This window comes from Nesterenkonia pannonica, from assembly GCF_019575955.1.
Classification (GTDB): Bacteria; Actinomycetota; Actinomycetes; order Actinomycetales; family Micrococcaceae; genus Nesterenkonia; species Nesterenkonia pannonica.
The window spans coordinates 1,254,264-1,365,473 of sequence record NZ_CP080575.1 but is presented as its reverse complement, the minus strand read 5'-3'; the positions used below and the strand labels follow the sequence as shown (position 1 = coordinate 1,365,473).

Annotated in this window: 102 protein-coding genes, 3 rRNA genes, 47 pseudogenes and 1 riboswitch (2 of these 153 running past the window's edge); of the genes and pseudogenes, 64 read left to right on the top strand and 88 right to left on the bottom strand. The window is 66.4% G+C overall.

All coding sequences use genetic code 11. The features are described from left to right. The 11 genes and pseudogenes from K0H76_RS09885 to K0H76_RS09835 all read right to left on the bottom strand — a co-directional run. Positions 1-396 (bottom strand): annotated as a pseudogene (locus K0H76_RS09885) (SMC-Scp complex subunit ScpB); its annotated part reaches 155 nt to the left of the window's first position; the annotation flags it as partial. Between the two features lie 68 nt (positions 397-464). Then, positions 465-932 (bottom strand): segregation/condensation protein A, encoded by a 468-nt coding sequence (locus K0H76_RS09880; RefSeq protein WP_258935379.1) that lies wholly within the window; start codon positions 930-932, stop codon positions 465-467. After that, a complete protein-coding gene (locus K0H76_RS09875; RefSeq protein WP_258935378.1) occupies positions 905-1,153 on the bottom strand; it encodes a segregation/condensation protein A in 249 nt (82 codons plus the stop codon). The genes K0H76_RS09880 and K0H76_RS09875 overlap by 28 nt, the downstream gene beginning before the upstream one ends. Positions 1,154-1,276: 123 nt before the next feature. Next, positions 1,277-2,158, bottom strand: a pseudogene (locus K0H76_RS09870) (ParA family protein); the annotation flags it as partial. Positions 2,159-2,169: 11 nt separating this feature from the next. Then, positions 2,170-3,177: pseudogene (locus tag K0H76_RS09865) on the bottom strand (tyrosine recombinase). Further along, positions 3,144-4,765 (bottom strand): annotated as a pseudogene (locus K0H76_RS09860) (CTP synthase). Before K0H76_RS09860 ends, K0H76_RS09865 begins: the two co-directional pseudogenes overlap by 34 nt. Positions 4,766-4,938: 173 nt before the next feature. Then, positions 4,939-6,646, bottom strand: a pseudogene (gene recN / locus K0H76_RS09855) (DNA repair protein RecN); the annotation flags it as partial. Beyond that, positions 6,643-7,592 (bottom strand): annotated as a pseudogene (locus K0H76_RS09850) (NAD kinase). The pseudogenes K0H76_RS09850 and recN, both read right to left, overlap by 4 nt. Before the next feature lie 26 nt (positions 7,593-7,618). Continuing rightward, positions 7,619-8,424, bottom strand: a pseudogene (locus tag K0H76_RS09845) (TlyA family RNA methyltransferase). 162 nt (positions 8,425-8,586) lie between these two features. After that, complete coding sequence (locus tag K0H76_RS09840; RefSeq protein ID WP_258932879.1) at positions 8,587-9,423, bottom strand: HAD-IIA family hydrolase; 837 nt, start codon at positions 9,421-9,423, stop codon at positions 8,587-8,589. Further along, a complete protein-coding gene (locus K0H76_RS09835) occupies positions 9,420-9,752 on the bottom strand; it encodes a hypothetical protein (RefSeq protein ID WP_258932878.1) in 333 nt (110 codons plus the stop codon). The genes K0H76_RS09840 and K0H76_RS09835 overlap by 4 nt, the downstream gene beginning before the upstream one ends. A 254-nt stretch (positions 9,753-10,006) precedes the next feature. On the opposite strand from K0H76_RS09835, the gene K0H76_RS09830 reads away from it, so the two are divergent. From K0H76_RS09830 to K0H76_RS09820, 3 genes are all read left to right on the top strand, one after another. Beyond that, positions 10,007-10,165: a hypothetical protein gene (locus tag K0H76_RS09830; RefSeq protein ID WP_258932877.1), complete on the top strand. Its 159-nt coding sequence runs from the start codon at positions 10,007-10,009 to the stop codon at positions 10,163-10,165. A gap of 171 nt (positions 10,166-10,336) precedes the next feature. Next, positions 10,337-10,576: a hypothetical protein gene (locus K0H76_RS09825; protein WP_258932876.1), complete on the top strand. Its 240-nt coding sequence runs from the start codon at positions 10,337-10,339 to the stop codon at positions 10,574-10,576. A gap of 64 nt (positions 10,577-10,640) precedes the next feature. Further along, complete coding sequence (locus K0H76_RS09820; RefSeq protein WP_258932875.1) at positions 10,641-11,153, top strand: SIS domain-containing protein; 513 nt, start codon at positions 10,641-10,643, stop codon at positions 11,151-11,153. Between the two features lie 93 nt (positions 11,154-11,246). Here K0H76_RS09820 and rrf read toward each other — a convergent pair. The 9 genes and pseudogenes from rrf to K0H76_RS09775 all read right to left on the bottom strand — a co-directional run bounded on the left by rrf (position 11,247) and on the right by K0H76_RS09775 (position 25,031). Then, positions 11,247-11,363 (bottom strand): 5S ribosomal RNA (gene rrf / locus K0H76_RS09815). 240 nt (positions 11,364-11,603) lie between these two features. Then, positions 11,604-14,692: ribosomal RNA gene (locus K0H76_RS09810) — 23S ribosomal RNA — on the bottom strand. 448 nt (positions 14,693-15,140) lie between these two features. Further along, positions 15,141-16,665: ribosomal RNA gene (locus K0H76_RS09805) — 16S ribosomal RNA — on the bottom strand. The 16S, 23S and 5S rRNA genes sit together here, the layout of an rRNA operon. 459 nt (positions 16,666-17,124) lie before the next feature. Next, positions 17,125-18,445: pseudogene (tyrS, locus tag K0H76_RS09800) on the bottom strand (tyrosine--tRNA ligase). Positions 18,446-18,460: 15 nt separating this feature from the next. Beyond that, positions 18,461-20,725 (bottom strand): annotated as a pseudogene (locus K0H76_RS09795) (AAA family ATPase). A gap of 118 nt (positions 20,726-20,843) precedes the next feature. Next, positions 20,844-21,474 (bottom strand): annotated as a pseudogene (locus K0H76_RS09790) (DNA-3-methyladenine glycosylase); the annotation flags it as partial. A gap of 19 nt (positions 21,475-21,493) precedes the next feature. Then, entirely contained in the window at positions 21,494-22,042 is a 549-nt protein-coding gene (locus K0H76_RS09785) for a lytic murein transglycosylase (RefSeq protein WP_258935295.1), read from the bottom strand. A 346-nt stretch (positions 22,043-22,388) separates the two neighbouring features. Further along, a pseudogene (gene argH / locus K0H76_RS09780) lies at positions 22,389-23,795 on the bottom strand (argininosuccinate lyase); the annotation flags it as partial. A gap of 5 nt (positions 23,796-23,800) precedes the next feature. Then, positions 23,801-25,031: pseudogene (locus K0H76_RS09775) on the bottom strand (argininosuccinate synthase). A 346-nt stretch (positions 25,032-25,377) separates the two neighbouring features. Between K0H76_RS09775 and K0H76_RS09770 the strand changes: the two are divergent. The 5 genes and pseudogenes from K0H76_RS09770 (at position 25,378) to K0H76_RS09750 (ending at position 27,156) form a co-directional block, all read left to right on the top strand. Further along, positions 25,378-25,632 carry an ankyrin repeat domain-containing protein gene (locus K0H76_RS09770; protein WP_258935377.1) on the top strand — a complete coding sequence of 85 codons (255 nt, stop codon included), beginning with the start codon at positions 25,378-25,380 and terminating at the stop codon, positions 25,630-25,632. A 10-nt stretch (positions 25,633-25,642) separates the two neighbouring features. Continuing rightward, positions 25,643-25,767: riboswitch (TPP riboswitch) on the top strand. Between the two features lie 86 nt (positions 25,768-25,853). Next, positions 25,854-26,174, top strand: a complete 321-nt coding sequence (locus K0H76_RS09765) for a hypothetical protein (protein WP_258935376.1) — start codon at positions 25,854-25,856, stop codon at positions 26,172-26,174. A gap of 14 nt (positions 26,175-26,188) precedes the next feature. Continuing rightward, positions 26,189-26,437: a hypothetical protein gene (locus K0H76_RS09760; protein WP_258935294.1), complete on the top strand. Its 249-nt coding sequence runs from the start codon at positions 26,189-26,191 to the stop codon at positions 26,435-26,437. A gap of 93 nt (positions 26,438-26,530) precedes the next feature. Further along, positions 26,531-26,857: pseudogene (locus tag K0H76_RS09755) on the top strand (hypothetical protein); the annotation flags it as partial. Positions 26,858-26,910: 53 nt separating this feature from the next. After that, complete coding sequence (locus tag K0H76_RS09750) at positions 26,911-27,156, top strand: hypothetical protein (protein WP_258935375.1); 246 nt, start codon at positions 26,911-26,913, stop codon at positions 27,154-27,156. A 46-nt stretch (positions 27,157-27,202) separates the two neighbouring features. Here K0H76_RS09750 and K0H76_RS09745 read toward each other — a convergent pair. From K0H76_RS09745 to argC, 8 genes and pseudogenes are all read right to left on the bottom strand, one after another. Continuing rightward, a pseudogene (locus K0H76_RS09745) lies at positions 27,203-27,599 on the bottom strand (arginine repressor); the annotation flags it as partial. 67 nt (positions 27,600-27,666) lie between these two features. Then, positions 27,667-28,648, bottom strand: a pseudogene (gene argF, locus K0H76_RS09740) (ornithine carbamoyltransferase). 63 nt (positions 28,649-28,711) lie between these two features. Further along, positions 28,712-29,266, bottom strand: coding sequence for an aminotransferase class III-fold pyridoxal phosphate-dependent enzyme (locus K0H76_RS09735; protein ID WP_258935374.1), 555 nt, complete (start codon positions 29,264-29,266; stop codon positions 28,712-28,714). Beyond that, positions 29,161-29,526, bottom strand: coding sequence for an aminotransferase class III-fold pyridoxal phosphate-dependent enzyme (locus K0H76_RS09730; protein WP_258935293.1), 366 nt, complete (start codon positions 29,524-29,526; stop codon positions 29,161-29,163). Before K0H76_RS09730 ends, K0H76_RS09735 begins: the two co-directional genes overlap by 106 nt. Beyond that, positions 29,507-29,920 carry an aminotransferase class III-fold pyridoxal phosphate-dependent enzyme gene (locus K0H76_RS09725; protein WP_258935292.1) on the bottom strand — a complete coding sequence of 138 codons (414 nt, stop codon included), beginning with the start codon at positions 29,918-29,920 and terminating at the stop codon, positions 29,507-29,509. Before K0H76_RS09725 ends, K0H76_RS09730 begins: the two co-directional genes overlap by 20 nt. Further along, a pseudogene (gene argB / locus K0H76_RS09720) lies at positions 29,917-30,836 on the bottom strand (acetylglutamate kinase). The gene K0H76_RS09725 and the pseudogene argB overlap by 4 nt, the downstream one beginning before the upstream one ends. A gap of 58 nt (positions 30,837-30,894) precedes the next feature. Continuing rightward, a pseudogene (argJ, locus tag K0H76_RS09715) lies at positions 30,895-32,069 on the bottom strand (bifunctional glutamate N-acetyltransferase/amino-acid acetyltransferase ArgJ). Between the two features lie 20 nt (positions 32,070-32,089). Beyond that, a pseudogene (argC, locus tag K0H76_RS09710) lies at positions 32,090-33,115 on the bottom strand (N-acetyl-gamma-glutamyl-phosphate reductase). A 306-nt stretch (positions 33,116-33,421) separates the two neighbouring features. Between argC and K0H76_RS09705 the strand changes: the two are divergent. Both K0H76_RS09705 and K0H76_RS09700 read left to right on the top strand, forming a co-directional pair. Beyond that, entirely contained in the window at positions 33,422-33,586 is a 165-nt protein-coding gene (locus tag K0H76_RS09705; RefSeq protein ID WP_258935373.1) for an alcohol dehydrogenase catalytic domain-containing protein, read from the top strand. Between the two features lie 171 nt (positions 33,587-33,757). Continuing rightward, a complete protein-coding gene (locus K0H76_RS09700) occupies positions 33,758-34,225 on the top strand; it encodes a zinc-binding dehydrogenase (protein ID WP_258935372.1) in 468 nt (155 codons plus the stop codon). A gap of 67 nt (positions 34,226-34,292) precedes the next feature. Here the strand turns inward: K0H76_RS09700 and pheT are convergent. The 5 genes and pseudogenes from pheT to K0H76_RS09675 form a co-directional block, all read right to left on the bottom strand. Beyond that, a pseudogene (gene pheT, locus K0H76_RS09695) lies at positions 34,293-36,829 on the bottom strand (phenylalanine--tRNA ligase subunit beta). A gap of 2 nt (positions 36,830-36,831) precedes the next feature. Continuing rightward, positions 36,832-37,852: pseudogene (gene pheS / locus K0H76_RS09690) on the bottom strand (phenylalanine--tRNA ligase subunit alpha). Beyond that, positions 37,774-38,466: a DUF456 domain-containing protein gene (locus tag K0H76_RS09685; protein ID WP_258935291.1), complete on the bottom strand. Its 693-nt coding sequence runs from the start codon at positions 38,464-38,466 to the stop codon at positions 37,774-37,776. The pseudogene pheS and the gene K0H76_RS09685 overlap by 79 nt, the downstream one beginning before the upstream one ends. 3 nt (positions 38,467-38,469) lie before the next feature. Next, positions 38,470-38,988 carry a gamma carbonic anhydrase family protein gene (locus tag K0H76_RS09680; RefSeq protein WP_258935290.1) on the bottom strand — a complete coding sequence of 173 codons (519 nt, stop codon included), beginning with the start codon at positions 38,986-38,988 and terminating at the stop codon, positions 38,470-38,472. Between the two features lie 210 nt (positions 38,989-39,198). Beyond that, the gene (locus K0H76_RS09675; RefSeq protein WP_258935289.1) at positions 39,199-39,564 is read right to left on the bottom strand and encodes a helix-turn-helix transcriptional regulator; all 366 of its coding nucleotides are present in this window, start codon (positions 39,562-39,564) and stop codon (positions 39,199-39,201) included. A 72-nt stretch (positions 39,565-39,636) separates the two neighbouring features. On the opposite strand from K0H76_RS09675, the gene K0H76_RS09670 reads away from it, so the two are divergent. Next, positions 39,637-39,768 (top strand): hypothetical protein, encoded by a 132-nt coding sequence (locus tag K0H76_RS09670; RefSeq protein ID WP_258935288.1) that lies wholly within the window; start codon positions 39,637-39,639, stop codon positions 39,766-39,768. A 142-nt stretch (positions 39,769-39,910) separates the two neighbouring features. Then, on the top strand, positions 39,911-40,492 hold the full coding sequence (locus K0H76_RS09665; protein ID WP_258935287.1) for an NAD(P)/FAD-dependent oxidoreductase: 582 nt from the start codon (positions 39,911-39,913) through the stop codon (positions 40,490-40,492). 60 nt (positions 40,493-40,552) lie between these two features. On the opposite strand, the gene K0H76_RS09660 is transcribed toward K0H76_RS09665, so the two are convergent. The 16 genes and pseudogenes from K0H76_RS09660 to K0H76_RS09585 form a co-directional block, all read right to left on the bottom strand. Next, a complete protein-coding gene (locus tag K0H76_RS09660; RefSeq protein ID WP_258935286.1) occupies positions 40,553-41,017 on the bottom strand; it encodes a M50 family metallopeptidase in 465 nt (154 codons plus the stop codon). Between the two features lie 37 nt (positions 41,018-41,054). Continuing rightward, positions 41,055-41,330, bottom strand: a complete 276-nt coding sequence (locus K0H76_RS09655) for a M50 family metallopeptidase (RefSeq protein WP_258935285.1) — start codon at positions 41,328-41,330, stop codon at positions 41,055-41,057. A gap of 169 nt (positions 41,331-41,499) precedes the next feature. After that, positions 41,500-42,418 (bottom strand): annotated as a pseudogene (locus K0H76_RS09650) (NADP-dependent oxidoreductase). A gap of 70 nt (positions 42,419-42,488) precedes the next feature. After that, positions 42,489-42,671 carry a hypothetical protein gene (locus tag K0H76_RS09645; RefSeq protein ID WP_258935284.1) on the bottom strand — a complete coding sequence of 61 codons (183 nt, stop codon included), beginning with the start codon at positions 42,669-42,671 and terminating at the stop codon, positions 42,489-42,491. After that, the gene (locus K0H76_RS09640) at positions 42,662-43,120 is read right to left on the bottom strand and encodes a YitT family protein (RefSeq protein WP_258935283.1); all 459 of its coding nucleotides are present in this window, start codon (positions 43,118-43,120) and stop codon (positions 42,662-42,664) included. Before K0H76_RS09640 ends, K0H76_RS09645 begins: the two co-directional genes overlap by 10 nt. A gap of 47 nt (positions 43,121-43,167) precedes the next feature. Then, on the bottom strand, positions 43,168-43,425 hold the full coding sequence (locus K0H76_RS09635; RefSeq protein WP_258935282.1) for an FAD-dependent oxidoreductase: 258 nt from the start codon (positions 43,423-43,425) through the stop codon (positions 43,168-43,170). Positions 43,426-43,439: 14 nt separating this feature from the next. Beyond that, a complete protein-coding gene (locus K0H76_RS09630; RefSeq protein WP_258935281.1) occupies positions 43,440-43,583 on the bottom strand; it encodes a hypothetical protein in 144 nt (47 codons plus the stop codon). After that, the gene (locus K0H76_RS09625; protein ID WP_258935280.1) at positions 43,580-43,753 is read right to left on the bottom strand and encodes a hypothetical protein; all 174 of its coding nucleotides are present in this window, start codon (positions 43,751-43,753) and stop codon (positions 43,580-43,582) included. The genes K0H76_RS09630 and K0H76_RS09625 overlap by 4 nt, the downstream gene beginning before the upstream one ends. A 13-nt stretch (positions 43,754-43,766) precedes the next feature. Next, positions 43,767-44,357, bottom strand: coding sequence for an FAD-dependent oxidoreductase (locus tag K0H76_RS09620; RefSeq protein WP_258935279.1), 591 nt, complete (start codon positions 44,355-44,357; stop codon positions 43,767-43,769). A gap of 1 nt (position 44,358) precedes the next feature. After that, on the bottom strand, positions 44,359-44,988 hold the full coding sequence (locus tag K0H76_RS09615; RefSeq protein ID WP_258935278.1) for a hypothetical protein: 630 nt from the start codon (positions 44,986-44,988) through the stop codon (positions 44,359-44,361). 97 nt (positions 44,989-45,085) lie between these two features. Beyond that, positions 45,086-45,328 carry a hypothetical protein gene (locus K0H76_RS09610; protein ID WP_258935277.1) on the bottom strand — a complete coding sequence of 81 codons (243 nt, stop codon included), beginning with the start codon at positions 45,326-45,328 and terminating at the stop codon, positions 45,086-45,088. Further along, on the bottom strand, positions 45,325-45,717 hold the full coding sequence (locus K0H76_RS09605; RefSeq protein WP_258935276.1) for a hypothetical protein: 393 nt from the start codon (positions 45,715-45,717) through the stop codon (positions 45,325-45,327). Before K0H76_RS09605 ends, K0H76_RS09610 begins: the two co-directional genes overlap by 4 nt. Then, complete coding sequence (locus K0H76_RS09600; RefSeq protein WP_258935275.1) at positions 45,621-46,169, bottom strand: FAD-dependent oxidoreductase; 549 nt, start codon at positions 46,167-46,169, stop codon at positions 45,621-45,623. Before K0H76_RS09600 ends, K0H76_RS09605 begins: the two co-directional genes overlap by 97 nt. Before the next feature lie 128 nt (positions 46,170-46,297). After that, a pseudogene (locus K0H76_RS09595) lies at positions 46,298-46,849 on the bottom strand (FAD-binding oxidoreductase); the annotation flags it as partial. Between the two features lie 60 nt (positions 46,850-46,909). After that, positions 46,910-47,374 (bottom strand): IclR family transcriptional regulator C-terminal domain-containing protein, encoded by a 465-nt coding sequence (locus K0H76_RS09590; protein WP_258935274.1) that lies wholly within the window; start codon positions 47,372-47,374, stop codon positions 46,910-46,912. Beyond that, positions 47,371-47,724 carry a helix-turn-helix domain-containing protein gene (locus K0H76_RS09585; RefSeq protein WP_258935273.1) on the bottom strand — a complete coding sequence of 118 codons (354 nt, stop codon included), beginning with the start codon at positions 47,722-47,724 and terminating at the stop codon, positions 47,371-47,373. The genes K0H76_RS09590 and K0H76_RS09585 overlap by 4 nt, the downstream gene beginning before the upstream one ends. A gap of 149 nt (positions 47,725-47,873) precedes the next feature. Here K0H76_RS09585 and K0H76_RS09580 point away from each other — a divergent pair. The 6 genes and pseudogenes from K0H76_RS09580 (at position 47,874) to K0H76_RS09555 (ending at position 52,118) form a co-directional block, all read left to right on the top strand. Further along, positions 47,874-48,236, top strand: a pseudogene (locus tag K0H76_RS09580) (bifunctional 3-phenylpropionate/cinnamic acid dioxygenase ferredoxin subunit). Further along, positions 48,233-49,036 carry an FAD-dependent oxidoreductase gene (locus K0H76_RS09575; protein ID WP_258935272.1) on the top strand — a complete coding sequence of 268 codons (804 nt, stop codon included), beginning with the start codon at positions 48,233-48,235 and terminating at the stop codon, positions 49,034-49,036. Before K0H76_RS09580 ends, K0H76_RS09575 begins: the two are co-directional and overlap by 4 nt. Continuing rightward, on the top strand, positions 49,014-49,469 hold the full coding sequence (locus K0H76_RS09570) for a hypothetical protein (RefSeq protein ID WP_258935271.1): 456 nt from the start codon (positions 49,014-49,016) through the stop codon (positions 49,467-49,469). Before K0H76_RS09575 ends, K0H76_RS09570 begins: the two co-directional genes overlap by 23 nt. Positions 49,470-49,597: 128 nt before the next feature. After that, positions 49,598-50,317 (top strand): annotated as a pseudogene (locus K0H76_RS09565) (aromatic ring-hydroxylating dioxygenase subunit alpha); the annotation flags it as partial. A gap of 47 nt (positions 50,318-50,364) precedes the next feature. Beyond that, entirely contained in the window at positions 50,365-50,691 is a 327-nt protein-coding gene (locus K0H76_RS09560) for a hypothetical protein (protein ID WP_258935270.1), read from the top strand. Positions 50,692-50,712: 21 nt separating this feature from the next. Further along, positions 50,713-52,118, top strand: a pseudogene (locus K0H76_RS09555) (L-serine ammonia-lyase). A gap of 16 nt (positions 52,119-52,134) precedes the next feature. On the opposite strand, the pseudogene K0H76_RS09550 reads toward K0H76_RS09555, so the two are convergent. The 3 pseudogenes from K0H76_RS09550 to K0H76_RS09540 all read right to left on the bottom strand — a co-directional run. Then, positions 52,135-54,333, bottom strand: a pseudogene (locus K0H76_RS09550) (catalase). Between the two features lie 268 nt (positions 54,334-54,601). Further along, positions 54,602-55,248: pseudogene (locus K0H76_RS09545) on the bottom strand (nitroreductase family protein). 273 nt (positions 55,249-55,521) lie between these two features. Next, positions 55,522-56,825: pseudogene (locus K0H76_RS09540) on the bottom strand (DEAD/DEAH box helicase); the annotation flags it as partial. A 266-nt stretch (positions 56,826-57,091) separates the two neighbouring features. Here K0H76_RS09540 and K0H76_RS09535 point away from each other — a divergent pair. Next, the gene (locus tag K0H76_RS09535) at positions 57,092-57,301 is read left to right on the top strand and encodes a hypothetical protein (protein ID WP_258935269.1); all 210 of its coding nucleotides are present in this window, start codon (positions 57,092-57,094) and stop codon (positions 57,299-57,301) included. Positions 57,302-57,362: 61 nt separating this feature from the next. On the opposite strand, the gene K0H76_RS09530 is transcribed toward K0H76_RS09535, so the two are convergent. The 14 genes and pseudogenes from K0H76_RS09530 to K0H76_RS09465 all read right to left on the bottom strand — a co-directional run bounded on the left by K0H76_RS09530 (position 57,363) and on the right by K0H76_RS09465 (position 64,660). Next, the gene (locus K0H76_RS09530; protein WP_258935268.1) at positions 57,363-57,533 is read right to left on the bottom strand and encodes a hypothetical protein; all 171 of its coding nucleotides are present in this window, start codon (positions 57,531-57,533) and stop codon (positions 57,363-57,365) included. A gap of 204 nt (positions 57,534-57,737) precedes the next feature. Further along, positions 57,738-59,271: pseudogene (locus tag K0H76_RS09525) on the bottom strand (molybdopterin-dependent oxidoreductase). A gap of 74 nt (positions 59,272-59,345) precedes the next feature. Then, the gene (locus tag K0H76_RS09520; RefSeq protein ID WP_258935267.1) at positions 59,346-59,915 is read right to left on the bottom strand and encodes an anti-sigma factor; all 570 of its coding nucleotides are present in this window, start codon (positions 59,913-59,915) and stop codon (positions 59,346-59,348) included. A gap of 170 nt (positions 59,916-60,085) precedes the next feature. Beyond that, positions 60,086-60,385, bottom strand: coding sequence for a sigma-70 family RNA polymerase sigma factor (locus K0H76_RS09515; protein WP_258935266.1), 300 nt, complete (start codon positions 60,383-60,385; stop codon positions 60,086-60,088). Between the two features lie 12 nt (positions 60,386-60,397). Continuing rightward, a complete protein-coding gene (locus K0H76_RS09510) occupies positions 60,398-60,697 on the bottom strand; it encodes a hypothetical protein (protein WP_258935265.1) in 300 nt (99 codons plus the stop codon). Positions 60,698-60,887: 190 nt separating this feature from the next. Beyond that, positions 60,888-61,502, bottom strand: a complete 615-nt coding sequence (locus K0H76_RS09505) for a fasciclin domain-containing protein (RefSeq protein ID WP_258935264.1) — start codon at positions 61,500-61,502, stop codon at positions 60,888-60,890. Between the two features lie 18 nt (positions 61,503-61,520). Continuing rightward, positions 61,521-61,661 carry a hypothetical protein gene (locus K0H76_RS09500; RefSeq protein ID WP_258935263.1) on the bottom strand — a complete coding sequence of 47 codons (141 nt, stop codon included), beginning with the start codon at positions 61,659-61,661 and terminating at the stop codon, positions 61,521-61,523. Positions 61,662-61,807: 146 nt separating this feature from the next. Further along, positions 61,808-62,050: a hypothetical protein gene (locus K0H76_RS09495; RefSeq protein WP_258935262.1), complete on the bottom strand. Its 243-nt coding sequence runs from the start codon at positions 62,048-62,050 to the stop codon at positions 61,808-61,810. Positions 62,051-62,055: 5 nt separating this feature from the next. Next, positions 62,056-62,328 carry a hypothetical protein gene (locus K0H76_RS09490; protein ID WP_258935261.1) on the bottom strand — a complete coding sequence of 91 codons (273 nt, stop codon included), beginning with the start codon at positions 62,326-62,328 and terminating at the stop codon, positions 62,056-62,058. A 25-nt stretch (positions 62,329-62,353) separates the two neighbouring features. Further along, a complete protein-coding gene (locus K0H76_RS09485; RefSeq protein ID WP_258935260.1) occupies positions 62,354-62,500 on the bottom strand; it encodes a hypothetical protein in 147 nt (48 codons plus the stop codon). 25 nt (positions 62,501-62,525) lie between these two features. Then, positions 62,526-63,326 (bottom strand): annotated as a pseudogene (locus K0H76_RS09480) (cryptochrome/photolyase family protein). Positions 63,327-63,397: 71 nt separating this feature from the next. Continuing rightward, the gene (locus tag K0H76_RS09475) at positions 63,398-64,180 is read right to left on the bottom strand and encodes an FAD-dependent oxidoreductase (protein WP_258935259.1); all 783 of its coding nucleotides are present in this window, start codon (positions 64,178-64,180) and stop codon (positions 63,398-63,400) included. Between the two features lie 11 nt (positions 64,181-64,191). After that, positions 64,192-64,341, bottom strand: coding sequence for a hypothetical protein (locus tag K0H76_RS09470; RefSeq protein ID WP_258935258.1), 150 nt, complete (start codon positions 64,339-64,341; stop codon positions 64,192-64,194). 64 nt (positions 64,342-64,405) lie between these two features. Next, positions 64,406-64,660, bottom strand: a complete 255-nt coding sequence (locus K0H76_RS09465; RefSeq protein ID WP_258935257.1) for an FAD-dependent oxidoreductase — start codon at positions 64,658-64,660, stop codon at positions 64,406-64,408. A gap of 119 nt (positions 64,661-64,779) precedes the next feature. Between K0H76_RS09465 and K0H76_RS09460 the strand changes: the two genes are divergently transcribed. The 8 genes from K0H76_RS09460 to K0H76_RS09425 all read left to right on the top strand — a co-directional run bounded on the left by K0H76_RS09460 (position 64,780) and on the right by K0H76_RS09425 (position 68,774). Continuing rightward, complete coding sequence (locus K0H76_RS09460; RefSeq protein ID WP_258935256.1) at positions 64,780-65,046, top strand: DUF3817 domain-containing protein; 267 nt, start codon at positions 64,780-64,782, stop codon at positions 65,044-65,046. 336 nt (positions 65,047-65,382) lie between these two features. Then, entirely contained in the window at positions 65,383-65,565 is a 183-nt protein-coding gene (locus tag K0H76_RS09455; RefSeq protein ID WP_258935255.1) for a hypothetical protein, read from the top strand. After that, positions 65,552-66,028, top strand: coding sequence for a hypothetical protein (locus K0H76_RS09450; RefSeq protein WP_258935254.1), 477 nt, complete (start codon positions 65,552-65,554; stop codon positions 66,026-66,028). The genes K0H76_RS09455 and K0H76_RS09450 overlap by 14 nt, the downstream gene beginning before the upstream one ends. 8 nt (positions 66,029-66,036) lie before the next feature. Continuing rightward, positions 66,037-66,333, top strand: coding sequence for a hypothetical protein (locus K0H76_RS09445; protein ID WP_258935253.1), 297 nt, complete (start codon positions 66,037-66,039; stop codon positions 66,331-66,333). 78 nt (positions 66,334-66,411) lie between these two features. Further along, positions 66,412-67,053, top strand: a complete 642-nt coding sequence (locus tag K0H76_RS09440; protein WP_258935252.1) for a glycosyltransferase — start codon at positions 66,412-66,414, stop codon at positions 67,051-67,053. Between the two features lie 154 nt (positions 67,054-67,207). Then, the gene (locus K0H76_RS09435; RefSeq protein ID WP_258935251.1) at positions 67,208-67,675 is read left to right on the top strand and encodes a class I SAM-dependent methyltransferase; all 468 of its coding nucleotides are present in this window, start codon (positions 67,208-67,210) and stop codon (positions 67,673-67,675) included. Continuing rightward, the gene (locus K0H76_RS09430; protein ID WP_258935250.1) at positions 67,672-67,893 is read left to right on the top strand and encodes a hypothetical protein; all 222 of its coding nucleotides are present in this window, start codon (positions 67,672-67,674) and stop codon (positions 67,891-67,893) included. Before K0H76_RS09435 ends, K0H76_RS09430 begins: the two co-directional genes overlap by 4 nt. Positions 67,894-68,237: 344 nt before the next feature. Then, entirely contained in the window at positions 68,238-68,774 is a 537-nt protein-coding gene (locus K0H76_RS09425) for a hypothetical protein (protein ID WP_258935249.1), read from the top strand. Between the two features lie 33 nt (positions 68,775-68,807). Here K0H76_RS09425 and K0H76_RS09420 read toward each other — a convergent pair. Both K0H76_RS09420 and K0H76_RS09415 read right to left on the bottom strand, forming a co-directional pair. After that, positions 68,808-69,406: pseudogene (locus tag K0H76_RS09420) on the bottom strand (class I SAM-dependent methyltransferase). A gap of 114 nt (positions 69,407-69,520) precedes the next feature. Continuing rightward, positions 69,521-70,069, bottom strand: coding sequence for a hypothetical protein (locus K0H76_RS09415; RefSeq protein ID WP_258935248.1), 549 nt, complete (start codon positions 70,067-70,069; stop codon positions 69,521-69,523). Positions 70,070-70,308: 239 nt separating this feature from the next. On the opposite strand from K0H76_RS09415, the gene K0H76_RS09410 reads away from it, so the two are divergent. Next, positions 70,309-71,049: a DUF2071 domain-containing protein gene (locus K0H76_RS09410; protein WP_258935247.1), complete on the top strand. Its 741-nt coding sequence runs from the start codon at positions 70,309-70,311 to the stop codon at positions 71,047-71,049. A gap of 37 nt (positions 71,050-71,086) precedes the next feature. Here the strand turns inward: K0H76_RS09410 and K0H76_RS09405 are convergent, their stop codons facing one another. The 3 genes from K0H76_RS09405 to K0H76_RS09395 form a co-directional block, all read right to left on the bottom strand. Further along, entirely contained in the window at positions 71,087-71,620 is a 534-nt protein-coding gene (locus tag K0H76_RS09405; RefSeq protein ID WP_258935246.1) for a DUF421 domain-containing protein, read from the bottom strand. Positions 71,621-72,282: 662 nt separating this feature from the next. Then, entirely contained in the window at positions 72,283-72,768 is a 486-nt protein-coding gene (locus tag K0H76_RS09400) for a hypothetical protein (protein ID WP_258935245.1), read from the bottom strand. 44 nt (positions 72,769-72,812) lie between these two features. After that, a complete protein-coding gene (locus K0H76_RS09395) occupies positions 72,813-73,265 on the bottom strand; it encodes a hypothetical protein (protein WP_258935244.1) in 453 nt (150 codons plus the stop codon). 545 nt (positions 73,266-73,810) lie between these two features. Between K0H76_RS09395 and K0H76_RS09390 the strand changes: the two are divergent. From K0H76_RS09390 to K0H76_RS09355, 8 genes and pseudogenes are all read left to right on the top strand, one after another. After that, a pseudogene (locus tag K0H76_RS09390) lies at positions 73,811-74,552 on the top strand (MSMEG_4193 family putative phosphomutase). Further along, positions 74,527-75,077 (top strand): annotated as a pseudogene (locus K0H76_RS09385) (DUF3090 domain-containing protein). The pseudogenes K0H76_RS09390 and K0H76_RS09385 overlap by 26 nt, the downstream one beginning before the upstream one ends. Next, positions 75,077-75,841, top strand: a pseudogene (locus K0H76_RS09380) (SCO1664 family protein). Before K0H76_RS09385 ends, K0H76_RS09380 begins: the two co-directional pseudogenes overlap by 1 nt. A gap of 209 nt (positions 75,842-76,050) precedes the next feature. Then, positions 76,051-76,266, top strand: coding sequence for an ABC transporter ATP-binding protein (locus K0H76_RS09375; RefSeq protein ID WP_258935243.1), 216 nt, complete (start codon positions 76,051-76,053; stop codon positions 76,264-76,266). A gap of 163 nt (positions 76,267-76,429) precedes the next feature. Beyond that, positions 76,430-76,672, top strand: coding sequence for a hypothetical protein (locus K0H76_RS09370; RefSeq protein ID WP_258935242.1), 243 nt, complete (start codon positions 76,430-76,432; stop codon positions 76,670-76,672). A gap of 213 nt (positions 76,673-76,885) precedes the next feature. Next, positions 76,886-78,211, top strand: a complete 1,326-nt coding sequence (locus K0H76_RS09365) for an ABC transporter substrate-binding protein (protein WP_258935241.1) — start codon at positions 76,886-76,888, stop codon at positions 78,209-78,211. Between the two features lie 17 nt (positions 78,212-78,228). Continuing rightward, entirely contained in the window at positions 78,229-78,612 is a 384-nt protein-coding gene (locus K0H76_RS09360) for an iron chelate uptake ABC transporter family permease subunit (protein WP_258935240.1), read from the top strand. After that, positions 78,567-80,036, top strand: a complete 1,470-nt coding sequence (locus K0H76_RS09355; protein ID WP_258935371.1) for an iron ABC transporter permease — start codon at positions 78,567-78,569, stop codon at positions 80,034-80,036. The genes K0H76_RS09360 and K0H76_RS09355 overlap by 46 nt, the downstream gene beginning before the upstream one ends. 73 nt (positions 80,037-80,109) lie before the next feature. Here K0H76_RS09355 and K0H76_RS09350 read toward each other — a convergent pair whose 3' ends face one another. Further along, positions 80,110-80,271 carry a hypothetical protein gene (locus K0H76_RS09350; RefSeq protein ID WP_258935239.1) on the bottom strand — a complete coding sequence of 54 codons (162 nt, stop codon included), beginning with the start codon at positions 80,269-80,271 and terminating at the stop codon, positions 80,110-80,112. 561 nt (positions 80,272-80,832) lie between these two features. Here K0H76_RS09350 and K0H76_RS09345 point away from each other — a divergent pair. Continuing rightward, positions 80,833-82,076, top strand: a pseudogene (locus K0H76_RS09345) (saccharopine dehydrogenase NADP-binding domain-containing protein). A 76-nt stretch (positions 82,077-82,152) separates the two neighbouring features. On the opposite strand, the gene ychF reads toward K0H76_RS09345, so the two are convergent. Continuing rightward, positions 82,153-83,232: a redox-regulated ATPase YchF gene (ychF, locus tag K0H76_RS09340; RefSeq protein ID WP_146338923.1), complete on the bottom strand. Its 1,080-nt coding sequence runs from the start codon at positions 83,230-83,232 to the stop codon at positions 82,153-82,155. 311 nt (positions 83,233-83,543) lie between these two features. Here ychF and K0H76_RS09335 point away from each other — a divergent pair, with 311 nt between their 5' ends. The 8 genes and pseudogenes from K0H76_RS09335 to K0H76_RS09300 all read left to right on the top strand — a co-directional run bounded on the left by K0H76_RS09335 (position 83,544) and on the right by K0H76_RS09300 (position 88,810). Then, positions 83,544-83,834, top strand: coding sequence for a BCCT family transporter (locus tag K0H76_RS09335; RefSeq protein ID WP_258935238.1), 291 nt, complete (start codon positions 83,544-83,546; stop codon positions 83,832-83,834). Continuing rightward, positions 83,801-85,618: a choline BCCT transporter BetT gene (betT, locus tag K0H76_RS09330; RefSeq protein ID WP_258935237.1), complete on the top strand. Its 1,818-nt coding sequence runs from the start codon at positions 83,801-83,803 to the stop codon at positions 85,616-85,618. Before K0H76_RS09335 ends, betT begins: the two co-directional genes overlap by 34 nt. Positions 85,619-85,746: 128 nt before the next feature. Continuing rightward, a pseudogene (locus tag K0H76_RS09325) lies at positions 85,747-87,224 on the top strand (aldehyde dehydrogenase family protein). Between the two features lie 17 nt (positions 87,225-87,241). After that, positions 87,242-87,400 (top strand): annotated as a pseudogene (locus tag K0H76_RS09320) (GMC family oxidoreductase N-terminal domain-containing protein); the annotation flags it as partial. 25 nt (positions 87,401-87,425) lie between these two features. Beyond that, positions 87,426-88,172: a GMC family oxidoreductase N-terminal domain-containing protein gene (locus tag K0H76_RS09315; RefSeq protein ID WP_258935236.1), complete on the top strand. Its 747-nt coding sequence runs from the start codon at positions 87,426-87,428 to the stop codon at positions 88,170-88,172. Further along, on the top strand, positions 88,169-88,534 hold the full coding sequence (locus K0H76_RS09310) for a hypothetical protein (RefSeq protein WP_258935235.1): 366 nt from the start codon (positions 88,169-88,171) through the stop codon (positions 88,532-88,534). The genes K0H76_RS09315 and K0H76_RS09310 overlap by 4 nt, the downstream gene beginning before the upstream one ends. After that, on the top strand, positions 88,515-88,679 hold the full coding sequence (locus K0H76_RS09305) for a GMC oxidoreductase (RefSeq protein WP_258935370.1): 165 nt from the start codon (positions 88,515-88,517) through the stop codon (positions 88,677-88,679). Before K0H76_RS09310 ends, K0H76_RS09305 begins: the two co-directional genes overlap by 20 nt. 26 nt (positions 88,680-88,705) lie before the next feature. Continuing rightward, positions 88,706-88,810: a GMC oxidoreductase gene (locus K0H76_RS09300; protein ID WP_258935234.1), complete on the top strand. Its 105-nt coding sequence runs from the start codon at positions 88,706-88,708 to the stop codon at positions 88,808-88,810. A gap of 82 nt (positions 88,811-88,892) precedes the next feature. Here K0H76_RS09300 and K0H76_RS09295 read toward each other — a convergent pair. Beyond that, a pseudogene (locus K0H76_RS09295) lies at positions 88,893-89,590 on the bottom strand (histidine phosphatase family protein). Positions 89,591-89,740: 150 nt separating this feature from the next. Here K0H76_RS09295 and K0H76_RS09290 point away from each other — a divergent pair. Next, the gene (locus K0H76_RS09290) at positions 89,741-89,944 is read left to right on the top strand and encodes a hypothetical protein (protein ID WP_258935233.1); all 204 of its coding nucleotides are present in this window, start codon (positions 89,741-89,743) and stop codon (positions 89,942-89,944) included. A gap of 46 nt (positions 89,945-89,990) precedes the next feature. Further along, entirely contained in the window at positions 89,991-90,590 is a 600-nt protein-coding gene (locus K0H76_RS09285; RefSeq protein WP_258935232.1) for a DNA recombination protein RmuC, read from the top strand. A 329-nt stretch (positions 90,591-90,919) separates the two neighbouring features. Here K0H76_RS09285 and K0H76_RS09280 read toward each other — a convergent pair. The 7 genes and pseudogenes from K0H76_RS09280 to K0H76_RS09250 all read right to left on the bottom strand — a co-directional run bounded on the left by K0H76_RS09280 (position 90,920) and on the right by K0H76_RS09250 (position 96,440). Continuing rightward, positions 90,920-92,594: pseudogene (locus K0H76_RS09280) on the bottom strand (DASS family sodium-coupled anion symporter). 110 nt (positions 92,595-92,704) lie between these two features. After that, the gene (locus tag K0H76_RS09275) at positions 92,705-93,403 is read right to left on the bottom strand and encodes a hypothetical protein (protein ID WP_258935231.1); all 699 of its coding nucleotides are present in this window, start codon (positions 93,401-93,403) and stop codon (positions 92,705-92,707) included. 89 nt (positions 93,404-93,492) lie between these two features. Further along, a complete protein-coding gene (locus K0H76_RS09270; RefSeq protein WP_258935230.1) occupies positions 93,493-93,927 on the bottom strand; it encodes an MFS transporter in 435 nt (144 codons plus the stop codon). 37 nt (positions 93,928-93,964) lie between these two features. After that, positions 93,965-94,462, bottom strand: a complete 498-nt coding sequence (locus K0H76_RS09265; RefSeq protein ID WP_258935229.1) for a TSUP family transporter — start codon at positions 94,460-94,462, stop codon at positions 93,965-93,967. Beyond that, positions 94,393-94,731 (bottom strand): hypothetical protein, encoded by a 339-nt coding sequence (locus tag K0H76_RS09260; RefSeq protein WP_258935228.1) that lies wholly within the window; start codon positions 94,729-94,731, stop codon positions 94,393-94,395. The genes K0H76_RS09265 and K0H76_RS09260 overlap by 70 nt, the downstream gene beginning before the upstream one ends. Positions 94,732-94,779: 48 nt before the next feature. Beyond that, entirely contained in the window at positions 94,780-95,895 is a 1,116-nt protein-coding gene (locus tag K0H76_RS09255; protein WP_146338937.1) for a 4-hydroxy-3-methylbut-2-enyl diphosphate reductase, read from the bottom strand. Between the two features lie 11 nt (positions 95,896-95,906). Next, on the bottom strand, positions 95,907-96,440 hold the full coding sequence (locus K0H76_RS09250; protein WP_258935227.1) for a hypothetical protein: 534 nt from the start codon (positions 96,438-96,440) through the stop codon (positions 95,907-95,909). Between the two features lie 576 nt (positions 96,441-97,016). On the opposite strand from K0H76_RS09250, the gene xseA reads away from it, so the two are divergent. The 3 genes and pseudogenes from xseA to K0H76_RS09235 all read left to right on the top strand — a co-directional run bounded on the left by xseA (position 97,017) and on the right by K0H76_RS09235 (position 98,515). After that, positions 97,017-97,667 carry an exodeoxyribonuclease VII large subunit gene (gene xseA, locus K0H76_RS09245; RefSeq protein ID WP_258935226.1) on the top strand — a complete coding sequence of 217 codons (651 nt, stop codon included), beginning with the start codon at positions 97,017-97,019 and terminating at the stop codon, positions 97,665-97,667. Between the two features lie 58 nt (positions 97,668-97,725). Next, on the top strand, positions 97,726-98,235 hold the full coding sequence (locus K0H76_RS09240; RefSeq protein ID WP_258935225.1) for a hypothetical protein: 510 nt from the start codon (positions 97,726-97,728) through the stop codon (positions 98,233-98,235). A gap of 87 nt (positions 98,236-98,322) precedes the next feature. Further along, positions 98,323-98,515, top strand: a pseudogene (locus K0H76_RS09235) (exodeoxyribonuclease VII small subunit). A gap of 40 nt (positions 98,516-98,555) precedes the next feature. Here the strand turns inward: K0H76_RS09235 and K0H76_RS09230 are convergent. From K0H76_RS09230 to K0H76_RS09215, 4 genes and pseudogenes are all read right to left on the bottom strand, one after another. After that, a pseudogene (locus tag K0H76_RS09230) lies at positions 98,556-99,795 on the bottom strand (pyridoxal phosphate-dependent aminotransferase). 4 nt (positions 99,796-99,799) lie between these two features. Beyond that, positions 99,800-101,060: pseudogene (locus K0H76_RS09225) on the bottom strand (pyridoxal phosphate-dependent aminotransferase). Positions 101,061-101,111: 51 nt separating this feature from the next. Beyond that, positions 101,112-101,255: pseudogene (locus K0H76_RS09220) on the bottom strand (hypothetical protein); the annotation flags it as partial. Positions 101,256-101,616: 361 nt separating this feature from the next. Further along, complete coding sequence (locus K0H76_RS09215) at positions 101,617-102,012, bottom strand: hypothetical protein (protein WP_258935224.1); 396 nt, start codon at positions 102,010-102,012, stop codon at positions 101,617-101,619. A 43-nt stretch (positions 102,013-102,055) separates the two neighbouring features. Between K0H76_RS09215 and K0H76_RS09210 the strand changes: the two genes are divergently transcribed. From K0H76_RS09210 to K0H76_RS09195, 4 genes are all read left to right on the top strand, one after another. Beyond that, positions 102,056-102,373 (top strand): hypothetical protein, encoded by a 318-nt coding sequence (locus K0H76_RS09210; protein WP_258935223.1) that lies wholly within the window; start codon positions 102,056-102,058, stop codon positions 102,371-102,373. Next, entirely contained in the window at positions 102,319-102,960 is a 642-nt protein-coding gene (locus K0H76_RS09205; protein ID WP_258935222.1) for a hypothetical protein, read from the top strand. The genes K0H76_RS09210 and K0H76_RS09205 overlap by 55 nt, the downstream gene beginning before the upstream one ends. Continuing rightward, positions 102,858-103,397 (top strand): hypothetical protein, encoded by a 540-nt coding sequence (locus K0H76_RS09200; protein ID WP_258935221.1) that lies wholly within the window; start codon positions 102,858-102,860, stop codon positions 103,395-103,397. Before K0H76_RS09205 ends, K0H76_RS09200 begins: the two co-directional genes overlap by 103 nt. 269 nt (positions 103,398-103,666) lie before the next feature. Next, a complete protein-coding gene (locus K0H76_RS09195) occupies positions 103,667-103,876 on the top strand; it encodes a hypothetical protein (protein ID WP_258935220.1) in 210 nt (69 codons plus the stop codon). A gap of 98 nt (positions 103,877-103,974) precedes the next feature. On the opposite strand, the gene K0H76_RS09190 is transcribed toward K0H76_RS09195, so the two are convergent. From K0H76_RS09190 to K0H76_RS09180, 3 genes are all read right to left on the bottom strand, one after another. Beyond that, complete coding sequence (locus K0H76_RS09190; RefSeq protein ID WP_258935219.1) at positions 103,975-104,457, bottom strand: phosphotransferase; 483 nt, start codon at positions 104,455-104,457, stop codon at positions 103,975-103,977. 4 nt (positions 104,458-104,461) lie between these two features. After that, positions 104,462-105,277, bottom strand: a complete 816-nt coding sequence (locus K0H76_RS09185) for a hypothetical protein (RefSeq protein WP_258935218.1) — start codon at positions 105,275-105,277, stop codon at positions 104,462-104,464. A 68-nt stretch (positions 105,278-105,345) separates the two neighbouring features. Continuing rightward, positions 105,346-105,966: a hypothetical protein gene (locus K0H76_RS09180; RefSeq protein WP_258935217.1), complete on the bottom strand. Its 621-nt coding sequence runs from the start codon at positions 105,964-105,966 to the stop codon at positions 105,346-105,348. 421 nt (positions 105,967-106,387) lie between these two features. Between K0H76_RS09180 and K0H76_RS09175 the strand changes: the two are divergent. The 10 genes and pseudogenes from K0H76_RS09175 to deoC form a co-directional block, all read left to right on the top strand. Next, positions 106,388-107,074, top strand: a pseudogene (locus tag K0H76_RS09175) (FAD-dependent oxidoreductase); the annotation flags it as partial. Positions 107,075-107,153: 79 nt separating this feature from the next. Continuing rightward, on the top strand, positions 107,154-107,576 hold the full coding sequence (locus K0H76_RS09170) for an FAD-dependent oxidoreductase (RefSeq protein WP_258935216.1): 423 nt from the start codon (positions 107,154-107,156) through the stop codon (positions 107,574-107,576). After that, a complete protein-coding gene (locus tag K0H76_RS09165) occupies positions 107,573-107,761 on the top strand; it encodes a hypothetical protein (protein WP_258935369.1) in 189 nt (62 codons plus the stop codon). The genes K0H76_RS09170 and K0H76_RS09165 overlap by 4 nt, the downstream gene beginning before the upstream one ends. A gap of 105 nt (positions 107,762-107,866) precedes the next feature. Then, positions 107,867-108,658: pseudogene (locus K0H76_RS09160) on the top strand (purine-nucleoside phosphorylase). A 48-nt stretch (positions 108,659-108,706) separates the two neighbouring features. Continuing rightward, positions 108,707-109,180: a hypothetical protein gene (locus K0H76_RS09155; protein WP_258935215.1), complete on the top strand. Its 474-nt coding sequence runs from the start codon at positions 108,707-108,709 to the stop codon at positions 109,178-109,180. Continuing rightward, positions 109,119-109,517: a hypothetical protein gene (locus K0H76_RS09150; RefSeq protein ID WP_258935214.1), complete on the top strand. Its 399-nt coding sequence runs from the start codon at positions 109,119-109,121 to the stop codon at positions 109,515-109,517. Before K0H76_RS09155 ends, K0H76_RS09150 begins: the two co-directional genes overlap by 62 nt. Positions 109,518-109,662: 145 nt before the next feature. After that, a pseudogene (locus tag K0H76_RS09145) lies at positions 109,663-109,974 on the top strand (phospho-sugar mutase); the annotation flags it as partial. After that, positions 109,863-110,423: a hypothetical protein gene (locus K0H76_RS09140; RefSeq protein WP_258935213.1), complete on the top strand. Its 561-nt coding sequence runs from the start codon at positions 109,863-109,865 to the stop codon at positions 110,421-110,423. The pseudogene K0H76_RS09145 and the gene K0H76_RS09140, both read left to right, overlap by 112 nt. Beyond that, the gene (locus tag K0H76_RS09135; protein WP_258935212.1) at positions 110,420-110,551 is read left to right on the top strand and encodes a hypothetical protein; all 132 of its coding nucleotides are present in this window, start codon (positions 110,420-110,422) and stop codon (positions 110,549-110,551) included. The genes K0H76_RS09140 and K0H76_RS09135 overlap by 4 nt, the downstream gene beginning before the upstream one ends. A 3-nt stretch (positions 110,552-110,554) precedes the next feature. After that, positions 110,555-111,210, top strand: a pseudogene (deoC, locus tag K0H76_RS09130) (deoxyribose-phosphate aldolase) (it continues 45 nt past the right edge of the window).

The following is a 111,210-nucleotide window of genomic DNA, read 5'->3' as shown; positions in this document are numbered from 1 at the left end:
CCGGGTCAGTGCCCGCGATGTCCAGCAGGCCTCGAGTGACCAGTGTGCGCACCACCCCGTCGACGCTCACACCGCGAATCGCAGCCACCGCTGAGCGTGAGACCGGCTGCCGGTACGCGATCACGGCGAGGGTCTCCAGCGCAGCCTGGGACAGCTTCGCCGTCTGACCGCCGAGCATGAAGGCAGAGACCGGTTCGGAGAAGCGCTCCCGCGAGTAGTAGCGCCAGCCCCCGGCCACCTCACGCAGCTCGAAGCCTCTCTGCCGCCCGGAGCTGCCGTCAGCTTCGGCCCTGAGCTCGTCGAGCAGGGGCTGAACGTGGTGGAGGGCAGTCCCACAGCGGCCGCCAGATCCGCTGCGGGCACGGGCTGCTCGGCGACCATCAGCACTGCCTCGAGCGCACCCAGCCGATCCTCGTGCGAGGTCAGAGGCTGCCCCTGGTCCGACTCGGGCTCCGGACGCTGCGTCATCGGTCCTCGATCTCCTCCGCCTGCGATTCGCCGTCAGCCCAGGTCACCGTCAGCTCGCCCAATGGAACCGGCTGATCGAGTGAGACGACGCGGTCGCGGAAGAGCTCCAGCAGCACCATGAAGCGCACTACCACCACAGCCTGCGCATCGGCGTCGGCCACGAGCTGCTGGAAGGTGACCCGTCCCGCCTCGCGCAGCATCCGCAGCACCTGCTGCCTCTCCGCCGCGGAGTCGACTGATGTGTGGAGGTGCTCGAGGCGAACCTCGTCGGGCTCGGCCGCGCGTCGCCCGAAGGCCTTCTCCGCCAGCGCACGCAGGTCCTCAGGGGTTGCGTTGAATATCAGCTCGGGCAGCACCCCGGCGAGCGCGGGGTCGGTGCCCGGCTGGCGGGCGACGCGTCGCTCGTTGGCGCCCACGGCATCCCCGAGATGGCGTGCTATCTCCTTGAAGGCCCGGTACTGCAGCAGGCGGGCGAACAGCAGGTCTCGAGCCTCGAGGGCGGCGAGGTCCTCCTCCGAATCGGGCTCGGATCCGGGAGGAGCTGAACGATCTTCAGATCCAGCAGCGTCGCGGCGACGAAGACGAAGTTGGACGACTCGTCGAGTGCACGGCGGGCATCCAGCGTCCGCACGTAGGAGAGGAATTCGTCGGTGACCTCTCCCAGGGCGACAGCGGTGACATCCATCCTGCGCTTGGCGATCAGGCCCAGCAGCAGGTCGAAGGGGCCGTCGAAGTTCTCCAGGCTGAGCCGGAAGCCTGGTGCCTCCGTCTCAGCGTCCAGCAGCTCCGAGCTCATGCGAGGATCACGGGCTGCGCCGCGGCCGATGAGCTCGCGCGCCAGCTGACGGTATGCCTTGGCTCCGTCGTGCTTCTGGGCGTAGGAGGTGATCGGCTCTGCCGCCACCGTGGCATCTGGGAACTTCACGGATCGTTTGATGACGGTCTCGAAGACCCGGTCGCCGAAGGCTTCGACGATGCGCTGAATGACTTCCTTGGCGTGGGTGGTGCGCAGATCGACCATGGTCACCAGCACGCCGTCGACTTCAAGGTCCGGGTTGATGCGGTCCTGGACCTTCTCGATGGTCTCCTTCAGCAGCGCCACCGCCCGCAGGGCGAAGAACTCGGCCACCAGGGGAATGATCACTCCGTGGGCTGCCGTGAGGGCGTTGACGGTCAGAAGCCCCAATGAGGGCTGACAGTCGATGATGATGACGTCATAGTCGTCGCGGACCTCGCGCAGTGCTCGCTGCAGCACCTGTTCGCGCCCGACCTCCGTGACCAGCTGAACTTCGGCTGCGGAGAGGTCGATGTTGGCAGGGAGCAGGTCGATCCCACGAATGTGTGTTGAGAGCAGCGCGTCCCGGGTGCGGACGTCCTTCTCCATCATCACGTTGTAGATCGTCACGTCCAGATCGTGGGGTGAGGCTCCCAGGCCCGCGCTGAGAGCTCCCTGCGGGTCGAAGTCGACCATCAGCACCCGACGGCCGTACTCAGCCAGAGCGGCGCCCAGGTTGATGGCCGAGGTCGTCTTCCCCACGCCGCCCTTCTGGTTGACCACCGCGATCGTCCGGGCAGGGCCGTGGGAGTCAAGGGCGTCCGGGATGGGGAACTCGTGCTTGGGCCGTCCAGTGGGACCGATGATGGCGTCCCCGTGAATGGTCACAAGCTCGGTGGGTTCCTGGTCCGTCATGACTCCTTACCCTACAAGGCTCGCGGATGGGCAGATATATACGTCTCCCGAAGCGAGTCGGCGGTCACCTTGGTGTAGATCTGGGTGGTGGTGACTGAGGCGTGCCCCAGAAGCTCTTGGACGGTGCGCACGTCCGCGCCGCCCTCGAGCAGGTGGGTGGCGCAGCTGTGGCGCAGGGTGTGCGGCGACACCTCCGCGCCGATATCCGCTGCGCGGGCCGCTTTGACGAGCGCAGACCACGCCGACTGCCGCGACAGGCGGCCTCCGAGGCGGTTGAGGAAGAGTGCAGCGCTCCTCGGGACCGCCCGGAGCGCCCTGCGGCTGAGGCAGTCTCGAGGAGCGCGGGGCGGTAACCGTCAGGTAGTCGCCCACCGCCCGCTGGGCGTACTGCCCGAGGGGCACGAGGCGCTGCCTGTTCCCTTGCCCGTCACTCGGACCAGAACGAGCCGGTCGCCATCCTCCTCGGCATCCGGGGGCGAGGCGGCAGGGTCGGCGGGCGGACTCTCCTGGTAAGCCTGGACCACATGCACGTCATCGACGTCCAATGACACCGCTTCGCTGATCCGTGCGCCCGTGGCATAGAGGAACTCCAGGAGCGCCCTGTCCCGGAGCCCGAGCGGGTCGGCCGCCGAGGGGCGTCCAGCAATGCAGTGACCTGGTCCACGGTCAGGGCCTTCGGAAGGGTCTCTGCCTGCTTCGGGGCAGCGACCTCCCTCGCCGGGTCGTGAGCGGTCAGCCCCTCGAGGGCCCAGTGCCGGTGGGCACCGCGCACTGAGGCCAGGGCCCGCGCGGCCGAGCGCGAGGAGAGAGCACTTCCCCGTCGCCGCCCGTCATCAGAGCCTGCACGAAGTCCGAGACGTGCCCCTCGTCCACCGCATCGGGCGAGGAGGTCCCCGACTGTCCAGGTAAGCCGTGTAGCGGCGCAGATCACGCCGGTAGGAGGCGAAGGTGTTCTCCGAGACGCCGCGCTCGATGCGCAGGTGGCTCAGATACTCCTGCACCGCCTCTGACAGGCCCACGGCCGCTCAGCGTGCCGAGCGCCGCTGCAGCCCGGCTCGTATGAGTAGGCGAACAGCGGGTGAGGGCTGGTGGGCCGGGACTTCAGCTCGGGGTGCGCCTGCGTGGAGACGTAGTAGGGGTGCGACTCCTGGGCAGCTCCACGAACTCCACGAGAGTGCCGTCCGGGCTGGTTCCGGAGAACACCAGCCCAGCCTCAGAGAGCTGCTCGCGGTAGGCGTTGTTGACCTCATAGCGGTGCCGGTGACGTTCCGAGATCTCGGTGGTCCCGTACGTCTCGGCCACCACGGAGCCTTCGACCAGCGACGCGTCGTAGGCGCCCAGCCGCATGGTTCCGCCCAGGTCGCCCTCGTGGCGACGATGGTCTCCTGCTCCGCCATCGTCGCGATGACCGGGAACTTCGTGTCGGGGTCGAACTCGGTGGAGTTGGCCTCGGGAAGTCCGACGACGTTCCTGGCGTACTCCATGACCATGGTCTGCAGCCCGAGGCACAGCCCGAGCGTGGGCACACCGTTCTCACGTGCGTACCGCAGTGCGCCGATCTTGCCGTCCAGGCCGCGCACGCCGAACCCGCCGGGCACACAGATGGCATCTACGCCTGCCAGCGCCTTGGCGGCGCTCTCCTGGTCGGAGCAGAGGTCGGAGGGCACCCAACGGATCTTCGTCTTGGCACTGTTGGCGAATCCGCCGGCGCGCAGCGCCTCCGTGACCGAGAGGTAGGCATCGGGCAGGTCGATGTACTTGCCGACGAGCGCCACTTCGACCTCGTCATCGGGGTGGTGGACCACGCTGAGCAGGCTGTTCCACTTGGACCAGTCGACGTCCTTGAACTTCAGGTCGAGCGCCTGCACGACGTAGGCGTCCATGGCCTGCTTGTGGAGGATCCGCGGGATGTCGTAGATGCTCGGAGCATCGGCGCAGTTGATCACAGCGTCGGCGTCGACGTCGCACATCCTGGAGATCTTGCCCCGGATATCGGCAGGCAGCTCGCGGTCGCTGCGCAGCACGATCCCGTCAGGCTGGATTCCCAGGGACCGCAGGGCGGCCACCGAGTGCTGCGTCGGCTTCGTCTTCAGCTCCTGCGACGGTCCGATGTAGGGCACCAGCGAAACGTGCAGGAAGAACACGTTCTCCCGGCCGACGTCCTGCCGGAGCTGGCGCGCAGCTTCGAGGAAGGGCTGAGACTCGATGTCGCCGACGGTTCCGCCGATCTCAGTGATGATCACATCGGGGCATCACGCTCGCCGGGCTCATCGGCAGGAAGACGCATGCGCCGCTTGATCTCATCAGTGATGTGCGGGATGACCTGGACGGTGTCGCCGAGGTAGTCGCCTCGACGCTCCTTCTCGATGACTCTGGAGTAGACCTGGCCGGTGGTGACGTTGTTGACCCCGTCAAGGTTCTCGTCCAGGAATCGCTCGTAGTGGCCGATGTCCAGGTCGGTCTCGGCGCCGTCCTCGGTCACGAAGACCTCACCGTGCTGGAAGGGGTTCATGGTGCCGGGATCCACGTTGAGATAGGGATCCAGCTTCTGCATCACGACGGACAGGCCGCGTGCTCGGAGGAGGTGACCGAGGACGATGCCGTCAGACCCTTGCCGAGGGAGGAGACAACACCCCCGTGACGAAGATCTGTCGAGTTGGGCTGGGGTGTTCTGGTTTCTGGAAGAAGCGCGGTTGACCACGGAGTTCTAGCCTATCAGCGTTCGGGGATGGGGTTGCGGAGCTCTGCGCGGAGGCCGGGTGCTCCTCAGCGGCCTGCCTCAGCAGCTCATCGGCGTGAGCGCGCGCCGAAACGGAGTCCTCGTGGCCTGCCAGCATGCGCGCCAGCTCCCCACCCGCTCATCGTCAGTGAGGGAACGCACATCTGATGCCGTCACGCCGTCGGACTGTCCTGATGCCTCCGGGTCCTTGAAGACCCGAATGTGATTGTCGGCATATGCGGCGACCTGAGGCAGGTGCGTCACACAGATGACCTGTGCGTGCTGAGCGAGCTTCGCCAGACGCCGACCGATCTGCACCGCTGCCTTTCCGCCCACTCCCGCATCGACTTCGTCGAAGATGAAGGTGGAGGCGGGTGCGTGCTCAGAGAGCACCACCTCGAGGGCCAGCATCACCCGTGAGAGCTCACCGCCTGATGCGCCGCGGCCCAGAGGCGCCGGATCCGCGCCTGCGTGGGGAGCCAGCAGAAGAGCCGCCTGATCGGCGCCGTGACGGGTGAGGCTCTCAAGCGGGGTCACGTCGGCAAGAAGGCGTGCGTTCGGCATGGCCAGGGCGGCCAGCTCCTCCCCACTGCGGCGGCAAGGGCATCGCCTGCCTCCTGCCGCTTCTCGCGCAGCGCGCCTACCTGGGACCACAGCGAGGCCTCCATCTCCTTCACCTGCTCCGAGAGCTCTTCGATGCGTCCGGCGTCGCCCTGCAGGAGTCCAGCCGGGCACGCGACTCCTCGGCCCACTGCAGAACATCTGTGATCTCTGTGCCGTAGAGGCGCATCAGCCGGTCCAGCTCCGCGCGACGCGCGTGGACCTCGGCGAGCCTCTCCGGGCCCGACTCGTCCAGTCCGGCCGCGTAGACGCCGAGCTGGTTGCCCGCGTCGGTGAGGAGCGTGGACACCTCGGAGAGCTGCCGCCCGATCTCCTCCAGCTCAGGGTCCTGATCCGTCACGGGGACCAGCGCCTGCGAAGCGTCCTCCACCAGCGCCACCGCACTGGGGGCGTCGTCCGCGAGCGCCGCGTCGGCACCGGCGACCGCCGCCTGGGCGGTGCGGGCTGCGTCCCTCAGCGACTCCAGGTTCTCCAGGCGCATCGACTCGGCCCGAAGCTGCGCGTCCTCCCCGGCTGCGGATCGGCCTCGTCTATCTGCTCGAGCGCCTGCTGCAGGTGCTCAGCCTCGCGCCGCCGCTCCAGCTCGTTCGTGGTGATCTCCTCCAGCTCGGCGGCGAGCTCCCGGAAGCGGGCGAAATCGTCCTGGTAGGCCCGGAGGGCCGCAGCGAACTCGGGACCCGCATAGGCATCAAGGGCGGCGCGCTGGGCAGAGGCGGACTTCAGCCGCAGCTGGTCCGCCTGGCCGTGGACCGTGACGAGCTGCTCACCGATCTCCCCAGGGTGCTCACGGGCACTCCGCGCCCGGCGGCCGTGGCCCGGCTGCGACCTTTGGCGCTGACGGAGCGTCCCATCAGGAACGGCTCCGCGGCAGACTCTGCGTCCGCCTCGTCGAGCACCCCGGCCTCCGCTGCCCGGACTCGGGCGGGGTGTCCCGCCGGCACCTCCAGCTCAGCGTCGACGCTGGCTCGCTCTGCGCCCCTTCGGACCGCCGCGGGCGAGCCTCGGTGGCCCAGGAGCAGGCCGAAGGCGGTGACCACCATCGTCTTGCCCGCGCCGGTCTCGCCGGTGACGACGTTGAATCCTGGGGTCAGCTCCAGCTCGGCGCGATCGATGACTCCCAGTGAGCTGATGCTCAGGTGCTCGATCATCCCTGCTTCTTCTCCTGTCCCGGGTTCACGGTCGGACCGCGCCAGCCGGTGATGGGCAGGTTGAACTTCTCGACGAGCCTCTGGGAGAAGGGCGTCTGGTGCACCCGTGCCAGCAGCACCGGCCTGTCGGAGCGGGTGACTTCGACCCTGGCTCCTCCGGGCAGGGGCATTGCCCGCCGCCCGTCGCACCACAGCACGCCCTCCTCGCCCTCACGCTGCAGCACCTCGACGGCCATCGTGGAATCGGGATCCACCACCAGCGGGCGCGCAAAGAGCGCATGGGCTGAGATGGGCGCCAGAACCAGCGCCTGAACCTCAGGCCACACCACGGGACCGCTTACCGAGAACGCGTAGGCGGTCGAGCCGGTGGGGGTGGCCATGACGATGCCGTCGCACCCGAAGGTCGAGACCGGAGCACCGTCGATCTCCACGACCAGCTCGATCATCCGCTGGCGGGAGGCCTTTTCGATGCTGGCCTCGTTCAGGGCCCACGACGACGTGACGTGGGTGCTGCCGTGCCACACCTGGACGTCGAGGGCCATGCGACGTTCGACGACATAATTCTGCTCGGCGACCCATCGGACGGAATCGTCGAGCTGTGTGCGCTCCGACTCCGCGAGGAAGCCCACATGCCCGAGGTTGACGCCCATCAGGGGCAGGTCGGCCTCACGCACCAGGTCCGCTGCGCGCAGGATGGAGCCGTCGCCGCCCAGGACCATACCGATCTCGCACTCGCTCAGCGCGATGTCCTCCTCGGCGACGGCCAGCGGTATCGCCGCCAGCCGCTCTCCCATCTGAGAGGAGACTGCCTGCACGTCCTTGGCCAGCATGACGGGGTCAGTCCGGCCGCATGCAGCTGCTCAGCGACTTCGATCCCCGCCTCGACAGCCTCCATCCGGCCCGTGTGAGCAAGCACGAGCACGGCCCGCTGCTTCGCTGCAACCATCCGGCCTCCTTCTGCCCACATCATGTTCACGGATCTTCGTAGTCGATCTCGCCCAGCCTATCGGCTGGGCTGGTCAGTTCCTGGGCGGCGTCCCCAGAGGGTCGCCGGAGGTGCAGGAAGAACTCTCGGTTGCCGTCCTGCCCGGCGAGGGCCGAGACCGCGATCCCGCCCAGGTGAAGGCCCTCCGCTGCTGCGGCGGCCACGACTGCCTCCACGGCTTCGCGGCGCTGGGCGCCGCTGGTGACGACGCCGGTGCGGCCGAGACGGTCCCGTCCCACTTCGAACTGGGGCTTGACCATCAGCAGCAGATCCGACTGCGGGGCGGCCTGCTCGGCCAGTGCGGGCAGCACCAGACGCAGGGAGATGAATGAGAGGTCGGCGACGATGAGCCCGAAGGGCGCACCGAAATCTCCGGCGCGGGCGTACCTGAGGTTTGTCCCCTCGATGCTGGTGACGCGAGGGGCGTCTCTCAGCGAGGCATCCAGCTGATCGTGCCCGACATCGACCGCGACGACGTGCTGGGCCCCGTGCTCAAGCATGACCTGTGTGAAGCCTCCGGTGGACGCCCCGCGTCCAGGCACCGACGACCGGACGGGGTCACCCCAGGGAAGGATGCCAGGGCGCCGAGGAGCTTGTGCGCGGCGCGGCTGACCCACGCCTCACGCGGCTCCACGTCGATGCGGCTGTTCGGTGAGACGGCCGCTGACGGCTTCTGGGCAGGCTTGCCGTCGACCAGCACCGCACCCTCGGCGACGAGCTGCGCCGCGCGGGTGCGGCTGGGTGCGAGGCCGCGTGCCACCACTTCCTTATCGAGGCGGGCCATCGTGCTCAGCTGCGGCCGATGGACTCGAGCCTCTCGGAGAGCTCACGGTGCTTGCGCTCAGCGTGGGCCACCTGCTCCTGAAGCGTGTCCGGCGTGAGGCTGCCACCGCCTCTTCGCTGCTGCTCCGAGGGTCATGGGCGGTCTCAGTGCCGGTGGGAGCGCTTAGCTGCCTCATGCGCGGCCATTGGTGCTCCCAGCCGGTGCGCGGTGGACGCCGGTGAACAGATCCTCGAGCGAGTCGATGATCCAGTCGGGGCGCTGCTGATCCTGGGACGCGTCCGCCTGCTGCTGCGTGGTCGCGCCGGTGAGGACGAGTGCCGTGGCGTACCCGGCTCGGTTGCCGCCCAGCACGTCGGTGTCCAGACGGTCGCCGATCACCAGCGGACTGGAGAGGCCGAGCGTCTCTGCTGCCTGGGTGAACATGACTGGCTCCGGCTTGCCGGCGGCCTTCGGGTGACGGTCGGTGCCGAAGCTGACCGCTTCGATCATGGCGCCGTTGGCGGGTGCGATGCCGCGCTCTCGGGGCACGCTGCGGTCAAGGTTGGTGGCGAACCACTGGGCACCGGCGTTGATCGCATAGGAGGCTTCGGCCAGGTCGGCCCAGCAGAGAGTCGGGTCGAAGCCTTGCAGGACGGCTTCAGGCTCGTCATCGGCTGATCGGACCGTTTCGTATCCGGCCGCGTCGACGAGGGACCTCAGGGAGTCGGAGCCCACCACAAGCACTTTGGCCGGAGCTGGGAGGTGTTCGGCGAGAAGCCGGACTCCGGCCGGGGCTGAGCCGTACACCTCCTCGGCTTCGGCTGGGATGCCCAGCTCGCGGAGGTGGCCTGCGATGTGCTCCGCAGAGCGGGACGCGTTGTTGGTGACGAAGGCGCAGCGCAGGCCCTGAGACTTCAGGCGTGAGAGAGCCTCCTGGGCTCCCGGCACTGCGTCCGGCCCGCGGTAGAGCACGCCGTCAAGGTCGAACAGGACACCGTCGTGCTGGTCGGCGAGAGGTGTGGTGCTCACTGGGCGCGCTTCTCCTTCGCCTCGGCGTCGCCGAGCAGGTCGCTGATGCGTGGGACGGAGGAGCCGTCTTCGTCCTCGTCGTCGTCGAAGTCGAGGATGTCGGGCTCTTCGTAGTGGCCTGCTCCCAGCGCGCGCTCGGCCACAGGCACTTGGTTCCGCCATCGGCGCGCATCGTCGTAGCGGCCCACTGACTCGAGGACGTCCGCGTAGGCGGCGAACAGGCGAGGCGAGAAGCTGAAGGCACGGTTGAGGTCCAGTTCGGGAATCTGCAGAGCCAGGAGTGCCGCCTCCTCATCCCCGGAGTCCTGGTGCGCGTAAGCAAGAACCATGGCAAGCTCCGCCCGCGGCGCTCCCGATAGCTGCTGTGCACCTTCGTCCTGTGCGAATTCCAGAGCCTTGGCGGAGCGGCCGAGGGCGCGGAGGCAGTCCGCGATGACGGGGATGTGTGTGTGGTCGCCGCTGATGCGGCGGTAGGTGCGCAGCTCGCGCAGCGCCTCGTCGTACTCCCCGCCGCGTATGCTGCCAGGCCCACTGCTTCGCGCACCACGGCCAGTCGGTAGGCCCGGCGCGAGGCGGCCAGGGCATGCTCGAGGGCCAGCTCGGGGTCGATGTCGATGAGACGACCTGCCATCACGAGGTGCTTGGACACCCAGCCACGGTTGATGTCGTTGAGGGTCCCGAGCTGCCTGGCCGCTTCGCGGTCGAGCTCCTTGCCGGTGACGTCCTCGTCGATTTCGGGTGACCTGGCGCGGTCCTCCCTGTTGGAGCGCCGGTGATCCTGGGGTGCGCGGGATGGTCGGTCGCGGTTGTCTGCTGGTGCTGCTCGGTCTGCCACCGATACAGGATACCGGCCATCGTGGCTACCATGGGGCCATGAAGCACTCGGGGATCATCTGCTTAAGCCACGACGCGGATGTCTTCGGCCCTGGCGACGCTGCTGCCCAGTGAGGCGAAGGTGGTGAGGGAGGTCCTCGATGATGCTTCTGCCGCAGTGGACTCTACCGCTCAGCAGCTTGCCGACCGCGTGGGCGTCGCCCGTTCGACGGTGGTGCGCACGTGCCGAAAGCTGGGCTACGAGGGTATCCGCAGTTTCGCGTGGCCCTGGCCAGGAGACCCCGGCAGAGCCGCGAACGGGTCTGGACTCCGAGCATGAGGGCGAGAGCATGAGCGCATGCTCGGCTGAGGCGCGCCGACTCACCTCGGGTGTGGAGCGGGCGATGGATGCCGTCCCTGAGGACCAGGTGGAGCGGGTCTTGGATCTGCTGTGCGGTGCGGACAGCGTGCTCGTCGCGGGGAATGGTCAGTCGGCGCCGACGGCGTTGGACTTCGCATTTCGTCTGATGTCGGAGGGCCTGCGGGCGATCACTCTGCAGGATGTGTTCGGTCAGCAGATTGCGGCGCGCCAGCTGGGGCCTGGAGGTGTGTGCTTTCTGATCACTCCGAGCGGTCTGAATGAGCTGTCGGTGCGTGTTGCTGAAGCTGCGGCGAGGTCAGAAGGAACACTGGTGGTGATGACATCCAACACTGATTCTCCGGCAGCAAAACTGGCTGACGACGTACTGAATATTGTGCCGCCGTTGAATATGTTTCAGAATGAATTGGAGTTTGTGTCTCGGCTTCATTTTGCGCTTTCCGCGGAGGTACTTGCCCGTGGGGTGCGCGCGCGGTTGGTTCGTAAGGCGCAGAGGGACCAAGTTCTTGATGTGGTCACTGAGAATCTGGTGGTCTAGTTCTCAGCTTCGTGATGTGCTTTGCTTCTGGACATAGAAAAGCCGGATGGAGCAGTCGTCTCTGACTGCCCATCCGGCTTTTCTTGAAGAGATGTCCGGCGGTGACCTACTCTCCCACACCGTTACCAGTGCAGTACCATCGGCGCTGTGGGTCTTAGCTTCCGGGTTCGGGATGGGACCGGGCGTTTCCCCCACGCTATGACCGCCGTAACCCTAGACCAAACCACCCCCACCATACCGGGGGTTTGGAAACCTATAAAGGGTCACAACACGTGACACTATTCAACTGTAACCATTCAACTATCACCCCCACCATCAGTGGGGGTCGTGCTCACCACCAGCCACCCCCAAAGAACTGGGGGTCAGGCGGGTGGGGTTTGTTGGTCAGGGACCGCAGAGTGGACGCGTAGCACACAGTGTTCACACATGTTGGGTGAAACGTTGTGGTGGTGGTGTAAGTGGTCGGCTTATTAGTACCAGTCAGCTTCACGCATTGCTGCGCTTCCACATCTGGCCTATCAACCCCATCATCTATAGGGAGCCTTCACACATTGAATGTGATGGAGATCTTATCTTGAAGTAACTTCCCGCTTAGATGCTTTCAGCGGTTATCCATCCCGAACGTAGCTAACCAGCGGTGCACTTGGCAGTACAACTGGCACACCAGAGGTTCGTCCGTCCCGGTCCTCTCGTACTAAGGACAGACCTTCTCAAATCTCCTGCGCGCGCAGCGGATAGGGACCGAACTGTCTCACGACGTTCTAAACCCAGCTCGCGTGCCTCTTTAATGGGCGAACAGCCCAACCCTTGGGACCAACTCCAGCCCCAGGATGAGACGAGCCGACATCGAGGTGCCAAACCATCCCGTCGATATGAACTCTTGGGGAGGATCAGCCTGTTATCCCCGAGGTACCTTTTATCCGTTGAGCGACGGCCCTTCCATACGGTGCCGCCGGATCACTAGTCCCAACTTTCGTTCCTGCTTGACATGCCTGTCTCACAGTCAAGCTCCCTTGTGCACTTACACTCGACACCTGATTGCCAACCAGGCTGAGGGAACCTTTGGGCGCCTCCGTTACTCTTTGGGAGGCAACCGCCCCAGTTAAACTACCCACCAGGCACTGTCCCTGGACCCGATCAGGGCCCGAAGTTAGATGATCCACAACACCAGAGTGGTATTTCAACGATGACTCCACCAGCACTAGCGTGCCAGCTTCACAGTCTCCCACCTATCCTACACAAGTGATGCGAATCACCAATACCAAGCTATAGTAAAGGTCTCGGGGTCTTTCCGTCCTGCTGCGCGTAACGAGCATCTTTACTCGTAGTGCAATTTCGCCGAGTTCACGGTTGAGACAGCGGGGTCTCGTTACTCCATTCGTGCAGGTCGGAACTTACCCGACAAGGAATTTCGCTACCTTAGGATGGTTATAGTTACCACCGCCGTTTACTGGGGCTTAAATTCTCCGCTTCGCCCACAAGGGGCTAACGGGTCCTCTTAACCTTCCAGCACCGGGCAGGAGTCAGTCCGTATACATCGTCTTACGACTTCGCACGGACCTGTGTTTTTAGTAAACAGTCGGACCCCCTGGTCTCTGCGGCCACCACACCCTTTCGGAGCACGTCCTAATAGGCGAGTGGCCCCCTTCTCCCGAAGTTACGGGGTATTTTGCCGAGTTCCTTAACCGTGATTCTCTCGATCGCCTTGGTATTCTCTACCTGACTACCTGTGTCGGTTTAGGGTACGGGCGGCTTGAACCTCGCGTCGATGCTTTTCTCGGCAGCATAGGATCACCGGATCCCCACCCGAGGTGGGGGCCCATCAAATCTCAGCCTGTATGACTGGCGGATTTACCTACCAGTCGGCCTACATTCTTAGACCCAGACAACCATCGCTGGGCCCGGCTACCTTCCTGCGTCACACCTGTTAATACGCTCGCTAGACCACTTCAGGTCCCACGCTACTGACTGCCGCGAAGCCCCAAAGGGGCAACTGCAGCAGCGTTCGGGTGGTTAGTATCAGCGGGTTCGCGTGGGCGGTTCTTCGCCGGTACGGGAATATCAACCCGTTGTCCATCGACTACGCCTGTCGGCCTCGCCTTAGGTCCCGACTAACCCAGGGCAGATTAGCTTGACCCTGGAACCCTTAGTCATTCGGCGGACACGTTTCTCACGTGTCTTTCGCTACTCATGCCTGCATTCTCACTCGAACAACCTCCACCACTAGCTTCCGCTGCGGCTTCACCGGCTTGCTCGACGCTCCCTACCCATCCAGGACGAACCTGAATGCCACGGTTTCGGCGGTGTGCTTGAGCCCCGCTAAATTGTCGGCGCGGAATCACTTGACCAGTGAGCTATTACGCACTCTTTCAAGGGTGGCTGCTTCTAAGCCAACCTCCTGGTTGTCTAAGCAACTCCACATCCTTTCCCACTTAGCACACGCTTAGGGGCCTTAACCGGTGGTCTGGGCTGTTTCCCTCTCGACGATGAAGCTTATCCCCCACCGTCTCACTGCCGCGCTCTCACGTCTCGGGCATTCGGAGTTTAGCTGACGTCAGTAACCTTGTAGGGCCCATCGGCCATCCAGTAGCTCTACCTCCCGGACGAAACACGCGACGCTGCACCTAAATGCATTTCGGGGAGAACCAGCTATCACAGAGTTTGATTGGCCTTTCACCCCTACCCACAGCTCATCCCCCAGTTTTCAACCTAGGTGGGTTCGGTCCTCCACGCGCTCTTACACGCGCTTCAACCTGGCCATGGGTAGATCACTCCGCTTCGGGTCTAGACCCAGCAACTAAGACGCCCTATTCAGACTCGCTTTCGCTGCGGCTTCCCCACACGGGTTAACCTCGCTACTGAGCACTAACTCGCAGGCTCATTCTTCAAAAGGCACGCCATCACACCAACCAAGGGTGCTCTGACGGATTGTAGGCACATGGTTTCAGGTACTCTTTCACTCCCTCCCGGGGTACTTTTCACCATTCCCTCACGGTACTGATTCACTATCGGTCAACAGGATGTATTCAGGCTTACCAGATGGTCCTGGCAGATTCACACACGATTCCTCGAGCCGCGTGCTACTCGAGAACCCAGATCAGTAAGCGGAACGCATGTCAACTACGGGACTCACACCCTCTACGGTGAAGGACTCAACCTTCTTCGTCTATACGCCCGCACCTCAACTGCCAAGACTGGTAGATCTTGGACACTGGGCCTCACAACCCCATCACGCAACCCCTACCAGGTATCACACGTGATGGGTTTAGCCCCATCGGCTTTCGCTCGCCACTACTCACCGAATCACTTTTGTTTTCTCTTCCTGACGGTACTGAGATGTTTCACTTCCCGTCGTTCCCCCAAACCGCCTATACATTCAGCGGCTGGTCGCGCACCATAACAGTGCACGGGGTTTCCCCATTCGGACATCCTGGCCTCAACGCTCGGTTATCAGCTCCACCAGGCTTTTCGCAGATTCCACGTCCTTCATCGGCACCTGTTGCCAAGGCATCCACACATGCGCCCTTAAACACTTACACCCACTACACATAGCGATGTAAGCCACCAAACGACACATCAACGCACCAACCCCCAATCGGAGTAAGCGCGCAGACGAACACTCAACAAAAAATTGCAAACAAAGATGCTCGCGTCCACTATGCAGTTCCCAAACAACAACCCCACAGCCACCACCACACCAGACACGGTGCAGCAGACCTGCTGCAGAAGCACGATCAAAAGGACGCCAACCAAACGGCTGCGGCCTCAGGACCCAACAGTGCGCCAAACACCAACCAGCAGACACCAGCCGCAGACCCTTCCAACACACTCCAAAGAGCACGCGTACTAAGCAACTGCGGCCAACACCACCAGCCGGTGACCACGACAAAACGTGGTATTCGTTGATATTCCACCCATGAGCAAACCCCGGGACACCACATTCGGATGCCACAACGGGGCGGCCGCGACTCGCAGCCAGCTCCTTAGAAAGGAGGTGATCCAGCCGCACCTTCCGGTACGGCTACCTTGTTACGACTTAGTCCCAATCGCCGGTCCCACCTTCGACCACTCCCCCACAAGGGTTAGGCCGTGGGCTTCGGGTGTTACCAACTTTCGTGACTTGACGGGCGGTGTGTACAAGGCCCGGGAACGTATTCACCGCAGCATTGCTGATCTGCGATTACTAGCGACTCCAACTTCACGGAGTCGAGTTGCAGACTCCGATCCGAACTGAGACCGGCTTTTAGGGATTAGCTCCACCTCGCGGCATCGCAACCCACTGTACCGGCCATTGTAGCATGCGTGAAGCCCAAGACATAAGGGGCATGATGATTTGACGTCGTCCCCACCTTCCTCCGAGTTGACCCCGGCAGTCTCCCATGAGTCCCCGGCACTACCCGCTGGCAACATAGGACAAGGGTTGCGCTCGTTGCGGGACTTAACCCAACATCTCACGACACGAGCTGACGACAACCATGCACCACCTGTGAACCAGCCCCGAAGGGAAACCATATCTCTATGGCGATCCGGTCCATGTCAAGCCTTGGTAAGGTTCTTCGCGTTGCATCGAATTAATCCGCATGCTCCGCCGCTTGTGCGGGCCCCGTCAATTCCTTTGAGTTTTAGCCTTGCGGCCGTACTCCCCAGGCGGGGCACTTAATGCGTTAGCTACGGCGCGGAAAACGTGGAATGTTCCCCACACCTAGTGCCCAACGTTTACGGCATGGACTACCAGGGTATCTAATCCTGTTCGCTCCCCATGCTTTCGCTCCTCAGCGTCAGTAACAGCCCAGAGACCTGCCTTCGCCATCGGTGTTCCTCCTGATATCTGCGCATTTCACCGCTACACCAGGAATTCCGGTCTCCCCTACTGCACTCTAGTCTGCCCGTACCCACCGCACGATCCGGGTTAAGCCCGGATTTTTCACGGCAGACGCGGCAAACCGCCTACGAGCTCTTTACGCCCAATAATTCCGGATAACGCTCGCGCCCTACGTATTACCGCGGCTGCTGGCACGTAGTTAGTAGGCGCTTCTTCTGCAGGTACCGTCACAAAAGCTTCTTCCCTGCTGAAAGCGGTTTACAACCCGAAGGCCGTCATCCCGCACGCGGCGTCGCTGCATCAGGCTTTCGCCCATTGTGCAATATTCCCCACTGCTGCCTCCCGTAGGAGTCTGGGCCGTGTCTCAGTCCCAGTGTGGCCGGTCACCCTCTCAGGTAAGCTACCCGTCAAAGCCACGGTGAGCCACTACCTCACCGTCTAGCTGATAGGCCGCGAGCCCATCCAAGACCGCATAAAGCTTTCCACCACCACCCATGCGGGCGATGGTCATATCCGGTATTAGACCCAGTTTCCCGGGCTTATCCCGAAGTCAAGGGTAGGTTGCTCACGTGATACTCACCCGTTCGCCACTAATCCGCTCCCAGCAAGCTGGAAGCATCATCGTTCGACTTGCATGTGTTAAGCACGCCGCCAGCGTTCATCCTGAGCCAGGATCAAACTCTCCATTAGATAACTAAATAGAGAACTAAACAACGTAACGAACATGATCTCCACCCCGCCGGAAAACGGGGCCTCACGGATATTCATGCTCGCCAGCTGCTGATCAATCCAGGCATGTCACAGCTGCTCACACGGGGGTGCAAGCGCTGTGACTACCAATAAATAAATTGGTATCAACAAATTTGGCACACTATTGAGTTCTCAAGCAGCAATCGCTGTCAGCACCACCAGGATTTTCTCCCGGATCGCTCTGAAGCAACTTCTCTATGTTACCGCTTCGTTTCGTTCCCGTCAACTCCGTGTTTACCTGGGTTTCCGAGCACACCAAACGAAGCTTTAACTTCGATAGGTGATCGGAGAGACTCTCCGCGGCGCCTGCGGCTTTCAGCTTTCGCTGTGGCCCCGGCGCGATCGTTAACTCTACACACGTTCCTGAGCACGTGCAAACCCCGGCTAAGAACCCCGGAATCATGCGGATGGGGCGCGCCTGACCAGTGCGAGGCTCTTCTTTCCCCGACGCACGAGGAGGTACTGGCCGTGAAGCCATTCGTCATGGCCCACTGCAGTCTCCGCATCCTCAACCTGTCGATTGTTGATGTAGGCCCCGCCCTGCTGCACCGCTCGGCGCGCTTCGCCGCGTCCCTTGACCAGACCCGTGTCGTGAAGGATGCGCACGGGTGTTGCCTCATCCATAAGCAGGTCTGCCGTGGGCAACTCGGCCGCGATGGCCGCGAGGGTCCGCTCGTCGACATCTGCGATGTCGCCCTTGCCGAAGAGCGCCTCCGCCGCAGCGATAGCTCGCTGAGCAGCCTCCTCGCCGTGCACCAGGCACGTCACGTCCCAGGCCAACGTTCGCTGGGCCTCACGCCTGAAGGGCTCCGACTCCACAGCTCGCTCGAGCTGATCGATCTCCTCCCGGCTCCGGAAGGTGAACACCTTGAGCCGGTTGATCACATCTGCATCCGCCTGGTTCAGCCAGAACTGGTAGAAGGTGTAGGGAGAAGTGAGCTCAGAGTCGAGCCACACTGCGTTGCCCTCTGACTTCCCGAACTTCGTCCCGTCAGAGTTGGCGATCAGCGGCGTCGAGAGAGCGTGCACCGCTGCCCCCTCAGCCTTGCGCACAAGGTCAGTGCCCGACGTGAGGTTCCCCACTGGTCCGATCCTCCGAACTGAAGCGTGCATCCGTACTGCCGGTAGAGCTGCAGGAAGTCGTAGCCCTGAAGGATCTGATAGCTGAACTCGGTGTAGGAGATTCCATCGTCTGAGTTCAGCCGCTTGGCAACAATGTCCTTCTTGATCATGGTGCCGATGCGGAAGTGCTTTCCGATGTCCCGGAGGAACTCGATCGCGCTGATGCCCTCAGTCCAGTCGAGGTTGTTCACCATCTGCGCACCCTCAGCGCCGTCCATATCGACGTAGTGGCGGATCTGCCTGCTCAGACTGTCGACCCACCCCGCCACAACCTCCGGAGTGTTCAGCGTTCTCTCGCTGGTGGGCCGGGGTCACCGATGAGCCCGGTCGAGCCGCCGACCAGCGCCAGGGGCTTGTGCCCGGCCAGCTGCAGGCGACGCATCGTCAGCAGCTGAACCAGATGCCCCAGGTGAAGGGAGGCCGCGGTGGGGTCGAAGCCGGCATAGAACGTGATCGGCGAGCCTGCTAAGGCCGTCTCGATGGACTCCTCGTCAGTGGAGTTCTGGACGAGGCCGCGCCACTTCAGCTCCTGATACGCGTTCGCAAAGCTGGGGTCGTTGCGCTGAGTCTCGAGCACTGGGTTCTTCGCATTCGTCACGGCGTTCACCGTATCTCAGAATCCGGCCGGGAGCGGCTGTGAGGAGACGACCTGCAGCGATCGCGTCGAGCGTGTCAGCGCCACATACAGGGGCCCACTTTTCCGCCGGCCTGATCGACCAGCTCGGTAGCTCCGCAACAACCACCCCGTCGAACTCCAGACCCTTCGCCTCGTCCGCGGTCAGCGCCACCACATCCTGGGTGAGCGAGCCCGCGCCGCGCCCGAGTCGGGTGCCGAATCTCTCGGCGAGCTGCTCCCGGACCGCCCCGATCAGACGATCGGGAACGATGGCGGCCACCAGGCCCTCCCCAGGCGACGGTGCTCGTCCTCCACCGCCTGCACCACCGCACCCAGGATCTCGCTCTCCTGGACTGGGGTGATCTCAGGCGCATGATCGCCCTCCCGGACGGTGCGCAGGGAGGTGGTCTGCAAACCGTTCGCATCAGCCACCCGCTCGGCCAGCTCCACGATGCGCCCCGGAGTGCGGTAGTTCACGGTGAGCTCCTCGATCCGCAGCCGGTCCTCATCGACGAACGGCTCGAAGGCCTCGCCCCAGTTCGACGAGGCAGACGGGGAGGACCCCTGCGCGGTATCCCCACAGCCGTCACCGACTTCAGGGGCAGCGACGGAAGAGCACGTGCCACTGCATGGCCGAGAGCTCCTGGGCCTCATCGACCACGATGTGGCCGTAGGTCCACGAACGGTCAAGAGTGGCCCGCTCCGCCGCGCTCAGGGTGGGGCCCGACTCCGCGTTCATCGACGCGACAGCCTCCGCATCCAGGAAGCCCTCGATGCCCATCTCCTCGAGCTGAGGCACTGCATTCTCCACGGCCTTCTGCGCGTTCTCGAGGTCCTTCTGGCGAGAGATCTTCTGCCGCGCCTCCTCACGCCCGGCAGTCTCATCGAGATCGCCCAGCAGCTCAGCGGCCTCATCCAGGAGGGGAACGTCCGAGGAGGTGAACGGACTGCCGGGACGACGCTGCAGCAGCTCACGCTCGGCATCGCTGAGCTGCGGGGCCGCATCGGTCAGATACTGGGGCTTCGAGAAGAGGTCCTCCAAGAGGCTCTGCGGGGTGCGCGGCAGCCAGCACAGGTTCAGCAGCACACGCACGTCGCGTGAGGTGCGGACATCCTCCGCAAGGTAGGCGCGGTCTGCGTCATTGCCCTGGGATCGCTTCTCGATGATCCGTTCGAGCTTCTCTGCGATCTCCTGACCATGACCTTCACGAAGGTGGCGCGAGCCTCGTTGTACGGCTTGCCTGTGGCCCTGGCCCGCTCGATTCCGCGACGAATCATCTTGGACGTCACCGTCACGGCCGTGCCTTCGACCGTCACCTCCCGAGGTTCGGGAATGCTCCTCTGGCGGTGCTCCACCGCCGCGTCGAGGATCTCAACCCAGTCCACGCGTCCCTTGATCTCGGCGACGCGCGCGTCAGGCTCCTCCACCCCCTGACCCCTGGGTAGAGGTCGGCCAGGGACGACATGACCACACCGGTCTCGCCCAGGGAGGGCAGGACTCGTTCTATGTAGGACATGAATGCCGAGCTCGGCCCCACCAGGAGCACACCGGCGCTCTTCAGACGCTCACGGTGCGCGTAGAGCAGGTAGGCCGCGCGGTGCAGCGCCACCGCCGTCTTCCCTGTGCCGGGGCCGCCCTGGACGACGAGCACACCGGAGCGGTCCGCGCGAATGATGCGGTCCTGCTCCGCCTGGATGGTCGCGACGATATCGCCCATCTGGCCCGTGCGGCGTGCCTTCAGCGCGGCCAGCAGGGCACCGTCTCCATGGTTCTCGACATCCTCCTCGAGAACGCTGGCATCCAGCACCTCATCTTCGAGCCCCTGCACCTGACGGTGCTTGAGCATCAGGTGCCGCGCCTGCGCACACCCTGCCGCGCGAACGCCGTTGCCTGGTAGAAGACCCCCGCCTCGGGAGCGCGCCAATCCAGCATCAGACGCTGACGTGCCTCTGAAGTCAGCCCGATCCGACCGATGTAGCGCGTTTCGCCGGTGTCCAGGTCCAGCTTAGGCCGAAGACGAGCCGGTCATCGACGGCATTCAGCTGCGCCAACCGGTCCTCGTACATGGTCGCGAAGGCGTCTCGCTCCGAGATGTTCTGCATGGTGCCCACGGCACCGGTGGAGCGAACCTTGGCCAGCTGCGCCTCCTTCTCCCGACGCAGCGCATCCAAGCGGCGGTAGAGGGCAGCCACGTACAGGCGCTCCTGATCGACCCCGCCCTCCAGGGGCGGAACAGTGACCAGATCGGCGGTCTCAGTCATCAAGCGTGCTGCTTTCTTCGGAGACGGAAAAGATCAGTCAATATTACAGCGTCCATGGTTAACGCAAAGTGACGCGGACCTCAGGGAGCGGCTCTGCGTCGTCGGGTCGATGCTCGGTAGGGGAGACGGACCGCCTCTCGGCGAGCCAGAAGCGCCACGGGTACGCCTCCGAACCGCCCTCGCCCGATACGCCCACCCGAGGGCCCGCGCTCACCGGCTCCGGGCGATGCCCCTGCTCCGGCGGAGCCAGGACGACGCGAAGGCCCTCCTGGGGCCCGACCCGAGGCTGAGGCGGGTCCTGAACAATCTCCACGGCGGCGCCGTCGAGGGTGGTATCCGCCCCAGGCCCTGTCCCAGGCGCCCTGGACCGGACAGCAGCTTGACCCCGGTGTCTCTGCCTCCGCGACGGCTGACCGCGGCACCCCGACCCTCGAGCACCTCCGCGGCCCTCAGCAGCACCCCGCGGCTCCCGCGGCATGGGACACGAGGTTCATGCAGAAGTGGATGCCGTAGCTGCGATACACATACACGTGGCGGGGCGGGCCGAAGAGCGAGGCACTGCGCGGCGTCATGCCCCGGTAGGCATGGGACCCAGGGTCCTCACCTTCGCCTCCGTACGCCTCCACCTCTGTGAGCCGCACGGTGACGTCCTCCTCGGGAGTGCTCACCGTCAGACGGCAGCCCAGGAGCCGGGGAGCCACATCGACGGCATGGGCATCGAAGAGCTCGCTCAGCGCGTCGGCGCTCATGCCTGCCACAGTCATCCGACTACTCATTGTTCTCGGCCTCCTGGTGCTGCGCGTACTCGGCGGCTCGCTGCGCCACGCTGTTGGCATACTCCACCGACTGGTTGTAGGCAGTGACCGCGTCGTTCCAGCCGAAGTCGCTGGTCAGGTCCTCGCCGCTCTCGCACAGGTAGACCCCGGCCGACAGGGCGGCATCGTCGTACTGGTGGACATCGGCCTGACCGTCCTGATTCGCGTCCTGGCCGTATTGGTCCCACGTCGTCGGGATGAACTGCATCGGGCCCACCGCGCGGTCCCACTCCGTGTCCCCGTCGAGCTCGCCATCATCGGTGTCGGGGATGGCCATCAGGCCTTCACTGCCGTCCAGGGCCACTCCGATCACAGGAGGATCCACCGCACCATCATCGGCGACGGACGACGCTCCGTACTGCCCATGAACGGACTCGACCTGCCCGATGCCTGCCAACGTGTTCCAACCCAGCCCACACTCAGGCCGCGTCTGGGACAGGTGCACAGCGGCACCGGCGTAGGCGATCAGCGCTCGCTCAGGAATACCCGCAGCCCCGCTCATCTCAGCAGTCCACTCGGGGTCAGCGAGCTCAGCGAGGGAACGGCGGTCACGTCCTCAGGAGCGTCCGAGGCCGCGGGAGGGTGGGCCTGAGGAGGCGCCGAGGGTAGCCCAGCTCGGTCGGGTGGGGACGCTCCTCCCCACGACCGGCCCACTGCTGCAGCACCAGAACGACCACCACCAGCACCACCAGGCCAGCGGCAGCCGCTGCGGCTGCGGCCCGGCGACGTCGGACTCTGGGCGACGGCGGCCTCTTCGGCGAGGCGGAGCTGTGCGACGAACTCACGGCAGAGAGGGGCTGGCGATCAGGCGATCCCGTCCGGTCCCACAATGCTCCCGGGGTAGCGATGAAGTCTCTGAGGGGCTGGAGCTGACGCTTCAGCTCGTCAAGCTGCTCGGCGACTGCCTGAGGAGCGGTGCCCCCTCGTGAGGAGCGCGACGTCAAGGACCCGAAAGTGGTCAGCACGGCGCGCACGTCAGAAGTGAGGTGATCCGAAATGCTGGCGAGCTCCTCATCAGTGAGGTCCCAGAGCTCCACGTCCCGGGATTCCGCGACCCGCACGCACTCCCCCGCCAGCTCATGGGCCACGCGGAAGGGGACCCCCTGACGCACGAGCCATTCGGCGATGTCGGTGGCGAGCGCAAAGCCGCGGGGCGCCAGCTCCGCCATCCGCTCAGTGTGGAAGGTCAGCGTGCCGATCATGCCCGAGACAGCCGGAAGCAGAAGCTCCAGAGTGTCCACCGCATCGAACAGGGGCTCCTTGTCCTCCTGCAGATCCCGGTTGTAGGCCAGCGGAAGCCCTTTCAGGGTCGTCATCAGCCCTGTGAGATCGCCGATGAGCCGCCCGGACTTTCCACGCGCCAGCTCAGCGACGTCGGGGTTCTTCTTCTGCGGCATGATCGAGGAGCCCGTCGAGAAGGCGTCGTCGAGAGTGACGAAGGAGACCTCCTTGGTGGCCCAGAAGATCGTCTCCTCGCTGATCCGGGACAGATCGACGCCGATCATCGCGGCGACCCACGCGAACTCGGCGTAGACGTCGCGCGAAGCCGTCCCGTCGATGGAGTTCCACGCAGCCTCGTCGAAGCCCAGCTCCTCAGCCACACGCTGCGGGTCAAGGCCCAGCGACGAGTAAACCAGCGCACCGTGGCCGTACGGAGAGGCCGCGGCCCGCCGGTCCCAGTCCACCATCCGCTGCAGATCCCGAAGGAAGGCCCAGGCATGGGCCAGCAGGTGGTGGCTGAGCAGCACCGGCTGCGCGTGCTGCAGGTGCGTTCGGCCGGGCATAGGGGCCTCAGGGTGGGCCTCGGCCTGGCTGATCAGCGCGTCGATGGTATCCATGACGCTAAGCCGCGACGACGCGGGCGTGGTCCCGCAGGAACATGCGGCCCATCGTGGCGATCTGGTCATTGCGGGACCGGTAGGCCCGCAGCTTGCCTCCGAGCTCCTCGCCGGCGCGCTCAAGCAGGCCTCGCTCCAGGGCTCCGTGCACGTCCTCGTCCGATGCCATGGCGAGAACGCGCCCGAGAGCACGTCCTCCTCCAGACGGTCCAATGCGGAGAGCATGCCGGCAGCCTCGGAGTCGTCGAGCAGCCCGGTGCGATGGAGCACACGGGCATGGGCGCGGGAGTAAGCGATGTCGTACCGAGCGAGTCGAAAGTCGAAGTGCGTGGATTTGCTCAGCGCCGCAAGCGCATCGGCTGGGCCTGCCGCAAAGCGCCCGCCCCACAGCGAGCCCTGGTGGGTCTTCTCCGCCACCGCGCCTACTTCTCCACTCCGGCGCCGGAGAGGTCCGGCTTGCCGTGCAGCCGCTCCTCGCGCTGCGAGGCAACCTTGGAGGACAGCCCGTAGATGTCGATGAACCCGGGCGCCGAGGACTGATCGAAGGCGTCGCCCTCGTCATAGGTGGCCAGGTTGAAGTCGTAGAGGGAGGTGGCGGACTTCCGGCCCTGGACCGTCGCGCGGCCCCGTGCATCTCCAGGCGGATCTCCCCGGAGACATACTTCTGCGACTCCTCGATGAACACGTCCAGGTTCTTCTTCAGCGGCGAGTACCACTGCCCGTCGTAGACGAGCTCCGTCCAGCGCTGGTCCACCGTCTTCTTGAAGCGGGCCTGCTCGCGCTCCAGCGTGATGTTCTCCAGCTCGCGGTGAGCAGCCATCAGCGCCATGGCTCCCGGCGCCTCGTAGATCTCCCTGGACTTGATGCCGACCAGACGGTCCTCGACGATGTCGATCCGGCCGATGCCCTGGGCTCCGGCACGACGGTTCATCTGCTCGATGATCTGCAGAGGGCTCAGGCTCTCCCCATCGATGGCCACCGGGATGCCGGCCTCAAAGGTGATGCTCGCGATGTCCGGGGCGGCGAGAAGGCCGGGTCCTCGGTGTAGTCGTAGACGTCCTTGGTCGGACCGTTCCAGATGTCCTCCAGGAAGCCCGTCTCGACTGCCCGTCCCCAGACGTTCTGGTCGATGGAGAACGGGTTCTTCTTGGTGGTCTCAATGGGCAGCTCGTTGCGCTCCGCGTACTCGATGGCCTTCTCCTGGTCAGGGCGAGGTCACGAACGGGGCGATGCACTTCAGCTCCGGGCCGAGGGTCTGGATGGAGACCTCGAAGCGGACCTGGTCGTTGCCCTTGCCCGTGCATCCGTGGGCCACCGTCGTGGCGCCGAACTGCTGGGCTGCCGCCACCAGGTGCTTGGAGATGATGGGTCGGGAGATGGCCGAGACCAGCGGGTAGGCATCCATGTAGAGGCCGTTGGCCTTGAGCGTGGGCATGCAGTACTGCTCCACGAACTCGTCACGCGCATCGGCGACGTAGGCCTCCACCGCCCCGCAGTCGAGCGCACGCTGACGGACGGTCTCCAGCGACTCGCCCCCTGGCCGACGTCGACCGCGACAGCGATCACCTCGGCTCCGGTGGCCTCAGCGATCCAGCCGATGGCAACAGAGGTGTCCAGGCCGCCCGAGTAGGCCAGTACGATGCGCTCGCTCACAGAAGTCTCCTCATGGGGTGTGCAGGGTTGATGAACCGCATTCTACATAAATATTCAGTACGATGCATACTTATCGATTGCGCGATCCGGCTCCCCCACTCTATGCGGGCCCCGGAGATGACGCACGGCGTCGCACAGCGGGTCGAAGAATGGACATGCTCGCTAAGCTGGTGCCCATGGCAGACCAGCAGACCCCAGGATCACCGGCGGACCTCACCGAGGAGCAGCTGGAATTTCTGGCCTCCATGTTCGACCTCGCCCGGGTAAGCAAGACAGAGGAGCTGCTGAGCCTGGTGGACCAGGGTATTCCCCCAATCTCACCAACTCCTCCGGCGACACCCTCCTCATCCTTGCCGCGTACCACGACCAGGCTGAGCTGGTCCGGGGACTGCTGGAGCGCGGCGCGGAGACGGACCGCGAGAACGACCGCGGCCAGACCGCCGTGGGGTGCGCCGTCTTCCGCCAGAACGAAGAGATCACTCGGCTGCTGCTCGAAGCAGGCGCCGACGTGCACAGGGGGCGGCAGAATCCCTATGCGGTGATCGAGGTCTTCGGGATAGAGGGCATGCGATCCCTCCTCGACGAGTACACCTCCTCATGATGTAGCCTGAGTCACACCCGAGGGGCGTCCCGCCAAAGGGACTGAGATGACGCTGAGCCGCAGCGCGGACGGTGCGTCGACCCTTTGAACCTGATCCGGCTGATACCGGCGAAGGGACCGGCGAGCTGCCCGCGGCCTCCTCGCGGCAGCGCACCCTCTCCCTTCTCGTCGGTCCCGGATCGACCCCAGCAGAAGGAGAGAGATGGCCGAGAGATTCAGCACTGAGCTCAAGGAGCAGAACCAGCCTAGCCTGGGACGATGCAGTCGACCACCGCTTCGTCGATGAGCTCCTCGCAGGCACTGTCAGCGACCACCACATGGCTGCCTACCTCATTCAGGATCACCGGTTCCTCGATGCGTTCCTCACCCTGCTCGGCGCGGCCATGGCCTCCGCCGACACGATGGAGGCGCGCCTGCGGTTCGGACGATTCGCCGGAATGATCTCCGACGACGAGAACAGCTACTTCCTGCGCTCCTTCGAGGCGCTCGGAGTCAGCGAGGAGCAGCGCATCGAAACCCCTGATACCGCCCCCTGCGCTTAAGCTTCCAAGCCATCATGCGCGAGGCTTCCCGCACACAGAACTATGCGGCTGTCCTCGCGGTGCTGACCGTCGCCGAGTGGCTCTACGGCGACTGGGCCCGCCGCGCAGGCACCAGCAGACCCGAGCACTTCGTCCACGCGGAGTGGATCGATCTGCACAGCAGCCCGGCGTTCTACGAGTGGGTGGAGTTCCTCCGATCCGAGCTCGACCGGGTCGGCCCCAGGATGCGCCGACGGCCCAGGACTTCTTCTCACGGTCCGTGACGCTGGAGCTGGACTTCTTCAACGCCGTCTACCAGAACGGAGATCACTCATGAGCACCCTTTTCGAACGGCTGAAGGAAGCCTCCCCAGCCGAGTGGCAGGCCTATACCGACCACCCCTTCATCCAGCAGATGGAGGACGGAACACTGCCCCCGTCGCCTTCCGGGAGTACCTCATCCAGGATTATCACTTCCTGGTCCAGTTCGCCCGGGCCTATGCCCTCATCGGCTACAAAGCCCGATCCCTCGAGGACCTGCGCTACGCCCAGGAAGGCATCGGCAACATCCTGCACGAGACGCAGCAGCACGTAAAGCGCCTGGGCGAGCTCTACGGCCTGACGCCCGAGGACATCGAGAGCACCCCGGAGGACCCCGCGAACATCGCCTACACGCGGTACGTGCTCGACGCGGGAGCCACCGGAGATCTCCTGGACCTCCACGTGGCCCTCTCCCCTGCGTCATCGGCTACGCCGAGATTGGTAAGCGCCTCAAGCCTGCCGCAGACGCGGACCCGAACCACCCCTACGCCGAATGGATCGCAGAGTACTCCTCGGAGTGGTACCAGGAGACGGCGCGGTCTGCCGTCGAGCACATCGAGGCGTTGGCAGCCCGGGGAGGCTCGGAAGCGCGGTTTCAGGAGATTGCCGAGATCTTTGCCACTGCCTCACGAGCTGAGGCGGCGTTCTGGCAGATGGGCCTGGACAGGGCGGCCACGGGCTGAGCTCAGCCCACCATGGCGTCGAAGCGCGCCACCAGGGCCTCTCCCGAGGGTCACGACTGATGAGCATGATGGTGTCGTCGTGGCGATGGTCCCCAGCACCTCGTGCAGGCCCGCGTGGTCCACCGCACTGGCCAGGAACTGCGCCGCTCCCGGCGGAGTGCGCAGCACCACCAGGTTCGCGCTGGCCTCCGCCGAGACCAGCAGGTCCCTGCACAGCGAGGCCAGGCGCGCCGTCGTGGCGGCCTCCGTCTGATCGGACTGGAGCTCACCGGCAGGGCCTTCGGCAGGCACCGCGTAGACCAGTGCGCCGTCGCCTCCGCGGACGCGTGCTGCCCCGATCTCCACCAGGTCGCGCGAGAGGGTCCCCTGGGTGACCCGCACCCCAGCCTCGGAGAGCCTGTCGGCCAGCTCGGCCTGCGACCGGATGCTCCGCGGGTGATCAGGTCGCGAACCTTGGCGTGGCGAGCAGCTTTGGTCGCAGGCGCGGTGCGCGATCGGGCAGGCTCCGGCTCATAGGCCCGCGGCCTCCGCCTCGCGCACCAGACGCTCCGTCGTCTGATCTGCCTGGCCCGACTCCACCAGCAGCCAGGCCATCAGCGCCTTCTGGGCGTGCAGACGGTTCTCCGCCTCATCCCAGATGATCGACTGCTCACCGTCCAGCACCTCTGCGGTGATCTCCGCTCCGCGGTAGGCAGGCAGGCAGTGGAGCACCACCGCATGACGGGCGGCCAGCGCCATGGCCCCCGCGCTGATCTGGTAGTCGCCGAAGAGCCGCATCCGCTGAGCCTTCTCGTCCTCCTGCCCCATCGAGACCCACGTGTCCGTGGCGACGGCGTCTGCGCCCTGAAGCGCCTCAGCCGGGTCGGTCGTGATGGTCACGCGACCGCCGGTCTGCGCCGCTCGCTCCTCGGCGGCCCGCACCACCTCTGGGGAGGGCAGGTGGCCCTGCGGTCCCGCGATGCGAACATCCATGCCGGCATTCGCGCCACCAGCAGGTAGGAGTTCGCCATGTTGTTCGCCGCATCGCCCAGGTATGCCAAGGACCTACCCGCCAGTGTGCCGAGCTTCTCCCGGACGGCCTGGAGATCGGCGAGCAGCTGACACGGGTGGTAATCGTCCGACAGCGCATTGATGACGGGGACGCTGCTGAACTGGGCCATCTCCTCAAGACCGGCCTGCTCATAGGTCCGCCAGACGATCAGGCTCACCTGGCGATCCAGGACCCTTGCAGTGTCCGCGATGGACTCCTTGTGGCCCAGCTGGGACTCCCCGGGCTGATGATGAGCGGACTGCCTCCCAGCGCCGCGATCCCCGCAGCGAAGCTGATCCGCGTGCGCGTCGAGGTCTTGTCGAAGAATACTGCTGCGGTCTGCGGGCCCTGCAGCGGCGCGATGGCGTAGGGGTTGGCCTTCATCCAGTCGGCGAGGTTGAGGACGCGGGTGAGCTCTTCGGGGCTGAGGTCCAAGTCGCTCAGAAAGTGGCGAGTGGTCATGCGGACTCCTTCGTCAGACGTGTCAGGGCGGCTGCGAGCCGGGCGACGGCCTCGTCGGCCTCCTCATGCGAGAGGGTCAGAGGCGGCGCGAGTCGCAGGGTGGCGTGCCCCGTGGCGTTGATGATCAGACCGTGGTGCTCTCGCGCGCAGGCGACGACGTCGCGCGCTGATCGAATCGGGCAGCACCAGGTCGGCACCGATGTGCAGGCCGAACTGGCGGACCTCCGCGGTCTGAGGCAGGGCCCGCAGCTCCTCGGCGAGCCGGGCTCCCACGGCGCTGACGCTGTCCAGCAGCCCCTCCGCCTGGATCGTCTCCAGCGTGACCTGCCCGGCGAGCGCCGCCAGCGGGTTGCCTCCGAAGGTGGACCCGTGCTGACCGGCGCCCAGAAGCGTGCTGCTGGTGCTGCCGAAGGCGACGAGGGCTCCGATGGGAATGCCGGAGCCGAGCCCTTTGGCCAGCGTCATCAGATCGGGTGCGATCCCCGGGCTGCCCAAGGCGGAGAGTGTCCGGTTCACCCCTTGGAAGCGGAACCATTCCCCGGTGCGGCCGATCCCGGTCTGGACCTCGTCGAGCACCATGAGCGCCTCGTGCTGGTCGGCGAGCTCGCGTGCGCGCAGCAGGTACTCCGGCGCGAGCGGCTTGACGCCTCCCCCTGGATGGGTTCGAGGACGATCCCGGCGACATCGTCGTCGAACCTGTGCTCCAACGCGTCTGCGTCGTTGAAGGGGAGGAACTCGATGCCATCGATCAGGTCTCCGAAGGGCTCCCGGAAGGCGGGCTTGTGGGTGAGCGAGAGCGCGCCGATCGTCCGCCCGTGGAAGCCGCCCTCGAGAGCGAGGATGCGGGACTTTCCGGTCTCATGCCGGTGGCGCAGCACTGCCTTGAGGGCAGCCTCGTTCGCCTCGGACCCGGAGTTGGCGAAGAAGACGCTGGAAGTAAGTAGGCGCCTCGGCCGCGCTGAGGAGCATCTCGGCCAGCCGCATCTGGGGCACGGAGGCGAAGAGATTGGATATGTGCCCCATACGCTGCAGCTGCTCGCCCAGTGCACGGCTCAGCGCCGGGTGGCTGTGCCCCAGGGCGTTGACAGCGATGCCGCCGAGCATGTCCAGCAGCTCACGGCCATCAGCGTCGGTGACCCAGCAGCCTCGGCCTTGGACCAGCAGATCCTGAGGCGTGCCGAAGACGCCCATCAGAGACTGTCCGTACCGCTGCTGCCACGTGCTCGACGCGTCGAGCGAGGCGGTGCTCATGGCATCTGGGTAGCTCGTCATGCCTGCACCTCCGCATCCGGCACCACCTGAGTGCCCACCCCTTCGGAGGTGACGATCTCCAGGAGCATCGAGTGAGGACGACGGCCGTCCACGATGTGCGCCCGCGGGACCCCGGCATCGACGGCGGCCAGGGCCGCACTCATCTTCGGGATCATGCCCGACTGGAGGCTGGGCAGCATCGCCCGGAGGTCGGATGCGGTGAGGACGAGATCAGGGAGGAGGGGTCCGGCCAGGCGGCGTAGAGACCTTCGACGTCGGTGAGCATCACCAGCTTGGCCGCCTCAAGGCTGCGGCCAGAGCCCCGCTGCGGTGTCTGCATTGACGTTCAGAACCTCTCCGGTGGGATCTCCGTCTGCGAACTCCGGAGCGATGGTAGAGATCACCGGGATCCTGCCCGCCGCGATCAGGTCCTGGATGGCAGCGGGTTGACTCCCGTGACCTCGCCCACCAGCCCGAGGTCCACCGTCTCTCCGTCCACCTCGGCCGCCTTCCGCTCGGCCCGGAGCAGGGCCGCGTCCTCTCCTGAGAGGCCGACCGCGTAGGGGCCGTGGGAATTGATCAGACCGATCAGCTCCCGGCCCACCTGCCCGGTGAGCACCATGCGGACCACGTCCATGGCCTCCGGGGTGGTGACCCGGTATCCGGCGCGGAACTCGGACTCAATGCCGACGGCGTCGAGCATGGTGCTGATCTGGGGCCCGCCTCCGTGGACGACGACCGGATTCACGCCGACGTGCTTGAGGAAGACGACGTCCTGGGCGAAGGCCCGGCGGAGCTCATCATCGACCATCGCGTTGCCGCCGTACTTGATGACAATGGTCTGACCGGCGAACTTCTGCACCCAGGGCAGCGCTTCGACGAGCACGGCGGCCTTGTCCGCGGCGGAGGCGAGGCTCCCCGCCTCGCGCGGCAGCATGGTGAGGGATTCGGTCGACTGCTCAGGCATAGTGCTCCATCGGTTGCTCAGGAGGTGATCAGCTGGAATAGGCGCTGTTCTCATGCACGTAGTCGTGCGTGAGGTCGTTGGTCAGGATGGTGGCTTCAGCAGCGCCGGCCTTCAGATCGATGACGACATCGACGCTGCGCCCGCTCAGGTCCACCAGGTCTCTGTCCTCACCGATGCCGCGGCGCGGCAGACCCACACTCCGTTGACGGCAACGTCGATCGTCGCCGGGTCGAACTCGGCGTCGGTGGTGCCCACCGCCGAGAGCACGCGGCCCCAGTTGGGATCTTGGCCGAAGATCGCAGCCTTGAAGAGGTTGGAGCGGGCCACTGAGCGGCCCGCCGTCTCGGCCTGCTCCTCATCGACCGCGTTGACGGTGCGAATGGCGATCTCGTGGTGGGCGCCCTCGGCATCAGCGATCAGCTGTGCGGCCAGGGACTGGCACACCTCGGTGAGCGCGGCCTGGAACTCGCCCAGATCGGCTCCGCTGGGGTCCGCCTCGGGGTGGGCGCCGGAGGCCATGGCGATCACCGTGTCGTTGGTGGACATGCAGCCGTCCGAGTCAGCTCGGTTGAAGGAGACGCGCACCGATTCGCGCAGCGCCGCATCCAGGTCGGCTGCACTGATGACCGCATCGGTCGTGATGACCGAGAGCATCGTCGCCATGCCGGGAGCCAGCATGCCCGCGCCTTTCGCCATCCCTCCGATGGTGAAGCCGGTGCCGGTCCGCACCTCGGTCTTGGAGACGGTGTCGGTCGTCCTGATAGCGTCTGCGGCCGCCTCTGCGGCGCCGACATCGTCCGAGAGCGCAGCGGCGGTCTGCTCCACCCCGCTCAGCAGGGCGGGCATGTCCAGGCGCTGGCCGATGAGGCCCGTGGAGCAGACCAGCACATCTCCGGCGGAGACGTCGCGGTCGGCCGCCGTCAGCGCACGCGCCACAGCCTCTGCGGTGGCGTGGGTGTCCTGGAATCCGGGCGCCCCGGTGCACGCGTTCGCCCCTCCCGAATTGAGGATCACAGCGTCGGCTCTGCCGTCGGCGATGACCTGCTGGGACCAGAGCACCGGTGCCGCTGCGACGCGGTTTGTGGTGAAGACCGCCGCAGCGTGTCGTTCAGGGCCGTTGTTGACGACCAGGGCCACATCACGGTAGGCGGACTTCAGGCCTGCCGCCGCTCCTGCGGCCAGAAACCCAGCGGGAGCGGTGATCCCGGACGATGCGTGGTGGTTCACGGTGCCACTCCCAGCAGGTTGAGGCCGAGGGTCTCTTCGATCCCCAGGGCGAGGTTCATCGATTGGACGGCGCCGCTTACCGTTCCTTTCACCAAGTTGTCCGAGGCCGAGCATATGATCGCTCGGCCTGCGTGCTCGTCGAGAGCCACTTGGATGGTCACGTGGTTGGATCCGACCACCTGCTTGGTGGCGGGCCACTGGCCCTCGGGCAGCAGGTGGACGAACGGCTCCTCGGCGTAGTGGGCGCGGTAGGCCTCGCGCAGAGACTGCTCCGTGGTGCCCGGCCGGACCCGCGCGGTGGAGGTCGCGAGGATCCCCGAGGCATGGGGGCCAGGGTGGGAGTGAAGGAGACCTGAACCGCCTCGTAAACCGCCCAGCTCAGCCCCTGCTCCAGCTCAGGGGTGTGGCGGTGTCCCCCTCCGACGCCGTAGGGGCTCATGCCTCCCATCACCTCAGAGCCCAGAAGGTGCGGCTTCAGCGACCTTCCGGCTCCCGACGTGCCTGTGGCAGCGACGATCACCACGTCGCGCGGCTCCACCAGGCCATCGGCGAAGTAAGCACCAGGCCGAGCAGGGCTGTGGTGGGGTAGCAGCCGGGGACGGCGATCCGGCTGGCGCCCGCAGCTCGGCACGCTGGCCGGGCAGCTCGGGCAGGCCGTAGGGCCACGTTCCCTGATGCTCTGAGCCGTAGAACGTCTCCCACGCCTGAGCCGACTCCAGCCGGTGGTCGGCAGCCGCATCGATCACGACCGTGTCCGGTCCGAGCTGCGCGGCGATCTCACCCGATGCGCCGTGCGGCAGTGCCAGAAAGACCACGTCGTGCCCGGCCAGACTCTCCGCCGTGGTCTCAGTCAGAATCTTGTCGGCCAGTGTGAGCAGGTGAGGCTGGACGGCGCCGAGGCGCTCACCGGCATTGGAGTGGGCAGTGACCGTGGCGACCTCAACCTCAGGGTGCCCGGCGAGCAGGCGGAGCACCTCACCATAAACGTAGCCGGAGGCGCCGGAGACAGCAGCTGTAAACATGGGCACCATCGTTGCACGAATATGCAACCGACTCAATATTTATGCATACGCGTCAGCGGGACTGTTCTTCGCCCTGTCACCTGTCTTCGGTACTCTGAACCCATGATCGAGGCCTACCGTCTACCCCGAGGACCTCCCTGACTACGCCACTGTGGTCCGGGCCCGTGAGGCCGGTGGCCCCGACGTATTCGAGGTTGCTGACGTCACTGCTCCCGAGCCTGCTCGGGGACAGCTGCTGGTGCGCACCGCAGCAGCCGGAGTGAACTTCATCGAGACCTACCAGCGCAGCGGGGTGTACCCCGTCGAATACCCTTCACCCCCGGCAAGGAGGGTGCCGGGGAGGTCCTGGCCGTCGGCGAGGGCGTGGACACGTCGTACATCGGCCACCGCGTCACCACATGCGAAGCGGCCACCCGGAACATACGCCTCCCACTTCCTGGTGGATGCGGACAAGACGGCTTCCGTCCCTGAGGAGTCAGCGACGAGCAGGCAGCGGCGCTGCCGCTTCAGGGCATCACCGCGCACTACCTGATCAGCTCCACCTACCGGGTCTCCCCGGACAGACCGTCCTGACCCACGCCAGCGCCAAGCGGCATCGGCCAGATCCTCACGCAGCTCCTCAAAGCACGCGGAGCTCGGGTCATCACCACCACCTCGACGCCGGAGAAGGCGCAGATCGCCGAAGCTGCCGGGGCCGACCACGTCATCCCCTACGAAGACTTTCCCGCAAAGGTCCGCCAGATCACCAATGGCGAGGGCGTGCCCGTGGTCTACGACGGCGTCGGGGCCTCCACGTTCGAAGGCTCGCTGGAGTCCCTGGCCATCCGAGGCACCCTCGTGCTCTACGGGGAGCGTCCGGTCAGGTGCCTCCCTATGATCTCCAGGACCTCAACCGGCGCGGCGGGCTCTACATCACTCGCCCCGCGATCAACTGGTACCTGCAGAATTCCGAGGAGCGCACGTGGCGATACACCGAGCTCTTCCACCACATCAGCCAAGGGACTCTCGCGCTGCACGTCGGGCAGGCCTACACCCTGGCTGACGCTAAGCCAGGCCCATGAGGACCTCGAGAGCCGCCGCACCGCCGGAAAGCTGCTCCTGAAGCCCTGACCGGCACACGCTGCCGGACTGCCCCGCACGCGTGTGCTCGCAGGGCAGGGCAGCCCCGACATCGCGATCAGCTGCGCTGCTCGGCCCCGTGACGCTGCTGCGCAAGGCTCACCGCAGCCGCACGAGCCTCGGAGGCCTCATCTGCAGTGAGCGTCCGATCCTGTGCGCGGAAGCGCAGGGCGTAGGCCATGGACTTCCGCCCGTCCTCAATGCCGGTGCCTGCGTAGACGTCGAAGAGCTCGATGTGCTCCAGGAGCTCCCCGGCGCCCTCCTGGAGCGTCGCCTGAAGGTCAGCGCTGGGCAGCGACGCCTCAACCACCAGGGCGACATCCTGCGTCGTCGCGGGATAGCCGGACAGCGGTCCTGCCAGGACCTTCTCAGGCGCGGACTCAAGCAGCGCGCTGAGGTTCAGCTCCATCACGCTGGTGCGCGCGGGCAGATCCACTCCTCAATCACCTTCGGATGCAGCTCACCGGCGTATCCGACGGTCCTCTCTGCGAGCTTCAGCTCCGCAGTGCGGCCGGGATGGAACGCCTGGTGCGAGCCCTGGACCACGCCGAGCTCCACGTGCAGCAGGTCCGCAGCCTTGCGGGCAGCCTCCACCGCATCGGCCCAGTCCCTCGCCCTGCCCTGCTCTCCGGGCTGGGCGGCAGGCTCACGGTAAGCCAGTGCGACCGCCAGATGCTGCGGCTGGTCCGGGATTCCTGCGTCGAGCTGGGCGATCACGTCGTCACCGGGGTGGCGGCCGAGCGCAGGAAGCTGCGCGGTGCCGAACTCGTCCTTGGCGAGGAACACTGAGCCCGTCTCGTACAGTGCGAGGTCGCGAAGCCCGCGGGAGGCGTTGCGGCGCAGGGCGTCCAGCAGACCCGGAAGGATGCGGCATCGAAGCACCGGGTACTGGCTCGCGATCGGATTCGCCAGCCTGATCATCGGCGTTGGACGCTCACCCTCCTGAGCCTGGCCGAAGAGGGTGTTGGCCTCTTCGGAGTAGAAGGGTAGCTGAGCACCTCGGTGAATCCGGCGGCGGCCAACGACGCGCTCACTCGGCGGCGGCGGCGCTGAGCCGGGGTGAGACCTCGCCCGGCGGGCGCTTCGGGAAGGCGCGCCGGTATCTGGTCATAGCCTGCCAGCCGCGCGACCTCCTCCACGAGCGCCTCAGGGATGGTGATGTCCGGCCTCCACGTCGGAGGCGTCACCAGGAGGTGATCCTCGCCGTCGGCGACGACCTCGGCGCCGATCTGCTGCAGCAGCGCCACGATCTGCTCGCGGCTGTACTCCACGCCCACGAGCCTGGTAAGCAGCTGCCCATCAAGGCGGATGGCCTGCGGCACCTGGGGCTCACCGACCTGCGTGACCTCATGGCGTCAGTTCCCCGGCGAGTTCGACGAGCAGGTCAGCCGTTCGCTTCGCTGCAAGCGCCGGAAGCTGAGGGTCCGTCCCGCGTTCGAAGCGCTTAGCCGCCTCGGACGGCAGCCGGTGGCGACGCTTGGAGCGGCTGACGGTGATCGCGTCGAAATGCGCTGCCTCGATGATGACGTTCGTCGTCGCGCTGCTCACCTCCGTCCGGGCGCCGCCCATGACGCCTGCGATGCCGATCGGACCTGAATCGTCGGTGATGAGGAGATCCTCGGGGTGCAGCTCGCGCTCCTTCTCGTCCAGGGTGGTGAGCTTCTCCCCGGGAAGGCGCGGCGCACTGTGATGGCACCGTCGAGGGTCGAGGCGTCGTAGCAGTGGTTGGGCTGCCCGAGCTCGAGCATGACGTAGTTCGACACGTCGACGACGATGCTGATCGGACGCATGCCCGCCAGGCGCAGGCGAGAGGCCATCCAGCTGGGCGTCGGGGCGTCAGCGTCGATTCCGGTGACCGTGCGTGCGTTGAAGACGCTGCACCCGGTGGTGCCGTAGATCGGTGCGAGGTCGTTGATGACCACCTTATGCCCCTCAGCTCGGGGCGGCTCGAGCTGCACCTGTTCGGCAGGGTCCGAGAAGGCTGTGCCGGTGGCGTGCGAATACTCGCGGGCGACGCCCCGGATGCTGAAGGCGTATCCGCGATCGGGGTCACGTTGATCTCCGCTGCGGAGTCGTCCAGGCCCAGCAGCCGCATCGCGTCGGTGCCGGGCTCAGGGTCGAGGCCGAGCGTCGAGAGCACGAGGATGCCGTGGTGGTCCTCACCCATGCCGAGCTCCTTCACGGAGGCGATCATGCCTGCCGACAGGTGGCCGTAGGTCTGACGCGCACTGATGCGGAAATCACCGGGCAGCACGGCGCCGGGCATCGTCACGACGACTTTGTCGCCGACCTCGAAGTTGTGGGCGCCGCAGACGACTCCCTGAACTCCACTGGGATCGATGCCGTCGCCTGTGAGGGTCTGCTGACTGCCCTCAGGGACCACACGCACCCTGCACCAGTTGATGGTCTTGCCGTTCTTCTGCGGCTCGGGGTCTTCTCGAGCACCTCACCGACGACGATCGGGCCAGTCAGCTCCGAGGTGTGGACGTCCTCCTCCTCGAGCCCGACCCTGACCAGCTCGGCCATCAGGTCCTCGGCAGTCCCCGACTCCGGGAACTGGGTGTGCTCACGAATCCATGAGAGCGGGATGCGCATATCTAGACCTCCTGTCCGAACTGGGCGCTGAAGCGGATGTCGCCCTCGATCATGTCGCGCATGTCCGTGACGCCGTTGCGGAACATCAGCGTCCGCTCCACTCCCATGCCGAAGGCGAAGCCGGTGTACTGGGCGTCCTCAATTCCGGCAGCGGCGAGAACATTCGGGTGGACCATGCCGCAGCCTCCCCACTCGACCCAGCGCGCCCCGCCCTTTGCGTTGGCGTCCCAGACGTCGAGCTCCGCCGAGGGCTCGGTGAAGGGAAGTAGGAGGGCCGCAGCCTGATGGCGGCCTCCGGGCCGAACATCTGCCGGGCGAAGTGCTCCAAGGTGCCTTTGAGATCGGCCATCGTCAGGCCTCTGTCCACGGCAAGGCCTTCGAACTGATGGAAGACGGGGGTGTGAGTCGCGTCGAGCTCATCAGTTCTGAACGTCTTCCCGGGGCAGAGCACATAGACGGGCAGCTCGCGGGTGAGCAGCGACCGGATCTGCACCGGCGACGTGTGGGTGCGCAGGACCAGGTGCCGGTCCTGGGGCTCCACGTAGAAGGTGTCCTGCATCTCGCGGGAGGGTGGTCGGGCGCAATATTGAGCGCATCGAAGTTGAACCACTCCGACTCCACCTCAGGACCTTCGGCGATCTCCCACCCCATCGCCGTGAAGACGTCCGAGACATCCTCCTGCAGCACGCTCAGCGGGTGCCGGGCTCCGAGGGGACGGCGCCGCGGCGCGGCGGTGACGTCCACCGCCTCCTCCTCGAGGATGCGTGCGGCATGCTCAGCTTCCAGTACCTCCGTGCGGGCCGCAAGAGCCTTCTGGACTCTGCCCTTGGCTCCGCCCAGGATCTTCCCGGCCTGCTTCTTCTGCGCGTTCTCGAGGTCTCTGATCCGGCTGTTGGCCAGAGCGATCGGAGATCTCTCACCGGTGTGGGCCAGACGCGCAGCCTTCAGCTCGTCGAGGTCGGATGCCTCGTCGAACGCTGCAACCGCCTGCTGCGCACGCGCGTCGACTGCGGCTTCGTCCAGTGGGTGCGGAACCTCGGCCGCGGCCGGGTCCTCGTAGCTCTCGAGGGTGGACATTCTGCTCCCGTAGTGAGGTCAGGGCTGGATGATCGCAGACAGTCTATGCGGTCAGAGAAAGTGGACGAGGGCACCGATGAGGAAAGCCGAGACGGCCAGGCCCGCCAGCACGAACTCAGGAGGATGCCGAGACCGATGGCGCGCAGAGCCGCGAGGCTGGCGCGCCCGGCAGCCTGCCAATCACGATCTCTGCGGAAGAACTCTGCCCCGAAGAGCCCGGCGGCGAAACCGATGAAGAGTCCCAGAGGAGGCAGCAGAAAGACCCCGACGAGCGCGCAGCCGACCGCGATGAGGATCGGCCGCCGCGGGATTCTCTCCCGATGAAGGGCACGGCCGGTCAGCACGGTGGACGCAGACCAGCCGACTGCCGCGATGACCATGCCTGCCACGGCAGCGGTCCAGGCCGCCGGGCCGCCGAGCAGAAAGGCCCAGGCCAGCAGCGACAGGATGATGACGAGGCTTCCGGGAATGACGGGAAGGATGATCCCGGCGGCACCGACCACCAGAACGATCCCGATGATGACGGTGCTCATCGCCTCCGCGGCGGCTGATTCCAGCACGGCTCACGACACTGCGTCGATGTGGAGGTCCTTGTAGCCGAGGTACCGCTCACCGTTGGCGCGGATGTGCTCGATCTCCTCCTCCGTCAGCTCGCGGCGCACTTTGCCGGGCACTCCGGCGACCAGCGAGCGCGGGGGCACCTCGGTGCCTTCGAGGACGACTGCCCCATAAACGATGAGGCACTCTTCGCCGATCACTGCGCCGTTGAGAACCGTGGCACCCATGCCGATGAGGGTGCGGTCGCCGACCCGGGCACCGTGGACGACGGCTGAGTGGCCCACGGAGATGCCCTTGCCGAGGATGCAGGGGTCGCCCTGCTCGGTGTGCAGCACGACGTTGTCCTGCAGGTTGGTGCCTTCGCCGACCACGATGCGGTCGATGTCGCCCCTGGCGGAGACGCCGTAGAACGCCGATGAGTTCTTCTCCATGACCACGTCGCCGGTGATGGCTGCGGTGGGGGCGAGGAACACGCCCTCGCCGATCTGGGGAGTCTTGCCGTTGACAGTCAGTACGTGAGCCATGTCCCAACTCTAACCCTGCTCACTCGGGGCCTGAGTGTGGAATTTGGCGCAAGCCTCATTGAAGATGCTGATGATCTCGGCGTCCTCGGGTCCGATGCCGGTCATCGCGTGCGGGGTGAGGGTGTCGAACTCAGCGGCCTCACCCTTATGGAGGACGATGTCCCTCTCCCCAGCTGGATCCGCACCCGTCCGTGCAGAACATAGAGCCATTCATAGCCGTCGTGAGTCTGCAGCATGTGCGCAGGGACCGCCGCGGCGGGGCGCAGGACGATCTTGTACGTCTGCACCGGGAGCTCTCCTTGGAGAGCGGAAGAACTCGCCTGTAGGCGGCCTCCCACCCGTCTCGCTCCACCGAGGGTCCCGCACAGGAGACGCGAGCAGGTCGTCGACGGTGATCCCCAGCTTCTTGGTGAGCGGCAGAAGCAGCTCGAGGCTCGCCTGCCGCTTGCCCGTCTCCAAGCGGGAGAGCGTGCTGGGCGAGATGTCCGCGGCACGCGCGAGGCGCTCAATGTCCAGCCTTTGGCTGTGCGTGCGGCCTTCAGGCGCAGCCCCACCTGTTTGAGCTCTTCCACGCATGCATTCTCCGGCAGATCTTGCACATTCTGCAAACGCTCTTTCACACAGGTGGCCTCACCTCATGCTGGATACATGACACCTTCTGCTTCCACCATCACACCGTCCGCCGCAGCCGGAGAGCTCTGGGATGCGGTCATCATCGGCGGCGGATCCGCCGGACTCGCCGCCTCACTGGCGCTGGGACGCTCCTGCGGCGCACTCTGATCATCGATGCGGGCTCACCCCGCAACCGGTTCGCCGAACACATGCATACGGTGCTCGGCCACGAGGGCTCCCACCCACCGAGCTTCAGGCGCGAGGACGCGCGGAGGCGACGGGCTACGGCGTCGAAATCCTTGAGGACGCGGTGAGCACGGTGTCCGAGGCCGACGCGCATTCGATGCGGCTGGTCCTCGAGGATGGCCAGCAGTTCCTCGCCCGTGCGATCGTCGCCGCGACCGGGGTGGCGGACCGCCTGCCTGAGATCCCCGGCCTGGCCGAACGATGGGGCCGGAGCGTCCTGCACTGCCCCTACTGCCACGGATGGGAGGTCCGCGGTAGGCGCCTGGGCGTGCTCGCCACCGGCCCCATGGCCATGCACCAGGCGCAGCTGCTGAGGCAGTGGAGCGATGATCTGACGTTCTTCTCCGCCGCTGCAGAGCCTCTGGAGGAGGCGGCCCGTCTGCGGCTGAGCGCCCGCGGGGTGAAGATCGAACCGCGCAGGGTCACCGAAGTCAGGGGTGAGGGCGGCAGCACCACGGATGTGCGCCTGGAGGGCGGCGGCACGACAGCCGTGGACGCCATCTTCACCGCAGGGGCCCTCGTCCCCCATGATGACTTCCTCGAGGGGCTGGCTCTGGCGCGTGCGGACAGTATCGTGGGCAGCTTCCTCGCCGTGGACGAGACCTTACGCACCAGTCACCCTCGGGTGTGGGCTGCGGGAATCTGACCATGCCGATGGGCAACGTACCCATGGCGATCAGCGCCGGAACCATGGCCGGGGCCCAGGTCAATGCTGCGCTGATCCAGGAGGATTTCGACGCAGCTGAGGCCGCATAGGCGCGGGCACAGCTAAAGGATCAGCAGCCAGACCACCGTGACGGCACAGCTGGTGCTGATCAGCAGAAAGACGATCAGCCAGACCCAGCTCGGCAGGGAAGCCCCGCCAGGCCCTGGCCGCCTGCGCGGCGTCGCTGCCCGATGACGTCCGCCGCCGCGAGAGGTGGCTTCCCCAGAGGTCCAAGGTCGCCCGGAGTCCCGCGATCCCGTAGAACACTGCGAGGGCGACCACGGTGTAGAGCACGATCTCGGGCTCGTTGTGCCACCAGATGGCGCCGGTGACGAGCACCGAGACCAGGCAGGAGAGGATGCCTACTGCGTTGCGGGACAGAAGCAGTGCGAGCAGCACGACGGCCTGGTAGAGAGTCAGTGCCGCGCCGGCGTGGCCTGCGAGCGCGAGCCATGCCAGGGCCACGGCGAGGAGACCGGGTGCGGGATAGTAACCAGGAACGTCAGCAGCAGCCCGGGGCCCTGGGACTTGCCCCAGGTGAGGTGGATCCAGAGGTGTCCGCATGTAGGCGGATGCCTGAGATGCGACGTCGGCTGACGAGAGCCGCGGAGACGTGGCCCATCTCGTGGATGATCGTGGCGGCCTGCCGCAGGAGACGCCAGCTGACAGGCACCAGCGCAAGGATGAGGACGGCGACCGCAACAGCCAGCACGACGGCGGGATCGGCGTCCGCCTGGCTGCTCCAGCGTTCCGCGATGAAGTCGAGGACGGGATGCATAGGCGCCGATTCTGCCCTATGGGCGAGGGCTTATGGCCCCGAGACATGGGAGGCCCCGTGAGAGCCGTGAGGACGAGCTCTCGCGGGGGCCGCGCTTCCCATCGCGCATGCCTATTAGAACACGCTTTCTACCGCTTCACAATAGGCGTATCGAAAATACTTTCGATACTCATCGCGTGGTGTCGATGATCACTTTTCCGTTGGATCCGGCGGCGTTGTGCTTCATCGCATCGGCGGCCTGCTCCAGCGGAAAGACCGTGTCGATGTCCACTGTGAGCCGCCCCTCGGTCACCCGGTCGAGCAGGGCTTCGAGCCGCTGCGCGTCGGGGCGCACCCAGATGATGCGTCCGCCGTGCTCCAGCACATCGAAGTCGGTCACGGACACCTGGCGCCGGGCGTCTGGGAGCAGCTCCAGGGTCTGCTCCATCACTCCCCGGCGAAGTCGGCCACGGCGGTGACGCCGCTGGGAGCCGCCTCGCGCACGCGGTCGACCAGACCCTCGCCGTAGGCCACCGGCGTGACGCCGAGATCGCGCAGCTTGCCGTGGTTCTTCTCCGAGGCTGTTCCGATGACCGTTGCTCCGGTCTCCGCAGCGAGCTGAGCGGCGAAGTGGCCCACACCGCCTGAGGCCGCATGGATGAGGAGAGTGTCCTGGTCAGTGAGGCCCAGGGCTTCGATCGAGCGCATCGCCGTCAGCCCGGCCAGGGGCACCGCGGCCGCGGCGTCGAACTCCACGCCCTCGGGCAGTCGCGCAACATCTGAGGCTCGCAGCGATACGTACTCGGCGTAGGTGCCGCCGTGGACGAAGTCTTTGCGGGCGTAGGCGGCCACCCGATCCCCGGGGCGAACTCGGGCACGTCGGGGCCGACCTCCTCCACGACGCCAGCCACATCCCAGCCTGGAATGACGGGGAAGAACACGTCGAGGAGACCGTCGAGGCCGCCTGACATGAGCTTCCAGTCCACCGGGTTCACGGAGGCGCGCTCCACCCGGATCAGGACCGCGCCCGGCGCCACTTTGGGCGAGGGCTCCTCGGTGAGCTCGAGAGTGTCTGGGTCTCCATACTGTGAATAGGTCATTGCACGCATACGCACGACAACACAGAGCCCGCCCAGCAGATTCCTGCTCCCTGGGGTGCGGCTCAGGGTCCGGTCAGGCTTAGTACCGGCCGGGCCTGTGATTGAAGGCCAGCACAGTGTTCAGCGTCACGGCTCCGAGGGCTGAGAGCGCGACGAAGGCAGGAGCGAGAACGGCGAACGCCATGAGGACCACCATGAGGTCCAGACACATCTGCACGTAGTAGGCACGCAGGCCGAACTGCTCCTGGGCGATCAGCGCCACAATGTTGAAGCCGCCGAGGAGGATCCGTGGCGGAAGATCACGATCAGCGCCACGCCCAGCAGAAAGTTCCCGCCCACTGTGCCGTAGATCGGGTCGATGTCGCCCAAGGGGATCAGCCACGCATTCACCTCGGTGAAGATCGCCAGAGCGCCGACCGACGCCACGGTCTTCAGCGTGAACTTCCACCCTTTGCGCCACCAGGCCAGCAGGTAGAAGGGGATGTTCACCAGCACGAAGATGGGACCCAGCGTCAGCGGTGTCGCGTAGGTGAGCAGCAGGGCCACCCCTGCCGTGCCCCCTGTCACACCTCCGGTGTGCTCGAGAATGTACAGCCCCAGACCGGCGATGAACGTCCCGACGATCACCCCGAGAATATCCTCGGGAACGGTGTGCTGCAGGGCAGGAGGGCTGGCGAGCGGCCGCGAGGATCGCGACTCGGAAGATGTCACGCGCCATACTGTAGCGAAGCCCGTGCAACACCGGTGTGACGGCTGCTTCAGTCCGCGGCGCTGGGCCGAGGATCACCCAGGCTGCAGGGACTGCTGCAGGTAAGCCTCATGGGGTCGAAGAGGCCGATGGGGTGCTCCGTGCTGCCGTCCAGCGCCAGGTCCGCAAGAATCTGGCCGACGACCGGCACGAACTTGAACCCGTGGCCGCTGAAGCCGCACGCAATGGAGACCTGGTCGTGCTCAGGGTGCCGCCCGATGACGAAGTGCTTATCCGGGGTCACGGAGTAGAGACAGGTCTTGGCCATGACGGTCTCCCCGCTCAGGTGAGGAAGAGCTCCTGGGCCCGCGCCTGCATCCGCTCGTTCTCCCAGTCCGCGACCTCCCGGTCGATCGTGTCAGCCGTGGTCAGGGTGCCCACCCGGAAGAACCCGAGCTTGAACCCGCCTCCGGGCCCGTCCGTCATGGGAAGCCGTAGATCTGATAATTCTCGTAGGTCTGCTCCACGTAGACCGGGTGGTTCTCCTCACGCCACGCGTCGTAGGGCACCGCGTCGAAGTCCGGAGCGAACCAGTGGAAGACCATGCGTTCGATGCTCAGGGGCAGGTGCAGGTCCCCAGCAGCTCCGGGGCCCAAGCTCCCGGAGCGATCACCAGGCGGTCGGCACCATAGGTGCCGACGTCGGTGGTGACCTCGACTCCTCCCCGGCGGCGGCGCTCCAGCCCCTGACCCGCTGGCCGAACCGCAGGTCAGCTCCCCGTGCGCTCGCCGATTCGACGTTCGCCACCACCGTCTCCTCCGGGCGGACGTAGTAAGCGTTCTGCTCGAAGAGCCCCAGCGCATCATCGTGAGGGTCCATGGTGGGGAATCGCTCGCGAATCTGGGAGGCGGTCAGCACCTCATGGTCGAGCCCGTGGAGCTTCGCGGCGGCGAGCGAGTAAACGAATGTCTGGGACTCCGGATGGCCGATGTATATCCCCCGCACAGGCGCATGAGGTCGCGGCCAGTCTCCTTCTCCAGCTCCCGGAAGCCGTCGTAGGCTGAGAAGAGCAGCGGCACGTACGCGGGATCCTCCAAGTAGGACTGCCGGGTGATGCGCGTGCCCCGTGGGCTGATCCCTGGTCGTGGCCGGGTTGGAAGATCTCAGGCCCAGCACCCGGGCCCCGCGGTAAGCCAGCTCTCTGGCCGCCGCCGCTCCCATTGATCCCACTCCGATGACGATGACGTCGAAGGTCTCCATGTCAGCTCCGCATCCTCTCTCCCGCCGGGTCGAAGCGAGGCTCCGTCGCAACGCGGGCGGGACACCTCAGTCCGAAGTAGTCAATCATCACCTCAGTGCCGGGCTCCGCCGGTCCGGGCAGCCACGCATAGGCGATGGACTCGCCGACGCTGTACCCCTGATCGGCACTGGTCACATAACCGATCACCTCGTTGCCTCCTGCGGCATAGATCGGCTCACCGCCCAGCAGCACGCGGGCGGGATCGTCGAGGACCAGGCACATCAGGGTCCGCTGCGGCTCGGCCCTCGACAGGCTCTCCGCGGCCCCGCGCACGGCGAAGGCGACTCCGGCCTCGGCGGGGCTGTGCTCGCGGCTCATATCCGCGCCCCAGAGGCGGAAGCCCTTCTCGAGCCGCATCGATTCGAATGCTCGGCGCCCGACGGGGATGATGCCGTGCTCAGCGCCCGCGCCCATGATGGCGTCCCACAGCCCCCTGCCGAATTCGGCGGGGGCGTAGAGCTCCCAGCCCAGCTCCCCGACGTAGCTCAGTCGGAGGGCGAGCACCGGAACGCCTGCCACGCTGAGCTGCCGGGCTTTGTAGAACCGGAATGCGTCGGCGGTGAGGTCCTCCTCGGTGAGCTGCTGCAGCACGGTCCGGGCGTGGGGCCCCACAGCCCCAGACCGCATGAGTAAACCGTCGCGTCGCTGATTCGGACATCGCGGAAGCCCAGGCTCCGCGCCCGCCCAGTCAGCCAGGCGGCGTCCTGGTGGCCGTTGACGCCGAGGTGGAAGTGATCCTCCCCAGACGTGCCACGGTGATGTCCGAGAGCACTCCTCCGTCCTCGCTGAGCATCAGCGCGTACACCACGGTGCCGTCCTTCCGGCCCATCGGTCGGGACAGCGTCTGATCGAGGAACTCCCCAGCACCTGTCCCCGTCACGCTCAGGCGGGGCAGGGACGACATGTCGACCAGTCCGGCGCTGCTCCTCATTCCGCGCGCCTCGAGTGCGACGATGGGGCTCCAGTGCCGCGCCGCCCAGTCGTCCCGCGGGGGCAGGGGCCGGTTTCCCAGCGCAGGGTCGCCGAGGAAGCATTCGTCTCATACCAGAGCGGACGCTCCCAGCCGTTCGCGGATTCGAAGACGGCCCCCATAGACTGCTGCCGCTCGTGGAAGGGAGACGTGCGCAGCCCCCGCATCCGCAGCGTGGTGGCCTTCGGGTGAACGATGTCGTACACCTCGTCGTACGATTCCTCGCCCTGCTCGCGCGCCCACTGCTTCGAGATCACAGCAGGGTCGAAGCGCGCCAGATCCAGCCCATGGGTGTCGATGCCGGGCTCTCCGGCGGTGATCCAGTCGGCCATGATCTGGCCGACAGCCAAACGGACTGGGTCACCCACACCGACTGGGCCATCCACAGCCCCTCGACCTGCGGCACCGGGCCCAGGAGAGGTCCTCCGTCCGGGGTGAACGAGAAGATCCCGTTGAAGGACATCGAACGCTCCAAGCGGGCCTCGGAGTCTGCGCCGATCAGGCCGGGGAGCAGTCGCTGGGCCTCCTGCCAGGTCGGTGCGAAGTCCTCCTCGGTGAACGGCTTCACGGCCGGATGGACCCCGGTGCGGCGGAACTCCTCCGCGCTGGCCAGACTGCTGTGCTCCACCGGCAGAGGGCGGTGCTCATAGGCGCCGACGGCGATGCGCTGCCCCCATTCCCGGAGGTACATCGCGTGATCCTGGTGCCGGAGCATCGGCCTGCGCGTCTCGGTGCGATCATCCAGGTCCGCCAGCTGCGGCAGGACGGTGCTGAATCCGAACCCGTGCTCCACAGGGAGCATCGGCAGCTCGAAGCCGAGCAGCTCGCGCGCCAGGCCCGGCCCCACAGCCCTGCCGCCGAGACAACAATGTCTGCCGGAATCCGCTCGGGCTCGGCATCCTGAGGGGCGCCGACGGGCAGGACGTCGAGCCCGATGACCCGCGACTCCCGGGTCGGGATGCCGACCACCTTGGCGTGGGGCAGGATCCGGGCGCCGTAAACCTGGGCGCGGCTGGCCTGGAACTCGACAGCCCTGACGCCTTTGACCACAGCATCGGTGGGGGTGTGCAGCGCGGAGGTGAGACCAGAGGTGTCCAGCTCCGGCCAGAGTGCGCTGATCTCTTCGGGACCGATGAGCTGCGAGGGGATTCCCGCTGCGTCCGCGAATGCGCGACGGCGCTTCAGCTCATGCGCCCGCTCCTGAGTGGAGGCGATCTCGAGCCCGCCTGTGCGCTTCATCAGCCATTCGCCCCGGAGCTCGAGGCCGTCGAGCTTGTCGAGGGTGCGCTGAGCCAGCAGCGACATGCTGCGGCTGGGGCTGGTCTGGAACACGAACCCCGGGGCATGGGAGCTGGAGCCTCCGGTCACATACAGCGGTCCCTGCTCCACGACGGTCACGTCGTTCCATCCTCTGAGAACCAGCTCATCGGCGAGGGCTGAGCCCACGACGCCGAGGCCGATGATCGCTACGTGCGGTGCCATCGGCACCTCCTCCCATCAGCGTTGCACGATACGCAACGTATTGCTCATGATGAGACAAGCCTAGGACGAGATGCCGGTGCAGCCAAGAAGGCACACCCCGCACAGAATATTTTTACGTCCCAGAAATAAAGGACGCTGCCTCGCGCAGAATCTCAACGCACTCGTCGAACCGCGACTCCGGCAGACGGAAGGTAGCGCCGTCACCGACAGCGCAGCCACCACACCTCCCATCGCATCCTTGATCGGCACGGCGACCGCATTGATCCCCTCCTCCCACTCAGCGACAGCCGAGGCCCAGCCGCGCTGCAGCACCTTCTCCAGCTCCGCCTCCAGGGCCTGCGGCTCGACGAGGGTTGAGGCCGTGAAGGCCGTCATCGGAGAGCCGATCGCGCGTCGCTGCTCCGCCGGATCCGCGTGCGCCAGCAGCACCTTGCCCGTCGACGTGGCGTGGAGAGGTCCGCGCTGACCCACGTACTGCTGCGCCACGCCGATCATGCGCTTGCCCTCGGTCTGAGTGATCGTCATGGCGGCACCGGCGTCCAGGATGGCCGCATTGACCGTTTCATTGAGCTCACGAGCCGCCGCATCGCAGCCCTGCTGGGCATCGCGCGCCAGATCGATGCGCCCCGTGACAGCCCCGGCCATCCGCAGCAGGCCGAACCCGAGCCGGAAGCCTCCCGCGCCTGCTCCTGCTCCACCAGATCGTGATCCTCCAGCGTGGCCAGAAGCCGGAAGGCCGTCGACCGGTGCACATTCAGGCGCCGTGCGATCTCGCTGATCGTCAGGCCCGACTCAGCCCGCAGCAGCTCCAGGATGCGCGCCGCGCGATCCACCGACTGCACAGGGCTGACACGCTCGGCCGCATGGTCCGGCATGGGGGCACCTTTCTCTGTGTGTTTCTTTTCGGTAAAACTTTCTGCACCCCGTCACATCATGCTTGACGGTTTCCACATCGAGGAGAACACTTTCCTTAACGCTGTTGCTCATCGCGACTGGTGTTGCATTATCCGCAACGTTAAACGAAATGTGTGGTGGTGGCAAGCATGAGCCTCGAATATGCTCACTGAACGACCTGACACCCGGCGAAGGGCTGCGCATCGCCTCGGTCAGTCCCCGATCGCGGTCTTCCTCACCGAAGAGGGCACCGTGCACGCCCTGGACGACACGTGCACCCACCAAGACGCCTCGCTGGCTGCCGGATGGGTCGAGGACTGCCGTGTGGAGTGCCCGCTCCATGAGTCCACGTTCTCGCTCGTCACCGGCGACGTCGACCAGCCCCGCAAAGCGTGGAGTCCGTGCCCACACTGTGGAGGTGCACGACGGCGAAGTCTTCGTCGAACTCTCCGGCGCCGAGCCGAACCTGCCGCCGGGGGTGAGGGTCGCATGAGCCTCCCAGCAGACGGCCACCTCATCATCGTCGGTGCCGGACTGGCCGGATACCACGCCGCGTACGGGGTCCGGCGCCACGGTCACCGCGGCCGCATCACCATCTTCGGGGAGGAGATCCGCCCCGCATACGACCGTCCCGCCCTCAGCAAGGCGTACCTGACCGGCGCTGTCGCTGAGGAGGATCTGCTGCTCGATGACCCTCAGGATCCCCTCGAGGTCGACTGGGTGAGCGGCCTGGGCGTGGTCGGCCTCGCCGGAAGCCGCAACGGCACAGAGCCGCTGGGCGTCCGCACCGCCGACGGAGCCCTCCACCCCGCAGACGCCGTCATCATCACCACGGGCGCATCGGCCTGCACGCTGCCCGCAGCCAGCCCCGCAGCCGGGCCCCAGGAGTGGAGTGCGGCGATCCGCCCCTATGTGCTCCGCAACATGGACGACGCGCTCGCGCTGCGAGACACCTCGCTCGCCGGAGCCTCCGTCGCCGTGCTGGGGGCGGGTTCCTCGCCCTGGAGGCCGCTGCGACCTGCAGCGAGGCGCGGCGCGGCCTCCGTCACGGTGGTCGCAGGTGAGGAGAACCCAGGAGCCGCGCGACTCGGCTCCCCGGTCGGGCAGTCGATCCGCACAGCCCATGAGGCACGCGGCGTGCGCTTCGCACCTCCCACGCGAGCCCGTGCCGTGCGCAGCACCTCAGGGGCCATGAGGTGCTGCTCGCCGACGACTCATCGCTCGAGGCGCAGGTCGTCATCTGCGCGATCGGCGCACGGCCGCGCACCGAGTGGCTGCTGGGCTCCGGGGTGACCCTCACCCAGGACACCTCCGCAGTTCTCTGCGACGACACAGGAGCCACGGAGGTGCCGGGGTCTACGCCATAAGCGACTGCGCTCAGTGGGCCTCCCACTCCTCCGGACTGCGCCCGGTCGGGCACTGGCAGGAGGCTGTGGAAGAGGCAGCCGTCGTGGCCGCAGCCCTCACCGGTGCCCAGCCCGCCGTGCTGCAGGAGCCGTACTTCTGGTCCGACCAGTTCGACCTGCGCATTCAGGGCGCCGGACGCATCCACCTCGCCGACACCACCACTGTCCTGGACGGCTCTCCCAGCGAAGGAAACCTGCTGGTCAGCTACTCCCGCGGCGGTGAGGAGATCGGCGTCCTCGGCATCAACCGTCTGCGCGACGTCACCCGATGGCGCAAAACCCGCCGCATCCGCACCACCGCACCTGCTTTGGCCGCATAGGAGACCTGTCATGATCATCGACCACGTGGACGAGCCGCTCCCGGGCTCATCCCTGCGTCCCACTCCCCGGCCGCGTCTACACCGATCCCAGCATCTTCGGGGCCGAACAGGCGGAGATCTTCGAAAAGATGTGGAACTGCGCACTGCGGGCCGACGACCTGCCCTCAGTAAGCCATTGGAAGACCGTCACCATCGGCCGCGAAGAGGTCATCGTGACCCGCACCCGCACAGTAAGCATCAAAGCATATTTCAACGTCTGCGCCCACCGAGGAATGCGTGTGTGCACCACCGGTGAGGGCAAGAGCCGAACCCTGCAGTGCGGCTACCACGCCTGGACCTACGCCCTCGAGGGTGATCTGGTGGCTGCGCCGAACCTGACCTCCATGCCCGACGTGGACCGCAGCCGCTACGGCCTCCGGCCGGTCCATGTCCGCGAGTGGCTGGGCTACGTATGGATCTGCGTCGCCGAGGAGCCTCCCTCCTTCGACGACACGGTGCTCGGCGAAGTCCGCACCCGGTTCGGCCAGGTCGAATCGATCGACAACTACGGCATTGAGAGCCTCCGCCGCGGCGAGACCAAAACCTACGACGTCGCAGCGAACTGGAAGCTCATCATCGAGAACTTCATGGAGTGCTACCACTGCGCCACCATCCACCCCGAGCTGACCGAAGTGATCCCTGAGTTCGCCGACGGGCTGGCCTCCCAGCGGAAGAACGGAGAAGTCCACGGGTCGAACTTTGGGGAGGACATCGGCGGCTTCACCGTGGACGGCTCCGCCTCCGGCTTCGAGGAGCTTCCGTCGATCGCCCCCGCCCAGGACCGCAAGTACTATGCGATCACCGTGAAGCCGCATGTCTTCATCAACACGGTGCCCGATCACGTGATCATCAAAGGATGGTTCCCGTCTCCGAGTCGCGCACGATCGTCGTCTGCGACTGGCTGTTCCTGCCTGAGGTGGTGGAGAGGGCCGACGCCGGGCAGCTGGACCTCACCACGTCCGTCGAGCTCTTCCACCGCGTCAACGAGCAGGACTTCAACGCCTGTGAGCTCACCCAGCCCTCGATGTCCTCCCAGGCCTACGCGGTAGGCGGTGCCCTGGTGCCCAGCGAGCACCACATCGAGGAGTTCCACACCTGGTGGTACGAGAGCCTCGGCATGGCGCGCGCATCATCGCCCGCGGACGCAGCCCAGCCTGAGCCTGCCGCAGCGGCCGGGTCCTAGGCCGAAGGCTCGAGCACCGCTATGCAGCTCAGCCTCTTCGACCTCTTCCGGGTCGGCATCGGCCCCTCGTCCTCGCACACGGTGGGCCCCATGCGCGCCGCTCGCCTCTTCCTCACTGAGCACCTTGCCCCTGCCGGAACGGTGGAGCATGTGTCCTCCGTGACCGTGGATCTCTTCGGATCACTGGCAGCGACCGGGCACGGCCACGGAACATTCCCCGCCGTGCTTCTCGGCCTGGAGGGTGGGATCCGGAGACTCTTCTGCCCGCTCAGGCGGAGGAGCGGACTGCCGATATCCAGGCCACCGGCGCGATCCGGTTCGCTGACCGGCTGGGCTTCGGCCAGCCCGTTCCGCTGAGGGTCGAGGACTTCGCCATGCGACCGCTGACAGTCCTGCCTCGGCATACCAACGCCATGCGGCTGAAGGCCTACGACGCAGCGGGCACACTGCTGGCCGAGGACACCTACTACTCGGTGGGCGGAGGCTTCGTCCTGGCAGAGTCCTCGGCCGAGGAGGCTGCGGTCGCCCATCAGACCCCAGAAGTTCCCCATCCCTTCGCCTCACCCGAGGAGCTGATGGCTCACGTCCGAGCCACCGGCATGCCGATGTCGGAGATCATGCTCGCCAATGAATCAGCCCTGCGCTCCGAGAAGGACGTCCGTGAGGGCATCCTTCAGATATGGACAGTGATGGAGGAGTGCAGGAACTCCGCTCTGACTCGAAGCGGCCCGCTTCCAGGAGGGCTGAAGGTGCGGCGTCGCGCGCCGGACTGGCACGCTAGGCTCTCGGCTGAGGATCCCACCCGCAGCTACGCGTATTGGCAGGAGTGGGTGAACCTCACGGCCTTGGCCGTCAACGAGGAGAACGCCTCCGGCGGCCGTGTGGTCACTGCGCCGACCAACGGGGCTGCAGGGATCATCCCTGCAGTGGGGGTCTACGCCACGCACTACGGAGCGGGATCGAGCTTCGCCCGAACCGAGGACCGCGAGCGCATCGTGACCACCTACCTTCTCACCGCAGCGGCCGTGGGAGTGCTCTATAAGGAGCAGGCCTCTATCTCCGGTGCTGAAGTCGGCTGCCAGGGTGAGGTGGGGTCGGCCTCATCCATGGCAGCAGCAGGCCTGTGCGAAGTGTTCGGCGGCACTCCTGCGCAGGTGGAGAACGCGGCTGAGATCGCCATGGAGCACAGCCTGGGGCTGACCTGCGACCCCGTCGGAGGGCTGGTGCAGGTGCCCTGCATCGAACGCAACGCGATCGCGGTAAGCAAAGCGGTGAATGCCGCCCGCATGGCGCTGATGGGCGACGGCGAGCACCGCGTATCGCTCTCTGAGGTGATCGCGACGATGCGCGAGACCGGCAAGGACATGTCCGATAAGTACAAGGAGACAGCCCTCGGCGGCCTCGCGGTCAGCGTCGTGGAGTGCTGAGCAGGCGGCACTGACCTCAGAGAGTAGGCGAGAATCGCTCCCAGACGCGGTGCGCGCCCAGCAGCTCGAAGAGCTCCGCAAGCTGAGAGCGCGGCTCGCCCACCAGCACCCCGGGGTTCCGGCCTGGATCCCGGCTGAGGTGAGCACCGCGGAGCCCTCGGCGAAGACCATCGCCTTGGAGTGCCGGTAGGCTCGCCTGCCATCAGGGTCAGCCGCGGGTCAACGTTGGAGACTCCGACAGGGTCCCCGAGCTTCTGGTCCGTGTCCGGGTCGGCGCCCGCCGCAGCCTTCGAGGGGCCCGTCGCGAAGATGATGGCATCGAACTCGATGGAGCGGGCGGTCAGGTAGGTCCGCTGGGGGTGTACCCCGTTGCTCAGCGGCGCCCCCGTGGGAGCGACGACCAGCGGCACCAGCCCTTGGGCATCGAGGTCCTGCCTGATCCTCTGGATGTCTGAGGCCTCCGAGGATTCGTCCACCACGACCGCAATGGTAGGCCGTCGATCGGGTAGCTCTGCCCGATCTGTGAGAGCGCCGGTGAGACAGTGACATCATCAGCGGGCGGCTCAGTGGGCGCAGGCACGGGCTGTCCGAGCCCTTCGGCGACTGCACTGACCAGCTCAGCGTCGATATTGGCCAGGCACTGCAGCTGCCGCGTCTGGATGGTGAGGTCGTAGCACTTGCCGAGCTCGAAGGTGTAGGCCTGGATGGTGTGCTGCTGCTCGGTGCGGGTCAGGCTGCGGTAGAACAGGGTGGCCTGGCTGTAGTGGTCCTCGAAGCTTGCGGGCTTGCTGCGGACATTCTCTCCCGCAACCGCCTGGGGACGTCGATGAGGGCAGGAGGCGCCTCTCCGTCCGCGTCGGAGACCGGGTGGGGTTGCCGCCGTTGAGTCCGCTGGGGTGGTAGGGGCGACACCGGTGTGGACCGCGCTCTGGTGGAACCCGTCCCTAAGGTTGTCGTTGACGACGGCCTTCGGGCGGTTGATGGGAATCTGGCTGAAGTTCGGGCCGCCCAGCCGCGTGATCTGGGTGTCCAGGTAGCTGAAGAGCCGGGCCTGGAGCAGCGCATCATCGGTCACGTCGATGCCCGGAGGCAGGTGGCCCGGGTGATACGCGACCTGCTCCGTCTCCGCGAAGTAGTTGGTCGGGTTGGCGTTGAGCGTCAGCTTGCCCAGAGGGTGCACAGGAGCAAGCTCCTCGGGCACGATCTTGGTGGGATCCAGCAGGTCGATGCCCTCGAACGTCTGGTCCTCAGTGTCCGGAAAGACCTGGACCCCGAACTCCCACTCAGGGAAGGCGCCCTTCTCGATCGCATCGGCGAGGTCGCGCCGGTGGAAGTCGGATCCACTCCGTTGGTCATCAGCGCCTCCTCCCACGTCAGGGAATGCACGCCGAGCTTGGGCTTGAAGTGGAACTTCACCAGGCTCGTCTCGCCCTCGGCGCTGATCATGCGGAATGTGTGGACGCCGAAGCCCTCCATCATGCGGTAGGAGCGGGGATGCCGCGGTCAGACATGTTCCACAGGGTGTGATGCTGGGCCTCGGTGTGCAGCGAGACGAAGTCCCAGAAGGTGTCGTGAGCTGACTGGGCCTGAGGAATCTCGCGGTCAGGGTGCGGCTTGGCCGCATGGATCAGATCAGGGAACTTGATGCCGTCCTGGATGAAGAACACCGGGATGTTGTTGGCGACCAGGTCAAAGGTTCCCTCATCGGTGTAGAACTTCACCGAGAAGCCGCGTGTGTCGCGCACCGTATCGGCGGATCCGCGGTTGCCCAGCACGGTGGAGAAGCGGAGAAAGACGAGTGTCGTCGTCTTCTCGGCGAGGAAGCCCGCCTGGGTGAGCTTTTCGCCGGTCCCGTAGGACTCGAACACGCCGTGCGCGGCGGCGCCCTGGCGTGGACCGCGCGCTCAGGGATGCGCTCGTGGTCGAAGTGCATGATCTTCTCCCGCAGGTGGTGGTCCTGCAGGAGGGTCGGGCCGCGCGCACCGGCTCGGAGGGAATGGTCAGTGCTGCGCACGCGGGCGCCCTGTGCGGTGGTGAGGTGCTCCCCCTGCTGGCGGCGGGCCTGTGAAGCTCCGGGCTGGGGCGCACCCGTAGGGCTCACCTCCTGCGGGCCCTCCTGGTCAGGCTTGGCCTCGGGAGGAGCTGCGGGTGCCGTGGGCTGCTTCTCAGGAACAGGCTCTTCCTGCGGTGCGCCGGGTATGCGGATGTCCTTCATGGCGGGGTCCTTACCAATGGGTGCAACATGGTCTGAGGCCGGAGCCGCAGACTGGTGCGCAGGCATCCGGGCCACGACCCCACGCTAGGAAGACACCCTGAAGCTCTGCGAGACGCTGCCTGTGCGTTGCCTGGCGCTTCAGCGCTCAGGCGACCGCGCCGCCGTCGCCTCCCGCTGAGACGCTCACTTCAGCCCGAGCCCTCGACTCCGCAGAAAGTCTGCAAGTCTGTGCCTCTGGGTGGCGAATGTCGCCTTCTCCCCAGTAAGCTCACCAGACGACGGCCCCACGACGGGTCCATGTCGTAGTCGCGGTAGTACTCAGCGAGCGTCTCCTCATAGACGCGGATCTGCTCAGGCACTGCGTCGGCGTCGTACGCGTCGATATGCAGAAAGCTCTCCTGGGGAAGACGGGGCTTGATGCCTGCTTCCTCGTCCGGGTCCGGGTAGCCCAGCTCCATGCCGACGAACGGGATGACGTCGGAGGAAGTTCGAGCACCTCGGCCAGCTTCTCCGAGTCATTGCGGACAGAGCCCAGGTAGACCCCGCCCAGGCCGAGCGACTGGGCGGCCACGAGTGCGTTCTGCGCGTGGATACCAGCGTCGCAGGCTCCCACCAGCGCAATGTCGAGATAGTCCAGTCCGACGGGGTCGCGCTGGGCCTCGTCGGCGAGATGCTTGGCCCTGCTGAAGTCGATGAGCCAGATCACCAGGACCGGCGCATGCTTGATGTGCTTCTGGAAGGGGCCCCGATCTCGGCGACCGCGTCCTTCTTTGCCTGGTCCCTGATGGCCAGAGCGGAGATGATCTGCTGGTTCGACGAGGTGGGCGCAGACTGAGCCGCGGCAATCACGGTGCGCAGAGTCTCCTCCGGCACGTGCTTGTCGAGGTAGCGACGGGTCGAGCGGTGCCGCAGCATCAGGTCGAGGGTGTCGTTCCACTCCGGCGGCTGCCAGCCCACGGGGCGGCCGTACCGGGAGCGGAGCCGGTCGGCCGGGCCAGCGGAGGCCAGCCCGGCGGTACCCCCGCCGGGCTGGGACGTGCAATGGGCTGATGGGGCTGGCTGCTCAGTCATGGCCCTCAACCTAACAAGACAGGCGTGCTCAGGCTCCGGGCGAGGAGCTGCGGCGTCCGCGGCCGCCGCGTGAGTTCCTCGACTGTCCGCCTCTGCTGCTGCCGCCTCCGGAGCCGCTGCGCGGGCACCTCGGCCGCCGCTGCGCCCTCCGCCGCCGCCGCGTCGCGATCCTTGGCCGCCGCCGCGGCTGTCGTTGGGCTGCACCGGTGCGGGCTCCACGTAGGCAGCTCGCTCACCGATCAGGGCGGTGACCTCCGGGGAGTCCGTGGAGACTGCCGTAAGCTTGACCTTGATCGCCGGCCTTGCGCAGGAGCGATTCGGTGTCGCGTCGCTGCTCGGGCAGCATCACTGTGACGACGTCATAAGCGCTTCCGGCTCGTGCGGTGCGTCCTGAGCGGTGGAGGTAGGCCTTGTGCTCTGCGGGCGGGTCGACGTGGACGACGAGCTCGATCTCGTCGACGTGGACTCCGCGTGCGGCCACGTCGGTGGCAACGAGCACCCGCACCGAGCCGTCGCTGAAGGCCGCCAGGTTCTTGTCGCGCTTGGCCTGGGAGAGGTTGCCGTGAAGGTCGACGGCGGGGACGCCCTGCGCTGCGAGCTTCTTCGCGAGGTTCTTCGCCTGGTGCTTGGTGCGGGTGAAGAGGAGTCGACGGCCCTGCCCGGACGCCAGCTCATGCACAAGGTCCTTCTTGCGGTCCGGGTGAACCTCGAAGACATGGTGCGTCATGGCGGAGACGTGGCTCGTCGCCTCGTCCACGGAGTGGTGCAGGGGTCGGTCAGGAAGCGCTTGACGAGCTTGTCGACGCCGTTGTCCAGCGTGGCGGAGAAGAAGAGCCGCTGCGCGTCCGCCGGGGTCTGCCCCAGGATGCGGGTGACGCCGGGAAGGAAGCCGAGGTCGGCCATGTGGTCTGCTTCGTCCAGGACGGTCACGGCGGCGCTGTCGAGGTTCAGCACGCCCTGCTTCAGCAGGTCCTCCAGACGGCCTGGGCAGGCCACGACGATGTCGACGCCTCTGTTCAGGGCCTTCTCCTGCGGCTTCTGGCTCACGCCGCCGAAGATGGTGGCGGTCGTCATGCCGTAGGTCTCGGCCAGGGGCGCGATGACGGCGTCGATCTGGGTTGCAAGCTCACGGGTGGGCGCCAGGACCAGTGCCCTGGGCCTGCGCGGCTTCCGCTCGGCGCCGCTCTCGCCCAGTCGGGCGACGAGGGGCAGGGCGAAGGCGATGGTCTTGCCCGAGCCGGTTTTGCCGCGTCCGAGGACGTCCCTGCCCTGGAGGGTGTCAGGGAGCGTGGCAGCCTGAATGGGGAAGGCGATGAACTTGCCTTCGGCGGCCAGGCTGCGCGTCAGGGTGCAGGGACTCCGAGGTCGGCGAATGTCTGCTGCTCGGTTTCGGCGGAGACAGACTGCTCTGACTCGGTGATGGTGGGGGTGGAGATGGTGGTGCCTTTCCGCGTGTGCCAGATCAATCCGCGAAGGTGCGACGGGCCTCTGGCTGGTCACAGACGCGCCGGTCGGCGCGTCTGGTTCGCCGCGAGACGGTCAATGCTCAAGCGCGGGGACGGACCTGAAGAGGCCTCCCGGCTGGACGAAAGCGTTCCTACGACGCAGGTGCTCTGAGCACCAAACACTCCACCATACACCGTTGACCCCCAAAGCTCCGTAGGATCATGGCATGCCCAGTGCACCCATGACCGACATCGCCCTCCGCGCAAGCCTCCTGTTCGCTGTGGCGCGCAAGCACCGCCTCACCGGGCCCGTCTCCGCACTGGAGGACGAGATGGCCTCGGAGGTGTCCGACCAGCTGAGGCGCCAGGGCTGCGCGGAGACCACGGACGAGGTGCTCGCCAGTGTCAGCGGCGGGTGCACGCGGCCGACACTGGCGACGATGCTGCTCTGAGCATCTCTGCACAGCACTACGACCGTATTCGGCGTGAATTCCTCAGTGAGCATGGGCTGGCTCAGGCCAAGGGCAGGGCAGTCTGGTAGGCGGGCAGCACGACGCTTCTCAGACGCGCGGGCGGGTCATGGAGCCAGGCGCTGCGCGATGCTGGGCTCGGCGTCGCCGAACGGAGCACCGATGAGGCATTCGGCGCTGCGAAGTTCGCCCCGGAACAGTTCAGATCCGTCATGCGGACATTCCAGCAGCACGCTGCGTCAGAGGATCTCGTCCAGCTACCAGAACTACCTGCAGTGGCGTAAGGACCAGATGGCCGCGGGGCGTGACGATCTGCCCTCCGGCGCCGCTCTCCGCAGCTTCTTCGGCTCTTGGAAGGCCGCCCTGATGGAGACGGCGCCGAAGGACGCCTGATCAGCCCATCGGCAGCAGTCCCGCCCTACTGCACCTCGAAGTCGATGCGGTGGCGGCCCGTGGCCGCGTTCGGTATGGGGTCCCGGCGGTCCCCGGTCTGGACTTCACCGTTGGCGCTGATGGCACGCACTGACACCCAATGCCGTCCGGGCTGAGCATCGGAGAACATGTGTCGCCACTGACGCCAGGTGTCGATCGACACCTCAGAGCTCAGCTCTGCTTACTCCCACTCACCGCCGTCGATCTGCACCTCCACGCGCTCGACGCCGACGTGCTGAGCCCACGCACTGCCTGCGATCACCACGTCGCCTGCGGGCAGAGTCTCCAGAGGGCTGGGCACTTCGATGCGTGAGGCGACGAGGACGGGAGCCCGTTCGTCCCACCCACGGTCGGTCCAATAGGCCGTCTCGCGGTCGAAGCGAGTGACTTCCAGGTCAACCACCCATTTGGTCGCTGAGACGTATCCGTAGAGGCCGGGCACGACCAGGCGCGCCGGGTACCCGTGCTCAGTAAGCAGGGGCTCACCGTTCATCCCGACGGCAAGGAGTGAGCTGCGCTCGTCGGTCAGTGCCTCAAGAGGCGTGGATGCGGTGAATCCGTCGATCGACTGCGAGAGCACCATGTCGGCCTCCGGCAGGGTCCCGCCTCGGCCAGCAGCTGCCGGACCGGGTATCCCAGCCATGATGCGTTGCCCACCAGATCCCCTCCGACGGGGTTGGACACGCAGGTCAGGGTGATGTGGTGCTCCTCCAGCGGCAGCTCGAGCAGCTCATGCATATCGATCATGACCTCGTTCTCCACCAGTCCGTGGATGCGCAGCGTCCACTCGTCCGAGTGCAGCTCCGGGACGGCCAGTGCGGTGTCGATGCGGTAGAAGTCCGAGTTGGGGGTGATGAAGGGCGCAGCCCCGCTGCGCCGGATGATGCGGACTCCGGAACGATGGCCGCACGAACCGCCGGTGACGGCAGGACCAGGCGTCCGACGGCTCCCCAGCTTCGCGGCCGAATGTCCGCACGGAGCGTCCCAGGGCGAACGAGACCCCGCAGCGGCGGTGTAAGCCGCCGCCAGTCCGAGGAACGCTCGCCGCGAGGCCGCAGCTTCCGCTACCGCATCGGCCTGCGACCGTGTCGCTGCGCTCCACGCCGTCAGGATCAGGGCAGCCAGCAGGGAGACTCCCAAGGCCGCACCTGTGAGTGTGGGCACAGCATCTGCCGGTCCTGCGTCCGGGCGCGTCAGAACCACGGCTGCCAGTGAGGCGGCGACGACGGCGAAAGCGGCGGCTCCCAGGCCAAGGCTGCGCCGGGCGAGCATGCCGATCAGCGCCGCTGCGGCGGCCCGCCGAGGCCCATGCTGAGGAACAGCACCAGCTTGTTGCTGCTCCCGAACACCGAGATGGCGAATTCCTGCAGCCCGGGCGGGGATGCCCCGATGATGGTGTTCCCGAGGGCGACCAGCGGCGAGGAGGAAGGCGCGAAGAACCGGGCGACGACGTCCGCGATTCCCAGAAAGACGGCGGCCGCCGCGATTCCGGCCGCCGCGCAGCTGGCAGGCTCGGTGATGCTCCGGGTGAGGGTCAGTTCGGGTCATGACCGGTGTTCGGAGCCGTGGGCCTGCTCGGATGGCGGATCAGAGATCAGCCACAATGATGGGGTCGTCGGAGGGCTGAGGAGCCTCCCGACGGTTCGATGGTGACGCCGAATGCCGCGCCTTCGTCAAGCTCTACGGCCGCGAGCATCTCCGAGCCGTCGCCGCTCATCAGTCCCAGGCTCTGAGGGCCCTCCTCCCCGATGAGCCACATCTGCATGGCTTGGTCCTCGGAGGGCGCGGGGAGGTTGTGGGGCACGATGTGGATCATCTGCGCATCCAGCGAGTAGGTGACCGTCACGCTCCCGCCCACGGCAGATTCGGCGTGCTCAGCCGAGAGATCAGGGGCTCCGAGGAGCAGCTCCATCTGCTCCCGCCGCTGCTCCTCCGCGGTGAGCGACTCCTCCACCTGCTGCATCTGGTTGATCTGATTCACCAGCAGCACGCCCAGGGCTGCGGCGACCAGCGCAAGCGTGGCCGCAGCCAGAGCGAAGAGGCCAGTGATGCGGGTAGGCCCGAGCGCGCCGGCCGGGGCTGACCTCGGCCTCCGATGCGCTGTCGGTGCGTGCGGGGCGGTCCACCGCAGTCCGGCTCGGTATGCCCAGAATGGCCGTGTCAAGATCGGCGCTGGGCTGCACGGGCTCGTCGGACTCGGCGAGCGCCGCCATGGTCTCGGAGAATGCGGCGACCTCGAGCTGGAAGTCCGTGTCTGCCTCGTAGAGGACTGTGCCGCTGCGTCCTCCTCGGGCGTGAGGCCGCCGAGCACAATAAGCCGCGAGGTATTCGTGATCAGCGTGCATCGTTCACCTCCAGCTGGGCTCGCAGCCGCTTCATTCCGTCTCGTATTCGTGACTTCACGGTTCCCAGCGGCGTGCTGAGCGCCGCCGCAATCTCGCTGTGGGACAGGTCCTGATAGTAGGCCATGGCTATCGCTCGCGCCTGCTCGGCGGGCAGTCCCTTCAGAGCGGTGTTGAGACGGATGGCCTCCACGTGGTTCAGGGCCTCGGTCTGTATGTCCGGCTCCACCTCAGGGGCCTGCTTGAGGCCTTCGGCGAAGTCGCGGTTCTGCTGGGCCTGGACGGAGCGCACCCTGTCGATCGCTCATGGCGGCACATCGTCGTCAGCCACGCCCGGCCTGTGCCAAGCCTCAGCGCGGAAGGAGTGCGCCCTGGTCCACACTTCGAAGAACACATCCTGAAGGACCTCTTCTGCCAGGGCCCGGTTGCGCACCAGCCGCAGAATAGTGGCCAGAAGCACGCTGCCGTGCTCGCGGTACAGCGTTTCGAAGGCCTGCTCGTCCTGGCGCTGAATCCGCACGAGCAGTGCGCCGCAGGCATCCTGCTCTGCCTCTGAGGCCGACGAGGCTCCGAGGCTCTCGTCCTGCGGGTGGGGTGGGGACATTTCTCAAGCTTGCCATGGGAGGGGTCTGATCACGAGCTGATTGGGGCGAGCCGTCGGCTCCGAATTCTCTGCAATGAGGCGATGGCGGCGCCTGACCTGTCCGCAGGAACAGTCTGAGGCGCCGCCATCGCTGGTGCGCCGAGGGGCATCGGCGCGGTGCGGCTCTTCCGAGAAGAGGGAGAGGGAGGAGTTACTCCTCGGAGGCCGCAGGCATCAGAACGCCGTCGATCATGTAGACCACGGCATTGTCGGTCTGGACTCCGCCGCAGACGAGTCCGGCTTCGTCGAACATCAGGTCGTCGCCCTCACCGGTGATGGTGACCATCTCACCGTTGACGGTCTCGTGCTCGCCCTCGATCTCATCCGGGTCCATCTGGCCCGGGATCACGTGGTAGGTGAGCACATCGTTGAGCGCCTCAGCGTCCTCGGCGAGCGCGTTCAGGTCTTCCTCGGGCACTTCGCCGAAGGCGTCATCCGTTGGGGCGAGAACGGTGAACTCGTCACCGTTGAGGGTGTCCACGAGGTCCACGTCTGGGTTCAGCTCCCCGGACACGGCACTGGTGAGAGTGGTGAGCATGGGGTTGTTCGAGGCTGCGGTGGCGACTGGGTCCTGGGCCATGCCGTCGACTGATCCGTCACCCTCGGGGACCTCTTCGGCGTAGGCCTCACAGCCTGGGCCGACGAGGTTGGCGGCTGGGTCCATCTCCTCGTCCGCACTGTCCTCGGCGCCTTCCTCCATGTCCTGGTCGGCGTCCTCATCCATGTCCTCGTCGTCCATGTCCCCCTCGGTGCTAAGCCTCATCATCCATGGGCTCGTCCTGGGTCATGTCCTCATCGGTCTGGGTGGTGTCCTGGTCCTCCTCGGGCGCATCCTCGCCGCCCCGTCGTTGCAGGCCGTCAGACCCAGCAGGGCGATTGTGCCGATTCCCAGGAACTTGCTTGCCGTGCGCATGTGGGTGTTCATGGCTGAAATCTCCTATAGAACTGTGGGGACAGGCCGCCTTCACATCCTTGTCTGCGGCCTGCGTACCTGCTGTTCGGTGCCGCGCAGAGATCGGATGGGACGGATTCAGATTTTTTTCGCAGTCCCCGGAGAACCCGGGCCGGAGCTCATTCCTCGGGCTGGTGCGAGGCTTCGGGCCGGGCGAGCAGGCCGGTCCTGGACTGCCCGGCGAGCAGACGATCGGCGCGATCATGGTGGGAGGCCCGCTTCTCGGAGTCCATCCGGTCCAGCATCGCAACCATCATCTGGGCCCGCGGGTTCGACGACAGGGTGTCGCGGTGGTCGCGGACGAAGGCCCAGTAGAGCGCATCCCAATCCTGCGCCCACTCCCCAGCAGGCAGGTCAGACATCTTCTTCAGGTAGTTGCTGCCCGAGACATAGGGCTTTGTGGTGATCCCTCGCCTGCGGCGAACTGGCTCATGGCGTACACGTTGGGCACCATGACCCAGTCGTAGGCATCGATGAACATCTCCATGAACCACTCGTAGACCGCATCGGGGTGCACACGCAGAAGGGACATGGCGCTGCCGAGGATCATCAGCCGTTCGATGTGGTGGGCGTAGCCGGTGGTCAGGACCCGGCCGATGACGAGGTCGAGGGCTCGAGCTCGGTGCGGGCCGTCCACCATCCCTGGCCGAGCTGCCGCGTGTGATTCAGGCGGTTCGAGGTGCGAAGGAGCGTCCATGAGTGATGTAGGCGGCCCGCATGTATTCGCGCCACCCGATGACCTGTCTCACGAAGCCTTCCACCGAAGCCAGTGGGGTTGAGCTGTCGGCCGCGTCCAGCACGGCCTGCAGCACATCCCGGGGTCCAGGAGTCCGATGTTCATCGACGCAGTGAGCAGACCGTGGTTGATGAAGGGAAACTCAGCGGAGATCGCGTCCTCGTAGGGCCCGAAGTCGTTGAGCCGCTGCGTCGCGAATTCCCGCAGATGCTCCGCGGCCTCATCTGCCGAGGTGGGCCAGGCGAACAGCCGCGGGTCCCCAGGGGCGTCGGGAACTCTGCCAGCGCCCACTCCACGGCTCTCTCGACGTCCTGATGCGGATCTGCTGCGGCACCCTCCGGCTCCTGTTCGAAGTCCAGAGTAGGCTGGCGCTCTCGGGACAGGTCAGAGAATCGCTGCACCGGCGCGGGCGTGTAGCCGCGCGGCAGCTTCTTGCGGTTCTCCTCGTCGAATGACCAGGCTCCGCCGACGGGCTCGCCGTCATCGGTCACGAGGATGCTGAGGCGGCGGCGCTGCCAGATGTAGAAGTCCTGCATGCGCAGCGGATGATCATTGAGCCAGTCGCTGATCTGCCTGCGGTCGGTGAGGAACCCAGGGGTCTCGAGAACCTCCTGCTCCGCGGCGGCAATGCCGGCGTCAGCAAGAGAGGCGTCGAGGTCCTGGTCCAACCAGTCGTCGACGACGTCGAACCGCGTGACCCGCGACGGCAGAGCCGCTCCAGGAGCGCCGCGAGCTGTTGGCGGGAGCTGAGGTGCGCATCGCTGCGCAGCACATCAACCGTGCGCCCTGCCCCGGAGTAAGCGCGCGAAGCGGTCCATGGAGGCGCGGTGCAGGACGAGCTTGTGGGAGTGGAACGCGTACTGCCGGAAGAGCAGGTCATGCTCAATCAGCACGAAGCGCATGCCGGAAGGGGCCTGCAGCTGCTCCTCGAAGAGCTGATGGGGAAGGACGAGATGGACCGCGGAGGAGCTGGTCACCCTCTCCGCACTCCCGCGAGAAGGCTGGAAGCCGTACGCGCGGCGCGATCCCCGGAGGCCATTGCGCCCTCGATGGATCCTTGGTCGAGGTGGTCTCCGGCGATCAGGGTGCGATCGTTGATCCGCTGCTCACGATGGCGCCTCAGCGGCGGCGGCTGTCCCGGCAGGGTATGCGGCACCACATGGTGGGTCAGCAGCTCCCAGCGTCGAGCTGAGGTCCTGTAGATCCTCTCGAGATCCCTGCGCACGGCGGCCTCGTCGGCGAGGCCGGTCGGCTGATCCAGCAGGGTTGTGGCCTGCACCAGGTGCTCACCGCGGGGCGCGTAGGAAGGCGCTGCCTCCGAGACCACGGCCGTGTTCCATACGGGGCCTGCAGGCCCGCCGCCCGGCGGACGCATCCACAGTGAGGAACGTCCCGCCTCCCGGCGGCTCAGGGCGCGGAACCACCAGGTCGTGAGCCCGTGAGTCACCGGCGCAGGCAGGGCGGTCAGGTCTGCGACATGCTCGGGGCCCACCGCGACCACAGCCAGTCGCGCCCGCAGCGCTGCCCCATCCGTGGTGACCGTGACGCCGTCGGCCGTCTCGTGGAGCTCACGGGCAGGAGAGCGCAGCCGCACAAGCTCAGCCAGGTTGGACGCCATCTGTTCGGGCAGCGCCTGCATCCCCTTCTCCGGCAGGCCCGGCGCTCCGAGCGCGAACCACCGCACGAGCATGCGGGCGTAGTCGGCGGACTTCTCCCCGGAGCTGTCCGCCATGACGCTAACCAGGAAGGTGTCCATCAGGTTCCGTCTCAGGGGCCGGTGAATCCTGCCGCGTCGAAGGAGGCCCGCAGGGCTCTGTCACGGCTCGGACGCGAGGCGGCTGCTTCGCTCAGCAGCGCGGGACCGATCCAGCGCACGAGCGCCAGCACGTCAGAGACCTGCAGATGCTCGCTGCGCACGGTGGAGAGCAGAAGCTCCGGGTGGCGCAGGGGTGCGCGAGGACGGAGGCGTCGCTCTGGGTGGTCACGCGCGCGCCGACCCGAAGCTCTGCAGACCCAACGCAGGAAGGTCAGTCCACCTGCGCAGCGTGGGATAGGCAGGGTTCAGCACCTGAAAGCCGCGGTCGCAGCGGAACCCGTCGACCTCGTCGGTGCGCACTCGGCCGCCGACGACGTCGTAAGCTTCGAGCACCGTCGCACGGTGCCCCCGACTCTCGAGGCGGCGAGCGCACTGCAGGCCTGCGAGGCCCGCTCCGATCACGATGACGTCAGCGTCCATGTCACTCCCTTGCGTCGGCGTGACGGTCAGTCTACGGCGGAGCCGGGGTCGGTAGACTGGGACGCTGCCAGCTGATCCGCAGATCGCCGTCACCAGCACTGCTTGAAGGAGTTCCTCTGATGAGTCCGCACTCGCTCTTCCGGGTCATGGGCATCGCCGAGGCGGTGTCATGGACGCTGCTGCTTGGCGGTATGGTGCTGCGGGCTGCTGCCGGTCTTGACGTGGCGGTGACCGTCGGCGGAGCAGTCCATGGGTTCGTGTTTCTCGCCTACGCAGTGACGGCTGTGCTCGTCGCCAGAACCAGCGGATGGGACGAGGCCCGGCAGCTGTGGCCATCATCAGCGCGATCATTCCCTACGCAACGATTCCCGCTGATCTCTGGCTGACCCGAACAGGACGCCTGCGGGGAGGATGGCGTCGTTCTGCCACGGACGACGCGCGTGATCACCGGTGGCACGATCGACTGTTCCGCACCGTGGTCCGACGCCCTGTGCTGAGCTGCGTCATCCTGCTGGTCGCAGTGGCCGTGGTCTTCGTCAGCCTTCTGGCCATCGGACCTCCTCTCGACCACCTGCCTGAGTCGTGAGCCCGAGCCGCACCGCGGCGCGGCCCAAAGACGGCCGCGGAGGTCCTGCCGCTGCCGCCGTGGTCCTGCTCGCCGGGGCAGGTGCGGCAATCCTTGCCGCGGCGCACGCCTCAGACTGGGCGGAGGCGCGTGGAGCATGGCGGCCTCGCTGCTGGTCCCCGCAGTGGCCGCCTGGTCCATCATGCGACGGCGCCCCCGGACCGTCACCGCGGCTGACGGGGTCACCCTGCTTCGTGTTGCGATCGTCGGCGTGCTCACCGCGGCCCTGGTCCTTGCGGCAGCCGGGGCGCTGCTTAAGCCCGAACGTGGACGGTCCTGATCCTCGCCGCTGCGGCAGCCCTGCTCGACGCCGTCGACGGGTGGGCTGCCCGACGCCTCGGACGAGGCAGCGAGGAGGAGCCCGCCTGGATGCCGAGTCCGACGCGGCAGCGCTGCTGGTCCTCTCGGGGCTGCTGTCCCTCACCGTCGGGTGGTGGGTCCTGGCCATCGGTCTGACGCGCTATGCCTTCGCAGTAGGCACCTGGCTGCGCCCGCACTGGCGACGGACGCTGCCCTACAGCGGGTTCCGACGAACTGCCGCGGCTCTGCAGGCCACGGCTGTCGTCATCGGCCTGGGGCCCGTGGTGCCGCCCGGGCTGGCCGCTGCACTTGCCGGCGGGGCGCTGACGCTGCTGCTCATCTCCTTCGGCCGCGACATCTTCCTGCTGGAGCGCGACGGGCGCGAGCCTCGGACGGCGGGGACCCGGAGGGGACATCCTGATGGCACCGGCGCCGGAGCATGAGCGGGCCTTTGTGGTGTAAAGCAGACCTGCCGGGCCCCAGCGGAGGCTCCATCTACAACGCGCGCGTCCTCGACGCGTGGCGCGAGCTGGGGACCGACGTCGAGGAGGCAGCGGTCGGAGGCTCGTGGCCTGCCCCGGACCATGGGGCGGAGCGAGAATTGGCCCGCCGCCTGAAGCAGTGCCGCTCAGCCCTGGTGGACGGAATCATCGCATCGGCAGCCCCAGACGCTCTCGCAGAGGCTCAGGCCGAGGGGTCGAAGTATCGGTTCTGGTGCACCTGCCCCTCCCGGCTGAAACAGGACTGAGCCCCAGCAGCAGCGCGATGCGGCGGCACTGGAACGGACGGCTCTTCACCGTGCAGACCGGATCATCTGCACAAGCCGGTGGGCGGCTGCGGACATCATCGCCCGCTACGGTCCGCTGCAGTGCGAGGCGGTGCCGCCCGGCGCCGATGCTCGTGCGCCCGCGACGGGCTCCGACCCCCAAAGATCCTGTTTCTGGGCTCCCTCTCTCCGCGCAAGAACCCCCTTCTGCTTCTGCGGGCACTTGAGCCGCTGGCAGACCTTGAGTGGCAGCTGCAGATCACCGGGCCTGCAGGTTCGGATCCGTCATACGCGGAAGCGCTCAGCGCAGCCGCCCGCAGGCTGTCCGGCCGGGTCAGCGTCACAGGACCGCTGCAGGGCCACGCCCTGGAGAGCGCCTGGGAGTCAGCTGATCTGCTCACGCTCCCCTCCCTGGCGGAGACCTATGGCATGGTGGTGACCGAGGCGATCGCCCACGGTGTCCCCGCGGTGGTCGGCGCCGGAACAGGTGCGGTCGAAGCCCTCGCATCAGGGCTCGGCGAACCGTCTGCCGTCGCGGACGAAGCCCTCCCGGAAGCGCGGCGGACCCTGAGGATGCCAGGGCCTGGACGACGCTGCTGGAGCGGTGGCTTCAGCACGAGGACGTTCGAGCCAGGTGGCGCGCGAATGCCCTTGAGAGCCGGGATAGACTCCGCCCATGGAGCGAGACAGCGAAGAGCCTGAGGAAGGCGCTGGGCTGGTAGCGCGCCCAGTAGCTGCGGATTGGCTGACCCTCAGGCGTGCAGCCGACCACCGAGCCAGGGAGCGCACCTCCCCGATCGTCGATCGGATCAGCGAATGGCTGACTTCCCAGCAGAACGGCGACGAGTAGGCCCTGGTGATCGACCTCGGCTCGGGCACCGGGTCCAATCAGGCGTGGCTGGCCCCTCGACTCGCAGCGCCCCACGAGTGGGTCTTGGTGGACCATGACGCCTCGCTCCTGAACGTCAGCACGGAGCTGCCGGATGAGCACGTGGTGCCCACCACTCGTGTGGTCGGCACGGTGGATCGGCTTCCGGAGCTTATCGGGTCGCGAGCACCGGTGCTGGTGACCTGCGCCGCGCTGCTGGACCTGCTCTCCGAGCAGGAGGCCGCACTGATCGCTGAGACCATCGCGTCGAAGGGCGCTGCCGCACTGCTGAGCCTGACCGTCACCGGGAGGTCTCGCTCGCCCCGCAGGACCCCTTCGATGCCGCGATCACGTCAGCGTTCGACGCGCATCAGCGCCGCGAGGATCTGCTGGGCCCGGACGGCGCCGAGGCGTTCGCACGAATGCTTCGCGCAGCCGGGGCGCAGGTGGAGATGATCGCCACCGACTGGGACCTCGACTCCGCGAACACCGAGTTCGTCGAGCGGTATCTCAGCGACCGCGCGCAGGCGGCGGTGGAGCAGGACCCCTCGATGCGCGAGGACGCTGCGGAGTGGCTGCGGCGCCGCTCCGGGCAGCTTCGCGCAGGGGACCTCACGGTGCGCGTAGGCCACCTGGACATCGCCTGTGTGCCGGGGTCCGCGCCGACGGCATGACCCCGTGAGCGCATCGGCTCGGCACGCCGCAGACTCGGGAGCCCAGCCCACGCGGCGGACGGTCCTGGCAGGGGCTGCCCACCTCACCGTCACGGTGCTCATTCTGTGGGCGCTGGCCGCGCTCTGGGGGCCGGAGAACCTCTTCTCAGCCGTCCGGGAGCTGCCCTGGTGGAGCTTCATCGCTGCGCTGGCGCTCGGCGGAAGCGGGGTGGTGGTGCAGGCACTCCGGTGGCGCATCGTCGCTGGGCACCAGGGCATCCGTGTCTCGGTCGGCGCTGCGGTGGCCAGGTGCTGGCAGGCAGCGTTCCTCAACAGCGTGATGCCGGGCGGCATCATGCGGCGACGTGCTGCGCGCTGCCGACGACAGCACCGACGCTGCGGCGGATTCCCGACGTCGGGCCTTCGCCCGGGGTTTCGCCTCGATGGCCGCCGAACGGCTGGTGGGCACCGCGGTGGTCTTTGCCGCTGCCGGGACGGTGCTGCTGACGCTCGCGCCCCTTGCCGCCGCGGGATGCCTGGTGGCAGCTCTGATCGCCGGGGGCATCGCCGCCCGGTGGATGAGGGCGCTGTCGGCCGTCGAGGTCATCCAGGTGGTGGCCCTGTCCGTGCTGGGATGGCTGTGCTTCGCGTCCATCTTCATGCTCTCGACGGCAATACTGGAGCCGACCGTTCCGGCTTCGGTGCTGCCCAGCTCTGCGGCTGTGGCGCTGGCCGGAATGTCTGTTCCGGTGGGCGTCGGCAGGTGGGGCCTGCGCGAGGCGGCTTCGGCATGGAGCTTCTCCATCAGCGGGCTTCCGGCAGCGGACGGAATCCGGGTCTCCGTGGGCTACGGGGTGCTCGCCGTGGTCTCCACTGTGCCGGGGCCGGAGTGCTCGTCGTGAGGGCGCTGCCGCGGCTGCGGCATGTCCGTTCGTTCATCGGAGGACAGAGACGGCGAAATCAGCATCCTGATGCCACGCCTTGAGGTCCCATGTGGCGAAGCGGTGCTCCAGGCGCCACCCGGCGGCGGCCGCGTACTGGTCGAAGTCCGTGAGGCTCAGGTGCCGGTCGGTGTGAAACCCGACCACGAGCGGCCCATCGGGGACGAGGCAGTCGCGGAGCCTGCTCAGCACCTGAGTCTCGGTGTCGGGGCGAAACACCATCACGTTTCCGGCCATCAGCGCTGCGTCGAACGGTGCTGATGCTCCAAGGGCGCTCAGGCTGAGCTCCGCGAGGTCAGCGACTGAGTACGCCGGACCAGGGTTGTCCTCCTCGGCCGCGGCGATCAGCTCCGGGTCAGCGTCCGCACCGTGGACGGTGTGGCCTCTGCGGTGGAGCTCTGCGGCGAGGCGTCCGGGCCCGCAGCCTGCGTCGAGGATTCGTGCTCCCCGGGAACCATGGCATCGAGGAGCCTGGCCTCGCCCACGAGGTCCTCACCCTCCTGCGCGAGGGTGCGGAACCGGTCGATGTACCACCGGGAGTGACCCTCTTTGGTCTCGGTCACCCAGCGTGTGGGCTGCGGGGATTCGCTCATCAGCGCAACTCTATCTGCGCCTGAACAGGCAGGTGGTCCGATCCCCGCTGGGCGTTCCGTGCGGTGCTGATCCCCGCTGCGGTGACGCGCACGGAGGGTGAGGCGAGGATCCAGTCAATGCGTCTGCCGGGGGCCCGAGGCGGCCGATATCGCGAGAATGTGCCCCATTCCTCGCTGTGCCGGCTCTCGGCAGCGTCCACGCATCGCGCATCTGCGCGGCTTCGCGGAGATGCCGCATTGGGGCGGCCGCCGGACCGGTATTGAAATCGCCGGTGATGAACGAGGGGTGGGGCAAGCCTGCACGGCGGCGCTCAGGGCACGTGCGCTCATCAGCCGCGCCCAGGCCGAGAGGTGGTCCAGGTGGGTGTTGATCATCTGGAACCGCATGCCGGTGTCGCGGTCGCGGAAGGATGCGGCAACGAAGACGCGCGGAAACATGCTGCCCCATGACCTGGAGCCGGGTTCGCCTGGCTTACGGGAGAGCGCGTGCTGGCCCCAGTCGAGCAGCTCCAGCCTCTGCGCGTCGTAGAAGATGGGGGCGGCCTCGTCGCCGCCGTCGCGCGCCCGTCCATAGCCCACTCGGCCGTAGCTGTCTCCCAGGGCTGCGTGCACCCACTCGGCTTGGTCCGGGAGCGCTTCCTGCACTCCCAGCACAGTGGGCATCTCTGCGCGCAGAAGGTCCCGCAGGTGCGGAGCCCTCGTGTCCCACCGATCCGCGGCACGCAGTGCAGGCCCATGCGAGCGCCGCCAGAATGTTCCACGTCATCACGTGCAGCGTTGGGGCTGATGCTGGGCCGAAGAGTGCGTCCCTCGTCCGGCTTCGGCTGCGCGTTTCGTCTGCTTGATCCATGTGGGCCTCCCGCGGCGTACTGTACCGGCCGTGCTGATCTATGCTGTGAGCAGTGAACCATCTGCCTCGACAGCCGCCGCCGCTGGGAAGCCGTGCCATTCTGGGGCAGCGGTGGAGCGATGTCGTCTTCCTCCATTGGCGGGTCGATCCTGAGGCGGTGGAGCCCTTTATGCCGCCTGGCTGCTCCGCCGACGTGTTCGACGGTGATTCGTGGGTCGGCCTCGTGGGCTTTCAGATGTCTGACAGCTCATTCTTCGGAGGTCCCCGCATCCCGTGGCTGGGCTCGTTCCCAGAGGTGAACGTCCGCCTGTACTCGGTCGATGCGCAGAGTAAGCGCGGCGTCGTGTTCCGGAGCCTGGAGGCATCCCACCTGGTGCCGGTGATGGTGGCCCGGGCGGCCTTCGGACTGCGGTACCAGTGGGCGTCGATGAAGCGCGAGCGCACAGACGACGAGGTGGCGTACCGAACGGTTCGGCACGGCCGCAGGAGCGCTGCCTCAGAGTTCGCGATCCGACCCACGCCTGAGGGTGCCCGCGAGGGCGAGATGTCAGGAGATCCGCTGTCGACGTTCCTGACAGCCAGGTGGGGCTTCCATGAGCGCCGCAGAGGGCGCACCATCTATTGCCGGAATCACCATGAGCCGTGGCCTCTGCAGCGTGCGGAGCTGCTGCGGCTGGACGATGGCCTCCTGGAGGCCGCAGGCTTCGCGGGCGTCGCGGACCGGAAGCCGGAATCGGTGCTCTATGCGCCTGCGGTGAGGACTGTCTTCGCTGCGCCGCAGACTGCCCTGTAGTCGGCGCGTCCGGAACGGAGGCGGCCGAACGCGGCGCTCACTCAGGTCCGCTCGTCGCGCGCGGGCTGAGGTTCGTGCCTTTCAAGGCTGAGGCGTCGCCCCACTCCTGTTCGCTGATGACGCTTAAGGCACCGTTGGTTTCAAGGACGATCGCAGCGATTCTGCTGAGGTCGCCTGTGCCTGCCTGTCGGGCCGCGTGGCGAATTTCGCTTTCGGTCATGCGGTGCCGTCGAAGGGCCTCATGGTCCACGCGCCCGTGGAGCAGGAGAACGTCGGGGTCGGCGGTGATCACCTTTTTGACGATCGGGCGACGACGGGACATCAGCGCCATCGCGTACTGCAGCCCGGCGAGGAGTGCGAGGGCGGTGGCGCCTTCGAGCCAGGACACGTCGGCGTTGAGCAGGATGGTCGCCAGGGTGGAGCCGAGCGCCACCGTCACGACGAAGTCGAAGGCGTTCAGCTGGGCGAGCGTGCGTTTGCCGGTGAGCCGCAGGACGGCGATCAGCGTGACGTAGGCGGCAGTGCCGACCAGCAGGGTGCGCAGAATGTCGGACCAGGAGTCGAACCACATGCGCTCAGTGTGTCCCTCAGCGCTGCTGACCGTCTATATGCGTTCCTACTCTCATCTGCGAGAGTGCGTTCTAATTCCGGCGGTCACCTCTGCGCGCAATATGTGAGCTCAGATTACTGGCCACGTCGGATGCCCGTCCCGCGGTCTGTGCACCAAGCTGCTTCGCCCTACCGGCTACTGCGACCCCTCCATCCACGGCTCTCTCGGCGCGTTCCCCGGCTGCGTCGAACCACCGCCTCACTTCGAGCTGTTCGGCGTCGATCTCGGGATCTAGCCCGAGCAGGCCACGAAATTCGTGGAGGGCCTGGGCTGGCTGACTGCTCGACCGAACGGCTGCGGGAGAATTTCGAGGGTGAAGCAGTACTTTGGAGTTGGCCGCCTCGATGGTCTGCATCATTTGGCTGAGCAGCTTGTCGGTGCTGTGGGTGAGCGTTTCGAGGTCTTGCTCACGCGAAGCCTTGAGCCCTTGGCGGTGCCCCTCCAGATGCTCCGGGAAGACTCAAAAACGCGATCCAGTTCAAGAACATGAAGCGCCTCCTGCAGACGCCAGCTATGTGCAAGTACCGCCAACCATTCACGGACCTCAGACTCAGCTCGGCGGGTGGCCTTGGCTGTCCTTCCGAAGTCCCCACTCTTATCGGCAAGCTTGTCGGCAACGCGATTTAACTGACGTACTGCGTAATCCCGGGTGCGGTCGATGGCCTGCTCAGTACCCTGCAGCTTCGACCACGTGATGTCGAAACCTGCCCCGACCCCTCACGCACGTTGAAAGCTTTCCGGAGAACCGACTCGACCGAGGTCATGTCGGCGAGCACGGTGTCCTTCTGCGCATTGAGCACCTCTTCCACTTTCGCGTCGATCTGCTGGAGGTAGCCGACGATTTCGTCCATCTGCTGCTGCATTGCTCGCTGCTGCATCATCGCCGCTACGGCCGCCAACGCCATGGGACCGCCCACGAGCGCTGGTGCTTTGTTGACGACCTGGAGCCATTGCTTGATCTCGCCTGACTTGCCGACCATGGCGTGGCTGACACCATGCTGCCCAGTGGGCATGAGACCGTTCGCTTTCATGGCCTTCGCGGATTCATTGGTGAGCTTGACCCATCGTCCCGAGTTCTCGGCGACGTCAGAGCCCAGTCTCGCGACCATGCCTCCCGCGCCCAGCAAAGGTCCCAGACGTCGCATGTCGAGTTCTAGAGATGGGGCAGAGTCCAGCCCTTGTGCGTGGAGGAACTCCTCCACGTCAACGGGGTCGCCGATAACCGCGATCTCGGATCCTTCAATGACGATCTCAAGCTCTTGTTCCACAGCTGCGCCTCCTCTCGGGCCCCGCACAAGGAAGCAGGGATGGTTACGACTTTACTCAGCACCCGATTCACCAAGCGGCGCGGCGACGTCCGATGACTGTTCGCCGCGAAGGTAGAACGCCCCAGCGAGTAAGCGAGTGTGGCGAAAACGCCTACGGAGTACACCGCCAGCACCAGCTGGACAGCTTTGGAGAGCGGGTCCTCAGTGGTGATGCCCGTTCCGGTGACGGTGGCCAGCGCAGCTTCGTAGAGGGCGGTGCCGTAGTTCGTCTGCGATTCGAAGGCGTAGAGCAGCTGGCTTGAGGCCAGAATGACCACCCCGTCACGGCTGCCAGCCATCCGATGCGGCTCGACAGCAGTCTGCCCGCCGAGCGCGAGCCGCGCACTCCGGCGGAGACGATGCTTCCGACACGCGCCACTCGTGCGACGCGCAGCAGCCTCACAGCCTGCAGCGCTCTGACGAATCGCAGGAAGGGTACGAGGAGGAAGATCACCTGCCACCAGTTACGCCGCCAGAACGCTGCTTGGAAGCGCGCGATGTAAGCACGCAGGATGAATTCGGCGACGAAGACGATCCAGAACATCCACCCTGTGATGGTCAGGGCGCGGCTCCAGGTGGGCTCTGTCACGAGCAGCTGCCCGAGCAACACGAACAGGAACAGCACCCCGAGGACTCCCATGGGGCGGTCAAGCCTGGCGGCGAGATTCTCGGCCGTCTCAACCCGCCCGGGCTGCTCGGTCGGTTCGGACGTCGGCGGTGCGCTCACGGTGTCGTGACCTCCATGCTGGCGATGAGGACTCTGTCGAGCCACTCTATGCGTGTCGTCAGGGAGGCGACGCCGACCGTGTGACGCGCTGTTCGCCCGCGTGGATAAGCTTGCAAGATGGCGACAGCAATTCTCGTGCGGCATGGCCGCACCACAGCAAATGCCACGGGGCTGCTGGCAGGCAGGGCCATGCGGCGTCAGCTTGGACGAGGTGGGACGCGATCAAGCAGTTCTCACCGCCGAGCGGCTCGCGGCCGTTCCGCTGGCGGCGGTGGTCTCCAGCCCCCTTGAGCGCTGTCAGCAGACCGCCCGGCACATCCTCGATCGCCAGGCGGGCGCACCGTCCGCACCGGTCGAGTCTGACCTCATCGAGTGCGACTACGGCGACTGGCAGGGTCGCAGTCTGACCGATCTCGCGGGCGAGGACCTGTGGTCGCTGGTGCAGTCCCAGCCGTCCGCAGTCGTTTTTCCCGGCGGTGAGTCGATGGCCGCAATGCAGGCTCGGTCGGTGGCCGCGATCCGCCGTCACGATGCAGCCGTCGAAGCCGAGCACGGACCCGAGGCCGTGTGGGCGGCGGTCAGCCACGGCGACATCATCAAATCCATTCTGGCCGACGCCCTGGGCATGCACCTGGACCTGTTCCAGCGCATCAGTGTGGGCCCTGCATCCGTATCGATTGTGCGCTACGGCACTGGTAAGCCGAGCGTCCACGCGACGAACACCGACGGGGGCGATCTGTCGTGGCTGTCGAAGGGCATCCAGTCGGGCGATGCGCCGGTAGGCGGGGCGCAGGAAACAAGCCACATTGACCCGCAAGGCCTAGAATGGTGCTATGCCTGCTCGTGTTCACGATTTTGATTGGCCTGACCGGGCCGTCGTCGGCACCATCGGCCTTCCGGGGCGCGCACGTTCTATCTGCAGGTGCGCGCAGGGACCCAGATGGTGAGCGTCGCCCTCGAGAAGCAGCAGTCGGCTCTGCTCGCGGAGAAGATCGATGAGATCTTGGACCAGCTCATCAGCGTGGAGGGCAACCGGTTCAGCGTGCCCACCAGCACTCCCGGAGCTTGTCGACAATGACCAGCTTGAGGCCGTCGAGGAGCGCTTCCGCACCGGCACTATGAGCCTGGGATGGGACCCCACCACCGCCCAGGTCGTCATCGAGGCCTACCCCATCACGGACGCCGACGGCGATGAGGGCGGTGAAGCCCCGATGAGGACAGCTCGCCCGACAGCGAAATGCTGGTGGTGCGAATGCCGGTGGGCACTGCCCGCGCGTTCGCAAAGCGCACCCATGAGATTGTCGGCGCCGGACGCCCGGCGTGCCCGCTCTGCGGCTACCCGATCGACGCCGACGGGCATACCTGCATCGTTCCTGAGGGCTGATGTCAGCCACGGACCTCATGGCCAGCGAGCTGACGCTCACAGGTCGTATCAGGACGGCTTCCAACGCAACATTTTTGGGCAGCATCGGTGACGCGCTCGTTGTCTATAAGCCGATAGACGGTGAGACTCCCCTGTGGGACTTCCCCGACGGCTGCCTGGCGCAGCGGGAGGTGGCCGCTTTCCGCGTCTCAGAGGCTCTCGGCTGGGGCGTGGTTCCGCACACCTGGCTGCGCGACGGCCCTTTGGGTGAGGAATGGTGCAGCTGTGGCAGGACCAGGACCCTGAGCAGAGCGCCGTCGACCTGGTCGAGGAGGAGCATGCGCCGGAGACGGGCTGGAAGCATGTTCTGCAGGGCCAGGATGACAAAGGACGCATGGTCACCCTGGTGCATGAGGACTCGTCAGCGCTGAGGCGCATGGCGGTGTTCGACCTGATCGTCAACAACGCTGACCGCAAGGGCGACCACATACTCGCCATGGCGGACGGCCACAGGTACGGCGTGGACCACGGGCTCACCTTCCACCGCGAGCACAAGCTGCGCACGGTCCTCTGGGGGTGGTTGGGAGAGGCTCTGACCGCCGAGGAACTTGAGGGTATTGACTGCGTGAGCGAAGGGCTCCAGGGCGAGCTGGGCCGCGACCTCGCGGAGCTGCTGACTGACGAAGAGATCGCGTCGCTCGCTGAGCGCTGCGCGGCGCTTCGCTCAGAAGCACGGTTCCCAGCTCCCCGCAGGGATGCCCGCGGTTCCCTGGCCGCTGTTCTGAAGGAGCGCAGGAGCCTCGGCGCCCAGTCCTTTGGCCTGACGCGAGGCGACGCATGGGGCGCTGACTCCCGGAGACCCACCCATGTCAGCGAATTAGGTGAGGCAAGCCTTCTTTCCTTTTGTTAACATTCAGATGTGCAAAATCATCACGCTCCTCCTGCGCTTCGGACAGAGTCAGTGTCGGTGTCCTATGGGGCCGCGTCCGTAGTCGTGGACGCGAACGTCGAACTGACCCCCGGCACCGTCACGGCGCTCATCGGACCCAATGGCAGCGGCAAGTCCACGCTGCTGCGCGGCATCTGCAGGCTGGCCGACACCACTGGGACCGTCACACTCAACGGGGACGACACCTCTGCACTCTCCCCGCGGGCCTTTGCCAAACGTCTCACGATCCTCGCCCAGCAGCGCCCCACCCCGGCGGCCTGACCGTCTCCGACATTGTTGAGCTCGGCAGGCACCCGCACCGGAAGCAGTTCAGCCGTGCAGACGCCCAGAGCCAGCGGGCCGTGGAGCGCGCCATTCGGCTGACCGGACTTGAGGCGCTGCGTGACCGCCCGGTCACCCAGCTCTCCGGGGGCAGCTGCAGCGCGTGTGGCTGGCCGCCTGCCTGGCCCAGGAGACGGACGTCCTCCTGCTGGACGAGCCCACCACGTTCCTGGACCTCAAGCACCAGATGAGCCTGCTGGACCTGATTCGCGACTTGGCCGATCAGCACGGTCTGACCATAGGGGTGGTCCTGCATGACTTGGAGCAGGCCGCCGACATCGCGGACCGCGTCATCCTCGTCTCCGAGGACGCATTGTTGCCTCTGGCGCTCCAGCAGAAGTCATGACGGGCGACAGGCTCACTGAGATCTTCGGCGTGCGCATCGATGTGCTGCCCATGCCTCAGGGCGGGCTCGCTGTCCGCGCCCGTCGCGCCGGGCGCGGCACCCGCATCAGCAGCACGGCGCAGCAGAGCCGGTTCTGCTGTCCGCCTGAGCCTCACCGCCGACCGCACCTTCACCCCCAAGCCATACCCGTGACCGAAAGGACCCCTGCCCACCATGAACCTTCCACAGCGCCTGCGAGGCGCGGCCGCGGCCTCAGCCGTCGCCGTCTTCGGTCTGACTGCCTGCGGCACCACCGAAGTCGACGAGGCGGAAAGTAACTCCGAGCCCGCAGAGTCCGCGCCGGTCACCGTGACGGACTACCGAGGCGAGGAGATCACGCTGGACGCCCCCGCCCAGCGCGTGGTCACCCTCGAATGGGCGCAGACTGAGAACGTGGAGGCGCTCGGCGGCACTCACGTCGGAGTCGCAGACCTCGAGGGCTACGAAGCGTGGGCCACAGCAGTTTCAGTGGATGACGACGCCACCGATGTGGGGCTGCGCACCGAACCCAGTCTGGAGGCCATCGGCCAGGCCGACCCTGACCTGATTCTCGGCGCTGACAGCTCCGTCCCGGACGGCCTTCTGGAGGATATCGAAGAGATCGCGCCCGTCGTGCTGCAGCCCGGCGCCGAGGCGTCTGACCCCCTCGGCAACATGCAGGACAACTTCTTCATGACCGCTGAGCTTCTCGGTGCGCAGGACCGAGCCGATGAGGCCTGGATGGAATTCGAGGATGCCCGGGACACCGCGGCCGACGCCATAGCCGACGCGGGCGCTGAAGGAACACCCTTCGTCCTGGTCTACCCCACGGTGGAAGGCAACACCGCCACATTCCGCATGCATGGTCCCGGCGCGTTGGCTCAGACCCTCGGAACGGAGATCGGACTCGAATCCGCGTGGCAGGACGAAGGCGACGAGGCGTATGACATCAGCCAGGCAGACGTCGAGGGACTGACCGCTCTGGACGAGGACGCCATCCTGTACTGGTGGACCTCGGAGTCTGACCCCGATGATCCCTTCGAGGCCCCTCGAGAGCAACTCCGTATGGAACTCCCTGGGATTCGTGGAGAACGATGCCATGCACCCCGTGGACGGCATCTGGATCTACGGCGGCCCCGCTTCGGCGACGCAGTGGATCGAATACCTCAGCGAGACAGCGGTCGAGACTGCCGGAGACCAGTGAACTCACTGAGGACCAGGGCTGAGCCGGAGCACCTGGCAGCAGAAGCGCCCACCGCAGGACCACAGGTGACGCACGCCGCCGCCGCTGCACGTGTGGCGGCGACTGCGGCTCTGGTGCTCGGCACGGCCGCCCTGGTGCTGCTCTCAGCGGTGCACCTGACTCAGGGGACCTCGGCAGCATCACCGTGGGAGCTGCTGACGGCCGTCCTGACTCCCGGCGACACCGAGGCCGCTGCTGATCTGCGGGCACTGGCGCTGGACTCGCGCCTGCCGCGGCTGGTCGGGGACTCGTCGTCGGCGCCGCCCTCAGGGCAGTAAGCTGTGCTCTGCAGGCCATGACGCGCAATCCGCTGGCCTCACCGGACACGCTGGCGGTCAATGCCGGGGCCCACCTGGCACTCACCGCCGCAGCAGCGTTCGGCGTCTCCCTGCCGGCGCTGAGCTCGGCCGGGCTCGCGTTCCTCGGAGGCGGGATCGCAGCAGGAGTGGTGCTCGCCCTCGCTGGGCTCTCCGAGCATGCGCCGATTCGGCTCGTTCTGGCGGGAACTGTCGTTGCCATGGGCCTGGCCTCGGTCACCGCAGCCCTGCTGATGATCTTCGCTCAGTCCACGCAGGGCTGTTCCTCTGGGGCGCTGGGACGCTCAACCTCTCCGGGCTCTCCGGACTGCTGCCCCTGCTTCCCGTGGTGGTGGGGGCAGCCCTCGGCCTGGTCATGCTGACCCGAAGCACCGATGTGCTCTCTCTGGGAACAGATGCCGCACGGTCCATGGGCGTCAACGTCGCATTCCTGAGAGGCGCGCTGCTGATCTGCGCCGTGGCCCTCTCCGCCGCCGCGGTGACGATGGTCGGACCACTGGGCTTCGTCGGCCTGTGCGCACCCGCCATCGTGCGGCTGGCCTCTGCCAAGGTCATACGCTTCGGCCGATCCGCCTGGGCACTCACAGGCTCTGCCCTGGTGGGTGCGCTGATCGTCATCGGGTCCGACGTTGCGGTGCGCGCCTTGGCATTCGCCGTCGCCGGACCCAATCTCGCGGTCGCCATTCCCACCGGCGTGGTGACCTCCCTGGTGGGGGCGGTCTTCCTCGTGGTGCTGGCTGTCCGGCTGCGCAGCGCAGCCAGCCATCAGGAGGTTTCCGCACTGCCGCTGCCGCACCGCATCACGCTCAGCCGTCGGGTCAGCCTCAGCGCAGCCGCAGCGCTGCTTCTGCTGATCCTCATGGGCGCAGGGCTGCTGCTGGGTGACTGGTGGCTGCGCGTCGGGGACATCCAGCTGTGGCTCAGCGGTGAGGCCGCCAGCGCCATCGAGATCACCCTGAACTTCCGCAGCCCACGCGTCGCCGCCGCCGTCCTGGGAGGTGCCGTGCTCGCCATCGCCGGTGCCCTGGTGCAGAGCGTGACCCGGAATCCGCTGGCCGACCCAGGAATCCTCGGCGTCGCCGCCTCCGGCGGCCGACGCCGTCATCGCCATGATCCTTTTCACCTCCTCCGCGTGGACTATGTCCGCCGGTGCTGCCAGCCGCGCGGCGCTGGCCGGGCTGATCGTGTTCCTTCTGGCCAGTCCGCGCGGCGGTTCCCGGAAAAGGTGGTGCTGGTCGGCATCGGCGTGATGACGGCAGCGCAGGCCATCACCCAACTGCTGATATCCACCACCAACCCGTACAACCAAGCAATGGCGATCTCCTTCCTGGGCGGCTCCACGTTCGGGACCACGTGGGGCGATCTCACCCCGATCCTTCTGCTGCTGGTGCTGTCCGTTCCGGTCCTGATCCTGCTGCAGCGGGAACTGGACATCATCAGCATCGATGAACTCACCCCACGGATACTCGGAGTGCGCTTGGGCTGGGTACGCGCTGCTGCGCTGATCATCGCCGTGCTGCTCTCGGCGGTCGCGGTGATCGGCATCGGCGTGATCAGCTTTGTGGGACTCGCCGCGCCCCATATGGCGCGCATGCTGATGGGCCGCGAGCACCGTTGGTTCCTGCCCATGTCAGCCCTGCTGGGTGCCGCTCTTGTGTCCCTGTCGGACACGTTCGGGCGGACTGTCATTGCACCGGATCAGCTGCCCGCCGGACTGGTAGTGGCCGTGCTCGGACCGCCCTACCTCCTCTGGCTGCTGAAGCGCTCCACTGCCCAGACCGCATAGCCGACCGCTCGAGCGATGCCCCGAGCATCAGCAATGGACCCCATCCGGAGTCCATCTCGGCTTCTCACCGCTTTCAGAACGCGGTGCTGGGCAGGTCCTTCTCGCCGTCCACGATCGCAGTGACGATCCGCTCTGCCACGCGGTCCGGGTCCAGCGGCTCTGGGAATGACGGCGCAGACCCGGCGATCAGGTGCTCGGACAGCGAGGTGCCGGTGTGCCCGGGGCGGGCGTCCATGATTCGGATGCCATCGCGACGGTACTCGCGAGCCGCTGCAACAGCGAAAGCCGCGAGCCCCGCCTTGGACGCGGAATACGCTGCCACTCCGGCGACGGGTGTCTCAGCGACGACCCGCTCAGCGTGACCACGAAGGGCTTCCGGCCGTCATCTGCCGAGGCCGCGAGGTAGGGGTGGCTCTGAGTGATGAGTTCGATCGCACTGGTCGTGTTCACCGCGAAGAGTTCATCAACCGTGGCGGGCTCAAGTCCTGAAGCGGGGCCGAATGCGACGACCCCGGACGCGATGACAAGGCCGTCGAGGCGTCCATGCTCCGCATGCGTGGATTCCAGCACCCCCGGATCACAGTGGGTTCACGCAGGTCGTGCCCTGCGGACTTCGAGGACCGGGCAACGACAGCACCGCTGCTCTCCAGCCGATCGGCGATCCGCAAGCCGAGCCCGCCTGAGGCACCGACCACCAGAACGACCGCACCCTCAAGATTCGTCATGGGTGAAGCGTAGATCAGCTGCGGCGGTCGGCCCAGCCCCGGCCCGGTCTCTGCTGTGGAAGACTGCTGGCATGGCTGCTCCAACGCGCAACCACGACCTCGTCCTCTTTGGTGCGACCGGCTTTGTCGGCGAATTAATCGCTGGATACCTTGCGCACCACGCTCCACCGGACCTGCGAGTGGGACTCGCGGGGAGGTCGAGGGCAAAGCTCGAAGCCGTACGGTCCAGACTGCCCGTCGCCGCCCATGACTGGGCCATCATTGAGGCCGATACGGGGACCCTGACTCGCTCGCGGCCATGGCCACGGGCACCAGAGTTCTCTTCACCACGGTGGGTCCCTACGCGAAATACGGGCTGCCGGTTGTCGAGGCGTGTGCCCGCGCCGGCACCCACTACGGGGACCTGACGGGAGAGGTGTCCTTCGTCCGTGAAGCTATCGACCGTTGGGGTGCCCTTGCGAACACTACAGGTGCACGGATCGTCCATGCGTGCGGCTACGACTCCGTCCCGTCGGACCTCGCGGTGCTCCTCCTGCACCAGGCCGCGCAGGCTGACGGCGAGGGCAGACTGACCGAAGTGCAGCTCGTTGCCAGGGCGAAGGGCGGTTTCAGCGGCGGCACCATCGAGTCCATGCGTGGGCAGCTCGACGGTATCCGGACAGACCCTGCGCTGCGGTCCCTTGCGGGCGACCCCTACTCCCTCAGTCCAGACCGGACTGCGGAGCCCGCGACCCGGCAGCCTCCAGATCTGGGGTGGGTCAGCCGTACGGATGAGGGCCCGTGGGCCGCGCCCTTCATCATGGCGTCAGCGAATACGCGGATCGTGCGTCGCAGCAACGCCCTGCAGGGTTGGGCCTACGGCAGGTCCCTGCAGTACGACGAAGTGATGGGTATGGGGCGAGGGCCTGTGGGCGCCGTGACCGCCGGGACCACGGCGCTTGGCCTGCGGCTGTTCGGAGCCGCACTGGCTCTGCCCATCACGAGGATATTGCTGGACCGTGTCCTTCCGTCGCCCGGTGCGGGCCCGAGTGAGGCCGCGCGGCGCTCAGGCTGGTTCCATTCCCAGGTGACTGCTTCCACGGTGAGCGGCCAGCGCTATCGTGCCATCGCAGCTGGGCCCGGCGATCCGGGATACGCCGCCACCGCCGTGATGGCCGGAGAGACAGCCCTCTCACTTGCCCTCGACGGCGACCGTCTGCCGTCTGCCACAGGTTCGCTGACCCCGGCGACCGCCCTCGGCAACATTCTCGTTGAGCGGCTGCGCGAGGCAGGCCATACCTACGAAGTCACGTCCCTCGCCAGCTCTGTGCCGTGAGTGAACTCTCTGTGCGAACTATGCCTCGACGGGGTCTCTTGAGGTTTCCTGCACCTCTTGACGATGCTGGTAGCCGCTAGACGTTGAACTTGAAGTCGACGACGTCGCCGTCGCGCATCACGTATTCCTTGCCTTCGAGCCGGACCTTACCGGCGGACTTCGCGTCATTCATCGAACCGGCTGCTACAAGATCTTCAAAGCTGACGATCTCCGCTTTGATGAAGCCCTTCTGGAAGTCAGTGTGAATCACACCTGCCGCCTCCGGCGCCGTGTCACCCTGGCTGATCGTCCACGCCCGTGATTCCTTTGGACCGGCCGTCAGGTAGGTCTGAAGACCCAGTGTCTCGAAGCCCACGCGGGCCAGCTGGTCCAGGCCGGACTCCTCCTGGCCGTTGAGCTCCAGCATCTCCGCTGCCTCTTCAGCGGACATGTCCACCAGATCGGACTCGAACTTCGCGTCAAGGAATACTGCCTGAGCAGGCGCGACGGACTCGCGCAGCTCCGCCTGCTTCTCCTCCGAGCCGAGAACCGACTCATCGGCGTTGAACACATAGATCTGGGGCTTGGCCGTCAGCAGGCTGATCTGCTTGAGCTCATCCATGTCCAACGAGGCCGAAGCGGAGAAGATCGTCCGGCCGTCGTCGAGCACCTCTTTGGCTGCCACGTAGGCATCGAGGGTGGACTTGTCGGCCTTCTTCCCCGAGACCTGCTTCTCCAGCTTCGGGATCGCGTTCTCAAGCGTCTGCATGTCGGCCAGAATCAGCTCGGTGTTGATGGTCTCCATGTCCGATGTGGGATCCACCTTGCCGTCCACGTGGGTGACGTTCTCATCCTCGAAGACGCGGACCACCTGCGCGATGGCATGAGCCTCACGAATATTGGCGAGGAACTGGTTCCCCAGCCCCTCCCCTTCGGAGGCGCCTTTGACGATGCCGGCGATGTCGACGAACGAGACTGCGGCCGGAATGATCTTCTGGCTGCCGAAGATCTCAGCAAGCCGAGTCAGCCGCTCATCAGGAAGATCCACGATGCCGACGTTCGGCTCGATCGTGGCGAACGGATAGTTCGCCGCGAGGATCGTCTGCTTGGTCAGTGCGTTGAAGAGAGTCGACTTGCCCACATTGGGCAGTCCCACGATTCCGATAGTCAGTGCCACAGAGATCTAACCTACCGCGTCCCGGGCACGCTGTCGGTCCGGCCCGCCCTGAATACCACAGTGACGCCTGCAGGAGCCATTCCTGGCCGCGAACTACAAAAAGTCTTGTAACGGACTGAGAACAGATCCACACTTGATCTACTCTGATGTGCGCTTCGACTACACAGCTCACTGGAACTGCGCAGGCCCCGCCCTCCACGGCCCCTGCGCACACCGATGAGGTATACCACCGAAAGGAAACACGTCATGGCGTCCGCGCCTGCAGATACTGATTCGCCCGAGGCGAAGCCCCACGCATCGCCTCGACCCCCGTGAACTGGCCGGTGTTCATCATCTCGGCGGCCCTGATCGTCGTCTTCACCGCTGCTGCCGCCATCTGGCCCGACCCCATCTATGCGGCTATGGAGAACGCCTTCGTCTGGCTCTCCCAGTACCTCGGCTGGTACTTCATCCTGACCGCAGCGATCATCGTCGTCTTCGTGCTGATAGTGGCCTTCACCCGAGTCGGCAAGACTCGCTTGGGCCCCGACCACTCAAACCCAAGTTCAGCCTCTTCACCTGGGCCTCGATGCTCTTCGCCGCGGGCATCGGCGTCGACCTGATGTTCTTCTCCGTGGTCGGCCCGGCTACGAACTACCTCGCGGGTCCCGGAGGAGCTGAGCCGGAGACGGTGCAGGCCGCTGAGGAAGCAGCCCTGTGGACCATGTTCCACTACGGCATCCCCGGCTGGGCCATGTATGCCCTGACAGGCATGGCCTTCGGACTCTTCGCCTACCGATACCACCTCCCGCTCGCGATCCGCAGCGCTCTGTACCCCATCATCGGCAAGCGCGCGCAGGGCGTCGCCGGAGACACGGTCGAAATCGCCGCAGTGCTGGGCACCATCTTCGGCATCGCCACCAGCCTCGGCATCGGCGTCGTCTTCCTGTCCTTCGGGCTGGGCATGATGTTCGGCATCGAGACGACGTTCGCCGTGCAGGCCTCGCTGATCGTGCTGGCAGCCATTGTCGTGACCTTCTCCACGTACTCCGGCGTTGAAAAGGGCATTCGGCGCTTGGCCGAGTTGAACGTGCTGGCTGCCATCGCCCTGATGCTCTACGTGCTCATCGTAAGCGAGACCATGGACCTTCTCAACATGCTCGTGCAGAACATCGGCGACTTCTTCGCCATGTTCCCGGGCATGCTCACGCAGACCTTCGCTTTTGACACCTCCGAGGAATGGCTGTCCTGGGAATGGCTCGAATGGTGGACGATCTTCTTCTGGACCTGGTGGATGGCTTGGGCACTCTTCGTCGGCCTGTTCCTCGCACGCATCTCCCGCGGACGCACGCTGCGCCAGTTCATCATCGGTGTGCTGCTGGTCCCGTTCGCCTTCAACGCGCTGTGGATCTCCATCTTCGGAAACGCCACCGTCTCCAGGATCGTAAGCGGTGACGCGGCCTTCGCCGAGGCCGCTCTCGACGCTGAGGGCTCCGGCTACTTCGAGCTGATCTCCCAGTACCCAGGCGCCACATTCGCCATCGGAGTCTCTGTCGTGGTCGGCCTGCTGTTCTACGTCACCTCCGCCGACTCCGGATCCCTCGTGCTGGCCAACTTCACCTCGAAGATCAGCGCAGGCACTGGGGACGGCCCTCGCTGGCTCCGTGTGGTGTGGTCCGCCGTCATCGGCGCCCTGACCCTGGTCATGCTGACCCTCGACGGCATCTACACCCTCCAGATGGCAGCGGTCATTCTGGGACTGCCCCTCTCCCTGGTGCTCTACGTCCTGATGCTCAGCGTGTGGAGGACCCTGCGCATGGAGACCTACGCCCAGGATTCGAGAGAGGCCCAGCTTCCCTCCGCCCTGTCGGAGCGGATCGCAGTGGCCACTGATCCAGGCCAGGGCCGCTGGAAGCGCCGCCTGCGTCGCCACATGCACTACCCGACGCCCACTGAGGTGGAGGAGTACATGACCAATACGGCGATGCTTAGCCATCGAAGAGGTGGCCGAGGCGATGACCGCCGCGGCGCCCGCGTCACCTGCGAACGAGGCACTGCGACCGAGTCTGGAATGCAGCAGATCGACCTCAAGGTCGACTTCGGCGACGAGGCAGTGTTCAAGTACCAGGCCTACCCGGTGGAGTACGCGGTGCCGAGCTTCGCGCTGAACTTCCGCAATGCCGGAGATACGTACCACCGCGTGGAGGTCTTCTCCGCGACCGGCTCCTCCGGCCATGACATCTTCGGGTACACCAAGGAGCAGCTCATCACGGACGTGCTCGACTCATACGAGCGTCACTTGACGGTCCTCACCATGAGCGACGAGGCTCCCGGCCCCTCTGTGACGTTGGACACCGGAACCATCCCGACGGACTGGGACTCCTCCCGAGTCAACCAGTCAGAGTAGGCCGACCGACCCTCTCGTGCCGTTCCGGCGTCGTTCTTCGCTGGTTAGAGTGGAGCACGACGTCGGAGGCGCGTGAGATGACCGCGAATCCGCCACCGCCCACCAGATCCGACCCCAGGAGCATTCCAATGACCGCCACTCTGTTCATCGACGGAGAGTGGGTCTCCGCCGCCTCTGGCGAGACCCGCACCATCATCTGCCCCGCCGACGGCTCCGAGGTCGGCATCGTCTCTGAAGCCGGAGCCCAGGACGCCGAGGCCGCCATCGCGGCAGCCAAGAAGACATTCGACTCCGCGTCTGGGCCGACACTCCGGCTGCGGAGCGCGGTGAGTTTCTGCTGCAGGTCGCGCAGCAGCTCATCGAGCGCAAGGACGAGTTCGCCCGCGCTGAGGCCCTCGACACCGGCAAGCGCTTCGTCGAGGCTCAGATCGACATGGACGACATCATCGGCTGCTTCAAGCACTTCGCGAAGCTCGCCGACCAGGACGCCGGGCGCATCGTCGACGCTAACGACGCGTCCGTCATCTCCAAAGTGGTGTACGAGCCGGTCGGCGTCTGCGGGATGATCACCCCTGGAACTTCCCTCTCCTGCAGTCCGCGTGGAAGCTGGCACCCGCCCTCGCGGCCGGAAACAGCCTCATCCTCAAGCCCGCAGAGCTGACCCCGCACACCGGCATCCTGATCATGGACGTCTTCGAGAAGCTCGGCCTCCCGGCCGGTGTGGCGAACCTGCTCACCGGCCCGGGAGCAACCAGCTTGCGCGCCGCTGTCGACCCACCCCGACGTCGACCTCATCTCCTTCACCGGTGGCCTCGTCACCGGTCGGAAGATCATGTCCTCCGCCGCTGAGACGGTGAAGAAGATCGCCCTGGAGCTCGGCGGCAAGAACCCCAACGTGGTCTTCGCCGACGCGGACTTCGAAGCCGCGGTGGACAATGCGCTCAACGCCGGATTCGTCGACTCGGGTCAGGTCTGCTCCGCCGGAGTGCGGCTGATCGTCGAGGAGTCCATCAAGGAGGAGTTCGTGGACGAGCTCGTCCGGCGCGCGGAGAGCATCCAGATGGGCGGTCCCTTCGACGAGAACGCCGAAACAGGTCCGCTGATCAGCGCCGAGCACCGGGAGAAGGTGCACGCCTATGTGGAGAAGGGCGTCGAAGAGGGCTGCGTGCTTCGCACCGGCGGCCACTTCGGCGGCGAGGAGCACAAGGACGGCTGCTTCTACGCCCCCACCGTGCTGGACAACGTCGAACGCGGCATGCACGTGGTCACCGAGGAGTCCTTCGGCCCCGTCATCACCGTCGAGACCTTCACTACAGAGGAGGAGGCCATCGCCACGGCGAACGACACGGTCTACGGGCTGGCCGGAGCCGTCTGGACCTCCGACTCGGGCACGGCCCACCGCGTATCCTCACGCCTGCGGCACGGCACCATCTGGATCAACGACTACCACCCCTACCTGCCGCAGGCCGAGTGGGGCGGCTTCAAGCAGTCCGGCGTGGGCCGCGAGCTCGGCATCGCCGGGTTCGACGAGTACCGCGAGGCCAAGCACATCTACGAAAACACCGCACCGGCCGTCAGCGGCTGGTTCCGGATGCCGGGTCAGTGAATCTGAAGGAGAACATGATGGCTGAAGAAAAAACATTCGACTACGTGGTCGTGGGCGGCGGCTCCGCCGGTGCGGCAGTAGCTGCCCGACTCTCCGAGGACCCCGCTGTGCAGGTCGCTCTCCTGGAGGCGGGACCCACCGACCAGGACAAAGACGTGGTGCTGCAGCTCAACCGCTGGATGGAGCTCCTCGAGTCCGGCTATGACTGGGACTACCCGATCGAGGAGCAGTCCACCGGGAACAGCTTCATGCGCCACGCGCGCCAAAGTGCTGGGCGGATGCTCCAGCCACAACTCCTGCATCGCCTTCTGGCCCCCGCGCGAGGACATGGACGACTGGGAGCAGATGGGCGCAGAGGGCTGGAACGCACAGAGCACCTGGCCGCTTCTGAAGCGCCTCGAGACCAACGAGAACGACGGGGAGCATCACGGGAAGGAAGGCCCCGTCCATCTGATGAACATTCCTCCCCACGACCCGTGCGGCGTGGCCGTGCTGGATGCCTGCGAGCAGGTCGGCATTCCGCGCGTTGAGTTCAACAGCGGTGAAACGGTCGTCAATGGCGCCAGCTTCTTTCAGATCAACCGGAGGCAGGACGGCACCCGCTCATCGTCCTCGGTCTCCTACCTGCATCCGATCCTCGACCGGGAGAACTTCCACCTCCTGACCGATACCTGGGTCAAAGAGATCACTTTCGAAGGCGACCGAGCCACGGGCGTGAAGGCAGTTCTTAAGCTCGTTCGGGAAGACGCAGCAGATCCTCGCCTCCCGCGAAGTCGTGCTCTCCGCCGGAGCCATCGACTCCCGAAGCTCCTCATGCTCTCGGGCATCGGAGACCGGGAGCACCTGGCCGAGCACGGGATCGAAGCCCGGGTGCACTCCCCGGCGTCGGCGCCAACTTCCAGGATCACCCCGAAGTCGTCATCGGCTGGGATGCCAAGAAGCCCATGATCGAAGAGGGCTACCAGTTCTGGGAGATCGGCATCTTCGCCGACACCCAGGAAGGTTCCGGCGAGGCGGACAAGCCCGGCCGCCCTGACCTGATGATGCACTACGGCGCGGTGCCCTTCGACATGCACACCCTTCGCCAGGGGTACCCCACCTCCGAGAACGCGTTCGTCCTGACGCCGAACGTCACTCACTCCAAGTCGCGGGGCACCGTGAAGCTGCGCTCAAGGATCACCGCGACAAGCCGATGGTGGATCCGCGCTACTTCAGCGACGCAGAGGGCCACGACATGCGCGTCGCCATCGCCGGCATCCGCCTCGCGCGCAGATCGCCGCCCAGCCTGCACTGGCCGAATGGGCCGGTGAGGAGCTCTACCCGGGCAAGGACACCCAGAGCGACGAGGACCTCGCCGACTACATCCACCGCACCCACAACACGGTCTATCACCCCGCAGGCACCGTCCGAATGGGTCCCGCCGAGGACGACATGTCTCCCTCACCTCAGACCTGAAGGTCAAGGGCGTCCAGGGGCTGCGCGTGGCGGACGCCTCGGTGATGCCTGAGCTGACCACGGTGAACCCCAACATCACGACCATGATGATCGGCGAACGGTGCGCCGACCTCATCAAGGGCCTCGCCTGATCTGACAGCATCGCTGAAGGACGCACGAAGGGGCGCGACCATCACTGGTCGCGCCCCTTCGGCTCTCATCGGCCGGGCGGATTCACCAGATGGCGGGATCCTCCACTGCAGCCGGGTTCAGCAGTTCCGGTGAGAGGTTGAACACGCGCAGCAGTGACTGCTCCACAATCTGAGAGTCGGACAGCCCCGGATGACCTCCGCGGTCTCGGCATCGTCTCCGAACCCGCCATGAGGAAGGGTCGATGAGACGGGGTAGGCGTGCAGGGATGTCGAGCAAAGAGACGGCACCGTTGGTCAGCGGAGACGTCTGCGCGCTCTGGACCAGGCCCAGTCCCTGCATGAGCACCCTCAGGGAAGCGCCGTGGGACACGATCACCGCTGTCCTGACGGGAAAGCTCAGATCAACCGACTCGGTGACCTCGGCGTCCGCCGTCCTGCGAACGATGTCGAAGAAGGCGCCGGTGATCCGGTCCGTCAGCTCCTGATGACTCTCGCCGTTCTCCGGGGTGAACTCGCCCCGCCGCCACGCGGCGAACTGCTCAGGCGCCTCCGCGCGGACGTCCTTGCCGCGCTGGCCCTCCCACACCCCGAGGTTCCGTTCAACCAGATCTGCACGAGCGGCGGCGAGAAGGTCTATGCCGAACTCGTCGTAGGTCTGCTGGGTGCGCTGCAGCGTGGAGACGTATGCCTGAGCAGGATTCTGCTGGCGAACGAAGCCTCCGATCATGCGCGCCTGGGCGCGCCCCTGCTCGTTCAGGGGATGTCAGTGCTGCCCTGCATCCGTCCGTCGTTGTTCCAGTCGGTCTGCCCGTGGCGGACCAGCAGGATCCTGATCATGGAGCTCCTCGCTGCTGCGTTCAACAAATGCCGCATTAACCCTACGCGAGCCGGTCAGCACAGATGTCATACCGTCGTGGCACCGTGGGCGACATGGACTGGATTGCACTGCTGACCGGACTCTTCACCGGCCTGCTCTGCGGCGCCGCGGCTGCTGCTGCGGGGGTGTTCGTGCTGCTCAGAAGCAGGCACGACGCGCGCACCGCCGCGCTGTCCGAGGAGAGAGCACTTGCGCAGGCCGCCCAGGCCGAAGCGGAGCGTCGCGCCGCAGGGACCCAGGTAGCTCGAGGAGGCTGAGCGGCATCGGGCCGCCGAAGCCGACGCGGCCCGCGAACGGGAGTCGATGCTGGAGATGCTCCATCCGGTGCGGCAGGGTGTGACCGAAGTGCAGCGCAAGGTCAGTGAGCTGGAGCGCGAGCGGGCAGCTCAGCACGCGCAGCTCTCGGAGCAGCTCGCTTCGGCGGCGCAGAGCGATGCCCGCCTTCTGGAGTCCACACAGGCGCTTCTGGGGTCCCTGCGTTCGACGACCGCACGCGGACACTGGGGTGAGGTGCAGCTTCGTCGCGTCGTGGAGGCAGCCGGAATGCTCCCGCACGTCGACTTTGCCGAACAGCATCAGGGCATCAGCAGCAGCGGTGAGGTCCTCCGGCCGGACCTGATGGTCCGTCTGCCTGGTGAGCGCACTCTTGTCATCGACGCTAAGGCTCCTCTGGGCGGTGCGGAGGCGAAGACTCAGGCGAAGGCGCTGCGTGCCCGAGTCGACGAACTCGCCTCCAAGAAGTACTGGGAAGCCGTGGAGCTCTCGCCTGAGGTGGTCTTCTGCTTCGTGCTTAAGCGGAGTCACTCCTGTCCTCAGCCTTGGAGCATGATCCGTCGCTCCTGGAGCATGCAGTCTCACGAGGCGTCACACTGGTCTCACCCGCCTCCCTGCTCGCTGCGCTGAAGGCGGTCGAGGCCGCCTGGCGGCAGGAGCGCCTGGCCGCGAACATCACTGAAGTCATCGATCATTCGCGCGAGCTGTACCGACGCCTGGAGACCATGGGTGAGCATCTCAGCACCACGGGAAGTCGGCTTCGGCAGGCGGTGGAGGCCTACAACTCCCTCATCGGCAACATCGAGCGTCGCGTCATGCCCCAGGTGGAGGCCATAGGTAACTTGAGGGAACCGAGGAGCAGCTCCCGGCGCGCTGAGCCCGTCGCCGCTGACTGCCGACGTCAGGCAGCCCGGACCACGCCTGGAGGCCCCCGCCTACTAGTGCCTCAGCTCATCGGATCAGACGGAGAGGTCGAAGACCATCAGCAGCAGGGTCATCGAGACGATGGTGATGATGATGACGCCGATGACGTTCAGCACCACCCCTCCCTTGATCATCTGCCCGATAGTCACGTAGCCGGAGCCGTAGGCGATAGCGTTCGGCGGGGTCGCCACCGGAAGCATGAAGGCACATGTGGCAGCCAAGGCGACCGGCGCCGCGAGGACCAGCGGATCGACTCCCGTCCCCATGGCCACGCCCGAGGCCACCGGCAGGAACGTCGCCGCTGTTGCCGTGTTGGAGGTCATCTCGGTGAGAACCAGCACACCCGCGGCGGCGATCAGCACCAGGACCCACACAGGGACCCCAGCGAGCCCCTCCATCTGACCTCCCAGCCACTCGGAGAGGCCGGACTGGCCGAACTGGCCCGAGAGCGCCAGCCCGCCGCCGAAGAGCAGCAGCACACCCCATGGCAGCTTCGCCGCGTACTCCCAGTCCAGCAGCCGAACCCCGGCTCTGCCTTGGCCGGAAGCAGGAAGAGCAGAATCGCAATGGACATGGCGATTCCGGCGTCGGAGATGAACGGCTCAGCCTCAGCCTCCAGCACGCCCCAGTAACCAGCAGATCAGTGCCGATAGGGATGAAGACCCAGGAGCAGGCGGCCAGCACGAAGATCAGCGAGACCCGGATCTCAGCAGCCTTCATCGGCCCCAGCTTCTGCAGCTCGCTCTTGATGAGGTCGTGACCGCCCGGGATCTCGTCGATCTCCGGCTTGAAGATGACTCGAGTAATAAGGAACCACGTGATGATCAGCATCACGATGGAGATCGGAACCCCGACCATCATCCACTGGCCGAAGCCGATCGTCATGTCATGGTTCTCGCTCATGTGCCCGGCCAGGAGCGTGTTGGGAGGCGTTCCGATGATGGTGCCCAAGGACCCGATCGAGGCGGCGTAGGCGATGCCCAGCATGAGAGCCGTGCCGAAGTTGGACTTGATGACCTGAGCCTTCGCCTCCTCCTCATCCGCCTCAGCGGCATCGGCCGCCTCCGGATCCATCGTGCGCTGCACCAGCATCAGGATGGAGATGCCGATGGGCAGCATCATCACAGCCGTCGCCGTGTTGGAGACCCACATGGAGAGGAAGCCGGTGGCGATCATGAACCCGGCGATCAGGTAGATCGGCTTGGAGCCCATCAGGTTCAGCGTCAGCAGAGCGATGCGTCGATGGAGGTTCCATCGCTGCATCGCCAGTGCCAGCATGAAGCCGCCCATGAAGATGAAGATGATGTTGTTGCCGTAGGAGGCCCCGATGTCATCGACTCCGATGCCGCCCGCTGCCTCATCCGCCGAGCCGAAGTCGTCCTCCGGCACCAGCACCGGGAAGATGATGAGCGGCAGCAGCGCCGTGGCAGGAATCGGGATGGCCTCCGTCATCCACCAGATGCCCATCAGCACGGCCGTGGCCGCAGTCAGCCGCGGCCAGACCTCCAGATCCGCCGGCATGATGAAGTAGATCAGCAGCGCGGCCAGCACACCGGCGACGAGGCCGATGATGCGCCGCAGAATGGTGGGCCGCTCCAGCCCTCCGGAACGGTGCCCGGCCGAGAGCTCATGCGCCTCGGCGATGGACTGCTCACGCGGATCGAAGTTCTTCAGGTGCGCGCCGGTGACGCGAGAACGGGAGGGCGTCATGATGGAGGAGGTGCTCCTGTGCTCGAGATCGAAGTAGTGCAGCATCCGCCGATCCGGCACGCGACGTCATTGTCACGTGACGGAGGTCATATGGCCAGCGTCTGTGGATTTTACACGATTCGACTCATCCCTCTGCGGTCATTCGCGCGGCAGCACCCAGAGGGCCAACGTCGTGGCTGCCAGCACCAGGGCGAGCACCATGCCCACAGTGCCCGGCCACCCCGCGATCTGAAGGAAGCTCCCGCCGCGAACCCCAGCACCGATGAGCCCGCGTAATAGCCCAGGTTGTACAGCGAGGCGGACTGCGAGCGTCCCGCGACTGCGGCGGAGCCCACCCAGCCTGCGGCCACTGCATGCGAGGCGAAGAAGCCGCCAGTCAGCAGGACCATGCCCAGCAGAATGGCGGGAAGCGCAGGCACAAGGGTCAGACCGACCCCGACCATCATGATCACGTTGCCGCCCAGCAGCACAGGCCTTCGGCCCCAGGCCGACGCCAGACGTCCCGCCTGCGGGGATGAAATGGTTCCGGCCAGGTACGCCAGAAAGATGAACGAAATGAGCCACAGCGGCAGGCTGAAGGGCTCAGAGGCCAGGTGGAAGGTCACGTAGTTGTACATGGCGACGAAGCCGCCCATGGTGAGGAACCCCTGGAGATAGAGCACCCAGAGCACTCCCGATCGCAGATTGCCTGTGAGGGCTCCGAGCGCCTGGCGCAGGGCTGTGCGACGTGGTGTGAACTCTCGGGCTCTCGGTGCAAGCCAGAGGAACACGGCCACACAGGCCGCAGCCAAGGCGGCCACAGTGAGCATTCCCGGCTTCCACCCCCACTGCTCCCCGATAGGGGCGGCGACGATGCGCCCGGCGAGGCCTCCCAGCGTGGTGCCGGAGATATAGGTGCTTAAGCAGCGGCGGCTGCTGCGGTGCGGCTCACCTCCTCGTTGAGATACGCGATGGCCAGGGCGGGCACCCCGCCCAGCATGAGCCCCTCGAAGAAGCGCACGATCAGAACGGGCCAGAACCCCGGCACGAGCACCACCACAACGGCGAAGATGCAGGCAAGGCTGATCGCCCACCCCATGGCGGGCCTGCGGCCCACCCGGTCGCCCACGTAGGACCAGGGGATCACTCCCAGTGCGAGGCCGAGTGTGGCAGCGGAGACCATCAGTGCCGCCTGGTCTGCAGTGACACCCTGCTCCGCAGCGATCAGCGGCAGCAGGCCCTGCGGCGAGTAGAGCTGGGCGAAGGTGGCCACTCCGATGAAGAACAGGGCAGCCAGAAGCCGACGGTAGGCAGGGGAGCCCGGAGCGTGCCCCCGTGAGACGGCGTCGGTCACAGTCGCCCAGGGTACATCCGGGATCGGTGAGCAGCGTCTAGGCGAGCACGTCGAAGACGCCTCTCACGATGGCGCCCGCACCGCCGAGAGCGGCAAGCACCATAGCGGCAGCGCGGGCCCACCGGACAGGCACGAATCGCGCCAGACGGGTGCCGATGTATATGCCGACCACGACGAAGCAGACAATGCCGAGGAACAGGTAGGGAAGCTCGGGCAGCCCCTCCATGGGGGTCGCCTCCACCGATCCCATGAGCAGCTTGGACAGTGCGGAAACAGCACCCATGGTCATGAAGATCGGCTGCAGCGTTGCAGCGAACGAACGGTGGTCCCATCGCGCCAAGCGGGAGTGGATCACCATCACGGGCGCGGCGACGCCGGAGGTGGTGTTGAAGAAGCCACCGATGCCTCCAGCGAGCATGACGGGCACGCGCCCCGTCCACTCGGGCAGCGATCTGAGTGTGAACGTCACGACCAGGGCGGCCACCACAATGCTGCCGAGAATGATGGACAGCCACCCGGCCGAAAGCTGACCCACCAGCCAGGCCCCGGGCACGGCCCCACGATGATGGGTCCCAGCATGAGGAAGAAGCGTCGCCAGTGCACCAGGCTCCACACCGACAGCATGATCAGAAAGCCTGAGACGGTCGTCGTGAGGTTGGTGACCAGGACTCCGAAGCTGGGCCCCAGCAGGATCGAGAGCACCGGCGCGACGACCAGGCCCACTCCGGTTCCTGACATTCGCTGCAGGACAGTGCCGATGAGGACCGCGGCTGCGATGATGCCCACCGCACCCGTTTCAATCATGCGGTCATCCTATGCAGGAGCTGCCCCCTGCGCAGACGCACTGCGTGGTCAGTCGCTGCAGGCGGTGCGCTTGCGCCCGCCCCGGCCGACATCTTCGTGACCGGCGTCGGAGAGGGCCTTGCGGATCTCCTTCGGCAGGGAGAAGACGATGTCCTCCTCAGCGGTGACGATCTCCTCCGGCTCCCCGTAGCCGTACTCGTCGAGCACACGCAGGACGTCCTGAACCAGCACCTCGGGCACGGAGGCGCCTGATGTGACGCCCACGGTCTGCGCGTCAGCGAACCAGGACTCGTCAATCTGATTGGCGAAGTCGACCCGTTCAGCGCGCTTGGCGCCGTACTCCAGGGCCACTTCCTTGAGCCGCACGGAGTTGGAGGAGTTCGCGGAGCCCACCACGATGACGAGATCGGATTCGGGCGCGACCTTCTTGATCGCGGCCTGCCGGTTGGAGGTGGCGTAGCAGATGTCGTCGCTGGGCGGGTCCTGCAGATTCGGGAAGCGCTCGCGGAGCCTGTTCACCGTCTCCATGGTTTCGTCCACGGAGAGGGTGGTCTGGCTGAGCCAGATGAGGTTGTCGGGGTCCGGCACCTCGATCTGGTCGACCTCCTCCGGGCTGTTGACGATCGTGGTCTGCTCGGGCGCGTGGCCGTAGGTGCCCTCCACCTCTTCGTGGCCGTCGTGGCCGATGAGAAGGATGTGGAAGTTGTCCCTAGTGGTGAAGCGCACCGCTTCACGATGCACCTTCGTCACCAAGGGGCAGGTGGCATCGATGGTCTCGAGGCCTCTGTCCGATGCGGTCTGCTTGACCGCGGGAGAGACCCCATGGGCTGAGAAGACGAGCAGCTCTCCGGCGGGAACCTCATCGGCCTCCTCCACGAAGATCACGCCCTTCTCAGTGAGGGTGTCCACCACATGACGGTTGTGGACGATCTCCTTGCGCACGTAGACGGGAGCCCCGTGCTGCTCCAGCGCCTTCTCCACGGCCACCACAGCGCGGTCGACGCCGGCGCAGTATCCGCGAGGGGCCGCGAGGAGAAGGCGTCGATCGCCTTCGAAGGTGCTCTCAGCGGCGATCTCCTCAGGGCTGCGGCGCTGGCGCGGCACCTGCGGCATGGGGACGGAGATATGGCTGCGGCGGTCGGGCGCTTGAGGTGCGATGGTCATCGCGTCCTATTCTACGCGCGGGCTTCAACCCGGCGCGCGCCGGGCGCCACGAGCGACCCGAGCACTCCGATGATCAGCAGGAGCGCCGCACCTGCAATGAAGATCCACCATGACGGCTGGGCCCACGCGGTGAAGCTCTCCTCCACGTGCTGCAGCACTGCGGCCATGGCCGGATCAGCATCCGGGGATGTCGAAGCTGGGCGCTGCCCCGGAGAGGGCCAGCCACAGTCCGAGCACACCCGCGACCAGCCCCCGGCGGCCAGGCCTGCCCAGCGAGACTTTCCGACTCCGATGACCAGGCCCAGCACCAGCAGCAGCCCCGATCCCACGGCGAACCAGAGCCAGTGCTCGCTGCCGGCGACGACGGTTGCGACAGCGTAGGGATCCGTCTGCGCCTCCTGTCCTGCCGCCGCGTCCACATCCACGACGATCTCGGGAGCCAACACGTCGAAGTCGGCGGAGTCAGGCCCAGGATCCACCCCAGATAGCTGTCCAGGCCCTCCCGCAGCGGCTCCGTCATCGCCGATGCCACGGGAGAGATCCACCTCCACATTGAGCTCCTCCGCGCTCCCTGTGGAGCGTAAGCGTCGAAGAGCTCCTCCATCTGCGCCGTCCAGTCGGTCCGCGTGGATTGGAGGGTCTCGTCCCAGGCGGCCCTGGTCCTGTCGTTCTCCAGAAGCGACGCCACGATGTCAGAGACCATCGCCTCTGCCTGCTCCTCAATGCCGGTTCCGAGAAGCTGGCGCGCCTGGTCCGGAATCTGCTCGGACAGTTCGCTCACCATGGTCGAGGCCACCGCTTCGGAGAACTCCGGCTGCTCAGGCAGCTCGCCGGCGATCTCGCGGATGGGCTCCTCGTCGCGCAGCAGCTGATCGGCCTGGTAGCGGCGAGCGCCGCCGCTGTGAGAGGTAAGCAAGAATGAGGCTCAGGATGCTCAGAAGCTGGCGCACGGGGCTCTCCTCAATGTCATGCCGAACGGCTACCCTGGTTCGGACCGGAATGAATACAGCCCACAGGGTACTTGGTGCACAACGGGGTCGGATCAGGCCCGCAGAGAAGAAGAGAGTCCATTGTCCTCATTCGAGAAGCTCGCTGCGCAGGATAAGCGCCCCCTGACTGCGATGCCTGCGCATTCCGCTGACACCAGTGCGGAGAGCCCCTGGCCGCTCAGCCATTTCTCGGGCAAGCTGCGGGCGCACATCGACAAGGTCTCGCCCACCTGGGTCGAAGGCCAGCTGGTCGAGTTCAACATGCGCAACGGAACCGCATGGATGACCCTGCGGGACCTGGAGCAGGAGGTGTCCTTCAACGCTGTCGCGTGGCGGAACGTCGCCGGAACGCTCGACGGTGTGGTCAGCCCAGGCTCGCGGGTGGTGGCTCTGGTGAAGCCGAGCCTGTATGAGAAGTCGGGACGGCTGAGCCTGGTGACCCATCGGATGCAGCCGGTGGGGCTGGGCGACCTGCTCGCCCGCATTGAGCAGCTGCGCAAGTCATTGGCCTCCGAAGGCCTGTTCGATGCTGGGCGGAAGAAGCCGCTGCCGGTGCTCCCTGCCCGGATCGGTCTGATCACAGGCCGCGAATCGGACGCGAAGAAGGACATCCTCCGTCACGTGGGCCTGCGGTGGGCTGCTGCCCAGTTTGAGATTCGCGAGGTGTCGACCCAGGGGCCCATGGCCGCTATGGAGGTCGCAGCCGCGTTGGGCGACCTCGACGCGGACCCTCGCGTGGATGTCATCGTGATCGCGCGCGGCGGCGGCTCCTCGAGGAAGTGATCCTGCCGTTCTCCGACGAGCGGCTGATCCGGGCCGTGGCTGCGGCGCACACCCCGTCGTGTCAGCGATCGGACATGAGGCGGACCGGCCGCTGCTCGACGAGGCCGCCGACGTCAGGGCCTCCACCCCCACCGGATCAGCCAAGATGCTGGTTCCTGAGGAGAGCGTGGAGCGCGAGAACCTGGCTCAGGCACGGACCCGGATGTCCAGCGGGGTCCAGAGGATGCTGCAGCGGGAGGGCGAGTGGATACGTGCGATCCGTTCACGGCCTGCGATGGCGCACCCGCAGAGCATGATCGATGTGCGCCGTGATGACCTGACCGGCCTGCGGCGGCGCGCCCTGTTCTCCATGGAGGCGAGAGCCTCTCGGGCGCGGGACTGGGTGGACAGCACGCGCGCCCGCGTCACCTCGCTCTCCCCGCAGTCGACCCTGGACCGCGGATATGCGGTGGTGCAGACATCGGGGGCATCGTCCGCGACGCGGCCCTCCTCTCCCCGGCCAAGACGTTCAGGTCATGGTCGCCGACGGGGAGTTCCAGGCAGAAGTGAAGAACGTACAGACCCATAGGATCGGAGACGCATGAGCAACGAGAGCCCTGCCGCCCCAGTGGCTGAGGAATCCTTCAGCACCGCAAGGACCGAGGACATCGAAACCATGTCCTACGAACAGGCCCGCGACGAGGCTCGTCGCTGTGGTCACCAAATTGGAGACCGGCGGTGCCCCTCTCGAGGAGTCATTGGCGCTGTGGCAGCGCGGCGAAGCCCTGGCGGACCGGTGCGAGCGGTGGCTCTCCGGCGCCCAGGAGCGCCTCGAGCAGGTCCGTCAGGAGCTGGAGCAGGACGGCTGAGGCCGCCTGCCCCCGTCCGGGAGCCTGTGCACACGCTGCCTCAGACGCGCGGGATCGCTCCCGAGCGATAGTCGCTGAGGAAGTCAGCGATCCCCGCAATGGCCTCCTCCAGGTCCTCGACACTGGGCAGCGCCACCAGCCTGAAGTGCTGGGAGTCCGTCCAGTTGAACGCGCGCCCGTGCGAGACCAAAATCTTCTTGGCACGCAGCAGCTCGATGACGAAGGTCTCATCATTTTCGATGGGGTACATCTCTGCATCCAGGCGAGGAAGAGGTACAGCGCACCGTCAGCACGATGCGCGTCCACCCCTGGGATCTCGTTGAGCAGCCGATGAGCCGTCGTCCGCTGCTCATACAGCCGACCGCCGGGTGCGATGAGCTCCCCGATCGACTGGTAGCCGCCCAGTGCGGCCTGCAGAGCGTGCTGGGCCGGAACGTTGGCGCACATGCGCATATTCATCAGCAGCTCCAGGCCCTCCAGATAGCTGGCGGCACGCTGCTTCGGCCCTGACACGTAGATCCAACCCGAGCGGAACCCAGCCACCCGCCACGTCTTCGACAGGCCGGAGAAGGTGATGGTCACCACGTCGTCGGAGAGAGATGCCGCGTTGACCATCTCCACGTCGTCGAAGGTGATGTTCTCGTAGATCTCGTCCGCCAGAAGCATCAGGTGGTGCCGACGAGCGATGTCGACCAGCTTCTCCAGAATGTGCCGCGGATACACCGCGCCCGTCGGATTGTTCGGGTTGATCAGCACCAGGGCCTTGGTGTTCTCGGTGACCTTAGCCTCGATCTCCTCCGGGTCCGGCCACCAGCGATTCTCCTCATCGCAGATGTAGTGCACCGGCGTGCCGCCGCACAGCTTGGTGGCCCCTGTCCACAGCGGGTAGTCCGGAGCGGGGATCAGGACCTCATCGCCCGGACCCAGAAGCGCCTGCAGAACCATCGTGATCAGCTCCGAGACGCCGTTGCCCAAGTAGATGTCATCCGGGTCCGCGTTCTCAATGCCGCGCGCCTGGTAGTACTGCGCCACCGCCTGCCGGCCGGAGTAGATCCCCGTGAGTCCGAATAGCCCTGAGCGGTGGGCAGCTCGGCGATCATGTGCTGCAGGATCGCGTCCGGGGCCTCAAAGCCGAAGGGGGCCGGATTCCCGATATTCAGACGCGTGATCCGATGGCCTGCCCGCTCCAGCCGCGACGCCTCGGCCGCGATCGGCCCGCGGACGTCGTAGCGCACCTCGGCGAGCTTGGGCGATTGGGTGAACTCCTGGAATTCTCTCACCCGCCTATCCTGCCTCAGAGCACCCGTGCGGCGCTGAAGGCGTCCGGTACCCGGCGAGGAAGTCGGAGATTCCCTCGATGGCGCTCTCCAGCTCAGCCACAGCAGGAAGAGTGACCAGGCGGAAATGCTGATCATCGATCCAGTTGAACGCTCTGCCGTGTGAGACCAGAATCTTCTGCTGACGCAGCAGCTCAATGACGAATGCCTCATCGGACTCGATCGGATAGATCTCCGGGTCCAGGCGCGGAAACAGGTACATGGCCCCGTCCATCTGCTCCACCTGGACGCCCTCGATCTCGCGGAGCCGGTCGTAGGCCACCTGCCGCTGCTCATGCAGTAAGCCGCCCGGGGCGATCAGGTCATCGATCGACTGGTAGCCGCCCAGGGCCGTCTGTATGGCGTGCTGCCCGGGCACATTGGGGCACATCCGCAGATTCGACATCAGCTGCAGCCCCTCCAGATAGCTCTTCGCGCGATACTGAGGACCGGAGATGTAGCACCAGCCGGAGCGGAAGCCCGCGGCCCGCCACGTCTTCGACAGGCCCGAGTAGGTGATGGTGAAGACATCGTCGGCGAGGGTGCACATATTGATGGCCTCGGCGCCGTCGTAGGTGATCTTCTCGTAGATCTCGTCGGCCATCAGGATCAGGTTGTGCCGCCGGGCGATGTCCACCAGAGCCTCGAGGATCTCCTTGGGGTAGACAGCGCCGGTGGGGTTGTTCAGGTTGATGACGACCAGAGCCTTGGTCCGGTCCGTCACCTTCGACTCCACCTCCTCCGGATCCGGCCACCAGTGATTGCTCTCATCGCAGATGTAGTGGACCGGAACTCCCTGGTACAGGGCGGTCAGGCCGGTCCACAGCGGGTAGTCCGGAGCAGGGATGAGGATCTCGTCCAGGGGTTGATCAGCGCCTGGAGAGTGATCGTGATAAGCTCCGCCACCCCATTGCCCAGGTAGATGTCCTCGGGCACAGCGTCCCGCATCCCGCGGTCCTGGTAGTACTGGGCCACCGCGGTGCGCGCCGAGTAGATTCCGGCTGACTCGGAGTAGCCCTGGGAGGCGGGCAGGTGGCGGATCATGTCCTGCATGATGGACTCCGGGGCGCTGAACCCGAACGGCGCCAAGTTGCCGATATTCAGCTTCGTGATGCGATGCCCGGCCCGCTCAGGCGGGCAGCCTCTTCGGCGATCGGGCCTCTGACGTCATACCGCACGCTGCGCAGCTTGTTCGCCTGCACGAAGTCCTGAGCGTCCTCCCCGTGCAGCAGACGGCGCAGCACGGTGATCGCCTCATCGTCCAAGGCCTCGGAGATCTCCTCCAGCACCTCCGGCGCCTGCTCCTCCAAGTCCGCCGCGATGAGAGGGGCGTACTGGTCCTGCGGGAAGGCGCGGTCCGTGTCCGACAGCTCCACCAACGCGTGCTCCTCCGCCCCGGGGTGGGATGAGGTCAGCAGGACCACATCAGTCTCCGCCCTGATGAGCTGGTCTATGAGCTCGTCCTCCTCCCTGCCTCGAGCGCGGCGGGCTCACAGCCGTAGGCATCCTCAAGAGCCTCCGAGAGAGCAGGGAGCCCCTCCCGGTGTCGAATCTGAGATCCTCACACTGCTCCTCCAGACCGGCGAGGCCCGGACTCTCCTCCTCATCGAGCTCGGCGGCAGAAGCCGAGGCAGCCGTCGTCAGAGCAGACGTCGAAAGCACCGCGGCCCCCGGCTGCAGCAGCGCCGCGGACGCATCGCCGCCGCTCTGGAGAGCATCAGAGATCAGCTCGGTGAGATCCTGCGCGGAGGGCTGCGCCCGTCCACTCCTCATCCTCGGACCTGCTCAGCCGCGCGTAGGCATCAGGATCCAGCGCCTCAGCCAGCGGCAGAGTCCTTGAGAGGACCAGATCGTAGTCAGCCTCCGCAGAGCTTTCGGCGACGCCCTCGCCGTCACGAGACTCAGACCCCTCGGCGAGGCCGCCGCAGCTTCATGGGCAGGACGCTCGGCGTCGATCACCACCGTGGGCTGATCCCGAGAATTCATCGCCAACGAGTAGATCCGAGCGATCGTGCGATCCAGCGGATCGCTGCCGACGGCAATGCGCCACGCACGGTCCAGCTCGTCACCTGTGGGCTCCTCAGCGGCGGGCGGCTCGGCGCAGGCTGTCAGAAGAAGAGCAGCTGAGGCTGCGAGGGCGCACAGCCGTGACCCCACCCATGGCCGAGAATGCATGCGCACCAGTGTACTGATGCGCCCAGGGAGGCACGCTACCCTGGGAGGAATGAGCAGCGAGGAGCACCCGACGCAGGAGCTTCCCGGGGCCGCGCGGCTGGAGACTCGCCTGCAGGCTCTGCTCCTGGCGCCGAGCTCGGAGCAGCCGGAGGCGGAGACCGCACGCGGATGGCTCGACCTCGCGTACGAGGCAGCCTACGGGGAGCGTCACGCCGCTGCCGTGGAAGCGGGCCTGCGCGGCCTGCGCGCTCCCGGCGGCGATGATCCCGAGTATCGGCTTCCCCTGCTGAGGCTGCTCGTGGCGTCCACGAGATGCGGGGCGATTCCGAAAGCGGCGAACCGTACCAGCGCGAACGCACCGATCTGATGCGTAGGCTGGGGCGCACCCGGCAGGCGCAGATCGAATCCGAGCTCGGCGGGATGCTGCTGCGCGAGCCGGACCGCGTCGAAGGAGAGATCCTCGCCCGCGTCGCTGAGCAGCTGGAGGGCGAAGCGGCGGAGGCGCCTGCGGACGAGGCTCCCTGGGTCCTGACCGCTCGGGCCGATGTCCTGTCGTCCCTGGCGGTTCGTCGCCTCCAGGACGAAGGGCCTCAGGCGGCGCTTCCATTGGTCGAGGAGGTGGTCGCGATCCTCGAGGCCCTCACCGAGGATGCATCGGACCTCCACCGCTCCCAGGCGCTGGCCGGAGCACGCATGTTCCTGGCCCATGCGCAGCTGCTCTGCGAAGACCCTGAGGCTGCCGCGCAGACGGCGGCGAAGGTGCTCTCCTCTCCCGCCAACCGAGCGGTGCGGGGCGCCATGGCCATGCTGCGCGCCACCATCCACCACCAGGCCGACGAAGTCAGGAAGCAGTGGAGCGCGCCATCCAGTCCGCAGAGCTCTACGCCGCATGCGGCGTCCGCCGCGGGGCCGCATCCGCCGCGGCTCTGCTGGCCGGCATCACATCAGGCATAGGACGCCCGCGCCTGGCCGTGCTGGCCTGGCGCGCAGCGGTCCAGCAGGCCGAGCTGGGCGAATTCGAGGACTCGCGCATCCTTTCCCTGGCGCTCGGTCAGCAGCTTCTGGAGATGGACGAGCACGAGGAGGCGGAACTGATCCTCGACTCCCTGAGCCTGCGCCTGACGACCGGCGAGGAGGACCACTCCACACGAGGACGCGCACTGATGGGTCTGGGCCATGCTGTCACCCAGCAGAAGCGCCCCCTGGAGGCTATGAGCCATTGGGCAGAGGCTGCGGGGCAGTTTCTCGCCGCGGAGGAGACGGACGAGGCTGCCCGCGCTCATCTGGCGGTAAGCGCGCTCGCGGCATCCCTGGACCGGGTGGAGGCAGCCCAGGAGCACTACGAGCGCGGCCTGCAGCTGGCTGACCAGGAGCCGACACCGACCCGTTGATGCTGCTCCAAGCACTGCACTCACTGGGTCACCTGCTCTCTTAAGCACGAGGACGCAGACAGGCTGACCCATCTCAGCCGCGCTCTGCGCATCGCTGCCGAGCACGGCACGCAGTGGCAGCAGGCGGACATCGTCGACACTCGTGCCCGCAGCCTGACCGCGCTGGGGCGAGGCAGCGAAGCGGTTGCCGCAGCCCTTGAGGCCGCCGACCTCTTCATCTCGGCAGGAGACGAGGAGTAAGCGCAGATGCGGAGCTCTTCGCAGCTGCAGTGCTGCGTCAGATCGGCCAATCGGCCGAAGCCGAGACGCTCTTCCGCATGACCATGACGCAACGCACGCTCAGCGACCAGCTCATGGAGATCGCACTGGAGGGCCAAGTGGAAGCCCTGCGCGACATGGCCCGGTTCGACGATGCCCACGAGGCGGAGCGGAGCCTCGAGGCGCTGCGCGAGCGGCTCTCGCGTGCGGAGGAGGGCTAGTGAGCGACGGAGCCCAGCGGCACTGAGGCGGGCCCCGGCCTCAGACGCCGGGCCACTGCGCCAGGCTCCCCGACGGGCTGGTCAGCCCTACGATCGCCTCAGCGCAGCGCAGCCGGTGCTCCGCCTGCTCCTTCCAGCCGCTGCGCCGGGTGTCCCGCGCCCCTGCCACCAGCGACAGCGCCACTGAGGCCGAGCGCACCCGCAGGCTCCCTCGTCGACGTTCTGCGCGAAGACGCGAGCGAACCGATCAAAGGCCATGGCACGTGGACATAGCGCGGGTCGACGGCTGGCAGCACCGCAAGATGGCCGAGGAAGCACGCGAGATCATCCACACGGTGACCGGGTCCCAGAGCATCCACATCGAGAAGGCACGACACGGTCCCGCCCTGCATCAGCATGTTTGCCTCGTAGAAGTCGCCGTGAGCAGGCACCACGGGTCCGCGATCAGTGACGGTGAGCTCAGTGAGGATCAGATCTCTCAGCGCTGCGATGCGCGGCGCCGCCTCGGGCAGTGCGGCCTGCGCCGCAGAGGCGTAGGAGGGAAGACGATCAGTCCACGCCTCTCGAGCGGGGAGGTCCATCACCTCAGCGGGAGAGCCTCAAGCAGCTGCACGAAATCCTGTGGGCGAACCCTGGCGGCCCCATCCTCGAGGAAATGCTCTGCGAGGAGATGCCCTCCCCTGGCGAAGCGCCACCACGTCCTCTACAGGCTCGCAGCGGTCTCGGCGCAGGCACCCCGGCCGACAGAAGCATGTGATGGCGCCGCGCAAGGTCCTCAGCGCGGCCCCGGCGCAGGACTTTGAGGTAGGTGCGGGAGCCGTCGGCGAAGTCTGCGGCGATGACAGCGCGGCGCAGGGGCCGGTAGCTGACTGTCTCAAGCTGGTGAGCCGCGAACCCTGGCCCCACCTCCGGGCTACTGCGACCGGATCGGTGGCCACTCGCAGGCCCGAGGCGCCGGGTCGCAGGGTGCTGCCATATGGCCAGCGGCCCAGCGGGACTGTGCGCGCTGACCACATCCTTGGACTCGGCACGGATCCGCTCGGTGCTGACGCCCACGTAGACCTCATAGATGTGGTCACCCTCCGCGGCATATATCCGCGGCTCATCCCAGCCCTCCTCTGTGTGGAGGAGCCGGGCCGGATCAGAGACCACGATGCGGTAGATGCCGGTGACCCCAGCGCCCGGCCGATGCTGGAGGCTCTCGAGGTGCACCGACGTGGCGTAGATTCCGGACTGCTGAAGCGCGGAAATGATGGGCGGGTGCGCATCGGCTGAGCTGAGGTACTCGAGCTGAGCAGACTCGCCGCTCGACCGGACGCGCTCCGTCTCGGAGCCCTCCTCTCCGGGCGTGTCCGGAAGGGCAGGCTCCCGATGCCCGCCCAGAGGCGCGGTGTCAGGCACGGCGACGTGCCAGCACCTTGTCCAGGTCCATCGACGAAGGACGCTTCTCTCGCGTCGGCTCAGCAGCCTCAGGGACCGCGCCGCCGCCCGCCGCAGGCTTCAGCAGTGTCTGCGCTGGGAACAGGATCCTGAGGCTTGGCAAGCGGCTCGGGCTCCGCCCGCTCAACCTTTTCTGCCACGACGTACTTGGGCTTGGGCACTTCGCGCGGCTGCCACGAAGAGTAAGCAGCCGTAAACCGCTCGGCCAGCGGCGCGTGCTGGGCGGGCTGCTGCTGCGGCTGCGGCTCGCCCTCACGCACATCGAACGGTGCTTGGGCCTGGGCAGAAGAGGCATCGGGCTCGGCGGCCGACACGACGGCGCGCGAATGATCCGAGGAGTCCTCACCGTGCGGGCCCATGGCGGCGTCGAAGGCGCGCTGCACCCGGGCACGCCGCTTCGCTCGGCGGCGAACCACAGCCGCAGCCCGCAGGGTGACCAGGGAGATCAGTGCGACGGTGGCGAATATGGTAAGCACAGCCCATGCGAGGACTCCGAAGTAAGCAAGTGCAGCGGTGATCAGTGCCCCCAGCACGCCGAGCAGCAGGCCGAGGGCCAGCAGGGTTCGGCCCCAGTGGATCGTGAAGCCGTTCGCAGAGGCGACGCCATGCTCGGTCGCAGCGGGACGGGTGCTGTGGGCCTTCGGCAGCAAGCACGTGGCGCTCTGGTGTTGTCCGTGGTGCTCATATCGTTCCTCTGTGCATGGGCGGCCTCGTGCAGCCGTAGTCTCCGTTGCTGCACTACCCTACGCGCAGCACGAGCGCGGCGCTCACCCAGACCTTGCCGCCGAGGTTCAGGCCTGGAGGACAGCCGGGCTGCTCGCATCAGCAGCGCCGCGACGAAGAGGACCGCAGTCAGGACGATCAGTGCCGAGGAATGGATCGACAGCTCGGCGAATCCTTGGATCAGTCCCATGCAATTCAGACTAGCGCCGGACACAGCGCCGAGAGCTTATGACACACGGCACATAAGTAGGCAGAATGGGGCGGGTGACTTCAGAGACTCTAGGTAAGCGCTTTGCCCCTGCCCGTGTTGCGATCCTCGGAGGAGGTCCGGGCGGCTACGAGGCGGCCATGGTCGCTGCAGACGCTGGGGCCCAAGTCACCATCATCGAGGAGAAGGGGCTGGGAGGCTCCGCGGTCCTGACCGACGTCGTGCCGTCAAGACGCTCATCGCCACCGCTGACGCAATGCGGCGGGTCAACGCCTCCACGTCCTTCGGCGTGCGCTTCGGCGAAGGGGCAGGGACCAGTACGAGACGGAGGCCTGGGCGGACTTCTCGCAGGTCAACAGGCGCCTGCTGAAGCTGGCCGAGACTCAGTCCGAGGACATCCACGCCTCCCTCAGGCGTTCGGCGTCAACATCATCCCAGGCCGCGGGCGGCTCAAGGGACCGGCGCAGAACGGGGTGCACACCCTGGAGGTCAGCTGCTCCTCAGGCGGCACCGCCGAGGTGGAGGCTGACGCGGTCATCGTCGCCACCGGTGCGACGCCGCGCGAGCTCCCCTCGGCGAAGCCCGACGGCGAACGCATTCTGAACTGGACCCAGGCCTACAGCCTCGAGGAGCCGCCCGAGCACATGATCGTGGTGGGATCCGGCGTCACGGGCGCCGAGTTCGCATCCGCCTACCGACGCCTGGGCGCCGCCGTCACCCTTGTCTCCTCGCGCGATCAGGTGCTTCCTGGGGAGGATTCCGACGCGGCCGCTGTGCTGGAGAACTCCTTCGCCAGAGTCGGCGTGAAGGTTGCATCGAGGACCCGGGCGGAGTCCGTGGAGCGCACCGAGCACGGCGTCAGGGTCACACTGACAGGAGGAGACTCTCGAAGGCTCGCACTGCCTGATGGCGGTCGGCGGGGTGCCCAACACCGTGGGCATTGGCCTCGAGGAGGCGGGCATCGAACTGACACAGTCCGGACACATCCGCGTGGACACCGTCTCTCGCACCACCGCAACCAATGTGTACGCCGTAAGCGACTGCACCGGCATGCTGCCGCTGGCATCCGTGGCTGCGATGCAGGGCCGCATCGCAGTGGCCCATATGCAGGGCGGGGCGGTGAAGCCGCTGAAGATGCACCTTGTGGCGTCGAATGTCTTCACCTCGCCGGAGATCGCCACCGTCGGGGTGACGCAGGAGCAGGTGGACTCCGGAACGTACCAGGCCGACGTCGTGAAGCTGGACCTCGCGACCAACCCGCGCGCCAAGATGATGAACATCAAGGAGGGTTCGTCAAGATCTTCTCCCGCAAGGGATCCGGCACCGTGATCGGCGCCGTGATCGTCGCACCGCGCGCGTCGGAGCTGATCTACTCCTTGGCCTTGGCAGTGACGCACAAGCTCCACGTCGATGACATCGCCTCGACCTTCACGGTCTATCCTTCACTCACGGGATCCCTGTCAGAGGCTGCCCGCCGTCTGCACTATAAAATCACCGACCCGGCTGACCACTGAGAACGAGGATTCACCTATGGAGAGAGACATCGCGCCCGTGGGCCACGGACAGGTCAGTCCGCCCCGGGGCTGATTCCGACCAATGACCCCACCGCGCCCGTCATGATGCGGGCGGAGGAGGCCGCCGCGGCCGTCCTCGACGCCGCAGGCATCGACAGGGTGGATCTGGCCTGCACTCTGGGCTCAGGCTGGGGCGGCGCGGCCGGAGAGCTCGGCGAGCTGGTCGTGGAGCTCCGGGCCGATCAGGTGGCCGGGTTCGCCTCCTCGGACGTTCCCGGCCACAGCGGCACTCTGCGGGTCATCCGCACAGCAGGCGGCCAGCATGTTCTGGTGATCGGTGCACGCACGCACTTCTACGAAGGGCGTGACGTCGACGCCGTAGCCCACGGCGTGCGAACGGCCGCCGCAGCCGGAGCCCGAACCATGGTGCTCACCAACGGGTGCGGAGGGCTGAATCCGGACTGGGCTCCCGGCACGCCGGTGCTCATCAGGGACCACATCAACCTCACATCCGCCTCGCCGCTGCGAGGCGCGCACTTCGTCGACATGACGGATCTGTACTCCCCAGGCTCAGGGACATCGCCAGGAGGCGGATCCCGCGCTGCCAGACGGCGTATATGCGCAGCTGCCCGGTCCCCACTACGAGACTCCGGCTGAGATCAGCTATCTGCGCACGATAGGAGCTGACCTCGTCGGCATGTCCACGGCCCTGGAGGCCATTGCTGCTCGCGCAGCGCGCATGGAGGTCTTCGGCATCTCCTGGTGACCAACCTGGCGGCAGGCATATCGGACGAGCCGCTCAGCCATCAGGAAGTCATCGACGCAGGGAAGGCCGCGGCCCCTCGCATCGGAGGTCTGCTGGCCGACATCATCGACCGAGCAGTCCGCTCCTCCTGACCTCTGCCCCATCCTCCTCACCCATCACGTCGAACGGAGCACCGCTGAATGTCTGATGAGCTGCTGAGAACTGTGACCCGCTGGATCGAGCTCGACCCGGACCCGCGCACACGCGCCGAGCTTCAGGACATTCTGGACTCCGCCCGCGGAGGCGATGCGGAGGCGCAGGCGTCACTGGGGAGGCTGTTCGACGGTCGGCTCGCCTTCGGAACGGCCGGTCTGCGCGCTGAGCTGGGCGCTGGGCCGCTTCGGCTGAACAGGCTGGTGGTGCGCCAGACCGCCGCCGGGCTGCTCAAGTATGCCGAGGCCCAGCTCGCTGAGGCCCGACCCGCCGCAGACAACCCGCATGATCTGGAGGGGCCGACCGCCCACCGCATCGTGATCGGGTACGACGCTCGGCACCAGTCGGACGAATTCGCCTATGACACGGCTGCGATCTTCCGCGACAGCCGGCTGGGAGGTGCACCTGTTCGACACCCCTGGGCCCACGCCTCTGCTGGCCCGGCAGGTCCTCGTCCGTGACGCGGAGATCGGCGTCATGGTCACAGCCAGCCACAACCCTCCCAGGGACAACGGCTACAAGGTCTACCTGGGCGGTGAGCTCTCCCGCTTCCTGGAGCCCGACGGACTTGGCGTCGGAGCGCAGATCGTCTCTCCGCGGACGTCGACATCGCTGCCACCATCGCCGACGTGGTCGCTGGCGACTTCGCCCAAGACTCTGCTGCCCCTGCGGTCATCTCTGCCGAGGAGGTTCCGCGTCCGCATGGGATCAGCATCCTGGGCGAGGACGTCCGGGAGTCCTACCAGCGCGAAGCCCTGGAGCTGCTGGACCCTGAGGGCTATCCGCATCGGGACCTGAAGATCGTGTACACCGCCATGCATGGAGTGGGCGGACAGATGGTGATGGACCTGCTGAAGGCCGGAGGTTCGAGCAGACCTTCGCCGTCGAGGAGCAGTTCGCCCCCGACCCGGACTTTCCCACAGCGACCTTCCCGAATCCGGAGGAGGCAGGCGCCCTCGATCTGGCACTGGAGGCCGCCGCCCGTCACGATGCGGACCTCGTGCTGGCCAACGACCCCGACGCAGACCGTCTCTCAGCGGCCGTCTACGACGGATACGCAGAGGCCTGGCGCCAGCTCTCAGGCGATGAGATGGGCGCTCTGCTCGGTAAGCACATCCTGGACCGGGGCCCCCTGCGCAAAGGGTGGCAGAGCCATGCTGCGGACAGCACCCCCGCCATCGGCAACTCCTCGTCTCCTCCCGCCAGCTCGGAGCTCTGGCCGCCAGACGCGGCTGCACCCACGAAGAGACCCTGACCGGCTTCAAATGGCTCGGCCGAGTCCCGAATCTCATCTTCGGCTACGAAGAGGCGATCGGCTTCGACGTGGATCCGGTCCATGTCCGAGACAAGGACGGAGTGTCAGCGGCCCTCATCTTCTCCGAACTCGTGGCGGACCTGAAGGCACGAGGCACCACGGCCGTGGATGCGCTGGATGAGATCGCCGCCGAGGCGGGGCTGTATCTGACAGGCCAGGTCACCATCAGGGTCGAGGATCTGAGCCAGCTCGGCAGCATCACCGCAGGCCTGCGACGCGAAGCGCCCTCCGAACTCGCCGGATCACCGGTGACGCACACTCTCGACCTGTCCAGGGAGCCGCTCCCGGGAGTGGAGTTCAGCGAGCACAAGGCCTCAGATGTGCTGATCTACTACACCCAGGCCGACGATCGCGTCATCGTCAGACCCTCCGGCACGGGCCCAAGGTGAAGTGCTACCTGGAGACTGTCGCTGAGGCGTCCTCCGATGCGCCCGAGGCCGTGTCGACCGCCCGCACCGCAGCCGCCGAACGCCTCGAGGCGCTGCGACATGCCATGACCGAACTGCTGGGAGCCTGAACCATGACAGATGCAGCACTCTCTCCTGCCGCCGTGGGCGCGCTGATCGACCACACTCTGCTCAAGGCCGACGCCGCGGAGGAGGCGATCCGGCGCACCGCTCGGGAGGCAGCCGAGCACGGCTTCGCCGCCGTATGCATCAACCCGCGCTGGGTCCGCCTCGTGACGGAGGAGCTGAGGGGAAGCGGCGTCAGAACCTGCACCGTGGTGGGCTTCCCGCTCGGGGCCACCACCACAGCCGCGAAGGTCGCGGAGACGGACGAGGCAGTCTTCAACGGGGCCTCCGAGATCGATATGGTCGTGGACATCGCCGACGCCAACGCCGGGCTTCATACCGAAGTGCAGGCCCAGATCGACGCGGTCGCACGCGCGGCCCACGACGGCGGAGCGATTCTCAAGGTCATCCTCGAAACGGCGCTGCTCTCCGAGGAGGCCAAGCGGCTGGTCTGCCGAGCAGCTGAGGCAGTAAGCGCAGACTTCGTGAAGACCTCCACGGGATTCGTAAGCGGCGGCGCCACCGTCGAGGACCTCGCCCTGATGCACGAAGAGGTGGGGGACGCCTCGGCATCAAGGCCTCCGGAGGAATACGCACCTACTCTGATGCGGTGCGGGCGCTCGACGCGGGCGCCACCAGGCTCGGCGCCAGTGCTTCCCTTGAT

Excerpts from the sequence above, each read along its gene's own strand:
- K0H76_RS09875 (WP_258935378.1), bottom strand. The coding sequence starts at position 1,153 with ATGGATGTCACCGCTGTCGCCCTGGGAGAGGTCACCGACGAATTCCTC.
- K0H76_RS09835 (WP_258932878.1), bottom strand. The coding sequence starts at position 9,752 with ATGGTTCTTGCTTACGCGCACCAGGACTCCGGGGATGAGGAGGCGGCA.
- K0H76_RS09830 (WP_258932877.1), top strand. The coding sequence starts at position 10,007 with ATGCTCGAGGGCCAGCTCGGGGTCGATGTCGATGAGACGACCTGCCAT.
- K0H76_RS09825 (WP_258932876.1), top strand. The coding sequence starts at position 10,337 with ATGTCTTCGGCCCTGGCGACGCTGCTGCCCAGTGAGGCGAAGGTGGTG.
- K0H76_RS09820 (WP_258932875.1), top strand. The coding sequence starts at position 10,641 with ATGGATGCCGTCCCTGAGGACCAGGTGGAGCGGGTCTTGGATCTGCTG.
- K0H76_RS09785 (WP_258935295.1), bottom strand. The coding sequence starts at position 22,042 with ATGAGCGGGGCTGCGGGTATTCCTGAGCGAGCGCTGATCGCCTACGCC.
- K0H76_RS09760 (WP_258935294.1), top strand. The coding sequence starts at position 26,189 with ATGCGCGAGGCTTCCCGCACACAGAACTATGCGGCTGTCCTCGCGGTG.
- K0H76_RS09725 (WP_258935292.1), bottom strand. The coding sequence starts at position 29,920 with ATGACGAGCTACCCAGATGCCATGAGCACCGCCTCGCTCGACGCGTCG.
- K0H76_RS09680 (WP_258935290.1), bottom strand. The coding sequence starts at position 38,988 with ATGGCTCACGTACTGACTGTCAACGGCAAGACTCCCCAGATCGGCGAG.
- K0H76_RS09675 (WP_258935289.1), bottom strand. The coding sequence starts at position 39,564 with ATGCGTGGAAGAGCTCAAACAGGTGGGGCTGCGCCTGAAGGCCGCACG.
- K0H76_RS09670 (WP_258935288.1), top strand. The coding sequence starts at position 39,637 with ATGACACCTTCTGCTTCCACCATCACACCGTCCGCCGCAGCCGGAGAG.
- K0H76_RS09655 (WP_258935285.1), bottom strand. The coding sequence starts at position 41,330 with ATGCATCCCGTCCTCGACTTCATCGCGGAACGCTGGAGCAGCCAGGCG.
- K0H76_RS09635 (WP_258935282.1), bottom strand. The coding sequence starts at position 43,425 with ATGGCCAAGACCTGTCTCTACTCCGTGACCCCGGATAAGCACTTCGTC.
- K0H76_RS09630 (WP_258935281.1), bottom strand. The coding sequence starts at position 43,583 with ATGACGGACGGGCCCGGAGGCGGGTTCAAGCTCGGGTTCTTCCGGGTG.
- K0H76_RS09620 (WP_258935279.1), bottom strand. The coding sequence starts at position 44,357 with ATGGAGACCTTCGACGTCATCGTCATCGGAGTGGGATCAATGGGAGCG.
- K0H76_RS09610 (WP_258935277.1), bottom strand. The coding sequence starts at position 45,328 with ATGAGGAGCAGCGCCGGACTGGTCGACATGTCGTCCCTGCCCCGCCTG.
- K0H76_RS09600 (WP_258935275.1), bottom strand. The coding sequence starts at position 46,169 with ATGCTCCCTGTGGAGCACGGGTTCGGATTCAGCACCGTCCTGCCGCAG.
- K0H76_RS09590 (WP_258935274.1), bottom strand. The coding sequence starts at position 47,374 with ATGACGATCACTCAGACCGAGGGCAAGCGCATGATCGGCGTGGCGCAG.
- K0H76_RS09585 (WP_258935273.1), bottom strand. The coding sequence starts at position 47,724 with ATGCCGGACCATGCGGCCGAGCGTGTCAGCCCTGTGCAGTCGGTGGAT.
- K0H76_RS09575 (WP_258935272.1), top strand. The coding sequence starts at position 48,233 with ATGAGCCTCCCAGCAGACGGCCACCTCATCATCGTCGGTGCCGGACTG.
- K0H76_RS09560 (WP_258935270.1), top strand. The coding sequence starts at position 50,365 with ATGGTTCCCGTCTCCGAGTCGCGCACGATCGTCGTCTGCGACTGGCTG.
- K0H76_RS09535 (WP_258935269.1), top strand. The coding sequence starts at position 57,092 with ATGACCGACATCGCCCTCCGCGCAAGCCTCCTGTTCGCTGTGGCGCGC.
- K0H76_RS09530 (WP_258935268.1), bottom strand. The coding sequence starts at position 57,533 with ATGACGGATCTGAACTGTTCCGGGGCGAACTTCGCAGCGCCGAATGCC.
- K0H76_RS09510 (WP_258935265.1), bottom strand. The coding sequence starts at position 60,697 with ATGTCCCCACCCCACCCGCAGGACGAGAGCCTCGGAGCCTCGTCGGCC.
- K0H76_RS09505 (WP_258935264.1), bottom strand. The coding sequence starts at position 61,502 with ATGATGAGGCTTAGCACCGAGGGGGACATGGACGACGAGGACATGGAT.
- K0H76_RS09500 (WP_258935263.1), bottom strand. The coding sequence starts at position 61,661 with ATGAACACCCACATGCGCACGGCAAGCAAGTTCCTGGGAATCGGCACA.
- K0H76_RS09495 (WP_258935262.1), bottom strand. The coding sequence starts at position 62,050 with ATGTCTGACCTGCCTGCTGGGGAGTGGGCGCAGGATTGGGATGCGCTC.
- K0H76_RS09490 (WP_258935261.1), bottom strand. The coding sequence starts at position 62,328 with ATGGTGGACGGCCCGCACCGAGCTCGAGCCCTCGACCTCGTCATCGGC.
- K0H76_RS09475 (WP_258935259.1), bottom strand. The coding sequence starts at position 64,180 with ATGGACACCTTCCTGGTTAGCGTCATGGCGGACAGCTCCGGGGAGAAG.
- K0H76_RS09465 (WP_258935257.1), bottom strand. The coding sequence starts at position 64,660 with ATGGACGCTGACGTCATCGTGATCGGAGCGGGCCTCGCAGGCCTGCAG.
- K0H76_RS09460 (WP_258935256.1), top strand. The coding sequence starts at position 64,780 with ATGAGTCCGCACTCGCTCTTCCGGGTCATGGGCATCGCCGAGGCGGTG.
- K0H76_RS09455 (WP_258935255.1), top strand. The coding sequence starts at position 65,383 with ATGGCGGCCTCGCTGCTGGTCCCCGCAGTGGCCGCCTGGTCCATCATG.
- K0H76_RS09430 (WP_258935250.1), top strand. The coding sequence starts at position 67,672 with ATGATCGCCACCGACTGGGACCTCGACTCCGCGAACACCGAGTTCGTC.
- K0H76_RS09415 (WP_258935248.1), bottom strand. The coding sequence starts at position 70,069 with ATGCCCACTGTGCTGGGAGTGCAGGAAGCGCTCCCGGACCAAGCCGAG.
- K0H76_RS09405 (WP_258935246.1), bottom strand. The coding sequence starts at position 71,620 with ATGTGGTTCGACTCCTGGTCCGACATTCTGCGCACCCTGCTGGTCGGC.
- K0H76_RS09400 (WP_258935245.1), bottom strand. The coding sequence starts at position 72,768 with ATGGTCGCGAGACTGGGCTCTGACGTCGCCGAGAACTCGGGACGATGG.
- K0H76_RS09395 (WP_258935244.1), bottom strand. The coding sequence starts at position 73,265 with ATGGCTGGCAGCCGTGACGGGGTGGTCATTCTGGCCTCAAGCCAGCTG.
- K0H76_RS09365 (WP_258935241.1), top strand. The coding sequence starts at position 76,886 with ATGAACCTTCCACAGCGCCTGCGAGGCGCGGCCGCGGCCTCAGCCGTC.
- K0H76_RS09360 (WP_258935240.1), top strand. The coding sequence starts at position 78,229 with ATGACGCGCAATCCGCTGGCCTCACCGGACACGCTGGCGGTCAATGCC.
- K0H76_RS09350 (WP_258935239.1), bottom strand. The coding sequence starts at position 80,271 with ATGGACGCCCGCCCCGGGCACACCGGCACCTCGCTGTCCGAGCACCTG.
- betT (WP_258935237.1), top strand. The coding sequence starts at position 83,801 with ATGCTCTTCGCCGCGGGCATCGGCGTCGACCTGATGTTCTTCTCCGTG.
- K0H76_RS09315 (WP_258935236.1), top strand. The coding sequence starts at position 87,426 with ATGACTGGGACTACCCGATCGAGGAGCAGTCCACCGGGAACAGCTTCA.
- K0H76_RS09310 (WP_258935235.1), top strand. The coding sequence starts at position 88,169 with ATGATCGAAGAGGGCTACCAGTTCTGGGAGATCGGCATCTTCGCCGAC.
- K0H76_RS09290 (WP_258935233.1), top strand. The coding sequence starts at position 89,741 with ATGGACTGGATTGCACTGCTGACCGGACTCTTCACCGGCCTGCTCTGC.
- K0H76_RS09285 (WP_258935232.1), top strand. The coding sequence starts at position 89,991 with ATGCTGGAGATGCTCCATCCGGTGCGGCAGGGTGTGACCGAAGTGCAG.
- K0H76_RS09275 (WP_258935231.1), bottom strand. The coding sequence starts at position 93,403 with ATGCTCACTGTGGCCGCCTTGGCTGCGGCCTGTGTGGCCGTGTTCCTC.
- K0H76_RS09260 (WP_258935228.1), bottom strand. The coding sequence starts at position 94,731 with ATGATTGAAACGGGTGCGGTGGGCATCATCGCAGCCGCGGTCCTCATC.
- K0H76_RS09255 (WP_146338937.1), bottom strand. The coding sequence starts at position 95,895 with ATGACCATCGCACCTCAAGCGCCCGACCGCCGCAGCCATATCTCCGTC.
- xseA (WP_258935226.1), top strand. The coding sequence starts at position 97,017 with ATGCCTGCGCATTCCGCTGACACCAGTGCGGAGAGCCCCTGGCCGCTC.
- K0H76_RS09210 (WP_258935223.1), top strand. The coding sequence starts at position 102,056 with ATGAGCAGCGAGGAGCACCCGACGCAGGAGCTTCCCGGGGCCGCGCGG.
- K0H76_RS09205 (WP_258935222.1), top strand. The coding sequence starts at position 102,319 with ATGCGGGGCGATTCCGAAAGCGGCGAACCGTACCAGCGCGAACGCACC.
- K0H76_RS09190 (WP_258935219.1), bottom strand. The coding sequence starts at position 104,457 with ATGGACCTCCCCGCTCGAGAGGCGTGGACTGATCGTCTTCCCTCCTAC.
- K0H76_RS09170 (WP_258935216.1), top strand. The coding sequence starts at position 107,154 with ATGGCGGTCGGCGGGGTGCCCAACACCGTGGGCATTGGCCTCGAGGAG.
- K0H76_RS09155 (WP_258935215.1), top strand. The coding sequence starts at position 108,707 with ATGTCTGATGAGCTGCTGAGAACTGTGACCCGCTGGATCGAGCTCGAC.